This window comes from Pseudoflavonifractor gallinarum (genome assembly GCF_014982855.1).
In the GTDB taxonomy this organism is placed as follows: Bacteria; Bacillota; Clostridia; order Oscillospirales; family Oscillospiraceae; genus Pseudoflavonifractor_A; species Pseudoflavonifractor_A gallinarum.
Window position 1 is genome coordinate 1 of the sequence record NZ_JADCKF010000007.1, and the last position, 113,802, is coordinate 113,802.

The 113,802-nt window shown below is 60.8% G+C and carries 109 protein-coding genes, 1 rRNA gene, 2 pseudogenes, 3 riboswitches and 1 other annotated feature (1 of these 116 only partly in view); of the genes and pseudogenes, 39 read left to right on the plus strand and 73 right to left on the minus strand.

Annotated features, from left to right (window positions below; translation table 11 throughout):
• From INF37_RS08460 to INF37_RS08480, 5 genes are all read right to left on the minus strand, one after another.
• A 16S ribosomal RNA gene (locus INF37_RS08460) occupies positions 1–114 on the minus strand; the annotation flags it as partial.
• Between the two features lie 717 nt (positions 115–831).
• Positions 832–1,062: a preprotein translocase subunit SecG gene (secG, locus tag INF37_RS08465; RefSeq protein ID WP_101691301.1), complete on the minus strand. Its 231-nt coding sequence runs from the start codon at positions 1,060–1,062 to the stop codon at positions 832–834.
• A 134-nt stretch (positions 1,063–1,196) separates the two neighbouring features.
• Positions 1,197–3,230, minus strand: coding sequence for an FtsX-like permease family protein (locus tag INF37_RS08470; RefSeq protein WP_193537696.1), 2,034 nt, complete (start codon positions 3,228–3,230; stop codon positions 1,197–1,199).
• Entirely contained in the window at positions 3,220–3,987 is a 768-nt protein-coding gene (locus tag INF37_RS08475) for an ABC transporter ATP-binding protein (RefSeq protein ID WP_193537901.1), read from the minus strand. Before INF37_RS08475 ends, INF37_RS08470 begins: the two co-directional genes overlap by 11 nt.
• 104 nt (positions 3,988–4,091) lie before the next feature.
• Complete coding sequence (locus INF37_RS08480; RefSeq protein WP_193537697.1) at positions 4,092–4,586, minus strand: phosphatase PAP2 family protein; 495 nt, start codon at positions 4,584–4,586, stop codon at positions 4,092–4,094.
• Between the two features lie 170 nt (positions 4,587–4,756).
• On the opposite strand from INF37_RS08480, the gene INF37_RS08485 reads away from it, so the two are divergent.
• The 3 genes from INF37_RS08485 to nagZ all read left to right on the plus strand — a co-directional run bounded on the left by INF37_RS08485 (position 4,757) and on the right by nagZ (position 8,621).
• Positions 4,757–5,317 (plus strand): 4'-phosphopantetheinyl transferase family protein, encoded by a 561-nt coding sequence (locus INF37_RS08485; protein WP_235964271.1) that lies wholly within the window; start codon positions 4,757–4,759, stop codon positions 5,315–5,317.
• Positions 5,314–7,368 (plus strand): ribonuclease R, encoded by a 2,055-nt coding sequence (rnr, locus tag INF37_RS08490; RefSeq protein WP_193537699.1) that lies wholly within the window; start codon positions 5,314–5,316, stop codon positions 7,366–7,368. Before INF37_RS08485 ends, rnr begins: the two co-directional genes overlap by 4 nt.
• Positions 7,369–7,553: 185 nt before the next feature.
• Positions 7,554–8,621, plus strand: coding sequence for a beta-N-acetylhexosaminidase (gene nagZ, locus INF37_RS08495; protein ID WP_235964272.1), 1,068 nt, complete (start codon positions 7,554–7,556; stop codon positions 8,619–8,621).
• A 123-nt stretch (positions 8,622–8,744) separates the two neighbouring features.
• Here the strand turns inward: nagZ and asnS are convergent, their stop codons facing one another.
• From asnS to INF37_RS08510, 3 genes are all read right to left on the minus strand, one after another.
• The gene (gene asnS, locus INF37_RS08500; protein ID WP_101691306.1) at positions 8,745–10,139 is read right to left on the minus strand and encodes an asparagine--tRNA ligase; all 1,395 of its coding nucleotides are present in this window, start codon (positions 10,137–10,139) and stop codon (positions 8,745–8,747) included.
• 96 nt (positions 10,140–10,235) lie between these two features.
• Positions 10,236–11,087, minus strand: coding sequence for a DUF3021 domain-containing protein (locus INF37_RS08505; protein ID WP_193537703.1), 852 nt, complete (start codon positions 11,085–11,087; stop codon positions 10,236–10,238).
• Between the two features lie 16 nt (positions 11,088–11,103).
• A complete protein-coding gene (locus INF37_RS08510; protein WP_193537705.1) occupies positions 11,104–11,547 on the minus strand; it encodes a LytTR family DNA-binding domain-containing protein in 444 nt (147 codons plus the stop codon).
• 292 nt (positions 11,548–11,839) lie between these two features.
• On the opposite strand from INF37_RS08510, the gene INF37_RS08515 reads away from it, so the two are divergent.
• A complete protein-coding gene (locus INF37_RS08515) occupies positions 11,840–13,231 on the plus strand; it encodes a uracil-xanthine permease family protein (protein WP_101691309.1) in 1,392 nt (463 codons plus the stop codon).
• Positions 13,232–13,349: 118 nt separating this feature from the next.
• Here INF37_RS08515 and INF37_RS08520 read toward each other — a convergent pair whose 3' ends face one another.
• The 15 genes from INF37_RS08520 to INF37_RS08590 form a co-directional block, all read right to left on the minus strand.
• The gene (locus INF37_RS08520) at positions 13,350–14,876 is read right to left on the minus strand and encodes an ABC transporter ATP-binding protein (RefSeq protein WP_101691310.1); all 1,527 of its coding nucleotides are present in this window, start codon (positions 14,874–14,876) and stop codon (positions 13,350–13,352) included.
• Positions 14,877–15,851, minus strand: a complete 975-nt coding sequence (locus tag INF37_RS08525; RefSeq protein ID WP_101691311.1) for an ABC transporter permease — start codon at positions 15,849–15,851, stop codon at positions 14,877–14,879.
• Positions 15,852–15,853: 2 nt separating this feature from the next.
• Entirely contained in the window at positions 15,854–16,939 is a 1,086-nt protein-coding gene (locus INF37_RS08530; RefSeq protein ID WP_186964090.1) for an ABC transporter permease, read from the minus strand.
• 132 nt (positions 16,940–17,071) lie between these two features.
• Positions 17,072–18,103, minus strand: coding sequence for a BMP family protein (locus tag INF37_RS08535; protein ID WP_186964091.1), 1,032 nt, complete (start codon positions 18,101–18,103; stop codon positions 17,072–17,074).
• Positions 18,104–18,343: 240 nt separating this feature from the next.
• The gene (locus INF37_RS08540) at positions 18,344–19,036 is read right to left on the minus strand and encodes a methenyltetrahydromethanopterin cyclohydrolase (protein WP_193537706.1); all 693 of its coding nucleotides are present in this window, start codon (positions 19,034–19,036) and stop codon (positions 18,344–18,346) included.
• Positions 19,037–19,038: 2 nt separating this feature from the next.
• The gene (locus INF37_RS08545) at positions 19,039–20,013 is read right to left on the minus strand and encodes a methenyltetrahydromethanopterin cyclohydrolase (RefSeq protein ID WP_180956705.1); all 975 of its coding nucleotides are present in this window, start codon (positions 20,011–20,013) and stop codon (positions 19,039–19,041) included.
• 85 nt (positions 20,014–20,098) lie between these two features.
• On the minus strand, positions 20,099–21,133 hold the full coding sequence (locus INF37_RS08550; protein ID WP_193537708.1) for a zinc-dependent alcohol dehydrogenase: 1,035 nt from the start codon (positions 21,131–21,133) through the stop codon (positions 20,099–20,101).
• Positions 21,130–22,137 (minus strand): zinc-dependent alcohol dehydrogenase, encoded by a 1,008-nt coding sequence (locus INF37_RS08555; protein ID WP_193537710.1) that lies wholly within the window; start codon positions 22,135–22,137, stop codon positions 21,130–21,132. Before INF37_RS08555 ends, INF37_RS08550 begins: the two co-directional genes overlap by 4 nt.
• A 17-nt stretch (positions 22,138–22,154) precedes the next feature.
• Positions 22,155–23,180 carry a zinc-dependent alcohol dehydrogenase gene (locus INF37_RS08560; RefSeq protein ID WP_193537712.1) on the minus strand — a complete coding sequence of 342 codons (1,026 nt, stop codon included), beginning with the start codon at positions 23,178–23,180 and terminating at the stop codon, positions 22,155–22,157.
• A 14-nt stretch (positions 23,181–23,194) separates the two neighbouring features.
• Entirely contained in the window at positions 23,195–23,854 is a 660-nt protein-coding gene (locus INF37_RS08565; protein ID WP_101691319.1) for a flavodoxin family protein, read from the minus strand.
• A 20-nt stretch (positions 23,855–23,874) separates the two neighbouring features.
• Positions 23,875–25,338 carry an FGGY-family carbohydrate kinase gene (locus tag INF37_RS08570; protein ID WP_193537715.1) on the minus strand — a complete coding sequence of 488 codons (1,464 nt, stop codon included), beginning with the start codon at positions 25,336–25,338 and terminating at the stop codon, positions 23,875–23,877.
• A 91-nt stretch (positions 25,339–25,429) separates the two neighbouring features.
• Positions 25,430–26,227, minus strand: coding sequence for a class I fructose-bisphosphate aldolase (locus INF37_RS08575; RefSeq protein ID WP_101691321.1), 798 nt, complete (start codon positions 26,225–26,227; stop codon positions 25,430–25,432).
• 438 nt (positions 26,228–26,665) lie between these two features.
• Positions 26,666–27,679 carry a LacI family DNA-binding transcriptional regulator gene (locus INF37_RS08580; RefSeq protein WP_101691322.1) on the minus strand — a complete coding sequence of 338 codons (1,014 nt, stop codon included), beginning with the start codon at positions 27,677–27,679 and terminating at the stop codon, positions 26,666–26,668.
• 48 nt (positions 27,680–27,727) lie between these two features.
• Positions 27,728–28,699 (minus strand): Gfo/Idh/MocA family protein, encoded by a 972-nt coding sequence (locus tag INF37_RS08585; RefSeq protein WP_346728036.1) that lies wholly within the window; start codon positions 28,697–28,699, stop codon positions 27,728–27,730.
• Positions 28,700–28,879: 180 nt separating this feature from the next.
• Positions 28,880–29,248: a RidA family protein gene (locus tag INF37_RS08590; protein ID WP_101691581.1), complete on the minus strand. Its 369-nt coding sequence runs from the start codon at positions 29,246–29,248 to the stop codon at positions 28,880–28,882.
• Positions 29,249–29,527: 279 nt separating this feature from the next.
• Here INF37_RS08590 and INF37_RS08595 point away from each other — a divergent pair, with 279 nt between their 5' ends.
• The 9 genes from INF37_RS08595 (at position 29,528) to INF37_RS08635 (ending at position 37,255) form a co-directional block, all read left to right on the plus strand.
• Entirely contained in the window at positions 29,528–29,845 is a 318-nt protein-coding gene (locus INF37_RS08595) for a (2Fe-2S)-binding protein (RefSeq protein ID WP_101691323.1), read from the plus strand.
• Positions 29,842–30,936 (plus strand): NAD(P)/FAD-dependent oxidoreductase, encoded by a 1,095-nt coding sequence (locus INF37_RS08600; RefSeq protein WP_193537717.1) that lies wholly within the window; start codon positions 29,842–29,844, stop codon positions 30,934–30,936. Before INF37_RS08595 ends, INF37_RS08600 begins: the two co-directional genes overlap by 4 nt.
• The gene (locus INF37_RS08605) at positions 30,929–31,369 is read left to right on the plus strand and encodes a 4Fe-4S binding protein (RefSeq protein ID WP_145996805.1); all 441 of its coding nucleotides are present in this window, start codon (positions 30,929–30,931) and stop codon (positions 31,367–31,369) included. Before INF37_RS08600 ends, INF37_RS08605 begins: the two co-directional genes overlap by 8 nt.
• The gene (locus tag INF37_RS08610; RefSeq protein WP_101691324.1) at positions 31,370–31,648 is read left to right on the plus strand and encodes a (2Fe-2S)-binding protein; all 279 of its coding nucleotides are present in this window, start codon (positions 31,370–31,372) and stop codon (positions 31,646–31,648) included. It abuts the gene before it with no gap.
• Complete coding sequence (locus INF37_RS08615) at positions 31,638–32,789, plus strand: NAD(P)/FAD-dependent oxidoreductase (protein WP_186964098.1); 1,152 nt, start codon at positions 31,638–31,640, stop codon at positions 32,787–32,789. Before INF37_RS08610 ends, INF37_RS08615 begins: the two co-directional genes overlap by 11 nt.
• 31 nt (positions 32,790–32,820) lie before the next feature.
• A complete protein-coding gene (locus INF37_RS08620) occupies positions 32,821–33,534 on the plus strand; it encodes a GntR family transcriptional regulator (RefSeq protein WP_193537719.1) in 714 nt (237 codons plus the stop codon).
• 205 nt (positions 33,535–33,739) lie between these two features.
• Positions 33,740–35,038, plus strand: a complete 1,299-nt coding sequence (locus INF37_RS08625; protein WP_193537721.1) for a sensor histidine kinase — start codon at positions 33,740–33,742, stop codon at positions 35,036–35,038.
• Positions 35,019–35,876 carry a DNA-binding domain-containing protein gene (locus tag INF37_RS08630; RefSeq protein WP_193537723.1) on the plus strand — a complete coding sequence of 286 codons (858 nt, stop codon included), beginning with the start codon at positions 35,019–35,021 and terminating at the stop codon, positions 35,874–35,876. Before INF37_RS08625 ends, INF37_RS08630 begins: the two co-directional genes overlap by 20 nt.
• Positions 35,877–36,199: 323 nt before the next feature.
• Positions 36,200–37,255, plus strand: a complete 1,056-nt coding sequence (locus INF37_RS08635) for a PTS sugar transporter subunit IIC (RefSeq protein WP_101691329.1) — start codon at positions 36,200–36,202, stop codon at positions 37,253–37,255.
• 114 nt (positions 37,256–37,369) lie between these two features.
• On the opposite strand, the gene INF37_RS08640 is transcribed toward INF37_RS08635, so the two are convergent.
• The 5 genes from INF37_RS08640 to INF37_RS08660 form a co-directional block, all read right to left on the minus strand.
• Complete coding sequence (locus INF37_RS08640) at positions 37,370–38,410, minus strand: aldose epimerase family protein (RefSeq protein ID WP_193537725.1); 1,041 nt, start codon at positions 38,408–38,410, stop codon at positions 37,370–37,372.
• Positions 38,411–38,413: 3 nt separating this feature from the next.
• Complete coding sequence (galT, locus tag INF37_RS08645; protein WP_193537727.1) at positions 38,414–39,910, minus strand: UDP-glucose--hexose-1-phosphate uridylyltransferase; 1,497 nt, start codon at positions 39,908–39,910, stop codon at positions 38,414–38,416.
• Positions 39,911–39,913: 3 nt separating this feature from the next.
• On the minus strand, positions 39,914–40,906 hold the full coding sequence (gene galE / locus INF37_RS08650; protein WP_186964103.1) for a UDP-glucose 4-epimerase GalE: 993 nt from the start codon (positions 40,904–40,906) through the stop codon (positions 39,914–39,916).
• A gap of 33 nt (positions 40,907–40,939) precedes the next feature.
• A complete protein-coding gene (locus INF37_RS08655; RefSeq protein ID WP_408004146.1) occupies positions 40,940–42,238 on the minus strand; it encodes a galactokinase in 1,299 nt (432 codons plus the stop codon).
• 159 nt (positions 42,239–42,397) lie between these two features.
• The gene (locus tag INF37_RS08660) at positions 42,398–43,264 is read right to left on the minus strand and encodes an AraC family transcriptional regulator (RefSeq protein ID WP_193537729.1); all 867 of its coding nucleotides are present in this window, start codon (positions 43,262–43,264) and stop codon (positions 42,398–42,400) included.
• Between the two features lie 870 nt (positions 43,265–44,134).
• Between INF37_RS08660 and INF37_RS08665 the strand changes: the two genes are divergently transcribed.
• The 4 genes from INF37_RS08665 to INF37_RS08680 all read left to right on the plus strand — a co-directional run bounded on the left by INF37_RS08665 (position 44,135) and on the right by INF37_RS08680 (position 48,325).
• On the plus strand, positions 44,135–45,184 hold the full coding sequence (locus tag INF37_RS08665) for a galactose ABC transporter substrate-binding protein (protein ID WP_193537731.1): 1,050 nt from the start codon (positions 44,135–44,137) through the stop codon (positions 45,182–45,184).
• 215 nt (positions 45,185–45,399) lie between these two features.
• Positions 45,400–46,914, plus strand: coding sequence for a sugar ABC transporter ATP-binding protein (locus tag INF37_RS08670; protein WP_193537733.1), 1,515 nt, complete (start codon positions 45,400–45,402; stop codon positions 46,912–46,914).
• A gap of 22 nt (positions 46,915–46,936) precedes the next feature.
• Positions 46,937–47,956 (plus strand): galactose/methyl galactoside ABC transporter permease MglC, encoded by a 1,020-nt coding sequence (locus INF37_RS08675; RefSeq protein ID WP_193537735.1) that lies wholly within the window; start codon positions 46,937–46,939, stop codon positions 47,954–47,956.
• 90 nt (positions 47,957–48,046) lie between these two features.
• On the plus strand, positions 48,047–48,325 hold the full coding sequence (locus tag INF37_RS08680) for a hypothetical protein (protein ID WP_193537737.1): 279 nt from the start codon (positions 48,047–48,049) through the stop codon (positions 48,323–48,325).
• A gap of 54 nt (positions 48,326–48,379) precedes the next feature.
• On the opposite strand, the gene INF37_RS08685 is transcribed toward INF37_RS08680, so the two are convergent.
• On the minus strand, positions 48,380–48,655 hold the full coding sequence (locus INF37_RS08685) for a translation initiation factor 2 (RefSeq protein ID WP_180956707.1): 276 nt from the start codon (positions 48,653–48,655) through the stop codon (positions 48,380–48,382).
• A gap of 185 nt (positions 48,656–48,840) precedes the next feature.
• Between INF37_RS08685 and sleB the strand changes: the two genes are divergently transcribed.
• The gene (gene sleB, locus INF37_RS08690) at positions 48,841–49,524 is read left to right on the plus strand and encodes a spore cortex-lytic enzyme (protein WP_101691339.1); all 684 of its coding nucleotides are present in this window, start codon (positions 48,841–48,843) and stop codon (positions 49,522–49,524) included.
• Between the two features lie 36 nt (positions 49,525–49,560).
• Here the strand turns inward: sleB and thpR are convergent, their stop codons facing one another.
• From thpR to nadA, 6 genes are all read right to left on the minus strand, one after another.
• On the minus strand, positions 49,561–50,100 hold the full coding sequence (gene thpR / locus INF37_RS08695; protein WP_101691340.1) for an RNA 2',3'-cyclic phosphodiesterase: 540 nt from the start codon (positions 50,098–50,100) through the stop codon (positions 49,561–49,563).
• Positions 50,101–50,280: 180 nt separating this feature from the next.
• Complete coding sequence (locus tag INF37_RS08700; protein ID WP_101691341.1) at positions 50,281–50,823, minus strand: stage V sporulation T C-terminal domain-containing protein; 543 nt, start codon at positions 50,821–50,823, stop codon at positions 50,281–50,283.
• 136 nt (positions 50,824–50,959) lie between these two features.
• Positions 50,960–51,508: a transcription repressor NadR gene (locus INF37_RS08705; protein WP_193537739.1), complete on the minus strand. Its 549-nt coding sequence runs from the start codon at positions 51,506–51,508 to the stop codon at positions 50,960–50,962.
• An 18-nt stretch (positions 51,509–51,526) separates the two neighbouring features.
• Positions 51,527–52,387, minus strand: coding sequence for a carboxylating nicotinate-nucleotide diphosphorylase (gene nadC, locus INF37_RS15705; RefSeq protein ID WP_235964273.1), 861 nt, complete (start codon positions 52,385–52,387; stop codon positions 51,527–51,529).
• A 3-nt stretch (positions 52,388–52,390) separates the two neighbouring features.
• Complete coding sequence (locus INF37_RS15710; protein ID WP_235964274.1) at positions 52,391–53,572, minus strand: L-aspartate oxidase; 1,182 nt, start codon at positions 53,570–53,572, stop codon at positions 52,391–52,393.
• Between the two features lie 25 nt (positions 53,573–53,597).
• Positions 53,598–54,503 (minus strand): quinolinate synthase NadA, encoded by a 906-nt coding sequence (gene nadA, locus INF37_RS08715; RefSeq protein WP_101691343.1) that lies wholly within the window; start codon positions 54,501–54,503, stop codon positions 53,598–53,600.
• Between the two features lie 312 nt (positions 54,504–54,815).
• Between nadA and INF37_RS08720 the strand changes: the two genes are divergently transcribed.
• A complete protein-coding gene (locus INF37_RS08720; RefSeq protein ID WP_193537741.1) occupies positions 54,816–56,288 on the plus strand; it encodes a M15 family metallopeptidase in 1,473 nt (490 codons plus the stop codon).
• Positions 56,289–56,368: 80 nt separating this feature from the next.
• Here the strand turns inward: INF37_RS08720 and INF37_RS08725 are convergent, their stop codons facing one another.
• The 15 genes from INF37_RS08725 to INF37_RS08795 all read right to left on the minus strand — a co-directional run bounded on the left by INF37_RS08725 (position 56,369) and on the right by INF37_RS08795 (position 70,332).
• Positions 56,369–58,165, minus strand: a complete 1,797-nt coding sequence (locus tag INF37_RS08725) for an S-layer homology domain-containing protein (protein WP_193537743.1) — start codon at positions 58,163–58,165, stop codon at positions 56,369–56,371.
• Between the two features lie 60 nt (positions 58,166–58,225).
• On the minus strand, positions 58,226–59,557 hold the full coding sequence (locus INF37_RS08730) for an InlB B-repeat-containing protein (RefSeq protein ID WP_193537745.1): 1,332 nt from the start codon (positions 59,555–59,557) through the stop codon (positions 58,226–58,228).
• A 291-nt stretch (positions 59,558–59,848) separates the two neighbouring features.
• A complete protein-coding gene (locus INF37_RS08735; RefSeq protein ID WP_193537747.1) occupies positions 59,849–60,985 on the minus strand; it encodes an aminotransferase class V-fold PLP-dependent enzyme in 1,137 nt (378 codons plus the stop codon).
• Positions 60,982–61,239: a DUF3343 domain-containing protein gene (locus INF37_RS08740; protein WP_193537749.1), complete on the minus strand. Its 258-nt coding sequence runs from the start codon at positions 61,237–61,239 to the stop codon at positions 60,982–60,984. Before INF37_RS08740 ends, INF37_RS08735 begins: the two co-directional genes overlap by 4 nt.
• On the minus strand, positions 61,236–62,012 hold the full coding sequence (locus INF37_RS08745) for an acyl-CoA dehydratase activase (RefSeq protein ID WP_193537752.1): 777 nt from the start codon (positions 62,010–62,012) through the stop codon (positions 61,236–61,238). Before INF37_RS08745 ends, INF37_RS08740 begins: the two co-directional genes overlap by 4 nt.
• Positions 62,009–63,175 (minus strand): double-cubane-cluster-containing anaerobic reductase, encoded by a 1,167-nt coding sequence (locus INF37_RS08750; protein ID WP_101691350.1) that lies wholly within the window; start codon positions 63,173–63,175, stop codon positions 62,009–62,011. The genes INF37_RS08745 and INF37_RS08750 overlap by 4 nt, the downstream gene beginning before the upstream one ends.
• Before the next feature lie 311 nt (positions 63,176–63,486).
• Positions 63,487–63,891: an ATP synthase F1 subunit epsilon gene (gene atpC, locus INF37_RS08755; RefSeq protein WP_101691351.1), complete on the minus strand. Its 405-nt coding sequence runs from the start codon at positions 63,889–63,891 to the stop codon at positions 63,487–63,489.
• Complete coding sequence (gene atpD, locus INF37_RS08760) at positions 63,891–65,291, minus strand: F0F1 ATP synthase subunit beta (RefSeq protein ID WP_101691352.1); 1,401 nt, start codon at positions 65,289–65,291, stop codon at positions 63,891–63,893. The genes atpC and atpD overlap by 1 nt, the downstream gene beginning before the upstream one ends.
• A gap of 69 nt (positions 65,292–65,360) precedes the next feature.
• Positions 65,361–66,248 (minus strand): ATP synthase F1 subunit gamma, encoded by an 888-nt coding sequence (gene atpG / locus INF37_RS08765; protein WP_193537754.1) that lies wholly within the window; start codon positions 66,246–66,248, stop codon positions 65,361–65,363.
• A complete protein-coding gene (atpA, locus tag INF37_RS08770; RefSeq protein WP_193537756.1) occupies positions 66,236–67,756 on the minus strand; it encodes a F0F1 ATP synthase subunit alpha in 1,521 nt (506 codons plus the stop codon). Before atpA ends, atpG begins: the two co-directional genes overlap by 13 nt.
• Positions 67,753–68,277: an ATP synthase F1 subunit delta gene (gene atpH / locus INF37_RS08775; RefSeq protein ID WP_193537758.1), complete on the minus strand. Its 525-nt coding sequence runs from the start codon at positions 68,275–68,277 to the stop codon at positions 67,753–67,755. The genes atpA and atpH overlap by 4 nt, the downstream gene beginning before the upstream one ends.
• A complete protein-coding gene (gene atpF, locus INF37_RS08780; RefSeq protein ID WP_101691356.1) occupies positions 68,274–68,762 on the minus strand; it encodes a F0F1 ATP synthase subunit B in 489 nt (162 codons plus the stop codon). The genes atpH and atpF overlap by 4 nt, the downstream gene beginning before the upstream one ends.
• A gap of 13 nt (positions 68,763–68,775) precedes the next feature.
• Entirely contained in the window at positions 68,776–68,994 is a 219-nt protein-coding gene (gene atpE / locus INF37_RS08785) for an ATP synthase F0 subunit C (RefSeq protein ID WP_101691357.1), read from the minus strand.
• 30 nt (positions 68,995–69,024) lie between these two features.
• On the minus strand, positions 69,025–69,729 hold the full coding sequence (locus INF37_RS08790) for a F0F1 ATP synthase subunit A (RefSeq protein ID WP_193537760.1): 705 nt from the start codon (positions 69,727–69,729) through the stop codon (positions 69,025–69,027).
• Positions 69,730–69,849: 120 nt separating this feature from the next.
• On the minus strand, positions 69,850–70,332 hold the full coding sequence (locus INF37_RS08795) for a DUF2798 domain-containing protein (protein WP_193537762.1): 483 nt from the start codon (positions 70,330–70,332) through the stop codon (positions 69,850–69,852).
• A 208-nt stretch (positions 70,333–70,540) separates the two neighbouring features.
• Here INF37_RS08795 and INF37_RS08800 point away from each other — a divergent pair, with 208 nt between their 5' ends.
• From INF37_RS08800 to INF37_RS08810, 3 genes are all read left to right on the plus strand, one after another.
• Positions 70,541–72,178, plus strand: a complete 1,638-nt coding sequence (locus INF37_RS08800; RefSeq protein WP_193537764.1) for a sensor histidine kinase — start codon at positions 70,541–70,543, stop codon at positions 72,176–72,178.
• Entirely contained in the window at positions 72,163–72,840 is a 678-nt protein-coding gene (locus INF37_RS08805; protein WP_193537766.1) for a response regulator, read from the plus strand. Before INF37_RS08800 ends, INF37_RS08805 begins: the two co-directional genes overlap by 16 nt.
• Positions 72,841–72,904: 64 nt before the next feature.
• Positions 72,905–73,180: a hypothetical protein gene (locus INF37_RS08810; RefSeq protein WP_101691361.1), complete on the plus strand. Its 276-nt coding sequence runs from the start codon at positions 72,905–72,907 to the stop codon at positions 73,178–73,180.
• A gap of 49 nt (positions 73,181–73,229) precedes the next feature.
• Here the strand turns inward: INF37_RS08810 and INF37_RS08815 are convergent, their stop codons facing one another.
• From INF37_RS08815 to gluQRS, 9 genes are all read right to left on the minus strand, one after another.
• Positions 73,230–74,183 (minus strand): ROK family protein, encoded by a 954-nt coding sequence (locus INF37_RS08815; protein ID WP_101691362.1) that lies wholly within the window; start codon positions 74,181–74,183, stop codon positions 73,230–73,232.
• Positions 74,184–74,204: 21 nt separating this feature from the next.
• On the minus strand, positions 74,205–75,278 hold the full coding sequence (locus INF37_RS08820) for a lysylphosphatidylglycerol synthase transmembrane domain-containing protein (RefSeq protein ID WP_193537768.1): 1,074 nt from the start codon (positions 75,276–75,278) through the stop codon (positions 74,205–74,207).
• A 34-nt stretch (positions 75,279–75,312) separates the two neighbouring features.
• Complete coding sequence (locus INF37_RS08825; protein ID WP_193537770.1) at positions 75,313–76,404, minus strand: MGDG synthase family glycosyltransferase; 1,092 nt, start codon at positions 76,402–76,404, stop codon at positions 75,313–75,315.
• A gap of 20 nt (positions 76,405–76,424) precedes the next feature.
• The gene (locus tag INF37_RS08830; RefSeq protein WP_193537772.1) at positions 76,425–77,891 is read right to left on the minus strand and encodes a sensor histidine kinase; all 1,467 of its coding nucleotides are present in this window, start codon (positions 77,889–77,891) and stop codon (positions 76,425–76,427) included.
• A 13-nt stretch (positions 77,892–77,904) separates the two neighbouring features.
• Positions 77,905–78,582, minus strand: a complete 678-nt coding sequence (locus tag INF37_RS08835) for a response regulator transcription factor (RefSeq protein WP_193537773.1) — start codon at positions 78,580–78,582, stop codon at positions 77,905–77,907.
• 169 nt (positions 78,583–78,751) lie between these two features.
• The gene (gene grdB / locus INF37_RS08840) at positions 78,752–80,056 is read right to left on the minus strand and encodes a glycine reductase complex selenoprotein B (RefSeq protein ID WP_101691366.1); all 1,305 of its coding nucleotides are present in this window, start codon (positions 80,054–80,056) and stop codon (positions 78,752–78,754) included.
• Positions 80,057–80,070: 14 nt separating this feature from the next.
• On the minus strand, positions 80,071–81,351 hold the full coding sequence (locus INF37_RS08845; protein WP_101691367.1) for a glycine/sarcosine/betaine reductase component B subunit: 1,281 nt from the start codon (positions 81,349–81,351) through the stop codon (positions 80,071–80,073).
• Positions 81,352–81,365: 14 nt separating this feature from the next.
• A complete protein-coding gene (locus INF37_RS08850; RefSeq protein ID WP_328821063.1) occupies positions 81,366–81,734 on the minus strand; it encodes a GrdX family protein in 369 nt (122 codons plus the stop codon).
• Positions 81,735–81,895: 161 nt separating this feature from the next.
• A riboswitch (glycine riboswitch) is annotated at positions 81,896–82,011 on the minus strand.
• A 132-nt stretch (positions 82,012–82,143) separates the two neighbouring features.
• On the minus strand, positions 82,144–83,097 hold the full coding sequence (gluQRS, locus tag INF37_RS08855; protein ID WP_193537775.1) for a tRNA glutamyl-Q(34) synthetase GluQRS: 954 nt from the start codon (positions 83,095–83,097) through the stop codon (positions 82,144–82,146).
• 162 nt (positions 83,098–83,259) lie between these two features.
• Positions 83,260–83,385: riboswitch (molybdenum cofactor riboswitch) on the plus strand.
• A 101-nt stretch (positions 83,386–83,486) separates the two neighbouring features.
• On the opposite strand from gluQRS, the gene INF37_RS08860 reads away from it, so the two are divergent.
• The 9 genes and pseudogenes from INF37_RS08860 (at position 83,487) to INF37_RS08895 (ending at position 91,525) form a co-directional block, all read left to right on the plus strand.
• Complete coding sequence (locus INF37_RS08860; protein ID WP_193537776.1) at positions 83,487–84,512, plus strand: molybdopterin-binding protein; 1,026 nt, start codon at positions 83,487–83,489, stop codon at positions 84,510–84,512.
• Between the two features lie 3 nt (positions 84,513–84,515).
• Positions 84,516–85,721, plus strand: a complete 1,206-nt coding sequence (locus INF37_RS08865) for a molybdopterin molybdotransferase MoeA (RefSeq protein WP_193537777.1) — start codon at positions 84,516–84,518, stop codon at positions 85,719–85,721.
• A gap of 42 nt (positions 85,722–85,763) precedes the next feature.
• Positions 85,764–86,237 (plus strand): annotated as a pseudogene (moaC, locus tag INF37_RS15715) (cyclic pyranopterin monophosphate synthase MoaC); the annotation flags it as partial.
• Between the two features lie 33 nt (positions 86,238–86,270).
• A pseudogene (gene mobB, locus INF37_RS15720) lies at positions 86,271–86,741 on the plus strand (molybdopterin-guanine dinucleotide biosynthesis protein B); the annotation flags it as partial.
• Positions 86,738–87,715, plus strand: coding sequence for a GTP 3',8-cyclase MoaA (gene moaA, locus INF37_RS08875; protein WP_193537779.1), 978 nt, complete (start codon positions 86,738–86,740; stop codon positions 87,713–87,715). The pseudogene mobB and the gene moaA, both read left to right, overlap by 4 nt.
• Positions 87,716–87,763: 48 nt before the next feature.
• Positions 87,764–88,681 (plus strand): MOSC domain-containing protein, encoded by a 918-nt coding sequence (locus INF37_RS08880; RefSeq protein ID WP_101691373.1) that lies wholly within the window; start codon positions 87,764–87,766, stop codon positions 88,679–88,681.
• A 12-nt stretch (positions 88,682–88,693) separates the two neighbouring features.
• Positions 88,694–88,811: riboswitch (molybdenum cofactor riboswitch) on the plus strand.
• Positions 88,806–89,678, plus strand: coding sequence for a molybdate ABC transporter substrate-binding protein (modA, locus tag INF37_RS08885; protein ID WP_193537780.1), 873 nt, complete (start codon positions 88,806–88,808; stop codon positions 89,676–89,678). Its footprint overlaps the riboswitch before it by 6 nt.
• Positions 89,679–89,762: 84 nt before the next feature.
• Positions 89,763–90,461, plus strand: a complete 699-nt coding sequence (gene modB, locus INF37_RS08890) for a molybdate ABC transporter permease subunit (protein WP_193537781.1) — start codon at positions 89,763–89,765, stop codon at positions 90,459–90,461.
• Positions 90,461–91,525: a sulfate/molybdate ABC transporter ATP-binding protein gene (locus INF37_RS08895; RefSeq protein ID WP_193537782.1), complete on the plus strand. Its 1,065-nt coding sequence runs from the start codon at positions 90,461–90,463 to the stop codon at positions 91,523–91,525. Before modB ends, INF37_RS08895 begins: the two co-directional genes overlap by 1 nt.
• Positions 91,526–91,567: 42 nt before the next feature.
• On the opposite strand, the gene INF37_RS08900 is transcribed toward INF37_RS08895, so the two are convergent.
• The 7 genes from INF37_RS08900 to INF37_RS08930 form a co-directional block, all read right to left on the minus strand.
• A complete protein-coding gene (locus INF37_RS08900) occupies positions 91,568–93,364 on the minus strand; it encodes a copper amine oxidase N-terminal domain-containing protein (protein WP_193537784.1) in 1,797 nt (598 codons plus the stop codon).
• 44 nt (positions 93,365–93,408) lie between these two features.
• Positions 93,409–93,819 (minus strand): GtrA family protein, encoded by a 411-nt coding sequence (locus INF37_RS08905; protein WP_193537786.1) that lies wholly within the window; start codon positions 93,817–93,819, stop codon positions 93,409–93,411.
• Positions 93,806–94,765, minus strand: a complete 960-nt coding sequence (locus INF37_RS08910; protein ID WP_101691379.1) for a glycosyltransferase family 2 protein — start codon at positions 94,763–94,765, stop codon at positions 93,806–93,808. Before INF37_RS08910 ends, INF37_RS08905 begins: the two co-directional genes overlap by 14 nt.
• A gap of 160 nt (positions 94,766–94,925) precedes the next feature.
• Entirely contained in the window at positions 94,926–95,732 is an 807-nt protein-coding gene (locus INF37_RS08915) for an ABC transporter ATP-binding protein (protein WP_193537788.1), read from the minus strand.
• A gap of 1 nt (position 95,733) precedes the next feature.
• Positions 95,734–96,642 (minus strand): ABC transporter permease, encoded by a 909-nt coding sequence (locus tag INF37_RS08920; RefSeq protein WP_193537790.1) that lies wholly within the window; start codon positions 96,640–96,642, stop codon positions 95,734–95,736.
• Between the two features lie 57 nt (positions 96,643–96,699).
• On the minus strand, positions 96,700–97,710 hold the full coding sequence (locus INF37_RS08925; protein ID WP_235964275.1) for an ABC transporter substrate-binding protein: 1,011 nt from the start codon (positions 97,708–97,710) through the stop codon (positions 96,700–96,702).
• Between the two features lie 122 nt (positions 97,711–97,832).
• Positions 97,833–98,078, minus strand: a binding site (T-box leader).
• 118 nt (positions 98,079–98,196) lie between these two features.
• Positions 98,197–99,108 (minus strand): DMT family transporter, encoded by a 912-nt coding sequence (locus INF37_RS08930; RefSeq protein WP_328821060.1) that lies wholly within the window; start codon positions 99,106–99,108, stop codon positions 98,197–98,199.
• 99 nt (positions 99,109–99,207) lie between these two features.
• Between INF37_RS08930 and INF37_RS08935 the strand changes: the two genes are divergently transcribed.
• Positions 99,208–99,849: an HAD family hydrolase gene (locus tag INF37_RS08935; protein WP_193537792.1), complete on the plus strand. Its 642-nt coding sequence runs from the start codon at positions 99,208–99,210 to the stop codon at positions 99,847–99,849.
• Between the two features lie 84 nt (positions 99,850–99,933).
• On the opposite strand, the gene INF37_RS08940 is transcribed toward INF37_RS08935, so the two are convergent.
• The 7 genes from INF37_RS08940 to INF37_RS08970 form a co-directional block, all read right to left on the minus strand.
• Complete coding sequence (locus INF37_RS08940; RefSeq protein WP_193537794.1) at positions 99,934–102,423, minus strand: ATP-dependent helicase; 2,490 nt, start codon at positions 102,421–102,423, stop codon at positions 99,934–99,936.
• Positions 102,424–102,556: 133 nt separating this feature from the next.
• Positions 102,557–103,201, minus strand: coding sequence for a stage II sporulation protein R (locus INF37_RS08945; RefSeq protein WP_186964128.1), 645 nt, complete (start codon positions 103,199–103,201; stop codon positions 102,557–102,559).
• A gap of 134 nt (positions 103,202–103,335) precedes the next feature.
• On the minus strand, positions 103,336–104,196 hold the full coding sequence (gene ispE / locus INF37_RS08950; protein ID WP_101691385.1) for a 4-(cytidine 5'-diphospho)-2-C-methyl-D-erythritol kinase: 861 nt from the start codon (positions 104,194–104,196) through the stop codon (positions 103,336–103,338).
• A 14-nt stretch (positions 104,197–104,210) separates the two neighbouring features.
• A complete protein-coding gene (locus tag INF37_RS08955) occupies positions 104,211–105,488 on the minus strand; it encodes a DUF1015 domain-containing protein (RefSeq protein ID WP_235964276.1) in 1,278 nt (425 codons plus the stop codon).
• Positions 105,485–106,120: a bifunctional phosphoserine phosphatase/homoserine phosphotransferase ThrH gene (gene thrH / locus INF37_RS08960; RefSeq protein ID WP_193537796.1), complete on the minus strand. Its 636-nt coding sequence runs from the start codon at positions 106,118–106,120 to the stop codon at positions 105,485–105,487. Before thrH ends, INF37_RS08955 begins: the two co-directional genes overlap by 4 nt.
• 35 nt (positions 106,121–106,155) lie before the next feature.
• Positions 106,156–107,343: a pyridoxal phosphate-dependent aminotransferase gene (locus tag INF37_RS08965; RefSeq protein ID WP_101691388.1), complete on the minus strand. Its 1,188-nt coding sequence runs from the start codon at positions 107,341–107,343 to the stop codon at positions 106,156–106,158.
• Positions 107,340–107,819, minus strand: coding sequence for an Lrp/AsnC family transcriptional regulator (locus INF37_RS08970; RefSeq protein WP_101691389.1), 480 nt, complete (start codon positions 107,817–107,819; stop codon positions 107,340–107,342). The genes INF37_RS08965 and INF37_RS08970 overlap by 4 nt, the downstream gene beginning before the upstream one ends.
• A 311-nt stretch (positions 107,820–108,130) precedes the next feature.
• On the opposite strand from INF37_RS08970, the gene INF37_RS08975 reads away from it, so the two are divergent.
• The 7 genes in view from INF37_RS08975 to INF37_RS09005 are tightly spaced (at most 36 nt apart) and all read left to right on the plus strand, a layout consistent with a single transcriptional unit that may run on beyond the window.
• Positions 108,131–108,454 (plus strand): hypothetical protein, encoded by a 324-nt coding sequence (locus INF37_RS08975; protein ID WP_101691390.1) that lies wholly within the window; start codon positions 108,131–108,133, stop codon positions 108,452–108,454.
• The gene (locus INF37_RS08980) at positions 108,451–109,485 is read left to right on the plus strand and encodes a V-type ATPase subunit (RefSeq protein ID WP_193537798.1); all 1,035 of its coding nucleotides are present in this window, start codon (positions 108,451–108,453) and stop codon (positions 109,483–109,485) included. The genes INF37_RS08975 and INF37_RS08980 overlap by 4 nt, the downstream gene beginning before the upstream one ends.
• A 32-nt stretch (positions 109,486–109,517) precedes the next feature.
• The gene (locus INF37_RS08985; protein WP_193537800.1) at positions 109,518–111,452 is read left to right on the plus strand and encodes a V-type ATP synthase subunit I; all 1,935 of its coding nucleotides are present in this window, start codon (positions 109,518–109,520) and stop codon (positions 111,450–111,452) included.
• Positions 111,453–111,471: 19 nt separating this feature from the next.
• Complete coding sequence (locus INF37_RS08990; protein ID WP_193537802.1) at positions 111,472–111,894, plus strand: ATP synthase subunit C; 423 nt, start codon at positions 111,472–111,474, stop codon at positions 111,892–111,894.
• A 21-nt stretch (positions 111,895–111,915) separates the two neighbouring features.
• Positions 111,916–112,224 (plus strand): V-type ATP synthase subunit F, encoded by a 309-nt coding sequence (locus INF37_RS08995; protein ID WP_101691394.1) that lies wholly within the window; start codon positions 111,916–111,918, stop codon positions 112,222–112,224.
• 36 nt (positions 112,225–112,260) lie between these two features.
• Positions 112,261–112,902, plus strand: coding sequence for a V-type ATP synthase subunit E (locus INF37_RS09000; RefSeq protein WP_101691395.1), 642 nt, complete (start codon positions 112,261–112,263; stop codon positions 112,900–112,902).
• Positions 112,899–113,802, plus strand: the 5' portion of a protein-coding gene (locus INF37_RS09005) for a V-type ATP synthase subunit A (RefSeq protein WP_193537804.1). It continues 857 nt past the right edge of the window; the window shows 904 of its 1,761 coding nt (coding positions 1–904); it begins with the start codon at positions 112,899–112,901; its stop codon lies off the right edge, out of view. The genes INF37_RS09000 and INF37_RS09005 overlap by 4 nt, the downstream gene beginning before the upstream one ends.

Sequence of the window (113,802 nt, forward strand, 5' to 3'; positions counted from 1 at the left end):
ACTAAGTAACCCAATCCGTTGTCCGAAAACTCCGTCATGAGCACTCCGTTCGACTTGCATGTGTTAAGCACGCCGCCAGCGTTCATCCTGAGCCAGGATCAAACTCTCAATAAAATGGTATCTAAACGCTTTCGCGCTTAAATCAATCTTATTGAAGCCTAATTCTTAGCTTCAAAGAAATTAATCAGTCGCCCCTTCACAAACTTGCGCTTGCGAAGGACAACTTGTCCTTCTGGTGTTTCGTGTTTCTTTCACGTTGTTTAATTTACAAGGTACACGCTCAACAGCTTTTCAGCTGTCAGTGCGCTATATTTTAGCACACTCTTTTTCGCTTGTCAAGCACTTTTTTCAGAAGTTTTTCGCTTCTTACTCAGCAGCACTCTCATTCAAGCTCGTTCGCTCTCGTCGAGGAACTCGTTTATTTTACCACACTCTTTCGAGTCTGTCAAGAACTTTTTTCAAGTTTTTTCGAGGTTTTCAACCCCGAATCACTCGATTTCAGTCCTTTTTCAACGACTTCCGTTCTCCCGAGCGAACTTATTCAGTTTACCACACGCTTCTCACTTTGTCAAGCACTTTTTTCAAGTCCCGCTCGAAGTCCGTCCAGCTTCCGCTCGGTTTCTTCTCACTTTTCGACTCGTTTCAGTGCCCTCTCGTGAGGCGCTCAGATAGAATACCACCCCACACCGCTTTTGTCAACACCTTTTTTCACTTTTTCTTTCCTTTTTTCGTTTTGCTTGGTTGCCCCCTATTCTTTGCTGCAAAGCAAACGCAAAACATCCCTCTCTGCTACCAGAGAGGGATGTTTCAAATCACCATATCGAATTCTCTTTAGATCAAGCTGATGACAACCAGAAGCACCATAAAGGCAATGGCCACCCACTTGGTCCAGCGGGCCAGCTTTGCGTCCCAGCCCTTCGCCTTATTCTTGGACATAAAGGTGTCTGCCACACCGGCGATGGTGCCGGACAGACCAGCGCTCTTTCCGGACTGGAGCATGACCACCATGATGAGCGCCAGCGCGATCAGAACGAGGACGACACTCAGGATAATCTTCACCACGTTACATCTTTCCTTTCGGCCCTGTGTGGGCGCTATCTTCTTATTGATGGGCTTGACTCTCGCGCCCATTTCAACGCGTGTTTTTTATGATAGCACAAAAGGGGGCCGATTTCAAGAGAAATTTCCCGTTTTTCTTACCGTTCCCGTACCATTCTGCGGCTTCCCCAGCAGGTAGCCAGAAAATAGGCGCCATATACTACCAGAATAATGAGAGCCGTCACGGTGCTGCTGGCCACCGCATCCAATTTCCCAATCTCCGCAATGACATCATTGGCCGCCTTGATCCCCACGATGGAATGGACCACAGCAAGCAGCAGCGGCAGGAAGAAGTAGAGAAAGACCTGAATATCAATGGAGCGGTCACGCATCTTTTCTTCCACACCCAGTTTCCGCAAAATGCGGTAGCGTCCCACATTGTCTGCCGCCTGGGAGAGCATTTGAAGCGCCAGCACTGCCGCGGAAGTGATGAGAAAGATGGTTCCCAGATAGAGCCCGATGAAGAGAACCAGGATCTTGGTCCCCATTGTGTCCAGATAGATAAACTGCTTTGTGCTCAGGGATAAGCCAAAGGCAGATGAGCCATCGGGATCGCTCCCGCGCTCCTCGACCTGGTCGAACAGGGTCTCATCCCAGACGTTCCAGAGCAGCTCCTCCGCATGTTCCTGGTCCACCCCTTCCGCGTAATCTCCTGCCAGATAATACTGGCGAAGCCATATTGTCTCCTTCTGCACGGTCTCCATTGCCTCGTCGGGCAGGATAATGACATCCGACAGGTCGATCTCACTGGTATAGAGCGCCCCGGTATGGTACACCTTGGGGTCGGGCGCATAGACATGGCCGCCAATCGAAAAAAGCGCCCCATCCTGCCAGGCCTCCCGCTCAGGCTTCCCGTAAGATTCCGGTTCGGTCCCCTCGGCCATGCCGCAGGTATTGGGCGCCAGAACCAAGGGCTTCTCTCCCCGCAGCGCGGTAAGGGCGTTGAAGTCTGAGAGGGACATGATATAGGCGTCGTTCAGTTCCCGGCCATCCTCCGCCAGCGGAATGGGTTCGTCCAGTTTTACTGCATACCGGCACACCACCGCAAAGTCGCCCAACCAGTTTTCCGGATCAAATCCCGCCTCCTCCAGTGCATCGGGCAGGTCCTCCCGCGCAAAGACAAAGTAGTCGTCATCCAGCCGCAGGGTCATGTCCAGCGGTGCAGTTCGCTCCACATTTCCCTCCACCGTGCTGTTGACCCCCACCGAACAGGCGGTGATCCCGATGGCCAGCAGGAGCAGCAGGCATACCACCGTCATAGAGAGATAGTTCGTGTTGATCTTGGCGTTGAATTGCCGCAGCACAAACATATTGAGGTTTTGATAATAGAGCCTCTTCCGGCTTTGACAGATCCGGAGCAGAAAGCCAGACAGCGACCGGAAAAAGAGCAGGGTCCCCGCCGTACCGAGGGCCAGCATCAGCCAAAAAATGCGGTCAATGGTCAAAAGCCCCCGTTTCAGCAGCAGTCCATAGGCCACGGCCAGAAGGACCACTCCCAGCACAAACATCACCGCAGAGGCGGCCACGGAACGAAGGCGGATCTGTTCATTCTGCCGCTGTGCCTGCAGAAGGCGGATCAGCTTCTGCCGCGCCACCAGCACACAGTTGCAGATTATCACTGCCAGAAAGATCACGCTGAAGTAGAGGACGGTCTTTCCCACGCCTCTCCAGGAAAAGACAAAGTGGAACTCGTCCACCGTCATCTGAAAGAGACTGGCCGTAAAGGCCGAGAGAAACTGCGCCAGGAAGAATCCCAGTCCAAGGCCGAACACCAAGGCCAGAAGTCCAATGAACATGGTCTCCGCGAACAGAAGCACCGCAATGGTCTTCTGCCCCATCCCCAGCAGCAGATAGGTGCCCAACTCCCGCTTTCTCCGCCGGAGAAGAAAGGTATTGGCATAGAGGATGAGTCCAGCCAGCACCACCGACACAAAGACCGACACCACATCGGTCAGTTGGAGGATGGCCCGGACATAGTCGGAGTTTTGTTCTGCCAGAAGCTCCATGACCCACTGGTTCTCCAGAGAATTGAATACGTAAAAGACACATACGCCAAAGAGCAGTGTAATGAAATAGATGGCATAATCCCGCATGCTCCGGGTGACATTTTTTCGGGCCAGTTTAAAGAACATCGCCGGAGTCACCTCCCAGAAGGGTCACGACCTCGATGATCTCTCCAAAGAAATCCTTGCGGCTCTTGTTGCCCCGCACCAGCTCGGTAAACTGCCGTCCATCCTTGATGAAGAGGATGCGGTGACAGTAGCTGGCGGTAAAGGCGTCGTGGGTCACCATCAGGATGGTGGCCTCCCGCTCCCGGTTGAGGGCCTCAAAACGGTCCAGCAGCAGGCGGGCCGACTTGGAGTCCAGCGCTCCGGTGGGCTCATCCGCCAGGATGAGGGCCGGATTTGTGATGATTGCCCGGGCTGCAGCCGTACGCTGACACTGTCCGCCCGACATCTGGTAGGGATATTTGTTCAGACAGTCTTCAATCTCCAGCAAACGGGCGGTCTCCCGCACCCTCCCCTCGATTTTTCCGACCGGAGTCCTGCGGATGGTCAGCGCTAGGGCAATATTTTCAAAGGCCGTCAGCGTGTCCAGCAGATTGCAGTCCTGAAAGATGAAGCCCAGGCGCTCCCGCCGGAACCGGGAGAGCTGCTTGCCGTTCAGTCGGGTGATCTCCCGGCCGTCAATGACGATCTGCCCCGCTGTGGGCGAGTCGATGGTGGACACACAGTTGAGCAGGGTGGTCTTGCCCGAGCCCGAGGCACCCATAATGCCCACAAATTCTCCAGGCAGCACCTCCAGACTGATATCGTCGATGGCCCGGGTCACATTGCCCCGGCCTCCATAGTACTTCTGCAAATGGGACACCGTAAGGATGGGTTCCATCATATCTCCTCCTTTGCTGCCTCCATTGTACCCGGTCTCAGCACCCGGTGCCATCGAATCGCCTTACAGAAAGGTGACATTTTTGTCAGGTTTCACTCTGTTTTTCAGATCAGCCAAAAGCCTACCCAGCCGGCCGCCACGGCCAGAAGGGCACCAGCCAATACATCCCTCGGAAAATGGACGCCACCCAGTACCCGGGCCGCCGCCAGCAGGAGCCCGACCGCCAGAAAGACCCATCCCATGGGCGGGCAGAGATACCACCACACCATGTCAATGAGAAAGACGCTGAACACATGGCGGCTGGGGAACGACTTCCCCCGGGTATCCTTGTGGATCAGGGGCTGGATCTCCAACACCTCATAGGGTCTCGGAACATTCAATCCCCGGCGCAGAACACTGAGCAGCACAAAGGAGATCCCAGGCACCAGAGTCGCCCGCCAGAAGCGCCCGTCCCGGTTCCAGATGAGCCAGAGCAGCAGCAGTGGATAACAGAGATAGCATACGCCAGTCAGTATGGTATTGAGCTGTTTCAGACGCAGTGCCCCTTTGGGATGCCGGGCAATGGGCGCCGTCCAGCGCTCATATTGTTCTTTTGTCATCCGAATCCTCCTAAATCCCGAGCCGGTCCGGAGCGAACGTTTTCCTCCAAACAGGGCTCGATTTTGATTTGCATTATACCGATTCTCTCCCCGGTATACAAGGGCGGCGTTGTAATCGCCCCGGGGATGGGTTACAATAAAATGAACCAAAGCAGAAAGGAGAGGGTGCCTTGCTCCAGCTCTGGATGATCTCTCACGCGTCGGGCAAGCAGGACGCCCACAGACTGCTGCACACCATTCTGAAAAAGTACTATGGATGTATTGACCCGACCTTTTCCACGCTTCCCGGTGGAAAACCGGTGCTGGCAGACTCCGCTCTCCACTTCAATCTCAGTCACAGCGGCCCCTTCGCCCTGTGCGGTGTGGGGGACCATCCCCTCGGCGTGGATGTGGAGCGGATCAAGCCACGCCGTCCCGGCCTTCCCCGCTATGTCCTCTCCGATGGGGAGTGGGACTGGTTTACCGCCCGGGGCAGCCGCTGGGAGGACTTTTACACCCTCTGGACCCTGAAAGAGAGCTATGTGAAATATACCGGCCGCGGTTTGGACTGCGCCCCCCGCTCCATTGTCGTTCCTCTGCTCTCCCCCGGGCAGAGCGGCACACAGGCCGGACTCTGGTTCTGTGCCTGGGGCGGCGAGGGCTGGCGGGCCGCCTGCTGCGGGGAGGAGGTCCCCTCCTCTCTTTCTTTAGACTCTCTCACTCTGACCGAATCAAAAAAGGAGAACTTATGACAAAATCCCATTCTGAGATCACCGGACTCTACCAGGCCGCCGGACGTGGCTTCGGCTTCGTCACCCCCGAGGGGGCCGCCGGACGGGAGGAGGACTATTTCATCCCGCCCCGGGCGGAACACGGCGCCTGGCACGGAGACACCGTCGCCATCCGTCCCGATCCCGGTCCCGCCGCACCGGGTGAGAAGCGCACTGCGAAAGTCACAGCCATTCTCCGACGGGGCAACCCCACCGTCACCGGCTCGGTGCGCAAGCACGGCCGGGAGGCCTGGCTGGTCCCCGCGGGGGACAAGCTGCGGGAGCCCATCCAGATCGTGGGCAAGCACCGGGCCCACGCCGGGGACCGGGCGGCGGTCCAGGTGACCAGCTATGGCACCTCCAAGCAGCCTCCCATGGGCACCCTGCTGGAGGTCTTCGGCCGGGACGGCAGCCGGGAGGCCGCTGTGGAGTCCATTCTCTTTGACCAGCATATCCAGCGGGAATTTCCGCCTCAGGTGCTGGAACAGGCCCGGCAGGCTCCCCAGGAGGTGCCCGCCTCTGCCCGGACCGGCCGTCTGGATCTCCGGGAGAAATGCATCATCACCATCGACGGCGCCAGCGCAAAAGATCTGGATGACGCCGTCTCTCTGGAGCGCGATGAGCAGGGCCGACCGGTCCTCGGCGTCCACATCGCCGATGTGAGCCACTATGTCCCCATGGGTTCTCCCCTGGATGTGGAGGCCTGGCAGCGGGGCACCTCGGTCTATTTTGCCGACCAGGTCATCCCCATGCTGCCCACGGAGCTCTCCAACGGCATCTGTTCCCTGAATCCCCAGGTGGACCGCCTGACTCTCTCCTGTATCATGACTCTGCATCCGGACGGCTCCGTGGCAGACTACACCATCGCCCAGTCGGTCATCCGCACGACGGAACGCATGACCTACGAGGACTGTAATCTCCTCCTCTCGGACGCTGACCCCGCCCTGGCCCAGCGGTACGCCCACATTCTTCCCATGCTGCGGGACATGGCCGCCCTGGCTCAGATTTTGGAGGCCCGCCGGAAGCGCCGCGGAAGCCTGGATCTGGCCAGTCGGGAGAGCTACATCCTCTGCGATGAGAAGGGGCACCCTGTCTCCATCCAGGCCAGGACCCCTGGCGTCAGCGAGGGGCTTATCGAGTCCTTCATGCTGGCCGCCAACGAGTGTGTGGCCGCCCATCTCTCCCGCCTGGATGCCCCCGCGGTCTACCGCATCCACGAAAAGCCCTCACAGGAAAAGACCGAGGCCCTGCGCGCGCTTCTCTCCCCTCTGGGTTACTCTTTCCGGGAAGCCGATCACTTCTCCCTGCAAAAGCTGCTGGATGAGTCCCGGGGAAAGCCCGAGGAATTTCTGGTCCACACCGCGGTTCTCCGTGCCCTGATGAAGGCCCGGTATGATCCCCAGAACCTGGGGCACTTTGGGCTGGCCGCCTCGGATTACTGCCACTTCACCTCTCCCATCCGGCGCTATCCCGACCTGATGGTCCACCGCACCCTGACCGCACTGCTGGAGGGCACCCTGACCGGAAAGGCGGGGCAGAAACTCTCCTCCGCCGTCCCAAAGGCGGCCAAACAGGCCTCCGAGCGGGAACTGGCCGCCCAGACCGCCGAGCGGGAGATTGAGAAATGCTATCTGGCGGAGTTTATGGCCGACCATGTGGGCGAGACCTTCCCCGCCGCGGTCTCCGGCGTGACCCGGTTCGGACTCTTCGTTCTGACCGCCCTGGGCGTGGAGGGCTTCCTCCCGGTGGAGGCTCTCCCCGGCGGGCGCTATGCCTTTGACGAGAGCCGCATGACCCTCACCGGCCCCGGCGGAGATGTCTTTACACTAGGGACACTTTTGGAAGTGGTCTGTGCTTCCGCCGATCCCGGAAGCGGACAGATCAGTTTCCGCCTCCCCGGTATGGCTCCCGGTATTCCTACGCGCCGCATCTCCAGGGAGGGTGAGCGACCCGCGGAGCGCCGGGTCGGTAAGCGGCCCTCCCGGAAAGCAGGTCCCATTTCAAAATCCAGAAAGGGGCGAAAAAAGCGATGACGAAATATAATATTTTGTCGTCACTATTCCTTTTTGTATTTCTTTTCACCGGTTGTACTCCCCAATTGTCCGAACCCACGCCCTCCCCATCCACTTCACCCACAGCAGTCTCTTCCACCCCATCTCCCACTCCCACCCCCTCCCCTACCCCTACGCCAGACCCCGTCCAGGAGCAGTTGGATTCCATGACCCTGGGCCAAAAGGTGGGGCAGCTTCTGGTGGCTGGGATGGAAGGGTATACGCCAGGGGAGGACGCACTCTCCGCCATCCAGACCTATCAGGTGGGAGGTATCATACTCTTCTCCCGCAATGTGGAGAGCGCGCAGCAGCTGGCCCAGCTGACCAATGCACTCAAAGAGGCCAACGGAGAGTATATCCCCTTGCTGCTCTCCATCGACCAGGAGGGGGGACGGGTTTCCCGAATGCCCCCGGAGGTGGCCTCCCTCCCCGCTCCCCTGGTCTTTGGGCAAACGGGTGACGCCACTCTGGTCACGCGCTTCGGCAGAGTCCTGGGGGCGGAGTGCGCCGCCTTCGGACTGAATACCGACTATGCTCCCTCGCTGGACATCTGGTCCAATCCGGAAAATACGGTGATCGGCGATCGTGCTTTTGGCTCATCGGCCCAGACCGTGGCTCAGCTGGGGACCGCCGCCTGGCAGGGTGTGGCTGACCGGGGCGTGGTTCCGGTGGTCAAGCACTTCCCCGGCCACGGGGACACCGAGACCGACTCCCACCTGGGTCTCCCCGTGGTGGAAAAATCACTGGCCCAGTTGAAAGAGGAAGAGCTCCTCCCCTTTCTCACAGCCATCGAGCAGCAGGTCCCGGCCGTAATGGTGGCCCATATCCTGGAACGCGGGATTGACGGGGAGTACCCGGCTTCCCTCTCCCACAAGGTGGTCACCGGCCTCCTGCGGGAAGAGCTGGGCTTTCAGGGCGTCGTCTGTACCGATGACCTGACCATGGGTGCCATCTCCCAGACCTACGGGATGGATGAGGCCGCTGTCCTGGCGCTGGAGGCCGGATGTGACCTACTTCTGGTCTGCCATGGGGCGGACAACCTCTCAGCCGCCTATACAGGGATTTTGTCCGCCGTGGAGGAGGGCCGTCTCACCGAGGCGAGCCTGGATGAGAGCCTCTACCGCATTCTCACGCTCAAGCGTACCTATCACTTCACCAACGACCCGGTGCCCGCCCCCGATGTGGACACTCTGAACGCACAGATCTCCTCCCTCTTGGACCAGCTCCCCCGATGATCTTCCACATTCGGTTCAAAAATGTGCAAAAGGAGCCCGGACACACCAGCGTCCAGGCTCCTTATTGGTATAAAAAAGGACGTCACATGGACAGAACTATGTGACGTCCTTTCTGTTTTTCTCTTAGAATTCGGCATTGCCCACCGTGCGGGGATGGAGCTCCACATCGCGGATGTTGTTTACGCCGGTGAGGTACATGACCATGCGCTCAAAGCCCAGGCCGTATCCCGCATGCTTGCAGGAGCCATAGCGGCGCAGGTCCAGATACCACCAGTAGTCCTCGGGATTCATGCCCAGCTCGCGGATGCGGTTCTCCAGCAGCTCCAGGCGCTCCTCACGCTGGGAACCGCCGATGAGCTCGCCGATGCCGGGTACCAGGCAGTCGGCAGCAGCCACCGTCTTTCCGTCGTCGTTGAGGCGCATATAGAAGGCCTTGATGTCCTTGGGATAGTCGGTCACGAAGACGGGCTTCTGGAAGACCACCTCGGTGAGGTAGCGCTCGTGCTCGGTCTGGAGGTCGCAGCCCCACTCCACCTTGTAGTCGAACTTGTCATTGTTCTTCTTCAGGATCTCCACCGCATCGGTGTAGGTCACCCGCACGAAGTCAGAGGAAGCCACATGCTCCAGCCGCTCCTTGAGGCCCTTGTCCACAAAGGAGGAGAAGAAGTTCATCTCGTCGGGGCACTTCTCCATCACCGTGCGGATGATATACTTGATCATGTCCTCAGCGGTGTCCATATAGTCGTTCAGATCGGCAAAGGCCATCTCCGGCTCGATCATCCAGAACTCGGCGGCATGGCGCTGGGTGTTGGAGTTTTCCGCCCGGAAGGTGGGGCCAAAGGTGTAAACATTGCCGAAAGCCATAGCGAAGTTCTCGGCATTGAGCTGGCCGGAGACCGTGAGGTTGGCCCGCTTGCCGAAGAAATCCTGGCTGTAATCCACGCTGCCGTCCTCGTTCTTGGGAGGATTGGCCAGATCCAGCGTGGTCACCTGGAACATCTCACCCGCACCCTCGCAGTCACTGGCGGTGATGAGCGGCGTGTGGACATACACAAAGCCCCGATCCTGGAAGAAGCAGTGGATGGCATGGGCAGCCACAGAGCGTACACGGAACACCGCGGAGAAGAGGTTGGTGCGGGGACGCAGATGCTGGATGGTACGCAGATACTCCACGCTGTGACGCTTCTTCTGGAGGGGATAGTCCGGGGTAGAGGGGCCCTCCACCGTGATGGTCTGCGCCTTGAGCTCCAGGGGCTGCTTGGCCTCCGGCGTCAGGACTACCGTACCGGTCACCACAAAAGAGGTGCCCACATTGCACTTGGCAATCTCTTTGAAGTTTTCCACCTCATTGTCGGCAAAGACGACCTGAAGGTTTCGGAAGCAGGAGCCGTCATTGAGCTCCAGAAAACCGAAGGTCTTCATGTCCCGGATGGTGCGGGCCCAGCCGCAGACGGTGACGGTCTGTCCGCCAAAGGCCGCCTGATCGGCAAAGATCTGTGCGACAGTGGTTCGTTTCATGGTGGTTCAACTCCATTTTATCAAAGTAAGTCACCGTTTAGTATATCATTATTTCCCGATTTTGCAAGCATTCCTTGCTCTTTTGGGCATGAAACTTTATGCACTTTGTCCTTGCCGCCGGAAGCGCCTCCAAGCGCTTCCCAGGAGGTTCCCCAGCAGGGCAAAACAGAACGCAATGGGAACCATAATCCCGTCGGCCATGTTGGAGATCAAACGGGCCAGCGGAATAAACAGAAGAACCGCACCCGCACAGGCCAGCGGATAAAGGGGACAGAAGCCTTCTCTCCTTCCCAGAGAGAAGCCGGAGAAAAGCCCTCCCACCGGCAGCAGCACAAACCCATACAGAACGCTGAGCAGCGGCTTAGGCGGGCCATCCAGAAGGCGCAGAAGAAACGGCAGTACAAGGCACAGGATGACCGCAAATCCCAGGTAGGGGAGGCTCTCCTTCCATTTCAGCAGGGAGGGACCTGGTGCGAGACCCAATTTTTCCCGGATGGCGGCCACCTCGGCATACCACCCCACCCAGCGCCCCAGCCAGATGAGCAGATATACCGCCGTCAACAGCGCCAGATAGAACAGCAGGATCTCCCAGGACCAAATCCACCCCAATGTCCAGGCCGTCAGAGTAACGAGCAGGGCCGTCACCGCAAAGTGTGCCAAAGACCGGCAGACCAGCGCCGCTCCGCTCTCCGCAAAGGGCATGGTGGCCACTCCCACTGTGCCGCCCAGACTAAAGTAGAGTATACTCTGAATCACCAGCGCCAGCGGAGCCGATCCAGTCCACTCGCTCAGCGCCGGACTGACCAGGAGCGGAGGCGTACTGTTGAGCAGCGGGGGCGCACCCGCGCTCCATCCGTTTATCACCGCCCCCAGAAACGACAGCGTTACCAATCCCACAAGGCCGCCCGCCAGAATATGTACCATCCATGTTCTCCGCCGTGCTCTCATATCCATCCCTCCTGTGTCATGATAATTCCAGCGCTTCTTTGATTTTTTTCACAAAACGGCGGGAGACATAGCACACCGTTCCTCCCTCCAGAGTGATGCGGATTGTTCCAGTCAGGGACAGATCCAGCGCTGTGATCTTCCGCAAATTGAAGATCTCTGAGTGAGAAATCCGGACAAAGACATGCCGATCCAGCTTATTCTCCAGCTCATAGAGCCTCTCTTTCAGGTCATAGGTACCCTGTTCGTTTTCCGCCTTTACACGTCCCCCCTGCGCATAACAGCGCAGCAGGGAGTCCGCGCAAAGGGGAATCACCTGCTCCCCCAGTCGTCCCAACAGTACCTTTTCGTCCAAATCCATCAGCCGCTCCACCAATGCCCTTACTTCCGGCCCGTCCCGCTCCGCCTCCACAACCACCCGAACCCCTTCTGTTCCAGGCCGATAACGGACCTCCACCTGCACAATCCTCCCCTCCTTTCTCCTATGGTTTTAGTATATAAAACTTTCCGGAATGCGTCTATTCATTTCCCATACATGGCCGTTTTGCACAGATAAGTGGTGCCTTTTCCACTCCCCTTCCATCGCTTTGTCTAAAAAATATCTTGACATACTAAAAACTTTTCTTTATGATTAGCCATACAAAAAAGAACCGGTCTTTTCATTTTCTGTGGAAAGGAGATCACCGCCCCGCGCACGCAGTGCTCATACCAGCTACCATGGCATATGAAAGAAAAGTAATATGGAGGTCTTTAAGATGAATACTGCAGGAACATCCAACCACACCGACCGACGGGACGAAGACCGTCGTCTGATCTATCAACTCGACGGCAGACCCCGGCTGCGTACCGCCCTTCCCTTGGGCATGCAGCACGTCCTGGCTATGTTTACGTCAAACCTCGCCCCCATCCTCATCATTGCCGGGGCATGTAATCTCTCCGCCGCACAGACCGTTATTATGGTGCAGTGCGCCATGTTTGTCTCCGGTCTCACTACTTTCATCCAGCTCTATCCCATCAAGCTGGGCAAGAATAAGCAGATCGGTGCCAATCTGCCCATCGTCATGGGCACCTCCTTCGCCTTTGTTCCCACTGCTTCTACCATTGCAGCCACAGGCGGCATTGGAGCGGTCCTAGGCGGAAGCCTCTTGGGAAGCCTGACCGAAGTGATCATGGGCTTCTTCTATAAGTATATCCGCCGCTTCTTCCCCCCTCTGGTGGTGGGAAGCACGCTGGTCACCATCGGTGTAAACCTGCTCGGAGTCGGTGTGGACTATTTTGCCGGCGGCGCCGGTGCGGCCGACTACGGTTCCATCCGGAATCTCGCCATCGGCTTTATGGTTCTGGCCATCATTGTCCTGCTTCAGCGCTTTGGAAAGGGCCTGGTCAAGAACTCCGCAATCCTGATCGGTCTCGTTGTGGGTTATGTGGTCTGCGCCTTCCTGGGTATGGTGGACACCTCTACCATTACCGAGGCCGGCTGGGTAAGCCTGCCTCTGCCCCTGCAGTTTAAGCTCGTCTTCACTCCCTCTGCGGTCCTGAGCTTTGCCGCACTGTACATCGTCTCCGGCCTGGAGACCATCGGCAACACCTCCGGCATCACCATTGCCGGCTTTGACCGTGAGGCTACCGAGCGCGAGACCTCCGGCGCCATTCTGGCCGACGCACTGGGCTCCACCACCGCCGCATTCTTTAATGCGCTGCCCAACACCGCCTTTGGTCAGAACGCAGGCATCGTCTCCATGACCAAGGTGGTCAACAAGTGGTGCATCGCCACCGGTGCTTTTGTACTGATGATCTGCGGCTTCCTGCCCAAGCTGGGCGCCGTGTTCTCCGCCATCCCCTCTGCCGTTCTCGGCGGCGCCGTTATCTCCGTGTTTGGCATGATCCTGATCAACGGCATCAAGATGATCGCCAAGGCCGGCTTCAGCGAGCGCAATGTTCTGGTTCTGGGCATCACCTTTGCTCTGGGCCTGGGCCTCGGCAGCCATCCCGAAGCGGTGGCGCAGCTCCCCGGCGTTCTGCGCTTCATCTTCTCTGACTCGGTGGCCGCCACCTGTATCGTAGCCATCCTGGCCAACCTGATCTTCCCCATGAAGGATAAGGAAGACATCGAGCGGGCCAAGAAGGCCATGACCGACGCCGACTGATCGTTCCCGTCACACAAAAACCACAGTCCACTGTGCCGCTCCGGCCATGGACTGTGGTTTTCTTTCTCCGTTAAAAAAGTCCGGTATGGCTCTGCCATACCGGACTTTTTACACGTATTTAGGATGCCGTAGCCGCCTGTGTTCCCTTTACGCCTGCCATCAGCAGACCAATGCCCTCTTTTGTGGCGTCCCGATCCCGGACCACGCCCATGCATTCGCCCTCATAGATCACAGCGATCTGATCACTCAGCTCCAGAATCTCATCCAGCTCTGTGGAGACCAGCAGGATGGCACATCCCTCGGCACGGGCCTTCAGCAGGCATTTATGGACAAACTCCGTGGCGCCGATATCCAGTCCGCGGGTCGGGTGGACCGCCACCAGGAGCTTCGGATCCTGCTCCAAGATGCGTCCCACGATGATCTTCTGCTGATTGCCGCCGGAGAGCGCACCGGCCGGCACCTCCAAAGAGGCCGCACGGATGTCATAGAACTCCTGAAGGCTTTTGGCTTTTTCCTGGATGGCTTTCTTTTGGAGCAGGTGGCGCTTGGTGTAGGGCCGGTCCTGGATGGTCTCCAAAAAGAGATTTTCTTTTACCGACATGGAGAGCACCAGGCCCTGCTTATGCCGGTCCTCGGGGATATGTCCCACACCCGCGTCAATAAACTCTCTGGGGGTTTTTCCGGTCATATCCACCCCTTGGATGCGAATAGCGCCCCCCGTGGCGGGAAGCAGTCCGGTGATTCCCTTGACCAGCTCCGACTGTCCGTTTCCGTCTACACCGGCAAGGCCTACGATCTCTCCGGCACGGATCTGGAGGCTGAACTCCTTGATGATCTCCTTCTTGGCCTCATTGCAGACCGAGAGGTGATCCAGCTCCAGCACCACTTCCCCGGCCTCCTGCTCCGGCTTCTCCACGCCCAGTGTGACCTGACGGCCCACCATGGCAGAGGCCAGTGCCTCCGGATTGCAGTTGGCCAGATCGTCGATGCAGCCGGTGATCTTTCCCCGGCGGAGAATGCTGATCCGGTCGCTGATGCTCATGAGCTCATTGAGCTTGTGGCTGATAAAGACGATGCTGACGCCATCCTTCTTCAGCCGCTCCAGGGTGGCAAAGAGCTCGGTAATCTCCTGGGGGGTAAGTACAGCGGTGGGCTCATCCAGAATTAAGATCTTCGCCCCCCGGAACAGTACCTTCAGGATCTCCACCCGCTGCTGCTCGCCCACGGAGAGGGTGGATACCAACGCATGGGGATCCACTCTCAGGTCGTATTTCTCACTGGCTGCGGCAATTTTGGCCTCTGCATCCTTAATATCCAGGCGCAGCTCCTTCTGCATGCCCAGCACGATATTCTCCGCCACTGTAAAGGCGGGGATGAGCATAAAGTGCTGATGCACCATTCCGATCCCCAGCTCAATGGCGTGCTTGGGGGAAGAAATCTCCACCGGCTTTCCATTCAAATAGATCTCGCCCTCGTCCGCGCCATAGACACCGTAAATCACATTCATCAGGGTGGACTTACCCGCGCCGTTCTCACCCAGCAGTGCATGGATCTCACCGGGATAGAGGTCAAAGCTGATATGGTCGTTGGCCACATTGCTTCCAAACCGTTTTGTAATGTTGTGTACGCGCAATACCGGTTCCATTCAGTTCCCTCCCATTCTGCTGCGGCGGGCGGAGCGGCGGCGCCCCTTGTCCTTTTCAAAGGGAATGCTGTTGGCCGCCGGTCCCTTGGCCGCGCCCATAAAGAAGACCAGCGCAAAGAAGGTGATGAGATAGGGCATCATCATGTAGAAGTAATAGGGAATATCAAAGATGGTCTGCATCCGCAGCTGCAGCGCGTCGCCCGCGCCGAAGAGGATGGCGGCCAACGCAGCCCCCACAGGCGTCCACTTGCCAAAGACCACCGCGGCATAGGCAATGAAGCCACGGCCGGAGGACAGGTTATCATAGAAGGTATTGAGTCCTGTCAGGGTCAGGCTGGCTCCTGCCAGTCCGCAGAACAGGCCCGTGGTGAGGACCGCCAGCCAGCGGATGCGAATGACGTCCACGCCCGCCACATCCAGCGCCTGGGGATTTTCACCGGCGGCCCGCAGCTCCAGGCCCCGGCTGGTACGGAACAGGAAGAGGTTGAGGAGGATGAGCAGCACCACCGCAGCGTAGGTCAGCGGATGCTGGCTGAACAGGACCGGCCCCACAAAGGGCAGATCGCTCAGAACCGGAATATCCAGGTTGGCCATGCCAGGGCAGCTGGCCATCTGCGAATCGGTCCCGAAGAGGAAGCGGAAGAGTGTACTGGTAATACCGAGGGCCAGCGTGTTCAGGCCCACTGCGGATACCACCTGGTTGACCTTTACCTTAATACTCATAAAGGCGTGCAGTGCGGCCAGGAAGAGGCTCCCCACCATGGCGGTCAGAACGCCCAGCCATACGTTTTGGAAGAGATATGATCCCAGGTATCCGAAAAAGGCTCCCATCAGGATCTGTCCTTCCAGCGCCATGTTCAGAACACCGGAGCGCTCGGAAATGACGCCGCCCAGGGCCGCCAGCATCAGAGGCGTAGCCAGACGGAACGTGGCGGAGTAGAAATCCGGCGTTAAAAAGATATTCAGAAATTCCATGACTACGCCTCCTTCGCCATACTCTGGCTCTCTTTTTTCCGGAACAGTCCGCCCACCAGGCCGATAAAGTCAATGTTGGCGCGGCTGAAGCCAAGGATGCTCAGGATGATCACGCCCTGAATGATATAGAGGATGGTCACCGGGACGCCCATCATGATCTGCATCACGCTGGCACCGCTGCGCAGCGCGCCCAGGAAGATACCGGCAATCAGAACGCCGATGGGGTGCAGGTTGCCCATCAGGGCCACGGCGATGATATCGTATCCGGTATTGGGGGAGAAGTTCTGTACCATCAGATGCTGATAGCCCATGACCTGCGCCGAGCCGGCCAGTCCGGAGAGGGCGCCGCTGACGATGATGGCCAGGAGCAGATATTTGCGGGTATGAATGCCGGAGGTCCGGCTGGCCTCCGCGTTCTGGCCGACGGCCCGGAGCTTGAAGCCCACATCTGTCTTGTAGAAGATCAGGAAGAACAGCGCCACAATCAGCAGTGCCATGAGAAAGCTGGTGTTGAGCTCGCTGCCCGACATGATCTTGGAGAGCATGGCCGAGGTCTGAATCTTGGGGGACTGGTGGTTCAGCGCACCCGGCTCTTTGAAGAAGCTGGAGAGGGCGTAGTTGACAAAATACACGCCCACATAGTTGAGCAGCACCGATGTCACCGTCTCGTTATAGCCCTTGGAAATCTTCAAATAGCCGGGAATCAGAGCCCACAGGCCGCCGAAGATCATGCTGCCCAAAAAGCAGATGGGGATGTGCAGCCAGAAGGGAAGGCCAACCAGATTCACGCCCAGCCAGGTCGCCGCAAAGGCACCCAGATAGAGCTGACCTTCACCGCCGATATTAAAGATACCGCACCGGAAAGAAAGGGCAATGCCCAGGCCGCCCAGAATCAGCGGGGTCGCCAGCAGCAGGCTGGCGCCCAGATTGCTCTTTCCGATGAATGCGCCCTGAAACAGGGCCATAAAGGTCTCCACAGGATCCACACCCTGCCAGAGCAGCAATGCGCCGATGATGGCGAATGCCAGCAGCAGAGCAATCACGATGGAAATAAGGTAATTCACCATCGCACGGGCTCGCTTGTTCATGATCACTCCTCCAATATCTTTCCGAGTCCCTCTGAATGCACAAGTGGTGCAGCAACGGTCGGTCGCTGCACCACTTGGGGTCACGCTTCTGTCGCTCGTGTTCCTCTCGGATTCCGAGATCGAAATTCAGTTTTAGTACAGAGTGGGAATCTCCAGCTTGCCGTCCAGATAGTCCTGCATGGCCGCCTCTACTTCGGCCGCCTGCTCTTCGGTCAGTCCGTAGAACTCAGACATGCCCTGGGCGCCGTCCGGCATACCATAGACCTGCACGCCCTGCTCCATGGTGCCCTCGAGGTAACGCTCGGCAGTGGCCACATACACATCACCCACGGACTGGAGACCGGAGCAGATCACCGCGTCGGACAGATCATGCTGATCGCTGACCCAGCCGATGGCCTTGATCCCGGCATTCTCACAGGCCTGGTACACGCCCACAGCATACGCGTCGCCCATGGCCAGCAGTACGTCGCAGCCCTTGGAGATCAGAGACTCGGAAGCCTCCTTGGCCTTGGGCAGATCGTCCCAGGAGCCGGTAAATGCGGTGTACACTTCGATGTCCGGATTGACCGCCTTGGCGCCCAGCTCATAGGTGTCGATGTCCGCCTTGTTGTTGGGGGCATCATCGGGAGGAATGATGCCGATCTTCCCGGTCTCGGAGACCATGGCGGCCGCCATACCGCAGAAGTATCCGCATTCACCAAACTTAAAGACGGTTCCGGTCAGGTTCCCCGCCTCTACATTGGCGTTGACTGCCACGAAGGTGGTATCCGGAAACTCAGGTGCCACCGTGCTCATCGGCTCGCCGAACTCAGCGCCATGACCGAAGATCAGGTCAAAGCCCTGGCGGGCGTAAGTCCGAATGACCTGAGGCATCTCGGCAACCGCTACCTTTTCCGTGTAAGCGGTTTCTACTCCGAGGGTCTCCTCAATGCGCTGAAGTCCTTCATATGCACTGGCATTCCAGCCGCCGTCATTCACGGCGCCGCCGCACACCAGAGCTACCTTGACCTCGGACGGGTCCTTTGCTCCCGTGGTCTCCGTCGTTCCTCCAGTCGGGGAACTGGCAGGGGGCGCAGAGTCTTCTGTCCCAACATTTCGCGAGCAGGCCGCCAGGCCAACAGCAAGTGCACCAGCCAGCAAGAGCGCCATCAGTTTCCGTTTCATTTGGGGATACCTCCTTCAATTTCTTAGAACTGTGTCTCTGAACTCCTCCGTTCGCGCTTTTTGTAATCGGTTACACTCTTGTTGCATTTACAGTACCACACTTCTGTTCACTTTGCAAGTATTACCTCCGCTTTTTTGTGGTACTTTTGTGTTTTTCTACTAAGTGCATAAATATCGCAAAATATTTTATATCTTAATAGCAACTATCTTTCATTAAACATTGCATTAGATGATAAATTATTATCTTTTTCCATATGTACAAGCGGTTACAAGTTCATGCACAAAAAACTCTTCCATATCCATGCCCTCGATGGCCCGGCGGATGGCGCTGCCCTCTCCCCGCACCCAGAGCGAAATGGCGGTATGCCGTTTTGCCATCTCCAGGCGGCGGCAGCGGGTCTCCTCCACATCCTGCGTCATAGCCGCCAGCGGACAGCTGCTCCATCCCCACAGAATTTCGGATACGCCTTCCCGCTCCAGGGCCTGCACGCACTGCGCCATCAGATCGGCAGCCTCCATAATGCCGGTAAACAGGCTGTTGGGGCCTGCACTCACCACATTTCCCTTCCAGCCCTTTTCTTCCGCCAGGGGGCGGTCAGTCACACCCAGCACATATCCTTCTTCTCCCCGGACGCCATAGATCCCCTGTTCGTCCCGCTGAAAGGCCCGGGCCGTGCCCACCGGGTCATCCAGGAAGAGTTCCAGTGCCGGGATCTGCATCCCGTCGGCCATCTGCCGCTGGGTATAGCTTACCTGTCCACGGCCGCCGCTCAGGCCCTCCAGCACACATTTGGCCACCATCCAGCCGCCGGGCACGTCCCATCCGGCATCGATCCAGGTCCCCTGCTCCCGCGCTTGTACCGCGCAGTGGTTGGCGCCGGCCTCTTCGATCAGGTTCTGAAAACACTGAGCTGCTTTTTCTCTCCATTCCATCCTTACTTTCCTCCATTCGATCCCAAAAAGGCCTGTTCCAACACGCCATGGTGCAGGGCACCGTACGAAAATGAATGCCCGGTACGCAGATTAAAGAAATTGACCCGGCAGGGCGCATCCCACTCCCGGGGCACATTGCGCCAGAGGTAATCACAGCGGGCAAAGAGCGTCTCAAAGGGAATCCCGTAGACATCTCCATTCTTGTTGAAGGGCAGGATGGTCTCCAGCCGGGTGATCTCCTCATCCGCACAGTCTACATAGAGGTTGGTCTCCTGCCCGTAGATCAGGCCGTCGTTTACCCGCCCATAGGCCAGCTGCTCATCGTCCACCACCGCTGGGATGGGCGCGCTCCCGCAGGCCTGTACAATGGCGTCGATGGGGAATCCCTGGTCCAGCAGACTGGGCAGGCTCTGCTCCACATTGCGGGCGCAGACCTGGGCCGCTCCGGTCAGAGTTCCCGTCCGGGCGGCCAGCAGGTAGAGATCTCTGGGATGCCGTCCCACGGCTCCGGCGATCAATTCGGTCATCCCCTCATCGGGCAGCTCATCGATCTGGATATGGGCCACGATCTTCCGGGGCGCCGGGTCCCGGTAGGAGACCGCCTGGGCAAAGTGATCCGTTCCGGTGACGGAGCGCAGCGGCCCGGAGACTGAGCGCTTGACCCCCTGATATTCGATGTAGAGAAAGGCATCATGGGCCGCCAGCTCGGCCACGGCCGCCCGGTCCACGAAGATGTTCGCCGTGGGAAGGCGATGGCTCCCCACCTGCATGGTCCCATAGGTCAGCTCTCCCAGTCCCCCCAGATTGGACTGGGTAAAATACTTGGCCGCCATCCAGCCTCCCTTGGCAAAGACCCCCATATCCAACACGGTGGCTCCGTTTTTCAGTACATGGACTTGTACCCCCAGCGCGTCCAGATGGGGCAGAATGTTCTCCTCGATGATGCGGCAGGCCCGCTCATTGAGTGAATAGCACACGCTGATTCCTCCTTTCTGTAAGTGATCCATTTGGTTCCCATACCATAAAAACGGCGGTCGCCCGCCGTTTTTATGGTTCTGTTTCTTATTCCCAGCGGAGCAGAATGCGGTGGATCTCCCGGTCGGTATCCGCCCGCTCCATCTCCTCCCGGAGATGCTCCATGGAGCCAAAGCTGAGATTCAGATCTCCAAACTCCACCTGTCCGCTGCCCAGCAGGCGCACGGCCTGTCGGAAGCTCTCCTTGTCATGTCGGATGGCGCCGGTCAGCACCAGCTCTTTGAAGTGGACCAGATCCAGATCTACCGGCGGCCGTTCCTCATGGGTGGGCGCATAGAGCATGACGTCCCCGCCGATCCGGGCGGCGTCCAGACACTCATTGACCGCCGCGGAGCCGCCCGCCGTGTAGACGACGGAGGCCGCCCCCATACCGCCAGTCTCCCGGCGTACCCGCTCGGGCCAGTATTCCGCCCCGGGATCCAGCACCAGATCGGCGCCCATCTTGGCTGCACGCTCCCGCCGGGCCGCACTGCGCTGTACCACGATGACCTTGTACCCGCGCAGCTTGAGCAGTTTGAGGAAGAGCAGGCCCATCAGTCCGGCCCCAACGACCACCACGGTATCCCCGGCCACGCTCCGCAGGCGGTTGACCGCTCTCGTCACACAGGCTACCGGCTCGGCCAGGGCCGCGTAGTGAATGGGGGCATCCTCCGGGAAGGGGAAGATCTCATAGCTCTCGCACACCAGATAGTCCGAGAATCCGCCCGGACCGGAATAGCCCTTATCCGAAGGCTTGTCGTTTCCCAGACAGTGGTTGTCATAGCCCCGGCGGCAGAGCTCGCACTGATTGCAGCGGACCCATTTCGCCACCGACAACGGCATGCCCACCCGGATCTCCGAGGAGACCGCGGCCCCTGTCTCCACCACCCGTGCGGCGATCTCATGTCCTCCCACAAAGGGGAAGGGCATGCTCTCGGTCCCCGCATAGATATAGCGCTCCCAGGTGCACAGCCCGCAGGCCTCCACTTTTACCAGGACCTGCGTGTCCTTGAGGGGCGGGATCTCCCGTTCCACCTGGCGCAGCTCTCCCACGCCGTCGAACTGGATCTGTCTCATTTTCATTGTGCTGCCTCCTCTCCGCCGATGCGGAAGAGCGTTTTCATGCCCTTTTTGTCCAGAAGGTCCTCAAAGGCGGACTGCCAGTCTTCCAGCTCCACCTCGCCGGTCACCACCAGGCTCAGGTCCAGCCGTCCAGTCTCCTCCAGGCGCAGGGCCTGGTGCCAGTCCTTCCAGGTATGGCAGAAGGTCCCCTGGATCTTCCACTCCCGATAGACTACCTGGTCATAGGGCAGCGTCACCTCTCGGGTGGCGATGCCCACCTGGAGCAGGGTGCCGCCCTTTTCCAGCGCGCTCATGGCACTGCGGATGCCGCCCTGGGCCCCGGAGCAATCTACCGTCAGGGGATAAGACGCCCCGGGCCGCAGCTCTTCCAGCACGGAGATCCCGGCCGCGGCGGCCCGCTCCAGCCGCTCCCGGTCCACCTGGGTACCCAGCAGCTCCACCTGGCAGCCATAGGCCCGCAGGGTCAGGGCAGCCAGAAAGCCCATGGGGCCGGGTCCCACCACCAGCACCGGCATGCCGGGCTTGACTTCCACCAGCTCCACGGCGTGGATGATGCAGGCCAGCGGTTCGGTCAGGGCGCCCGCCTTCAGGCTCACCCCCTGGGGCAGGGGATGGATGTACTGGGGATCCACCAGCACATACTCGGCAAAGGCCCCCGGAATATCAAAGCCGATGGAGTGGCGATGGCTGCAGAGCTGATAGCGCCCGGTCTTACAGTAGGCGCAGCGTCCGCAGGTGGAGGCGGTGTGCTCAGCCGTCACCCGCTGTCCCACTGTAAAACCGCTCACGCCCTCGCCCAGCTCGGCGATGGTGCCGGAAAACTCATGCCCGTGGATCCCCTGGGGCAGGCCGCTCTCCTGCCCCAGGTAAATGTGGAGATCACTGCCGCAAATGCCGGCATAGGCCACCTTGATCTTGACCATACCGGGCGGGGTGACCGGCTCAGGCACCTCACCCATGGCAAAATCCCGCGGGGTATCGCTGTTTCTCAGCAGTGCGCGCATAAGTGTCTCCTTTCCCATCAAAGCCGTACAATGACGCGGTAGGTATCCGGCGAAACCGCCCGGCGGAAGGCATAGTCGATCTGCTCCAGGGGCACCTCTTCGCTGATGAATTCCCGCACATCGATGAGGCCCTCCGACAGCATCCGGGCCGACTCCCGGAAGCTCTCCTTGGTGGTGGAGACCAGACCGGTGAAGTTGATCTCATCATAGTGAATCTTGTTGGGGTCAATGCTCACGGTTCCCTTGGGGTAGATCGCGCCGTAGAACACGATGGTGCCGCCCTTGGCCAGCGCATCGATGCCCTGTTCGGCCGCCTTGGCGCCGCCCGCGGTATAAAAGACCGCCTCTACGCCCCGGCCGTCGGTCATCTCCCGGACCACCGCCAGCAGATCCTCCTTGGTGGGATCCACCACACGGTCGGCGCCCAGGCGCAGGGCTGTGGCCTTCCGCGCCTCGTCCACCTCGGTGATGATGACCTTCAGCCCGCTCAGCTTGGCCACCTTCACATGGAGCAGGCCCATGATCCCGGCTCCGGTGATGACCACGGTATCGCCGTAGGTCACATGGGCCTTCTGCACGCTGCGCAGCACGCAGGCCAGAGGCTCAGCCAGGGTGCCCACGGAGAAGTCGATCTCATCGCTGACCTTGTAGACCTGATAGCCCTCGGCCACCATATACTCGCTCAGTCCGCCAGGCCCCCACAGGGTATCGGGCTCGGGGTTGTCACCGCCGTTGGCGCACATATTGTCCATGCCTCTCTGGCAGTAGTAGCACTCGCCGCAGCGGGTGATGGCGGCTACCACCACCTTATCGCCGGGCTGGATGCCGGAAGCCACGCGGCTGCCCACTTGCTCGACCACGCCGCAGACCTCATGGCCGCCGTTAAAGGGATACTGCTCCTTGCCGCCCGTAAAGTAGCGCTGCTCAAAGGTGCACAGACCACAGGCCTTTACCTTGACCAGTACCTGATCCTCCCGGATCTCCGGCATGGGAAATTCCTGAAGCTCTACGGTCTCTTTTGCGGTAATGACTGCCTTTTTCATCTCTATGCTCCTCCTCAGTTGTATTTCAGTTCACGATAGCGGGCGAAGTAGGCGCCGGTACGCGCCAGGTCCTCCCCTTCCCCGCTCTCCATATGGCGGACCAGATCCTGCCCGCCCTGGTAGAGTTTTTCCACCACATCCTCCATCTCGGCCACCGGCTTCCAGGTAGTAAAGGGGATGCAGAATTCCCGCCAGGGATAGCTGTTCAGGTCATTGAGGCAGAAATATCCCACCTTCATATGGCTGTCGAACACCATGTCTCCGTGGCTTCCGCTCACGGCGATGAGCACCCCGGGCCGCCGTTCTTTGTTGCGGCTGCCAAAGCGCATCTGCTGGGTCTCCTCATCCTTCCAGATGTCCACAAAGGGATAGCACCGGTCCACAAAGACCTTGAATGCTCCCGTAATATCTCCATAGAAGGTGGGGGTAGCCAGCACATAGGCGTCTGCCGAGCGGATGGCCTCGTGAAGCAGCGGAATATCGTCCCCCTTGATGACGCATGTCCCAGTCTTCTCGCAGGCACGGCATCCCCGGCAGGGCTTCATATCATAGTCGTGGAGATAGTAGATCTCGGTCTCCGCGCCGGCCGCCCGGGCGCCCTCGAGAAACTTCTGTACCGCTGTGGCGGTGTTGCCGTGATGGCTGGAACTGCTGACAAATGCGGCAATCTTCATTGTGCGCGCCTCCCTCTTCCTTATCTCAAATCAAGCCGGGCCAGTTCCTCAAAAGCCGGCCGGCACAGGGCGTTGAGGGACTGATAATAGGCAAATCTCCGGTCATAGCGCTCCACCTCCGCCGGGTTAGGTACGATGCGCTCCCCATCCCCCAGCCAGCGGTCCCGCACGATGCGGAAGCTGTCAAAGAGTCCCAGCCCGCGCCCCGCCAGATAGGCGGTGCCCATGGCATTGTCTCCCTGGGGCAGGTAGGTCAGCTCCTGGTTGAGTACATCGGCAATGATCTGCCGCCAGAGCAGGCAGTTGCTCCCTCCCCCGCTGATGACCAGGCGGCTCAGAGGCAGGGCGCTGCTCTCATAGGAGTCCCGCAGGGCATAGGCCACACCCTCCAGGAGGGCACGGTACATATGTCCCGCCGTATGGGCGTTGGTCAGGCCGAAGAGCACTCCCTTGGCCAGGGGGTTTGCCTGGGGCGTGCGCTCGCCCAGCAGATGGGGCAGGGCGAAAAGTCCATCTGCCCCCGGGGCCACGGCATTGGCCGCCTCTTCCAGGGTCTGATAGCTCACCTCACGCAGCAGCACGGAGTCCCGGAACCACCGGGTGATCTCCCCACCCGTGAGCACATTCCCCAGAAAGCGCGCACCGCCGGTGATGAAGGGGCAGCTTCCCACCTGGTCGTCCAGAGACCGCTCCAGGCCCAGAAAAGTTCCCGCGGTCCCCAGGTAAATGAGGCCTTCGCCCGCATCCACAGTACCGGTGCCCACCAGGATGGTGTAGGAATCTCCCGTTCCAGCCACCACCGGGATGCCCGGTACCAGTCCGGTCTCCTCGGCGGCCTGTTGTGTGACGGTACCCACCACATCCATGGGCCAGCAGAGGGGGGGCAGTACCTTGGGGTCCAGTCCCGCTTCCCGCATACGCTCCGGCAGCCAGACATGGCGCTTCTCCTCATATACCCCGCCGAAGATGGCCGCAATATCGTGGTCGGCACTGTATACGCCGGTCAGTCGGAAGGCGATATAGGAGTGGGCGTTGAGCACCATCTCGATCCGCCCATAGGCCTCGGGCTCATGGCGCTTGATCCAGAGCAGCTTGGGAGTGACGTCCTGCAAATTGCTCTCCCAGCCCAGATGTTCCTGGAGCCAGGCAGCCTCCTCAATGGCCCGGTTGTCCCGGTACAGGATGGCCGGCCGCACCGGTCTCCCCTCCCGATCCAGAGGACAGAGGTTGGGCACCATACCGCTGGCACAGATGCCGGCGATCTCGGAGGGGTGGATCCCCGACTGCTCCAGACAGGCGGCGATTCCCGCCCGGGTCCCGGTCCACCACGCACCGTCCGGGTCTTGTTCCACATAGCCCGGCTGGCTTTGGATGGTTTCATAACAATGGGTATGCTGGGCCCGGCGTCTCCCGGTACCGTCCATCAGCACCGTTTTGATGCTGCTGGTACCAATATCAATGCCGAGCAAATAGGTCTGTGTCATTCGGACACCTCTCTTTTCCTTTGAACACCGCCAAACAGATACAGCAGGGGGAAGCGGTAAAACCGCTCCCCCCTGGTCTCATATCACGGTTTTATCCAAGATGCGCCATGGCGGTCTCCAGATTCTCCCCCTCATGGATCAGGCCCTTGAGAAGCTTGATCACCCGGTCGGGATGCTCGTGGCCCCAGATGTTCCGGCCGATGGCCACGCCGTGGGCGCCGCACTTCATGGCGTCGTCGATATTGGCAAAGAACTGCTCCTGCGAATTGGTCTTGGCGCCGCCCAGCACCACGATGGGCAGCCCCTCGCATCCCTGCACGACCTCCTCATAGCCGGGCCGGTAGGGCATCTTCAGGAAGTCAGCGCCGGCCTCTGCCGCCACGCGGGCCGCCAGCTTCAGGCTGTCAATGTTGATATACTCCTGGGGCGGGTTGAAGCCGCCGGGCACCATCTCGGCCAGCAGCGGCATGCCGTACTGCTCACACTCCCGGCGCAGAGTGCTGATGATGCGGATCATGGTGCGCTCCAGCTCGATGTCCTCGCCGGAGATATCGGGACCGCCGTTGAAGAGAACGGCGTCGGCGCCCACCTTGACCGCCTCTTCCACCGCCACGCACAGGATGCTGTCGTGTGCCCCTCTGGCATAGTCGGTACAGGGGAAGTCCGCCCGGACGATCAGGCCGGTGCGGCCCAGCAGAGCCTCATATTTCCGGGCCATACCGATGTTGAGGATCACCGCGTCGGTACCGGCATCGATCACGGTCTTGAGGGCCTGATCCAGATGCTCGATTCCACGCATGGGGCCGGAATTGACACCGTGGTCAAAGGCTGTGATGATGGCGTTGCCGTCTTCCCGGAAAATATGATTCATTCTCTTGATGGTCCCCATATGGATTTCTCCTCCTATACTGTAATCGGTTTCTGTAAACGGTTACATCCGTCGTATGTATAGTAGCACATTCCCATGGAAAAATCCAGACCTTTTTGTAAGATTGGTAAACCTGTTTTAAATCTTCCGGTCAGTTCTATGCGTTATGCACAAAAACAGCGGCGACCTGTTTTACAGGTCGCCGCTGCCAGACTGTCGATAAAGTGTATTTCGACGATTTTCGCTGCAAGAGCCTCGCAGAGTTCCGCCGTCCGCAGACGGCGGAAAAGAGTCAAAATCGTGTTTTCCGGCGGCATGTACGTCGGAAAACACTCTGCTCAGGCCGTAAGTGTGTGCCCCAAAAGGGCACGCGCGCGGCGGCCTGCATCCCCTCGAAAAAATGCCTGCATTTTTGAGAAGCGTGTCGAAGTTTTTCGACACGCGGAGCGGCGACCTGTTTTACAGGTCGCCGCTGTTCACGAGATTTTTTGTACTCTCCCGCAGCCGCAGTTCCACCGGATAGAGCACGCACTGGGCCATCTCATGCCCGGTAGAGAGTCTCCGCAGCAGCAGCTCGGCCGCCTTTTCTCCCAGCCGCCGGTTGGGCACCGCTACGGTGGAGAGGGCCGGTGTAAAATAGCTGGCCAGCGGGATGTCGTCAAAGCCGATCAGCTCCATCTCCTCCGGCACACGGATGCCGCCGCTGTGGAGACATCTCAGTGCTCCCACCGCCATCATATCGTTGAAGGTGATCATGGCGGTGGGACGCTCCCCCTGCTCCAGCAGCCGCCGGGTACACTCCACAGACTGCCGCAGCTGGTCTCCGTAGGACACAAACTGCATCCGGCACAGACAGTCCGGATATTCCTCGAAGAAGTCCCGTACTGCCTGCGCTCTCCTCCGCCCAATGAAGGTGTCCTCGGTGGCGGCCAGAACGCCAAAGATCCGGTTCCCCTCGGCATAGAGGTAGCGCAGCGCCATCTGCACCCCCTCGTAGTCCTCCATATAGACCGAGGTGACCGGTCCGTCCAGCCCCATCTGCTCCGGATTTCCGATCAGTACATAGGGCACCTTGACATTTTGCAGGTACTCTCTTACCTCTTCGCTGCCGGAGAAGTCGGAGACATAGATCACCATGCCGTCCACGCTCCGGTTATCCGGCCGCTCCTGGCCCGGCATACTGCTCTGGGAGTAGATCAGCAGTTTATAGTTGGCCTGTAACAGCACCTTCTGGCAGCCCTCCACCAGCTGGTTAAAGAACTCGTTGCGCAGTGTGGGCACCACACAGGCCACCGTCCTGGTCTGGCCGGTCGAGAGACTCTGGGCCGATGGATTGGGAACATAGTCCAGCTGCCGGATTACTTTCAGGATGCGCTCTCTGGTCTCCGGCGACACCTTCTCCGGCTGGTTGATGCTGCGGGATACTGTGGCGACGGATACGCCGGTCAGTTTTGCAATTTCCTTGATGTTCAAACTCGTTCCTCCTGCTCGATCCGTTCCTGCCCGTTCCGGGAATTTGCCTCATTCGAAGGGGTAACGCACGCCCCAGTCCCGGCGCAAAGCGTCCATCTGCTCCATCATACACAAGGTCTGCGCGTGAGGCATCTCAGGGCACTCCAGCGCTCCCGTCTCCAGGGCCCGGCGGCAGGCCTCCACCTCATACTCATATCCGGTGATCTGTTTGGGCACCGTGATCTCCCGCCGGAGCGACCGGTCGGGCCCAAAGAGGGAGATACGGTCAATGTTATTGATGTTGTGGGCGATCAGATAGCCTTTCGTGCCATAGATGATGCCATACTGCTCCGTTGCCGCCAGTACAGTGGTATGCAGGGTGGCCATCTTCCCATCCCGGTAGCGCAGTACGATGGAGCTCTGGGCATCCACCCCGGTGGATGTCTTGACACAGGCAGAGGTGACATCCTCCACCTCATCTCCCAGCACCATGCTGGCGAAGTTCAGCGGATAGATCCCAATGTCCAGCAGGGCCCCTCCGGCCAGAGCGGGCTCCATGATCCGCTCCACATGGGTGAGGGGATAGCCCAGATTGGCGGTGAGGGAGACCACCTCTCCCAGGGCGCCCTCACCGATCAGATCGTCGATCATCCTTCTGGACGGCATATAGCGGGTCCAGATGGCCTCAGTGAGAAAGACGCCCCGCTCCTCCGCCCTTGCCAGGACCTGTCGGGCCTGGGCTGCATTGGCGGTGAATGCCTTTTCACAGAGCACCGGCTTTCCGTGCTCGATGCAGAGCAGGCAGTGTTCCGCGTGGTGAGAGTGGGGCGTGGCCACATAGATCAGATCCACCGCCGGATCTTCCACCAGTTCCTCGTAAGAACCATAGGCCCGCTCGATTCCATAGGTGCGGGCAAATTCCTCCGCCCGCTCCCTCTCCCGGGAGGCCACTGCCCAGGCCTGGACGTTCTCCATCTCCCGCAGGGTCCTTGCCATGATTCCGGCGATTTTTCCCGCTCCCAGTATTCCCACGCGCAGCATCTGCCTCATCCTTTCCGCTTTGATCTCTTTGAGTATACCACAAGGCAGCGCGGCGGTAAATCATCATCCCGTTCCCTGCGGAAAACTTCAAGGCGCCCTTGGCCGTCTTGTACATAAAAAATGCGGTGTGACCGCAAATACCGTCACACCGCATGGCAGAGTATTCCATGATTTCTCTGCTTACTTCTCGGCAATGGCCTCGATCTCGCAGAGAGCGCCCTTGGGCAGATCCTTCACGGCCACGCAGCTGCGAGCGGGCTTGGAGGTAAAGTACTTGGCATACACCTCGTTGAAGGCGGCAAAGTCAGCCATGTCAGCCAGGAAGCAGGTGGTCTTGATCACCTTGTCAAAGCCCACGCCGCCGGCCTCCAGAATGGCGCCCACGTTCTTGCAGCTCCACTCGGCCTGAGCGGCAATGCCCTCGGGCATGGCGCCGGTGGCGGGGTCCACGGGCAGCTGGCCGGAGGTGATGACGAGACCGTTGGTCTCATAGCCCTGAGAGTAGGGGCCGATGGCGCCGGGCGCCTTCTCGGTAACAATGATCTTCATGGGAAATTCCTCCTTAGAAAATGGATGATCCAGACCGGCGGACCGCCTCTCCTCCGCATCCATGCAGAGGGATCGCTCCTCTTGTGGGAGTGGTCCGGAAACCGGCTTTCCTCTAGTGTACCACCGCAAACGGCGCGATACAAGAGGAAGTTCAAACGCCGGAGTGTAGTTTTTCGCTTTTTCTTCTCTTTCCCCTTGCGCTTTTTCCCTGTATGTCTTATAATGTCCTCAGTTGTACGTACAAGTTGTACGCTAACATGCGAAGGAGGTCACACGGTCATGTCTCAGCATATCGAGGAACACCCCATCGTGGATTATCCCAGCCGGACTCCGGTCACCTTTTCCTTTGACGGACGCACCCTCACCGGTCTGGCCGGCCAGCCCATCGCCGCGGCGCTGCTGGATAACGGCATCTCGGTCTTCCGGCATACCCATAAAACCGGCCAGCCCCGCAGTCTCTTCTGCGGCATCGGCCAGTGCAACGACTGCGTTGTGGTGGTCAACGGAAAGCCCAATGTCCGCTCCTGCACCACTCCGCTGGAGGAGGGCATGGTCATAGAGACCCAGCACGGGCTCGGAAAGGTGGGTGTCCTGTGAGAACGACGGATCTTCTGGTCATCGGCTCCGGACCGGCCGGTCTGGGGGCCGCCATCGAGGGCGCCCGCTGCGGGGCCAAGGTCCTGCTGGTGGACGAGAACACCAAGGCTGGCGGTCAGCTCTACAAGCAGATCCACAAGTTTTTCGGCTCCGGGGCTCACTATGCGGGCACCCGGGGATTCCAGATCGCGGATATCCTGCTCCAGGAGGCCAACGACCTGGGTGTGGAGACCCTGCTGGACACCCGCGCCCTGGGCCGGATGGACAACGGCTGCGTCTCCATTCTCCACCAGGGAAAGGTGGAGGCGGTGGAGGCCAAAAAGGTCATCCTGGCCACCGGCGCCAAGGAGAATGCCCTGGCCTTCCCCGGCTGGACCCTCCCCGGCGTTATGACGGCGGGAGCGGCCCAGACCTTCAGCAATGTCCACGGCACCCTGGTGGGCAAGAACATCCTCATGGTGGGCTCGGGCAACGTGGGACTCATCGTCTCCTACCAGCTCATGCAGGCGGGGGCGGAGGTCCGTGCCCTGGTGGAGGCTGCGCCCCAGATCACCGGCTATCTGGTCCACGCCGGAAAGATCCAGCGGGCGGGCGTACCGGTCTATACCTCCCACACTGTGGTGGAGGCCCGGGGCACCGACCGGGTGGAGGAGGCCGTCATCGCGCAGGTGGACGAGAAGTTCCGCCCCATCCCCGGCACCGAGCAGACCATCCCCGTGGATACCATCCTGCTGGCCGTGGGCCTCAATCCCCGCACGGAGCTGGCCTCCATGTTCCGCTGCCGCACCACCTATGAGGGGGCGCTGGGGGGCATCCTCCCGGTCCACGACGCCTGGATGCGCAGCTCCGATCCCAACGTCTATGTCTGCGGCGACCTGGCCGGAGTGGAAGAGGCCAACACCGCCCTGGAGGAAGGGCGTCTGGCCGGTATCCACGCCGCCGTCTCCCTGGGCTATACCGCTCCCCACGCCCAGGCGCGGATGGAGGAGCTCCAGGAGAGCCTGCGCTCCCTCCGCAGCGGAGCCCACGCCGCCCGCCGCCTGGCCTGTAAGGAGCGCATCATGGAGAAAGGAGGCGCCTGTCATGTCTAATCAGCCGTCCCGGGGCTTTGCCCTCCTGGAGTGCTGCCAGGAGATCCCTTGCAACCCCTGCACCACGGTCTGCAAGACCGGGGCCATCGTCAAGTCCACCCTCAACAGCCGCCCGGAATTCGATCCCGAGAAGTGCGTGGGCTGCAAGCTCTGCGTGGCCGCCTGTCCCGGACAGGCCATCTTCTTCCAGGTCCCCGACCTGGGCGACGGCAAGGCCTCCATTACCTTCCCCTATGAGTACCGCCCCCTCCCCGTTCCGGGGCAGGAGGTAGTGGCGGTAGACCGGCTGGGCAACGAGGTCTGTCCCGCTGTGGTACAGTCGGTGGACCAGCGCCCCGTCTTCAACCGCACTGCGCTGGTCACACTGGTCATCCCCGCCGAGTATCGGGATCAAGTCCGCTTTCTCCGGCGGCTGAGAAGGGAGGAACGCTGAATGGAAGACCGCGATATCATCATCTGCCGCTGTGAGGAGGTCACAAAGGCCGACGTCCTCCAGGCCATCGCCGACGGCTGCCACACGGTGGCCAGCATCAAGCGGGCCACCCGGGCCGGCATGGGTGCCTGCCAGGGCCGCACCTGCGGCCGCCTCATCCAGCAGATCCTCATGAGTCAGGGCATTCAGACTCCGGAGACCATTCAGGCCGACAAGCCCCGCTTCCCCACGGTTCCCTGCGGGGTGGATACATTAGGGAGGGACGACGATGCGGAATAAATATGGCGCCATTGTGATCGGCGGCGGCTACTTCGGCTGCGCCTGCTCCTATTTTCTCGCCAAGGCCGGCGTCCCCACCCTCCTGCTGGAGGAGAAGGAGATCAGCCGGGGGGCCTCGGGTGCCAACTTCGGCAATGTCCAGGTCCAGGACGCCTCCATGGGGCAGAGCTATGAGCTCACCCTGGCCGGTTTCGCTCGCATGAAGACCATGACCGAGGAGCTGGGCTGTGACATCGGATACCAGTCCTACCCCTCTCTCATCGGCGCGGAGTCCGAGGAGCATCTCCCCGAGCTGGAGCGGCTCTTCCAGGAAAAGAAAGAGGCCGGGCTGGATGTGTACTGGCTGGAGGGCGACGCCCTTCAGGAGGCCGAGCCCAACCTGGCGCCCGGCACCGTGCTGGCGGCCAGCTATTTTGAGCAGGGGCGCGTCTATCCCTTCCACTATCAATATGCCCTTGTACGCCAGGGCCGCAGATATGGCCTGGAGGTCCGGGAGTTTTCCACCGTCTCCTCCCTTTTGGTGGAGGGTGGCGTCTGTACCGGCGTCATGCTGGCGGACGGCACCACGGTACGGGCCGAGCATGTGATCGTGACCTCCGGCGCGGGCACCCGCCCCCTCTGCGCCACCGCCGGACTGGATGTCCCGGTCTACTCCGTCAAGGCCGAGGCCTTCGTGACCGAGGCCATCCAGCCCTTCCTCAAGACCTATTACTCCTCCGCCGCCTTCTTTGCGGAGGCCCACAACCCCGAGAAGGCAGTCACCTCTCTCTGCATTGGACAGAGCCATTACGGCAACATCCTTCTGGCCGAGACCACCAAACCCCACACCGCGGTGGACGAGGCCGGGCAGGACTGTACCTCGATGGAACACTGCCGGAACATCCGGGAAAAGGTCCTGCACTTCTTTCCCGCCCTGGAGCCGGTCTCCATCCTGCGGGGCTGGGTCACCGCCTCCCCCTACACGCCCAACAATGAGCCCATCTTCGGAAAGGCTCCTGTGCCCGGCCTGATCCTGGCCGCCGGGTTCAAGAGCTCGGCGGTGGTCTCCGCCGTTGTGGGTGAGACGGTCGCGGAACTGGTCACCCGGGACACCTGCGCCTGGGATCTGGACCAGTACACCGCCGCCATCCGCCCCCTGTAACTGTCCTGTTCCCATTGCAAGGAGGAACCCTATGCCCAAATCCCAACGCCTCTGGTCCCACACCTATGCCTATCTGCTGGATCAGATCCACGGTATGAAAGCCGGCGAAAATCAGCTGGAGCCGGAGGAGGAATTGACCCGCAAGCTGGGGGTCAGCCGCTCCACTGTGCGGGAGGCCACCCAGGCCCTGCTGCAGGAGGGCTATCTGACCCGCCGGCACGGAAAGGGAAATTTTGCCCACCCCTCGGTCTCCCAGCTCCGTTATCGTATGGATCTGACCTCCGATTTTTCCAAACTTCTGGACACGGGAGATGGTCCGGTGGTCTGCCAGACCCTGCGCAGCGGCTATGTTCCCTGCCGCGAGGTGATGCGCCGCCGTTTTCCGGTCCCCTGTACCACGGTCTATGAGCTGGATTGGCTCTACTCCGTGGGGGAGCGTCCCATGCTCTTCTGCCGCACCTCCATCCCGGAGGAGATGCTCCAGCGCCAGCCGGAGCCCCTCTCCACAGACGATTCTCTCTTTCCCTGGATCCGCACCTACTGCGGCCGGGATTTTGCCTACTATGCCACCCACCTGGGGTGCCGCTGTGAGGAAGACGCCTGTAGGGCCCTCCAGCTTCCCTCCGGCACCGCCTTATTCAATTGGCAGGAGGTCTTTTACGATCTGTCCGATGTTCCGGTTGCCTTCTGCGATATCTTTTTCCACCCGGAACATGTGGACCTTACCATGGTCCTGCGCCCTTGATTTCTGCGGCGGTCCGCGGCATTCGCCGCAGACCGCCGTTCTCCTTTTATTGACCCGCTGCCATAAAGAGGGGAATTCCCCAGTGTACAAATCCATAAAAGTGCGGTATCATGAAAGATATAACTTAATTGTCCGGTTGTGCGCCCACTTCTTTTGTACACTTCATCCAATCAAATCAGTTTGAATTTGTGGCAGGTGTCATATTATGGAGCATACTTCCAAGCTGATCCGCCGCCCCTGGGTGGCCAGCGCACTTTTGGTGGCTCTGGCCTCCCAGATCTCCATCAACCTCTTTACGCAGGAATTCAATATCTCCGTGGCCGTCATTCTCCTGCCGGTCCTTCTCTTTTTGACGCCGGATATCCCCCTCTTCCCCACCGCCGCGCTGGCTGCGCCCGGTGTCTTTTTGCTGCGCTGCCTGATCCAGGGAGTGACCACGTTTTCTCTCCAGGGATGTATTCCGGCCCACGCACCCGAGCTCTTTTTCTATCTCACCTACGGCCTGCTCTTTGATCTGTATGCCAGACGCTGTTCCTTCCATCCCTTCCGCGCCAAGCTCTGCCTCCCGCTGGTGGGGATCGACGTATGTGCCAATTTTGTGGAGCTGCTCATCCGTCTGGGGTGGGGCGTCTTTTCCCCGTCCCTGCTGCTTCAGCTGCTGGCGGTGGGAATCGGCCGTTCGCTTTTCGCCTTTCTGATCATCCGCACTTTGGACAACTACGGCTTTCAGGTCCTTCGCCGGGATGATGCAGAGCGCTACCAGCGTCTTTTGCTCATGACGGCTACCCTCAAAAGTGAGGTAGCCTGGATGGACAAGGGAACGGCTCTTATCGAGAATACCATGAACGCCGCCTATCGTCTGTACAGTCAGCTCCGCGCCGGCGGCGCGGACGAGGAGACCGCCGGGACGGCCCTCACCATCGCCAAGGACATTCACGAGGTGAAGAAGGAATATTTCCTCATCATGCGCGGCATCTCCGAGGCGCTGGAGCGCGCCTCCACGATCCCCGGTATGGAGCTGGAGGAATTGTTCTCCATTCTGACCCACAGTGTGGAGCGCACCGCCCAGGCCTGCGGCAAAGAAGTGGTGTGCGCCACTTCTCTCTCCGACAATTTCTACACCACACAGCACCACTACCTCATGTCTATTTTCCGCAATCTGCTCAACAATGCACTGGAGGCCGCGGGGACCGGCCATACCGCCCATCTCACGCTGACCCAGCGGCGGGAGAGGGACGATTTCCTCTTTACCGTAGAGGATGACTGCGGCGGCATCCCGCCTCAGCGCATGGCGCAGATTTTTACCCCGGGCTTTTCCAGCAAAATCAACTATACCACAGGGGAGATCAACCGAGGGCTTGGCCTCACCATCGTCAAGGACCTGGTGGAGGAGGAACTCCACGGAACCATTCAGGTCTCGTCCCAGAACGGAGGCACCCTGTTTACCATCCGCATACCCATGCGGGAACTGGAGGGAACACAGCATGCTGTTCTATCTGATTGATGACGATTCCGCCACGCTCAATATCCTGCGCATGATCATTGAAGACAGCGACTCCGGCAGTGTGATCGGCAGCGCGGCCAGCGGTCTGGATGCGCTGGAGGACCTGCGCTATATGCGTCCGGATATCGTTCTGGTGGATCTTCTCATGCCCGGAATGGACGGCATCGAGTTTGTCCGTCAGGCCCGCAGCCGCTATCCGGACCTGCGCTTTGTCATGCTCTCCCAGGTCACCTCCAAGGATATGGTGGCAGAGGCCTATTCGGCCGGCGTGGACTTCTTTCTCTCCAAGCCGGTCAACAGCATCGAGGTGGTCAGCGTCCTGCGCAAGGTGGGAAAACTCCTGACCATGGACCGCACCATGGACCAGATGCGCTCTCTTCTCCAGGGCGGCGCCCCCGCCGGGGTCTCTTCCGCCCCAACGCCGCCTCCCGACAACAGCGAGCGGCAGCAATCCGCGCTCAATGCCGTGCTCCATCGCATTGGCATCAGCGGCGATCCCGCCTGCCGGGACATCTCTCAGATTGTCGGGTATCTCCTCTCCTCCCAGGGGCAGCAGGAGCAGCTGACCGTGGCGCAGCTCTGTGACCGGTTCAGTGATTCCCCCAAGGCCATGGAGCAGCGCATCCGCCGGGCTGCCATGGCCGGCATGGTGAATCTGGCCAACCTGGGGATTGAGGACTATTCCAACGATACCTTTACGGAGTATGCCGGCACGCTCTACCACTTTGAGCAGGTACGCCGGGAAATGGACTGTATCCGCGGAAAGACCACCGTCCACGGACGTGTCTCGGTCAAAAAATTTCTCTATGCACTGGCTGCCCTGTGTGCTGGTCGCTGATCCTTTACGCCTTTCGGCTCGTTGCCGGAAGGCGTATTTTTTTGTTACTTTTTCATGCGCCATTTTTCATCTTTTTCAATTCTTTCTCATTATATGACTTGATTTTCTGCTCATTTTTCCCTTTTTCTTCTAATCCAGATTACTTTATCTGCTATTTGCACAAAACACCCCCCATCACTTTTTGATAACTCTTACAAAGTTCCATCTACCGTCATATTTTATAGTTTTCTTTCTGTTACTTCCTGTTGTTTTATGAAACTCTTCTATAAACTGAGTACAACAAGAAGTTACCACCCAAACAGACGACGGAGGTGCGAGCGTCTATGACAACGATTCTTCTCGGTATGGGCCTGCTCCTGCTGACACTGGCCGGTTTTTCTCTGTTCAGCATGAAGGCGCCCAAGGGTTCTCAGGCAATGTCTGGTCTGGCCAACGCGGCCGTGGCTACCTTCCTGGTGGAGGCCATCCACAAATATATTTCCGGTAATCTGATCGGCATTGATTTTCTCGGCGAAGTCGGCAGCATGTCCGGCAGCATGGGCGGTGTAGCCGCTGCCATCCTGGTTCCGATCGGCATGGGTGCCAATCCCATTTTCGCCGTCGTTGCCGGCGTGGCCGTGGGCGGATATGGTATCCTGCCCGGCTTTGTGGCCGGCTATCTGGTCGGTTTCCTCTCTCCCCTGATTGAAAAGTATCTCCCCGCGGGTCTGGATGTGATCCTGGGCGCCCTGATGCTGGCTCCCATTGCCCGCCTGGTCGCCTTTGCTGCCGACCCTGTCGTGAACAGCGCCATGGGTTACATTGGCACTATGATCACTGCTGCCACCGAGCAGTCTCCCCTCCTGATGGGCTTCCTGCTGGGCGGCATCATCAAGATGATCTGCACTTCTCCCCTCAGCTCCATGGCCCTCACCGCCATGCTGGGCCTCACCGGTCTTCCCATGGGCATTGCGGCCATCGCCTGCTTCGGCGGCTCGTTCACCAACGGTCTGATCTTTGCCCGTCTCCACCTGGGTGACCGGAGCAACATCATTGCCGTCATGCTGGAGCCCCTGACTCAGGCTCCCATCATCACCCGCAATCCCATTCCCATCTACGGATCCAACTTCTTCGGCGGCGGACTGGCCGGTATCGCAGCCGCCATGCTGGGCATCGTGAACAACGCCCCCGGCACCGCCTCCCCCATCCCCGGCCTTCTGGCTCCCTTTGCCTTCAACGATCCTCAGACCGTGGTGCTGGCGCTGGTCCTGGCCGCGCTGGGCGGCTCTCTGGCCGGCTTCCTGGGCAGCATCGTGTTCAAGCGCTTTAAAAAAGAGGCTCCCAAAACGGACGCCCCCGAAAGCTCTATCATCTCTCTGATGGAGGATATCCCCGCTTAACGTCCTCCTTCCCCTCTCTTGAGCCCTGTGCCGGTGCGGCACAGGGCTCAGCTCGTTTTCCCATATAAAAAGCGGAGCGTGTATCCCAACGATACACGCTCCGCTTTTCTTCGTTTATCTGCTTTTCTCCACCTGATAGACCGTACACTGTCGGTAGGTCTCTCCCCGATGGAGGACGATACTCGGAAAATCCGGGTGATGGATGGCGTCCGGCCAGCCCTGCGCTTCCAGGCAGAAGGCGCTGCGCGGGCCGTAGACGGCCCCCTCTTTTCCCCGCTCACCTGCGAGATAGTTTGCCGTATAGAGCTGGAGGCCTGGCTGTGTGGTCCGGCAGGTCAGATGCAGTCCATGTCCCGTCACCTCCGCCGCGGTACGCAGCGGACCGGCGGGAAGATCATGAAGCACAAAATTGTGGTCATACCCTCTGCCCAGCTCCAATTGCGGATGGTCCTTTGCCAGCCCCTCCAGGAATGGGACACTCTCCCGCAGGTCGAAGGGGGTTCCGTCCACCGCCAGCCGCTCCCCGGTGGGGGTGCTGTCCCCATCCGTGACCGTGATGGCATCGGCATGAACGCAGATGGACTGTCCTTCCAATGTTCCCGCTCCGTGTCCGGCCAGATTGAAATAGCTGTGGTTGGTCAGGCTGCACAGGGTATCCCGGTCGCTTCGGGCCTGATAGGTGATGGAGAGCGCGCCCGCCTCGTCCAGGCCATAGCGCACTTCCACCTCCAAGCCCCCCGGAAATCCCTCATCTCCATCGGGGCTGTGGTGGGTGAGGAGGAGCTCCTCCCCCTCCAGCCGGGCCGTCCACACCGCCCGGTCAAACCCCCGCATCCCTCCATGGAGGCAGTTGGGGCCATTGTTGGCCGCCAGGGGATAGGTGTGGCCCTCCAGAACAAAGGAGGCCCCTCCGATCCGGTTGGCTACACGTCCCACGGTCGCCCCCATATACTTGTCCTGTGCCTCATAGTCTCCCAGCGTGTCAAAGCCAAGCAGGATGTCCCGGCTTCCCTCGGGAGCGGGCACCCAGAAGGACCGAAGGGCCGCCCCGTAGGTCAGCACCTGTACGGTATAGTCCCCGCAGCGCCCCGTCCAGCACGTGACCGCCTCTCCGGCGGCCGTCACACCAAAGGGGGCGGAAATCCACTGTGTCATGTATTACACCTGCCTTATAAAGCGGAGGAAGGCCTCCTGTCCCTCGGGAGAGCGCTTGTAGACCCCCGCGTGCTCCAGCACCCGGGCAAAGACCAGTCCGGTCTCCTGTTCCACCAGCCCCAGGGCGTTTTCCGCCGTAAAGGAGGCGTATTTATGCCGGAATCCCTCGGCCCACTCCGCATGGGAGGCGGTGAGGGGGTCCTCCCGCAGGCTGGTCCCCTGTACCAGGTGGTCGGCCACCGCCGCCAGCTCAGCCTTCAGACGGGCGGGCAGCACGGCCAGCCCCATCACTTCGATCAGGCCGATGTTCTCCTTTTTGATGTGGTGCAGCTCCGCATGGGGATGGTAGACCCCCAGCGGGTGCTCCGGCGTGGTGATGTTGTTGCGCAGGACCAGGTCCAGCTCATAGGCCTGCCCTCTGCGCCGGGCGATGGGCGTGATGGTATTGTGGGGCTCTCCCTCGGTCTCGGCAAAGACAAAGGCCGCCTCATCGGTATATCCCCGCCAGGAGGTGAGGATCCGGTCGGCCAGCTCCACCAGACGCTCCGGCCGGGCGGAGGTGATGCGCAGTACCGACATGGGCCAGCGGACGATCCCCGCCTTGACATCCGGGAATCCGGGGAACTCCACTTCCCGGTCCACCGGGGCCTTCTCCATGGGGAAGGCATAGTGCCCGCCCTGGAAGTGGTCGTGGGCCAGGATGGAGCCGCCCACGATGGGAAGGTCTGCATTGGAGCCCACAAAGTAGTGGGGGAACTGTCCCACAAAGTCCAGCAGCTTGGCAAAGCAGGCCCGATCGATCTTCATGGGGACGTGTGCGCCGTTGAATACGATGCAGTGCTCCGGATAGTAGACATAGGGGGAGTACTGCAAATACCAGGGGGAGTCGTTGATGGTGACCGGCACCACCCGGTGGTTCTGCCGGGCCGGATGGTTGACCCGTCCAGCATACCCCTCGTTCTCCCGGCACAGGAGGCACCGGGGATAGTCCGAGGCGGGCAGCTCCCGGGCCGCCGCGATGGCCCGGGGGTCCTTCTCCGGCTTGGAGAGGTTGATGGTGATGTCCAGCGCGCCGTATTCCGTCTGCACCTTCCACTGCATATCCCGGGCGATGCGGTCCCGCCGGATGTAGTTGGTATCCTGGCTGAAGGTATAGTACCAGTCCGTGGCCGCCTGGGGACTCTCTGCCCGCAGGGCGCGGAAGCGCTCCACCACCTGGCCGGGCCGGGGCGTGAGCCGTCCCATGAGCATGGTGTCAAAGAGATCCCGGTAGACCACCGAGTTCTCTTCCAGCACTCCCCTGGCATGGGCGTCGTCCAGTAGCACCTCCAGGATCTCCGCCAGCGGCCGCTCCGGGACAGGAGCCTGGGGTGCGGTCCAGCTGTCCAGCTTCAGTCCCTCCAGCAGGGAATTCACCGCCCAGACCCGCTCCTCTTCCCCAATGAGGCCGGTACGCGCGGCGTAATCCACCAGGGCCTGAATGGCCTCGTTCACCTCCATGGCTCAGCCCTCCCCGAATCCGTTGGGATGGCTCTTGTGCCAGTTCCAGGCCGAGGCGATGATGGTCTCCAGATCGTTCTGCTCCGGCTTCCAGCCCAGGACCTCCATGGCCTTTTTAGAGGAGGCGATAAGCTGGGCGGGATCGCCGGAACGGCGGGGCGCCATCTCGGCGGGAATGGGATGCCCCGTCACCTTCCGGGCGCACTCAATGACCTCCCGCACGGAGAAGCCCACGCCGTTGCCCAGGTTGAACACGTTGTTCTCGCCGCCCCGGATCAGGTAGTCCAGCGCCAGAATGTGGGCCTGGGCCAGATCGGAGACATGGATATAGTCCCGGATGCAGGTCCCGTCGGGGGTGGGATAGTCCTCGCCGAAGACCTTGATGCAGGGTCGCTGTCCATTGGGCACCTGGAGGATCAGGGGGATCAGATGGGTCTCCGGGTCATGGGCCTCTCCGATGGCGCCGGAGCGGTGGGCGCCGCAGGCGTTGAAGTAGCGCAAGGCCACATACCGCAGGCCGTGGGCCCGGGAGACCCAGCCCATCATCCGCTCCATGGAGAGCTTGGTCTCTCCGTAGCAGTTGGTGGGCTCGGTCCGGTCGGACTCCAGGATGGGCACCCGCTCGGGCTCTCCATAGGTGGCAGCAGTGGAGGAGAAGACGATCTTATCCACCCCGTGCGCCACCATGGAGGCGAGGAGCACCATGGTCCCATGCAGGTTGTTATCATAGTATTTCAGGGGATCACTCATGGACTCTCCCACCTGGGAGGAGGCCGCAAAGTGGATCACACCCTCAATGTTCTCTTTCTCAAACAGGGCGTCCAGCGCCGCCCGGTCCCGGATGTCCAGCTCATAAAAACGGGCTTTCGGATGGACCGCGGCACGGAAACCGGTCTGGAGGTTATCGGCCACCACCACATCCCGGCCCGCATCAATCAACTCATATACGGTATGGGAGCCGATGTATCCCGCTCCGCCCAGTACCAAAATAGCCATTCAAAATTCCTCCTTTTTGATTCCATGCCCTGCTTACTGCCAAATCACCGCGCCGCCCACCGGACGGATGGACAGGATGTGGCAGCATCCCGCTCCCAGGATCTCCTCCATCTGTGTCCGGAAGGCATCCAGCCGCTCCCGGGGCACAAAGGCCTGGATGGTCCCGGCAAATCCGCCGCCGTGGACCCGGAAGGCCCCCGTCCCGTCCAGGGCCCGCTCAGCCGCGGCCAGGGCCACGGCCATAGCCTGCTCCCGCACCGCACCGGCCGGAGCGATGTTCTGAAGATGGGTCCAGGAAGAGCGGCCCGACTCCTTTACCAGAGCCAGGAAGGCGTCAAACTTCCCGGCGGCCAGGGCCTCAGCCTCCTGGGCCACCCGGCGGTCATCGGCATAGAAATGCATGGCGCGCAGCACGGCCCGATCGCCCGCTGCCTTGCGCACCTCGGGGAATGCCCGCCAGAAGTCCTCCTCCAGCACCTCCCGCAGCACAGACTTGCCAAAGAAGGCCGCTACTGCCTTCATCTCCTCCGGAATGGCGGCATACTCCGCCGTGAGGTCGGCGTGGTCGGCGCCCGAATCCACGATGCACAGGGCATAGCCCTGCTGCTCCAGATCCACGGCCAGCGGCTCGATCACCGGCGCAGCGGGGTCGGCAAAGTCAATGGCCACCGCGCCGCCCACCGAGGAGGCCATCTGGTCCATCAGCCCGCTGGGCTTGCCGAAGAACTGGTTCTCGGCATACTGGCCCATCTGGGCAATGCTCACCGGAGAGAGCTCGTTTTTACAGAAAAGGGTGTTGAGGATGTTGCCCAGCAGCACCTCGCAGGCCGCCGAGGAGGACAGTCCCGACCCGGGCAGCACGTCGGAAATGGCATAGGCATCAAAGCCAGCCGGTGTGTAACCCAGCTGTGCGATCCGGGCCGCCATGCCCCGCACCAGAGAGGCCGTGGTCTCCCGCTCTTCCTCCTGGGGCTCCAGGGTGTTCAGATCCACCTCCACCATGGGCCAACCCTCCGACTGGAAGCGGATGACCTGGGTGCCGTTTGGGGCGGCGCAGGCCAGGAAATCCAGATTGACCGCCGCCGCCAGTACCCGGCCCCGCTGGTGGTCGGTATGATTGCCCCCGATCTCGGTCCGCCCCGGCGCGGAGAGGACCGCCACCGGCGTATGCTCCTCCCGTCCAAAGGTCTCCCGAAATCCCTTGGCCACCCGGGCTACCCGGCTTCTGGCCGCAGACGGGATCTCTGCGCCCAGGCAGGACAGTGTGCGCAGTGTGTCATCCAGCGCTCCCGATTCCAGCGCCTGGCACAGTGCGGAAAATTCTCTCATCATTCTCACCCATTTCCTTAAATTGAGGGGGCAGGCGCTCCCCTCTCTCTCCCGGATCTCTGCTTCCTCACCCGCGGAACAGGCAGAGATCGCTGATTCACGCCTATTATACTGCAAGATCCGCTCTGATAAAATGGGCTTTTCGCATCTCAGATGGATTTTTCAATCAGCATTTCTCTTCTGGCGGTCCGCCGGCTCTGCGGTGCGGTAGCGTTTTGCGTAGGCCTGGGGAGAAAGCCCCATCACTTGTTTGAAGGCTCTGGAAAAATACAGCGCGTCGTGGAACCCGACGGAATGGGAAATCTCCCGTACGGAAAAGCTGCTGTTTACCAGCATCGCACACGCCTTCTGGATACGGTACTCCATCAAAAATCGCTTGGGCGACACCTGAAAATGGGTGGTAAAACTCCGGTACAGGCTGCTGGGACTGACCGAGAAAAGCTCCGCCAGTCCCTCCACGGTAATGGGCTGTTCATAGTTGTTCATAATGTATCTGGCCGCCATCCGGGCACAATCGGTCCGGGGCGGCGGCGTACGTCTGGACTGCTGCGCTTTTTCACTGAGGAGCGCAAAAATGAGGTACAGGCGGCCTGTGGATGCCACCTGGCACGCCAGACTCCCACGCTCCTCCCGGTGCAGTTCCAGCAGCATCCGTCCCAGCGATTTGGAAGAAACATTGAGTAAAATCGGATAATCCGGCCGGAAATCGGTCTGTTCGACCAGTTCCCGTGCGTCGCTTCCGGAAAAGCCGACCCATACATATTCCCAGGGCTTAGCCTGTTCTGCATAAAACTGTACGGTTGTATCGGGATAGACCAGAAAACTGTCTCCCGCCTCCAGAAGGAAGTGGCGCTCTCCCAGAAGCAGATTCCCATGCCCTGATAAAATGTGATAGAGGCGATAGTGATCCAGCACACCCGGTCCCCACTGGTATCCCGGGATACAGTGCTGATGCCCGGTGCTCGCCACGGAGAGGGATCGGACCTGCGGTGCAAGTCCATAGCGCTTGTAAAAATCATCCTGTAACATGGTCTGCTCTCCCCTTCTAACTGTGGATTGCGACTAATAGTATAGCGGAAAGAAGCGTATCCGGCAACTGCGCTCCCCACCCCGGCTATCCCATGCGAAAAAATCCATACAGGTGTGGGATGGAAACCCCTCTTTTCCCTTTTGAACATTTGGCCCGTCCACGTCCATTTATGGATTGAGCACGAAAAAACCATTTATAATCCCGTCTATCTTATCAAAAATAGTATATCACGGCACCATTTTGACAAAATTCAACGTTTAAAATCTTTCCAGGCACTTAAGCCCGCTGAAACATCCTCCTCTTTTTTCATGAACTGCTCCTGTAAACATGTTTTTTTACGTGCATGCCGTGCTTTTTTCCGTTTTCCTCGCATACATTTTTATTTTTCCGGGCTTATCGATAAAAAAGCAAAGATTTGATCTGTCATTTTTTCTTTTTATCGCTTCCGAATCGGCATGTCATTTTGCTATACTACCCCGTTCATTCTGCACAATTAATCTTTGATTACTATAAAAATCAGCGGTGCACAAATGCGATTTTGATTCAAAAAGCAACTTATTTAAAATCTTTTACACTCTTTTTTGTAGATTGCTTTCATTTTTATTTCTATTTATTTTGCACAAACAACAAATTATGACGAAAAAGTGAATATCGTCGGGGGCGCTCTTTATTGACTTTTTATAAAAAAGATGCTACTGTAAAGCTAAGCTGTGGGAAAGCCCACATCAGCCTCTGAAAACGGGTAGGGATGGCGTTACATATGTACTTATTTGACATTGGCTCTATGGATTTCCCAGGGGGCGGGTACATATCCGGCATCCGGATCTGTTGGAAGAGCATCTCCACATATTGAAAAGGAGCGACATCCAATGAAGAAGAGAAAAGTTCTTGCAACGATCCTTGGTTCCTGCATGGTCCTGTCCCTGGCCGCCTGCGGCGGCGGTACCGCCACCACCTCTACCCCTCCTGCTCCCACCGGCTCCGCCGTCGTGGAGGGGATTGAGAGCCAGGTGCCCGCTGGCGGCACCGTCGGCGTGTGCATCTACAAGTTCGACGATAACTTCATGACCACCTACCGTACCGCTCTGGAGACCATCCTGAAGGACAAGGGCTACGAGGTCACCGTGGTGGACGGCAACAACGACCAGGCCAAGCAGACCGAGCAGATCAACACCTTCATCGCTCAGGGCGTGGACGCGCTCATCATCAACCCCGTCATGACCAGCGCCGCCTCTTCCATCGTCAACCTGGTGCAGACCGCTGACATCCCCACCGTCTTTATCAACCGTGAGCCCACCGCCGAGGACATGGCCTCTTATAACAAGTGTGTCTACGTCGGCTGTGACGCCGCTCAGTCCGGTACCTTCCAGGGCGAGCTGATCCTGGAGACCGAGACCAAGGGCGACATCAACGGCGACGGCAAGGTCTCCTACATCATGATCCAGGGCGACCCCGAGAACATCGACGCCAAGCTGCGCACCGAGTACTCCGTCAAGGCTCTGACCGATGCCGGCATGGAGGTTGAGCAGCTCAACCTGACCCGCGGCGACTGGGATCAGAACAAGGGCCAGGAGATCTGCGCCAACGACCTGGCTCAGTTCGGCGATAAGGTCGAGGTTGTCTTCAGCAACAACGACTCCATGGCTCTGGGTGCCATGGAGGCCATCAAGACCGCTGGCCGCACCGTTGGCAAGGACATCTACATCGTGGGTGTTGACGCTCTGGACGCCGCTCTGGACGCCGTCAAGGCCGGCGAGATGACCGGTACCGTTCTGAACGATGCGCAGAGCCAGGCCGAGAAGGCTGTGGAGTGCATGGAAGGCCTGCTGGGCGGCACCACCTATGCCGAGGGCGAGCAGTCCATCTATGTTGACTACGTGAAGGTCACCAGCGACAACGTCGCCGAGTTCATCAAGTAAGTTTCCGATTCCTGTTTTACCAGTCTAGCAGTTTCGATTTACGAGGAGGGGAGATATGTACGGATGAAAACGACGTACATATCTCCCCCTTCCTGTCGGTTGTGGTTTGTGTGGTGTACGGCACCCTGCTTTGAGAAATGGCTCGCATACCGGTGCGCCGTTTCTGAAGGCAGGACCGTAACGAAGAGAGCAACAAGCAAAGAGGGGGCCAGTTCATGTCAGAGTATCGTTTGGAGATGCGTAATGTCGTGAAGACCTTCCCCGGCGTCAAGGCACTGGACCACGCGCAGCTCCGGCTGCGTCCAGGAACCGTACACGCTCTGATGGGCGAAAACGGCGCGGGAAAGTCCACACTGATGAAGTGTATGTTCGGCATCTACCATATGGACGAGGGAGAAATTTTTTATGAGGGCCAGCCGGTCCACATCAAGGACCCGCTGGATGCCCTGCACCACGGCATCGCCATGGTGCATCAGGAGCTGCAGCCCATTACGGAGCGCAGCATCGGTGAAAATATCTATGTAGGCCGCTATCCTCTCAAGCAGATCGGCCCGGTCAAAATCATTGACCACAAGAAAATGTATGAGGACGCCGCCCGGGTGCTGGAAGAAGTCCATATGAACTTCGACCCCCGCGCCAAACTGGGTTCCCTGAGCGTCTCCCAGATGCAGCTGGTGGAGATCGCCAAGGCCGTTTCCGCCGACTGTAAGGTGCTCATTCTGGACGAGCCCACCTCCTCCCTCACCGCCGGCGAGGTGGAGGCCCTCTTCACCATCGTGGAGGAGCTCAAGTCCAAGGGCGTGGCCATCGTCTATATCTCCCACAAGATGGATGAGATCCTGCGCATCTCGGATGAGGTCACCATCATGCGCGACGGCCAGTACATTGGCACCTGGGCCGCCAAGGAACTGACCACCGATATGATCATCACAAAAATGGTGGGCCGCGAGCTGGTGGACCTCTATCCCAAACGGAAAAATGTTCCCGGCGAGGAGGTCCTTCAGATAGAGGACTTCACCTCCATCAACCCCAAGAGCTTCCGGAATGTGACCTTCAGTGTGCGGAAGGGCGAGATTCTGGGAGTCGCCGGTCTGGTGGGTGCCCAGCGCACCGAGCTGATGGAGGGTCTGTTTGGCCTGCGTTGCCATTCCAAGGGTACCATTACCTATAAGGGCGAAGAACTCAAGATCAACCGTCCGGCCGACGCCATCAAGAAGGGGATCGCCATGCTGACCGAGGATCGCCGGGCCACCGGTATTCTGGGCGTTCTCTCCATCGCGGATAACGTCTCGATCTCCTCCCTGAATCAGTATCTCATCGGCGGGATCATGCTGGATGACAAGAAGATCGAGCAGCTGGTGCAGGACAACGTGGCCAAGCTCTCCATCAAGACGCCCTCCTCCAAGACGCTGATCCAGTCTCTCTCCGGCGGCAACCAGCAGAAGGTGCTCATCAGCCGCTGGCTGGCCAACAATCCGGATATCTTCATTCTGGACGAGCCCACCCGCGGTATCGACGTGGGTGCCAAGTACGAGATCTACTGCATCATTGAGGAGCTGGCCCGTCAGGGAAAGAGTATCATCATGATCTCCTCTGAAATGGGCGAACTCATCGGCATGTCGGACCGCATCATGGTCATGTGCGACGGCCGCGTCACCGGCTTTATCGACGGAGACAAGGCCAATCAGGAGAATATCATGGAACTGGCCACGCAGTTCGAGGCAGTCTGAATCAGAGAGAGGAGATTGGACTATGGCAAAGGAAGCAAAGCAGCTCAACGCTGCCCGTGTAAAACAATTTCTATCCAATTATGCGATTATAATTCTGATCGCTCTGCTGGCGCTGGCCGTCGGCTTTACCCGCGACAACTTCTTCAGCCGCAGCAACCTGGTAAACCTCATCATCAACGTCAGCCCCCGTTTCATCATCGCCTGCGGTGTGTCGGGCTGTCTGATCACCAAGGGAACCGACCTGTCGGCCGGACGTATGGTGGGCCTGTCGGCCTGTCTGTCCGCCATGCTGCTCCAGGATGTGGCCTACTCCGGCCGCATGCTGCCCTGGCTGCCTGATGTGCCCGTGTTCGTGGGCCTGATCGCCGTTCTGGTCATCTGCGGCATCTTCGGCGCCATCAACGGCTGCGTCATCGCCTTCCTGAAGGTTCCCCCCTTCATCGCAACCCTGGGCATGCAGACCATCGTCTATGGCCTGTGCAGCGTCATCACCAAGAACCAGCCCATGGGCGGCTACAAGGACTCCTACACCAAAGTGGCCAACGGCTATCTGCTGGAGGGCGCTGTGGGCAAGATCATCCCCTATCTGGCCATCATTGCCCTGATCATTGGTCTGTTTATGTGGTTCCTCTACAACAAGACCCGTCACGGTAAGTACATGTACGCCATCGGCGGCAACGAGAGCGCTGCCCAGGTGGCCGGCGTCAACGTCCCCGCCACTCTGATCCGCATCTATCTGCTGGCGGCTGTCCTCTATGCTCTGGGCGGCTTCCTGCTGGGTGCCAAGGCCGGCGGCGCTTCCGTCCAGACCGGCTACGGCTATGAGCTGGAGGCCATCGCCGCTTGTACCATCGGCGGCGTCTCCACCAACGGCGGCGTTGGCAAGATCTCCGGCGTTCTGGTGGGTGTTCTGGTCTTCGAGATCCTCAAGATCTGCCTGCAGTTCCTGCGCGTGGACCCCGCCTACACCTTCATTGCACAGGGCCTGGTCATCATCGTGGCCGTCGCTCTGGATCTGCGCAAGTATCTGGCCAAGAAATAATTTCTCATGTTCCGCGGCCTCCTGTCCCAGTCCGGGACAGGAGGCCGTATCCTACTCCAACCGGATGCAGACAAAGGAGCTTGGATCGTCATGCGTCTCTTTTCATCGCGGAAAGCACAGCTGGAACAAAAAGCCCGGGAACTGGAAGAGCGGGAAGCCCGCCTCATCCAGCGGGAACAGGCCCTGGAACAGCAGTCCGTCCAGTCGGAGGAGGAGGCCTCTCCCCCTCCCTCCGGTCCCCGGAATGCCAAGGAGCGCTTCTATGATAAAATCCCGGTCACCGTCCACCAGCTGGATATCTTCATCGGCATATGCATTGCCGCTTTCGTTCTGGTCGTCCTGATCGGCGCTATCCAGGGGCAGGGATAATCCCTCCATCAAACGTCCTTCCACGCGCTCTGTGGAAGGACGTTTTTCGTTGTCTCAGCACAGGTAGAGCGCAAAACTCCAGCACGCGGTGGCCATCAGCGCCCCCATGGCCAGATAGGCCGGGATGGGGATCCTTCTGAGCCAGCGCATAAACGGGGTGTTGCGCTTGACATATCCCTTGGCTACGCTTCTTGCCTCCTGAAGCACCTGCTCGGCCGAAACCCCCCTTCCGCAGAACGCCTCCTCCTTGACGATGAAAATGGCCTCTTCAAACAGTCTGGGGTCGGGAGACTTGACGACAATGACCCGGCGTGAAACACCTTTTACCATCGTGTACACTTCCTTTTTCTTCGTTTCTCTCAGTATGGCCAGATGCAGGAAGAACCATACAGTACAAGCAGAATTTGATCGGTATTCTCACCGCATAGTTCCCTCCGCTTTCCCGTAAACTAGAAACGCATATTCCATTCAGACCTGTGCGGGATCCTTCCGCCAGGCAAGGAGGCTTGATCCATTTGTGTCAGGACCGAAAACGTCTGATCCGCGCGCTGTGCATCCTGTTTGCTGTCAATATTCTGGTCATCAGCGTCCTTCAGACCGCATCTCAGGCGGCCACATACCGCCAGGGGTCCACAGGAGAACCCGTACGCACCATTCAGACCAAGCTGCGCAACTGGGGCTATTACGACGGCGCCGTGGACGGCATCTATGGCTCCGCTACCACCGCAGCGGTAAAGCTGTTTCAAAAGAAGAATGGCCTCACGCCGGACGGAATCACCGGTCCGGCCACCCTTCGGGCTCTTGGTATGCCGGACAGCGGCGGCGGCAGCAGCGGCTCCAACGCCCAGTCGGCCGACCTGGAGCTGCTGGCCCGCGTCATCTCAGCGGAGGCCCGGGGCGAGCCGTACAGCGGCCAGGTGGCCGTGGGGGCCGTGATCCTGAACCGGGTAGAGCACCCGGCCTTTCCCAGCACCATTGCCGGCGTGGTCTATCAGCCCGGCGCCTTTACCTGTATGGTGGACGGGCAGTTTGACGAGCCGGTGGCCGAGTCCTCTGTCCGCGCCGCCCGGGATGCCATCAACGGCGCAGATCCCAGCGGCGGAGCGATCTACTATTTCAATCCAGACACCGCCACCAGCGCATGGATCTGGAGCCGGCCGCTGATCAAAGTCATCGGCAAACACCGTTTCTGCGCATAAAAAAACAGGACAGGCCGTGCCTGTCCTGTTTTTCTGTCAATTCTCTTCGGTGAGCATCGTGCGGTGAAGCGGGGTGTAGAAGAGATTTCCCCGGTCCCAATCCGAGCGAAAGAGCGTCATATAGCGCACTTCAAAGCTCATCGGCGGAAGAAGGCGCTCCAACTCAGCCACATCCAGATCCGGCTTGGGCTGGACCTGACGCGCAAGGCTGGCGTGAGGCTGATAGGGCTTATCACTGATCTCAAAACCAGCACCGCGCAGCGAATCTGCCAGCTTTGCCTGGAGATCCATCAGCGGCGGTGTGGACTCAATTCCCATCCACCAGAGGTCCCCCTCTTTCAGCGAGAACTGTCCGATTCCAGAGCTGATCAGGGGGAAAGGCGCTCCATGGACCTGATCCATGGCTTGAATGACATCTGCCAGGCGATCTGTCTCGCCTAAGAAAGCCAGTGTCAAATGAAAAGTTCCCCGCGGTGTGGGGATGCAGTGCTCGGTATGTGTCTTCAGATAGTGCGTGGCCGTATCCATCCGATCCTTCCAGAGCGGAGGCAGGGATACGGCAATGAACAGGCGCATAAATAATCCCCCTTTGCTGTTTCCTATCTAAGTATATCAAAAAGGGCCATATTGTGCAAGGATGACTGTGTTTTCTAAGGGAAAGAAGTTACAACTTCTTTCTCATTTGTAACACTATACCGCACCGCGCCGCTCCCGGTGGTCATCCCTCCGGAAGCGGCGCGGTGCGGCAGCTTTGTCTCAGCTCTCCATATGGCGTCCAAGAAATCCTGCGATGGTCTGAACCAGCTTATAGTCTGTCTCGTCGGTGAGAAGCTCTTCCTCATTTCCGGCAAAAACCACACACCCCAGCACATCTCCCTCGGAGAGAATGGGTGCGGCGCAGGCCACGAAATAGCGGTGGTTGTCCTCGGTCACTGTAATAGGCGTCTCGCCATTCTGATACTGGTAGATGCCCCGGCCCTCCATGATCTGTTCCAGGGCAGAAGAGATCCGTTTGTCCGTCAAATCCCGCTTTCCGCCCCCTGCTACGGCCAGACAGGTGTCCCGGTCGGTGATGACCGAAATCCGTCCGGTGGTCTTGTTGAGGGTCTCGCACATCTGTCCTGCGAAATCTCCCAGTCCTCCCATGAGGGAGTACTTCTTAAAGATCACGCCGCCCTCGCTGTTTGTATAAATTTCCAGGGGATCGCCCTCCCGGATCCGCATGGTCCTGCGAATCTCTTTGGGGATCACCACACGGCCAAGATCGTCGATCCTGCGCACAATTCCAGTTGCTTTCATATCCATGATTCCTCCCACGGTTACTTGTTCAGACGGAGATAGTATCCGCAGGAATTGCCATCATATGCAGAAATTTGACTGGGGTTGTTTGGAAAACCTCTGAGCGATTTTGATTCTTTGTTCCGTTCTCCGGAAGTCATGCATCACCGCACGCGGTTCCCTCTTCCCCTTCCGCAGCCACGGAAATCAGAAACCCTTTTTCATGCAGCGCCTCCTGGATCAGATCCAGCGTGTCCTCGCTGTCCGCCTGGATCAAATGGTAGTGATAGTCCGAGGTCAGATGTTTGAGCGGGCTGGATTTTCCGCTGTGGATTTCCTCCAGAAAGGCGCTGGCTGTCCGGCGGGAGGAGATGAGCAGCGGCGCCCGTACCTGGCCATAGACCTGGTGGTCCACCATCACATTTTTCACCCTTCCCCCCAGATCCACGATGGTGAAAAGCTCCTCCTCGATCTGGGCGTCGGTATGCCGCACTTGAAAGACACGGCTCACCTGCTGCCCTTCATTCAGCCGATACCCCCGGTGGGTCGACAGGATATCATAGCCCGCCGCCCGGATCAGCGCGATATCCTGCACGATCACCTGGCGGCTGACCTGGCACTCCTTGGCCAGCGCGGTCCCCGACACGGGCTTCTCACTCTGTCTGATACGATCCACAATATGCTTTCTGCGCTCCGAACCGGTCATGACCCTTAAATCCTTTCTTCACTTCGCCTCCAGCGGGCGAAGATGCTTCAGAGAGAGATCCAGAATGGGGGCGGAATGGGTCAGCGCGCCGCAGGAGACATAGTCCACACCCAGATCGGCCAGCGCCCGGAGCTTCTCCAGCGTCACATTTCCCGAGCACTCGGTCTGGGCACGGCCCGCAATGCGCCGCAGGGCCTCCCGCATTTCCTCCATGGACATATTGTCCAGCATGATGATGTCCGCACCTGCAGCCAGAGCCTCTTCCACCATTTCCAGATTTTCTACTTCTACCTCAATTTTTCGCACAAACGGAGCATAGTCCCTTGCCAGACGCACCGCCTGTGCGATCCCTCCGGCCGCTCCAATGTGGTTGTCCTTCAGCAGGACTCCATCAGATAGATTATAGCGGTGATTTTGTCCGCCGCCAACCCTTACGGCATATTTTTCAAAGATCCGCATGTTGGGCGTGGTCTTTCGGGTGTCCAGAAGTTTGGTTTTGCTGCCCCGGAGAGCCTCGGCACAGGCGCGGGTATAGGTGGCGATGCCGCTCATCCGCTGGAGATAGTTGAGGGCCACCCGCTCCCCCGAGAGAAGGGCCCGGATGTCCCCACGCAGGGTAGCCAGGTGCGTTCCCGCCTCCACCTGCTCCCCGTCCTGGTGGAACCATTCCACCTGTACCTCCGGGTCCAGCAGCTGAAAGACCCGCTCAAACACCGCCAGTCCCGCGATGACGCCCCGCTCTTTGCACAAAAGCTCCACCTGTCCGGGCGTCTTCTCCCGGATCACCGCGTTGGTGCTCACATCCTCGCTGGAAATATCCTCCCGCAGTGCCTGGAGCAGCAGCGGATCGATCTGTGTGGTCATGGTAATGGGATTCATGGATCAATTCCTCCTCGTCTGGGCGCACGCTCCGGCAATGGCAGCTGCCGCCCGTTTGGCAAATACAAGGCTCTCCAGCAGGGAGTTGCTGGCCAGCCGGTTTGCGCCGTGTACGCCGTTGCAGCTGGTCTCCCCCACGGCAAACAGCCGCTCCATGGAGGTGCGGCTGTCCCGGTCCACCCAGATCCCGCCCATGAAATAGTGCTGAGCCGGTACTACGGGGATGGGTTCCCGGGTCACGTCATACCCCTGCTCCAGACAGTGCTGGTAGATATTCGGGAAGTGGTGCAGGATGGTCTCCCTGGGGATGGGCTCCATGGAGAGCCAGACAAACTCCGTCCCCTCCCGTGCCATCTCCTCCCGGATGGCCTTTGTCACCACATCCCGGGGGAGCAGTTCGTCCACAAAGCGCTTCCCCTGGTGATTGTAGAGGAGGGCCCCCTCTCCCCGCACCGACTCCGAGATGAGAAAACGCCGTCCTGGCTCCTTGGAGTAGAGGGTGGTGGGATGGAACTGGACATAGTCCAGATGCTCTGTGCGGATGCCATACCGGGCAGCCAGATCCAGCGCGTCACCGGTCAGATGGGGAAAGTTGGTGGAGTGGGGATACCGCCCGCCGATCCCACCGGTGGCCAGAATGGTGTATTGGGCCCGGATCTGCATCCTCTCACCGTGCGGTCCCCGGGCCTCGATGCCACGGCAGATCCCGTCCTCCACCAACAGGTCCGTCATCGTGGTGTAGGGTCGAATCTCCACGTTGGGCTGTTTTCGGACTGCGCAGAGCAGCTTGCTGGTGATCTCCTGTCCGGTGATATCCTTGTGAAAGAGGATACGGGGTTTGGAGTGGGCCCCTTCCCGGGTAAAGGCAAAGTCCTCCCCATCCCGCTCGAACTCCACCCCCAGCCGGACCAGATCTGCAATGATCTCCGGCGACGTGCGCACCATGAGATCCACCGACTCCATCCGGTTTTCATAGTGTCCCGCCCGCAGGGTGTCCTGGACATAGCTCTCATAGTCCTCCTCCCCGCGCAGCATACAGATCCCGCCCTGGGCCAGAAAGGAGTCGCTGCTCTCTTCCTCCGCTTTTGTGATGAGAAGGACCCGCATCCCCCGGGGCAGGTTCAGCGCGCTGAACAGCCCGGCCACGCCGGTTCCCACCACAATCACATCTGTTTTTTCTTCCATCATCTGCTTCTCCTGTCCTCCGCCATCACTTGGCCAGGCGGAGCATCTGCTCCAGCGCCCGCCGGGCCATTTCACTCTGCTCCCCGGGAAGGGAAACCGCATTCTTTCCGGTCCGGAGCACCTCCAGCACCTTTTCCAGCGTGACCTGCTTCATATCCCGGCACACCGGGCTTGTGGCGGGAAAATAGAACTTCTTTCCCGGATTGTCTCGCTCCAACCGGTGCCGCACTCCGATCTCCGTGCAGATGATGTACTCCCGCGCCTCGTGTTCGGCGGCATAGCGGATGATCCCACTGGTGCTGCCCACATAGTCCGCATGGGCCAGCAACGCAGCCGGACACTCCGGATGGGCCAGAACCGGCGCCTCCGGGTGGGCTTTCTTGAGATCGAGCACCTCGGAAAGGCGGATCTCCTGGTGGACCGGACAGCAGCCCGGATGGAAGAGAAATTCCTTCTCGGGCACCTGCTCGGCAATAAAATGGGCCAGATTCTGATCAGGGATCATCAAAATCTTCCGGTTGGGCAGGGCACGCACCACATCCAGGGCGTTGGCCGATGTGACGCACACGTCGGCACAGGCCTTGAGTGCGGCGGTGGAGTTGATATAACACACCACCGCCAGATCCTCCTCCTGTTCCCGGATCTTCCGGATCTCCTCGGGCTGCGCCATGTGGGCCATGGGACAGTCGGCCTCCAAGTCGGGCATCAGGACGGTTTTTTTCTCATTGAGGAGTTTTGCGCTCTCCCCCATAAAGCCCACTCCGCAGAAGACAATGGTCTGCTGCGGCAGGTCGAGGGCCACCTTGCTCAGATAAAAGGAGTCTCCCACATAGTCTGCAATCTCCTGCACCTCCGGGGCCACATAATAATGGGCCAGGATGACCGCATCCCGCTCCCGCTTCCAATCCTGGATCTGCTGCTCAATCGTCATGTAACGTTTCCTCTTTCCACACCGATATTTCCCACTGCTCAGCGGAACATGTTCTGTTATTGTAGCATATGTCTTGTCATATGACAACTTATTTATTTGACACAGACTTCCATCTCCAGCCCTTCCGTTTGGGGCAGACCATATTTACGCATGGGGAAAAGCGCAGATATACGCCCTGTTTTTCGACTTATTTTGACTTTTTGCATTGCAGCAGCCGTTCTCGGGGACTAAAATAAAATTTGACAGCTGTCCGCCGCAGGTTTCCCGTTCCGGCGGACGCAGTACAGAGAGAATGAGAAGGAGTCCTGCACTATGACGCACCACGTACGTATCGGTACCCTCGCTTTGGCCGGGATGTTGGCCTGCTCCGCCGCAGCGCCTGCCCTGGCGGCAGAATATGCGGATCTGAGCTGGGACCACTGGGCCTATTCCACCTTGCAGCAGGCCGCAAGCCTCGGCATTCTTCAAGGTGTAGGAGGAAACCGGATGGAGCCCGCCGCCACCATGAGTTGGGGCCAGTTCCTGTCGATCTCCGCCCGCTCCTTTGCTCCCCAGGTCTACCAGGAGGCACTGGCAGATGGGCAGGCCTGGGACATGGCTGGATATACGGCTGCTCTGGAGAGCGGCATGCTCTCCCTGGAGGACGCGCTCCCGGTCACCCCCGCCTCGCTCAACGCCCCCATTTCCCGCCAGGATGCCGCTGTGATCCTGTACCGTGCCCTGCCCGAGTCGGTCCGCGGCGGCTTCAGTACGTTTGCCCCGGATCCACCCCTCTTTACCGACTGGTCTTACATGGACGATCTCCACCAGGAAGCCGTGGGCGGTCTGGTCCGCTGCGGCGTGGTGCGCGGAAAGAGTGACGGCTCCTTCGGCTTTCAGGATACCATTCAGCGCTGCGACGGCGCTACACTGCTGATGAATACGCTGAATCTGGTGGATCAGGCCCGCTGGGGTGAGGAACAGGATATCACCATCCGTTACCTCAATGCGGAGACCGGAGAGGAGCTGCTCCCCCAGCAGCAGTTTACCTCTTCCGTGGGGGATTATCTCAGCCGCTTTGAGCAGGACCTGAGTGCGCAGCACTATACCTTCGCCGGCTTCGACCAGGTCTACCAGGTCAGCTCGGCCTGTTCCACCTATACGCTGGAATACCGCCCCATGACCCAATCGGAGATCGTGCAGGCGGAATTCTGGGCCAAGGTGGAGCGCGGAGAGGCCAATGCAGAGGATTTCTGGACCCAGGACTTCTGGCTGGTGGAGCAGGGTGAAAACACCGCTAAACTCCAGCTGCTCTTTGGGGATCCCGGAAAGCGCCGCTTTGTCAATAAAGAAGAGGCCCAGGCAAACATGGTCACAATCACAGTTCCGGTCTGGCGTCTCTCCGGCTCCGGGAAAAAGGCATCCACCGCTTCCTTCCAGGTACATGCTGCCCTGGCCCAGGACGTAACGGAAATCTTTACTGAGATCTATCAGGACCCGGAACAGTTCCCCATTCAGGATCTGGGCGGCTATTCCTGGCGCGGCGATTCGGCCACCGGCGAGCATAACTGCGGCACCGCCATCGACATCAATTCCGACAACAACTACCAGGTCCGGGACGGTGTCGCCCTGGCGGGCAGCCGCTGGCAGCCGGGCCAGAACCCCTACTCCATCTCCCCGGACAGCTCGGTGGTACGCATTTTCAAAGCTCACGGCTGGAGCTGGGGCGGTGACGCCTGGGCATACAGCACCAATCCCGCCGAGGGGTATCACGACTATATGCACTTCTCCTATATGGGCGGCTGATCCTCTCTCCATAGGGAAAAACAAAAACCGGCGTGCCAGACTGAGTCTGGCACGCCGGTTTGGCATCTAGATTCTATTTTTTATCTCTGGGCATCCACGATCACGGCGCTGAAGCGCATCAGCATGGCCGCCACTTCCGCGCGGCTGGCCAAGTCGCCGGACCGGATCTCGCCTCCATTTCCCAGCAGGATGCCATTGGAAGCGGCCCACTCCATGGCCTCACCCGCCCAGGAGGAGATGCTCTCCCGGTCGGCAAAGTTCTCTGTGCCGCTGCCGGTGCCCATGGCTCCGGCTCCATGCTGCTGCGCATAGCGGTAGAGCATGGCCGCAAGGGCCTCTCGGGTGACCGGCTCCTCCGGCGCAAACCGTCCGCCGCCGGTGCCGCTGGTGATCCCCATCTGAGCCGCCCACTGCACCCCGGGCGCAAACCAGCTTCCCTCAGGTACATCGGTAAAGGTGGGGCCCTCTGTGCACTCCGGCGCACCCTCCATGCGATACAGGACAGAGGCCACCATTGAGCGGGTCATTGCCCCCTCGGGTGCAAAGCGCCCTGCGCCGATGCCGGAAAACAGCCCTCTGGCCGAGACAAACTGCACGCCATCCTGGTACCAGGCCTGTGCCGCCACATCAGAGTAGGTGACACTCCGCTCCTCCAGCGTGATCTGGCAGGACTGAGACACACGTACCCGCATGCCCTCTTCCACGGCAACCGCCCACGGAAGGACCGCCGTCGTCCCCTCACTCTTGTGCATCACCGCCACAGTCGAGGACTTCACCTTGGCCGGCAGGGTCAGCACTGCCGTGTCCGCCTCGGCCGGAAGGGTGATCTGGGCCGAAACCGCGCCGTTTGCATCGGTATTCACCAGGGCAGTCGCACCGCTGACCGGATCGGTCACCGTGGTCTGGGTGGGCGGGACGGATTCCACCGGCGGCTCCGGCGTCACACCGCCGGCTCCACCGCCGCCACCTGCGCCGCCGCCTGCGCCACCAGTGCCGCCACCGGTATTGCCGCCCGTGCTGCCGCCGGACTCACCTCCCCCGGTACCACCGCCCGGCTGACTTCCTCCGTCGATGGTGGGCACCGCAGCCATATCCTGCTGCGCCTGCTTCTGGGCCGACTCCACGTCTGCCGCCGAATTTCCGGCCTCGATGGCCAGGCGTCCGGCATTCAGAATCTTCTCCAGCTTGGCCTGATTCTCGGCAGTATAGCGTGTCAGGTCATAGCTCTGATACGCCATGTGCAGCTGTGTGAGAGCCTGCTGCTTCTGCTGAGCCAGGTCCCGGCGCTCCTCCAGAGCCTGCATCATTGTGCGGCTCAGGTGGAGGAGATAGGTATCCGCACCCGTGCAGGCATCCGCATAGGAACCATACCACTCCGAGGTCACCTCCGACAAGGGCCGCTCCGACAGCCCGTTCAGGGTTCCGACCCAGGCTGCGGCATCGGCCAGCTGGGAGAGGCTGCGCAGGGTCTTATCGACCGCCTCATTGGCCAGTGCGGCCACCTGCTCCTGATCCGCTGTCTCCGCCAGGTCGGAGTGCTCCACTACAAACGCAGCATCAATCCCTTTCAGGGCCTCCTGCGCCAGGCCATAGAGCCGCTCGGCGGTAGCTTCGTCCACTGCATGGTTGTTCATGGCATCCAAAGCGTCCCGGTGCTCGCTCCGCCAGACTGCAACGATGGCATTCACGCGCATTTCCCTGGTCTCAACGGCTTCCATATTCTCCGTGGCCCGGGTAAAGATCCCCTCCAGCTCCTCTTCCTCTGCGGTGGAGAGCTCCTTCCATGCAGTTCCATAGTAGCCGGTCAGGGCATTCCAATCCTGTACGGTGTAGTTCTCTGCGCTGTAATGGGCAAACGCGGCATCCAGGTCGTCCAAATACGCATTGTTCCGCTTTTCTCTCCACACCGCGTAAAGCGTGATCTTCTCCCCCTACTCCTAGGCCAGATTTCGAACGGCGCTCTGATCCAGATAGCGCACGCTGCCGTCCCACTCTGTGGCCCAGCCGGCAAAGATCTTATCATCCGGGCCAGTCATGGTGCATTTCGGGAGATTCTTACTCTGATCGTACCGATAGCTCTCCTCTGCCATCTCACCCTGCCCGCCGTTAGCATCAAAGGCCACCGTGTACTGGATGGGCTCCCACTGGACATACAGGGTCACCCGCTGGCCCTGGTACTTCCCCGCCAGGTTGAGCACTTCGCTTCCGTCGTCGTAAAAAGCGTCGTCTCCGAAGACATTTTTCCAGCCCTGGAACGCATAGCCCGTCCGGCGGAAGGTATTCTTCTCCAGAGTCAGCTTCTGATCCCATACGCCGCTCTGTTCGGGCATGGAACCGCTGCCGCCATTGGAGTTAAAACGAATCGTGTAGTCATTGGGGAGCCATTTGGCATACAGGGTCTGTCCGTTCGCCGTGATCGGTCCGGTGACCGGAATGTGATACTCCGCATCCTCATACCACTCGACCCGCTCATATCCCACTTTGGGATCCTGCTCGGCATAGACATCCGGGTCCACCACCAGGTCCGCCTTGACCGGAAGGGTCAGCGTATCCAGCTGATTGTTGCGGGCCACAAAGCCGCTGCCGATCGGGCTGAGATTGGTGTTGGCGCTCAGATCAATGTGGGTGAGCAGATTGTGGTCCAGGTGGACAAATTCCAGCGCCGTCAGCTTGGAGAGATCAATGCTGCTCAACCGGTTATCAAAGGTCTCAATGAACTTCAGGCTGGTGTTGGTGGAAAAGTCCACCTCCGGCAGGTCGTTGCTCCGGCAATAGATGATCTCCAGCGCCGTACAGCCTGTCAGATTCAGGTTCTTCATATGGTTGCTCTCACAGTTGAGGGAAATCAGGTTATCCAGGCCGGATACATCCAATGCCGCAATCTGGTTGAATCTGCACTGAAGATGGCGCAGCGCACGGTTCTGCTTTACGTCCAGCTCCTTCAGCCGGTTATTCTCGCAGGAGAGCTGTTCCAGGGCAGAAAACTGTTCGATTCCCTCCAGAGTCTGGATTCCCTTCCCGGAGACGTCGATGCTCTTGATCTCAGCCAGCTCTGCGGCGGAAAAATACCCGTCGCTGCCAAATCCATTCAGATTGTTCCGGTCGGTCAGCCAGCTCCGGAACGCTGCATCGGGGAAGGTTTCTTCCGAAATGGCCACTCCGCTCTCCTCGAGAGCGGCAGCTCTTGCGGTCCATCCGGGCAGCATCAGCGGAAGCGTCAGTGCCAGGGACAGCAGTGCCGCTGCACCGCGCATACGGATTTGCTTCATTTGCTCCACTCCTGTTCTTTCTTCATTGAAAAAATTTTTGTTTGTGTCCAAAAAAATCTATTTTGCTGTTGATGCATTATATCAGAGGTGCTCCCGCTTTATAAGGTAAAATAGTTATATTTTTATAAGATAATGTTATCCAGTTTTCTATTTTGTTACCAATTGGCCGTGATTTTTGCTTCATCCTCCCAGTTGAAGGATATCGGAAGCGCGCACAGCCATACAACAACAAGAGAGAGCACTTCACCGAAGCGAAGGCTCTCTCTATGGGAATATACTATATATGATCCGTTACCGGCTCAATGTACTCAGTGCAGACAGTGTCTGTTCGATCTCCTCTTCCGTATTGAAGGGTCCCATGCTGGCTCGCAGGCTCCCCTGGGGGAAGCTCCCCACGGTCCGGTGGGCCAGCGGCGCGCAGTGGAGCCCTGCCCGCATACAGATCCCATACTCCCGGTCCAGCCGGAAAGCGGCCTGGGCACAGTCCATCCCCCGCAGGTTGAAGGACACCACCGCCGTCTGCCGCCGGGCATCCCCCGCACCGTAGATCTCAATACCGGGGATGGCACGCAGACCAGACAGGAACTGTTCACACAGGGCCTGTTCATGGCGGCGGATAGACTCCAGTCCCCGCTCCTCCAGGTATTCCAGCCCGGCCCCCAGAGATGCGATCCCCACCGTATTGAGGGTCCCGCTCTCGTACCGGTCGGGCAGGAGATCGGGCTGTTCCAGATACTCCGAAAAGCTGCCGGTCCCTCCCTGCTTGAGGGGCTCGGGACGGACATTGGGCCCCAGACAGAGCAGCCCGGTCCCGGGCAGGGCCAGCAGTCCCTTGTGGCCGGGGCAGGCCAGCAGGTCGATTCCCATGGCCTCCATATCCAGCTCACACACACCGGCCGACTGGGAGGCATCCACCAGAAACGGAATCCCCCGGGCCCGGCAGAGGGCCCCGATCTCCTCCACAGGCATCTGCGTCCCCGTCACATTGGAGACATGAGTACACACCACCAGGCAGGTCTCGGGCTCCAGCGCCGCAGCGACCTGAGCGGCCGTCACCACTCCGGAACCTGGATCACCCTGTACCAGCGTGTGGCGCACGCCCCGCGCTTCCAGCGCCCGGAGAGGACGCAGCACCGAGTTGTGCTCCATAGTAGTGGATACGATGTGTCCGCCGGGTCTGGCCATCCCCTGGATGGCCAGATTGAGGGCGTCGGTGGCATTGGATGTAAAGACCACCCGTTCCGCCTCTCCCACGTGGAAGAAGGCGGATACCTGTTCCCGCACGGCATAGACCATGCGCCCGGCATCCAATGCCGGCGCATGGCCGCCCCGGCCGGGGTTAGCCGTCTCCCGCATGGCCTGCGCCGCCCGCTGATAGACCGGCTCCGGCTTCTGACGGCTGGTGGCGGCGGTGTCCAGGTAGATCATGCCCCCGCCTCCTTCCGGCCCAGGCAGGTGAGCTCCTCCCCTTCCTGGCGGTACAGCGCACAGGGAACGGTCATCTCCTCAAAAAAGGCCTGCGCCTCCCGCTCTGCCTCTATGCCCTCAAAGCACAGGGAGAGGGAACAGCTGCCCCCCACGCCCCTGGGTGTCGGGACCAGGGAGGCCGCCAGGCCCTGTTTTTTGGCCTGGGCCTCTCCCTTCATGCTGTGGGTGGTGGTATAAAAGGACAGAAAGATCATGCCTCCCGCCCCCGCTTTCCCCGGGCGATCAGGGCGGCCCCCAGAGCACCGGCGTAGCGGCCCATGGGATCGGTGTAAACGGTGGTGCCCAGACGCTGGGACAGCCGCTGGACCAGATAGGCGCTGTCGCACAGTCCACCGGTGAGGAGCACATCGCCCTGGATGGTGTGCCGGGCACACAGCCCCGCCACCTTGCTCACGACGGAGTCCACCACGCCGGCGGCAATGTCCTCCCGGCGCTCACCCGCACCGATGTGACTGATGACCTCGCTCTCAGCAAACACCGTGCACATGGAGCTGATGGCCAGCGGCTCTCCCTGCCCGGCCAGGGCGAAGAGCTCCGGCAGATCCACGCCCAGGCGGTTGGCCATGATCTCCAGGAATTTACCGGTCCCCGCCGAGCACTTGTCGTTCATCAAAAAGCTGGAGGCCATGCCCCCCTCCACGGTGATCACCTTGGTGTCCTGTCCGCCGATGTCCACCACCGTGCAGTCCCGTCCCAGCAGAGCGAAGCCGCCCTTGCCGTGACAGGTGATCTCGGTGACCGTCTTGGCGGCATAGTCCACCGACACCCGGCCGTATCCCGTGGCCACGACCCGCATATCCTCATCCACGGGACGTCCCTGGGACGCCAGGCGCTGGGCCACATCGGCGGCCGTTTCCTTGCTGCTCCACCCGGTGGGCAGGACAAAGGCATCCACCATCCGCGCCTCGTCCAGCACCACCACCTTGGACGCGGTGGAGCCAATATCAATTCCGGTAAAATAACTCATTTTTCGATCGTCTCCAGGAACGCCGCCAGGCGGGTATTGATTTGTCCCTTATCGGACTGGGAGTAGTCGGTCTCAATGTTCAGGTAGGGCAGCCCCTTCTCCTGGGTCACAAAGCGCTTGATGAAGTAGGACTCCACATCATAGGTGTGGCAGGACTGGAGGATGATCTCCAGCACGCCGTCGATGGCGTACTCGTCGATCATTTCACCAATATACCCTCTCCGGCTGTCGTTGGGGCTCATGACAGAGCAGTTGATGTTGAGATACTTCCGGGCCAGGGCCTCGTAGACGTCCGGATTGCTCTCATCCACCTTTTCCACCTTTTCCCGGGTGCCGCTGCAGGTGTCGAAGGCCACTACATCGGCCCCCATCTCCTCCACAGTGCGGATGATCTTCTCCCGCACGCCCGCGTTGGGACAGCCCGTCAGCAGGAGGCGGGGACGGTCGCTCTGCTTCCCCTTGTAATTTGCCTCCCAATCGGCGAGCACCTGGGCGGTACGGGCCTCCACATTCTTGCAGCGCTCCTCCAGATCAAAGGAGAAGCTCCCCACGTCGATCTGAGTGCCCATCTCGTATCCGCTGATGGGGGCGGGATTGAGCTTGCCCAGCTCCAGATAGCGGAGCATCACATCGCGCTCCCGGTTCTTGCGGCGGATGGCCGCCCGGATGTCCTCCTCTGTAATGGTGATCCCATAGAAGTCCTCCAGCTTCTTCTGGAAGGCGATGATCTGCTCTTTCCAGAAGGCCAGCGCAGCCGCATCCCGGCTGTGGGGCAGCTGCATCACATAGGTCTCCTTGATCTCGCCCAGCAGCTCGAACATCTTCTTTTTTCCGTCACAGGTGGTCTCGGCCACCACCAGATCGGAGAAATAGAAGTAGGGGCAGGTATCCGTGAGGGCAAAGCCATAGCTGGCCTTGATGAGCGGGCACAGATTGCGGGGCAGGTTTGCCTCGGCAGCCGCGATAGGCTCCTCACTGGAGGCGCACAGTCCCACCGGGATGGCGCCGGCCGCATAGACCAGCTCAATGGGCACATAGGAGCAGAACAGGCCGATCACCCGGGCCCCCGACTCTTTCAGCTGCTTCATTCGCAAAAATCCGGCCTGGCGGGCCTCCTGATAGCTCTCAAATCCGGCGGGCAGGCGAAGCGCATTCTTCTCCATACAGAACATCCTTTCCCAAATAGACGGCAATCCCGGGCCGCGCGGAACGGTTCGCTCTTCCCCGCGTTGGCCCGGTTCTTTTCTCCAAAATTAACCTCATCGTAGCAAAGCCTCTCCCGAAAGTCCAATTGCTTCTTTCGATGATAACCAATGCCCTTTATCGAGAAAGTATATAAAGCATCCTGGTCTCCCTCTGCAAAACTCTTTTCCAGTCTATGCGTCCCTCCGCCGCGGTGTCCCATCAAAAATACCCCCGGACAGGGCTGTCTGTGCCGCCGTCCGGGGGTATCTCTTGTATTTGGTTGGATTTATTAATGCCGCCCGATCTTCAGTCGGGCCATGGCCCGGGCCAACGCCGCTTTGGAGTGGTAGTACTCCTGGATGCTCTGTTTCTGGCGCAGGCGCTCCTCGGCACGCAGTTTGGCGGCCTCCGCGCGCTTGCGGTCCACTTCCTCGGGATGTTCCGCAAAGCCCACCAGGAGGATCACATAGTCTGGTTTGATCTCTGCAAAGCCAGATCCCACCACGGCGCTCTCCCATACGCCCTCATTCTCATAGCGCAGCTCGCCGGGCTCGATGGCGGTAACCACCGGCTCGTGGCCCGGATAGATCCCCATCTCTCCGTCCACGGCGGGGATGACCAGGGCGTGGGCCGGGCCGATGTAAAACTGCCGCTCCGGCGTAATGATCTCCAGATAGAAGCTGGTCTGGGCCATTATACCGCCCCCATCTTCTTCGCCTTTTCCACGACCTCGTCCACATTGCCCACCATGCTGAAGGCTGCCTCCGGATATTTGTCCAGCTCGCCGCCCAGAATGGCCTCAAAGGAGCGGAGGGTATCGGCCAGCTTGACGTAGCGGCCCTCCAGTCCGGTAAAGGTCTCGGCCACGGAGAAGGGCTGGGAGAAGAACTGCTGGATACGCCGGGCCCGCTCTACGGTGCGCCGGTCCTCCTCAGAGAGCTCCTCCATGCCCAGAATGGCAATGATGTCCTGGAGTTCCCGGTACCGCTGAAGCAGCTCCTGGGTCCCACGGGCCACCCGGTAGTGGCGCTCGCCCACCACATCGGGCTCCAGAATGCGGGAGGTGGACTCCAGCGGGTCCACTGCCGGATAGATGCCCTGCTCCACGATCTTACGGGAGAGAACGGTGGTGGCGTCCAGATGGGCAAAGGTGGTGGCAGGTGCGGGGTCGGTCAGGTCGTCCGCCGGGACATAGACCGCCTGCACCGAAGTGATGGCCCCGTCCTTGGTGGAGGTGATGCGCTCCTGCAGGGCGCCCACCTCGTTGGCCAGCGTGGGCTGATAGCCCACGGCGGAGGGCATCCGCCCCATCAGAGCCGAGACCTCCGAGCCAGCCTGGACATAGCGGAAGATATTGTCGATGAAGAGCAGCACATTCTGCTTCTCCCGGTCCCGGAAGTACTCCGCCATGGTCAGCCCGGTCAGGGCCACGCGCATACGGGCTCCGGGGGGCTCGTTCATCTGACCGAAAACCAGCGCGGTCTTGTCGATGACGCCGGACTCGCTCATTTCCCGCCAGAGGTCGTTGCCCTCGCGGGTACGCTCGCCTACCCCGGTAAAGATGGAGTATCCACCGTGCTCGGTGGCGATGTTGTGGATGAGCTCCTGGATGAGCACCGTCTTGCCCACGCCGGCGCCGCCAAACAGGCCGATCTTGCCGCCCTTGGCATAGGGCGCCAGCAGGTCGATGACCTTGATGCCGGTCTCAAACACATCCACCACCGGCCGCTGGTTCTCAAAGGCCGGGGGCTGCCGGTGGATGGACCAGGTCTCGCTGGCCTTCACCGGCCCCTTCTCGTCGATGGCGTCTCCCAGGACGTTGAACATCCGCCCCAATACGCCCTCGCCCACGGGGACGGAGATGGGCCCTCCGGTGGCCGTGACCTCCATGCCCCGGCCCAGGCCCTCGCTGGGAGAGAGCATGATACAGCGCACGGTATCTCCCCCCACATGCTGGGCCACTTCCATCACCTGGCGTTTTCCTCCCAGCTCCACCTCCAGGGCTTCCTTGAGCTCCGGGAGCGTGCCGTCAGAAAAGGCCACATCCACCACAGGTCCCATGACCTGTACGATGGTTCCTTTGTTCTCACTCATGATATCGCATCCCCTTTCGGGCGTTTCCTGTCTGATTCTGCTTGTGCCGCCGTCCGGCGGAACTGCGGCCTAAAATGACTCGGCCGCCTGGGCGCCGCCCACCACCTCGGTGATCTCCTGGGTGATGGCGCTCTGGCGCGCCCGGTTGTAGGAGAGGTTCAGCTTTTGAAGCATGGCCCTGGCATTGTCGCTGGAGGACTTCATGGCGGTCATGCGGGCATTCTGCTCCGAGCAGTAGGACTCCACCATGGCGCCGAAGAGCACGCCTTTCAGATAGCCCGGCACCAGGCGGTCCATGACGGCCCGCACCGACGGGACATAGGTCACGTCCCGGTTATAGCAGTCCCGGTTTTCCTCATAGTCCGGGAATACATCCGGGTCCAACGGCAGGATCTTATAGGCGGTGGGCTCCAGCCGGAAGGAGTTGATCATATTGGTAAAGAGGACATAGACCTCGTCCAGCTTCCCGTCCAGATAGAGCTGCATCAGCACCTCCGACATATCGCGGGCCCGGCTGATGTTGGGATTCTGCGCGGTATAGAGAAATTCTCCGTCGATGGGGATGCCCCGCTCGGTAAAGTAGGAGCGCCCCACCTGTCCCACCACAAAGAGGTAGGAGTTGGGCGTCTTTGCCATCCGCTCCTCTGCCATCTTCAGAATGTTGTGGTTGTACGCGCCCGCCAGGCCCTTATCGCCGGTGATCACGATATAACCTACCTTCCGCCGCTCCGGCGGGATATCGGGCCGCTTGTCAAAAAAGCGGTGGTCGATCTCCGGCGAGTGGTGGAGGATATCCGAGATGGTGGTCTCGATCTTATGGAAGTAGGGTTCCACATCGCTGAGCTGCTTGCGCGCCTTGCGCAGGTTGGAGGAGGAGATCAGATACATGGCGTTGGTGATCTTCAGCGTCTGCTCCACGCTCTTGATGTGGGTCCGGATCTCCTTTATGCTTGCCATGTGCCGCTCACCCGCCTCTTGCTCTCCTCCAGGGCCGCGCGGATGGTCTCAATGGCCGGAGCGCTCAGGTTCCCGCTCTCCTGGATATCTGCCATCACGTCGGCGTGCTCCTCCTCCATCTCCGCGGCAAAGGACAGGAGGAAATCCCGCACCTTCTCCAGCGGCACATCGTCCACCAGGCCGTTGGTGGCCGCATAGAGGATCACCGCCTGGCGGTTTACCGGCATGGGATGGTAGAGGGGCTGCTTGAGCAACTCCAGAAGCCGCTTTCCGTGGTCCAGCGCCTGCTGCGTGGCGGCATCCAGGTCCGAGGCGAACTGGGTGAATACCTCCAGCTCCCGGAACCGGGCCAGATCGATGCGCAGGGTACCTGCCGTTTTCTTGACCGCCCGGGTCTGGGCCGCGCCGCCCACACGGGAGACCGAGAGGCCCACATTGACGGCGGGCCGCTGCCCGGCGAAGAAGAGGTCGGTCTCCAGATAGATCTGTCCGTCGGTAATGGAGATGACATTGGTGGGAATATAGGCCGACACATCGCCCGCCTGGGTCTCAATGATGGGAAGCGCGGTCATGGAGCCGCCGCCGTACTCCTTGGTCAGGCGGCAGGCACGCTCCAGCAGGCGGGAGTGCAGGTAGAACACATCTCCGGGGTAGGCCTCTCGTCCGGGCGAGCGCTTGAGCAGCAGAGAGAGGGTCCGGTAGGCCACCGCGTGCTTGGAGAGATCGTCATAGACGATGAGCACATCCTTGCCCTTCTCCATAAAATACTCGCCCATGGCCGCTCCGGCGTAGGGCGCGATGTACTGCAGGGGGGCCGAGTCGCTGGCCGTAGCCGAGACAATCATGGAATAATCCATCGCGCCGTGCCGTTTCAGGGTGTCCTGGATGCGGGCCACCGAGCTGGCCTTCTGGCCAATGGCCACATAGATGCAGATGACGTCCTGCCCCTTCTGGTTCAGGATGGTATCCACCGCAATGGCGGTCTTGCCGGTCTGCCGGTCCCCGATGATCAGCTCACGCTGTCCCCGTCCAATGGGGACCATGGCGTCAATGGCCAGTATTCCGGTCTGAAGGGGCACATTGACCGGCTCCCGGGTGACCACACCGCTGGCCTCGTGCTCGATGGGGCGGGTCTCAGTGGTCTCAATGGGACCCAGGCCGTCAATGGGGCTGCCCAGAACATCCACGACCCGGCCGATCATGGCCTCTCCAACGGGGACGTCAGCCGCCCGTCCGGTGCGGCGCACCACCGTACCCTCCCGGACGCCGGCATCGCTGCCCAGCAGCACTACGCCCACGCTGTCCCGGGCCAGATTCATGACCATGCCCTTGACACCGGTCTCCAGTTCCACCAGTTCGCCGTAGACCGCCTTGTCCAGGCCATAGACTGTGGCGATCCCGTCGCCTACCTCCAGGACGGTGCCCACTTCATCCCGCCGTACGCGGGTATCATATCCGGCGATCTCCTCCCGCAGGAGGGCGACGATCTCTTCCGGTTTGGTTTTCATGCCATTCGCCTCTCTTCCAGATACCGGCTCAGGCCGGCCATCGCACCGCGGACGCTCTTATCGTACCGGATGCCCTCCAGCTCCAGGGTAAATCCCCCCACAAGGGAGGGATCGGTGCGGATCTCAAATTGGATGTCCGCCCGGTGGTGAAGCTTGCACAGGGCCTGGCGGATTCGTTCCAGCTCTTCTTTCTCCGGTGTGCGGACACAGGTCAGGACACACCGCGCCGTATTCTTCTCCCGCAGCCCCAAAGCCCGGAAGGCTTCCAGGAGCTCGGGCAGCAGCGCCATCCGGTCCTTCTCCGCCAGCAGGCGGTAAAAGCGCAGCAGGGTCCCGTGTCCGTCCAGCTCCGGCAGACGGCCCAGCAGGCGCTTTTTCTCCTCCGCGCGCACGGTGGGCGCACAGAGGGCCGCCCAGAGTTCGCTCTGTCCCATGAGGGCCTCCGCAGTCGCCCGCAGTCCCGTCTCATCGGGCATCACCTCATAGAGGGCCTGGGCATAGCGGCGTGCCAGCTCGCTCATGTACGTTCACCTACTTCCGCCAGGAAAGATTCCACCATGGCCTGCTCGGCCGCGGAGTCCATGGCCTGTCCGGCCACCTTCCCGGCAGCCAGCAGAGCAAGGGCCGCCACCTCATTCCGTGCGCCCCGCAGCATGGCCTTCCGCTCCTCCGCGATCTGAGCCTGGGCCTGGCTGTGCACCTGCTTGGCGTCCGTTTCAGCCTGGGCCAGTCTGGCCTCATAGGCCCGCTGCGCCCGGTTCTGGGCATCGGCCACCAGCTTGGAGGCCTCCTGCCGGGCGTCCGCCAGCTTGGCCTCATACTCGCTGCGCAGCTCTTCCGCCTGACTGTGCTGGATCTGTGCCGATTCCAGCTCTTCCCGCACCAGGGCGGCCCGCTGCTCCAGCACCGCGTTGACCCGCCCAAAGAGCAGCTTGCGCAGGATGACATAGAGCACCAGCAGGTTGATGACGGTAAACACGATGGTGGAAACTTCAAATTCCAGCATGGGGTACGCCCCCTTAACCCATAAAGATGACGAGCAGGGCGGTAATGAAGCCAAAGATGGCGGTACCTTCTGCCAGAGCGCAGCCCATCAGCAGGGCGCTGTTGATCTTTCCGGCCGCCTCAGGCTGGCGGGCAATGGCCTCGCTGGCCTTTCCGGTGGCAAAGCCGATGCCGATACCGGCGCCGATGCCGGTGAAAACCGCAATTCCCGCAGCAATGATTCCCAGTGTCATAGTAATTTCCTCCTCAAAATATACTGTCCGTTACGCTTCTTCCTCTTTGATGCCCTCTCCGGTAAAGAGAGTGGTGAGGAATACGAAGACCACCGTCTGGATCAACCCGTCAAACAGGTCAAAATAGAGGCTGAATACCGCCGGCAGCACCACGGGCACCAGAAGCTTGATCATCTCCATGATGATAAACGCGCCCAGGATGTTGCCGAACAGACGCATACACAGCGCCAGGGGCCGGATGGCCACCTCCATGAGATTGATGGGGATGAGCAGAGGCATCGGCTCGGCAAATTGCCGCAGGCCGCCCAGCAGTCCCCGATACCGGAACTGTGCACCATAGATCAGCACCATGCTCATCAGGGCCAGGGCTGCCGTCACGCTGATGTCCTTCGTGGGCGGGGTCAGCCCCACGATCCCAATCAGGTTGGACACACCGATGTAGAGTGCCACCGTCCCCAGATAGGGAGCGAAGGGTCTCCAGTGCGTTCCGAGATTGGTCTTTACAAACCCATTGAGAAACTGCACCGCGCCCTCCAGGGCGATCTGCCCCTTGCCTGGATTTTGTACCCGCAGGTTCCGTGTCAGAACCAGCGCGCACACGATGAGGGCTGCCATGACAATCCAGGTGACTACCACCGACTCGGCCACCGGGACACCGCCCAGTACCGGGATTGTAAAGGCGATCCGGTTGCCCAGCTCCTCCACCAGCGCTTCCTTGAATCCATCCAAACACATCACCTCGTTTTCGCGTGTGCTATCATACTCCCGCGCCGTTTCTTTGGGAATCCTTTGGAAAGTAAAAAAAGTATGGAACATAACCCAAAGTGGAACCGGTCCTCCGGGGGTTCCAAGGTATTAGGCCAGAACGGTCCCCTCCAGGAAGGCACGGCGGAAGACCCGGCGGACCAGGGGACCGGCGATCAGGAGCTGGAAGGGCAGCGCCATTACAAAATTGCGGGGAATATTGATGAGCCATTGGAGGGGCACTCCGCTCCACATCCCGGTGTGCACCGCCCCCTCACAGGCTCCGTACAGGGACATGATCAGCACCATGGGGACCACCATACAGCCGGAGACACACACCACCTTCTTCAGAGGCGAGTCCTGAGGCCGGACCAGGAAGCGAAAGGCAAATCCCTTTGCCAGCCGGGACACCAGAAACCAGTCGCAGCACATGGCAAAGACATAGGCAATGGGGAAACCCAGCCAGGCCGCCGCCACAACTTCCAGACTGACCGCTCCATATTGGAGCGCAACATTGTACAGGCTCATCCAGAGCACCATGGTAAAGCACATCAACACCGTATAGATGAGGCTCTCCCGCTTATTCTGAGGCATCGTTCATTCTCCTTATCGAAAAAAATTTCGGCCCGTTCCGGCCGCTGCTCAAACAGGATACCAGAGATGGCTCCGCCTTCGTAATAGGGAGTTCTTCCGAACTTTTCGTCTTCTATCTTCGCCGATTTTCTTAAACTTGACGAAACCAGACGCATTTGACACCGGGTTGTTCTTTTCTTATACTGGTAGAGAAAGGAGTCTTTCCACCATGTCTGTACCCTCCCGTTCTTCCCTCCGTGCACAGCTTTTATGGCTGAATGTGATCATTGTATCCTGTTCCATCGCCCTTTCGCTGGCGGGCACACTGTATCTCACCCTGCGCAGCGAACGCCACGCGCTGGACAACAGCCTGCTCAACTCCGCCTCCATCCTGTCCCGGGTCCCTCTGGTGGCCGAGGTCCTGGACGGAACTTCCTCCAGAGAAGAGCTGGCGGCCTTTCTCAATGACACCACGTCCCATGTCTCCGACATCGACCTGATCCTGGTGGCCGATACGGAAAACCGGATCTATTATGCGCCCGACTCCGTCTTCCTCGGAACCCACTATACCGGTACCGCGCAGAACGCCGTCCTGGCCGGTGCATCCCCCTACACCTCCAATGAGACCGGCCCCATGGGCTCCGATCACTCCGCCTATGCCGCGGTCCGGGACGACAGCGGAGCCCTGCTGGGCTTTGTGGTCGTGGGCGTCTATGTCCGCAGCATGGCCGTCCTCACCTTTCAGACCATCCTCCGCTTTGCGGGGATCGGTCTGCTCTCCGCCGCCCTTGGCTCTCTGCTGGCAAACCAGCTCTCCCGCCGCATCAAGGCCTCCCTCATGGGGTATGAGCCGGACGCCTTTGCCCGGCGCTTTCACCAGCGCGAGGACATCCTGGACGCACTGGAGGAGGGAGTCCTGGCCATTGACCGGGAGGAGACCATCATCTTTCTCAATACCGCCGCAGCCCAGATGCTCTCTCTGGACGAGGAGGGTGTGGTGGGCAAATCCCTCCATACCGTCTATCCCCGCTCCACGCTGGACCGGGTCCTGCGCACCGGAAAGCCGGAGTACAATGTCAGTATGAGCTCCCTCAAGGATGTCCGGGTACTCTCCGACCGGCTGCCCCTGTATGAGGATGGCCGCCTCACCGGCGCAGTGGGCATTTTCCGCAACCGCACCGAAGTGACCCGTCTGGCCGACGACCTCACCGGGGTGCGGCACATGGTGGACGCCATGCGGGCCTATACCCATGAATTTATGAACAAGCTCCATGTGATCCTGGGCCTCCTCCAGATCGGGGAGCCCGAGAAGGCCCAGCAGTACATTATGGACACCAAGCGTACCCAGCAGGAGGCGGTCAGCCGCATCATGCACCAGATCGGAGAGCCCTCTGTGGCCGCCCTTCTGGTAGGTAAAACCAGCCGGGCCGGAGAACTGGGTATCCGCCTCACCCTGGACCGGGAGAGCTTCCTGCCGGAGGGCAGCCCCTGGCTCCCCCCCGACGCCTATGTGACCATTCTGGGCAATCTCATTGAAAACGCCATCGAAGGCCTCAACCAGTCCCCCCGGGACAGCAAGGAGATCACGGTCAGCATCCGGGAATCGGAGGCCTCTCTGCTTCTGTGCGTGGAGGATACCGGCCCCGGCATTCCCGCCGAGATCCAATCGCACCTCTTTGAGCGGGGCCGCTCCACCAAGGGGCGGGGCCGCGGAACCGGCCTCTCTCTGGTGCAGGAGGTGGTCTCGGCCTATCACGGCGAGATCCGGGTGGAGTCAGAGTCCGGGATCGGCACGTCGTTTTTCATTACCTTTCGGCGGGATGATCCCGCCGCCCCAGAGGAGGAGTCAGATTGTATCAAGTCGTAATCGTGGAGGACGACCCCATGGTGTCTCTCCTGGACAAGACCTTCACGGAAAAGGACCCCCGATTTACCGTGATCCAGACCTTTTCGGAGGGGCGCAGTGCGTTGGAGTGGCTCTCCTGTCACCCCGCGGATCTGCTCATTTTGGATGTGTACATGCCCCTCCTCACCGGAATGGAGCTGCTCCATGAGCTGCGCGCCCGGGAGATCGAATCGGACGTCATCATGGTCACCGCCGCCAATGACGCAAAAACGGTGGACGCACTGCTCAAGCTGGGGGTGGTGGACTACCTGGTCAAGCCCTTTACCTGGGAGCGCTTTCAGCAGGCCCTGGATACCTTCTGCCGCCACCGCCAGGCTGTGGCTGGGGAGGCGGTCAGCCAGGATGCGCTGGATCAGCTCTTCGCCCCCTCCGCCTCCTCCCCGGAGCATCCGGTTCCCAAGGGCGTTCAGGAGAGCACGCTGGAGCGGATCCGCACCTGCCTGCGCACAGCCCCGCCCCAGGGGCTGCCCAGCGAGTCGATCTCACGTCAGACCGGACTCTCTGTGGTGACGGTCCGGCGCTATATGAACTATCTGGTGGAGCGCGGCGAGGTGGTCAGCAGCTTCAACTACGACACCGGCGGACGCCCCTGCCGCCTCTACCGCTACCCCGGCCTCGCGTGAAAGTCCTTCTATTTTCCACCATGCGGGCATATCCTGTGGAAAGAAACGCAAAGGAGGCAGGAGCATGGAGCTCTCCGGAAGCAAACAGGAGACCCTGACACGCCTGGCCGTGTGTGTGATCGCGGCCCTGATCCTCTACTCCAGCGCAAAACCCCTGTGTTCTGCCCTGAAACTCCCACTGTGGGAGGAATACCGCCCCTGGCTGGAAAAAAATCGGATTCAGGCCATTGCCGTGGTATCTGCGGTCCTCTTTGGGCTCTCTCTGGCGCTCTTTCCCCTGGAAGCCAAGCCGGAGGAGGAGCCACCCCCCTGTGAGGACGATTTTCAGCCCGTGGCATAGAAAAACGCCGCCTCTGCATCCTTCCATGCAGAGGCGGCGTATCCTATTTTTATCGGAATTTGGGCAGAAGGGCCGCGCCGATGATCCCGGCATCATTTCCCAACTGGGCCCGCATCAGGCGGGTGCGGTGGGCGTTGTTCCGGGCGTAGTCCTCCCGGTTGAGAATATAGCGGACGGGCGCCATCAGCGTCTCGCCCTGGTTGGAAATCCCGCCGCCGATGCAGAAGATCTCGGGTTGGAAGATGTTCACCAGGCTGGCCACGCCGCAGCCCAGGTATTCGATGTATTCATCCACCACCTGGCCTGCCGTGGCATCTCCCATACCTGCCGCTTCAAAGGGAATGCGCCCGTTGACCTTGGACAGGTCCCCTTCCGCCAGCTTCCACAGTAGGGAGTCGGGATTTTGCTCCATGCTCTCCCGGGTGCGCCGGATCAGGGCCGTGGCCGAGCAGTAGGTCTCAAAGCAGCCCCTGCGGCCGCAGGTACACAGCCGCCCGCCATGCTCCAGTACAAAATGCCCCACTTCCATCCCGGCATAGTTGAAGCCGGTATAGAGCTTGCCGTTGAATACCGCGCCGCCGCCAATACCGGTGCCCAGCGTAATGGCCACCATGGACGTGCTTCCCCGTCCGGCGCCTACAGCATACTCGCCCAGGGCGGCTGCGTTGGCGTCATTCTCCATGTAGATGGGAAGCCGCTCCGGGAAGTGCCGGCGCAGCAGGTCCACCAGAGGCACATTTTCAAAGTCCAGGTTGCTCCAATACTGGACGACCCCCCGCTGGGGATCAATGGTGCCCGGAGAGCCGATTCCCACAGCGGCCAGTTCCTCCCAGGACACGCCGGCCTGCTCAGCCGCCAGTCTGGCCGCGGCTGCCATCGTATCCGCCACCGCTTCCGCGCCCCGGGGTGTGGGGATATTCCCGCGTCCCAGAATTTCACCCGCTTCGCTCACCACCGCAGCGGCGATATTGATTCCGCCCAAGTCGATACCCAGATAATGCATACTGCACAACCTCTCTTCCGGTCAGGTTGTGCTCATTGTACCATACTTCCTATCGGAATGCAAAAGGCTGCGTTCGGTCCCTGCCTTTCGCCCCATCAGATGAAAGGCCAGGGCCACCGCGCCGCTGATGATCAGAAAGGCATAGAAGCTGATTCCCCGGCTCACCAGCATGGCAGGGGTCACCAGTCCCGCCCCAAAGATCGGAGCAAAGGCCGCCACAAATCCCCCTTCCGCCGGCCCCACTGCGCCGGGCAGAGGGAGGGAGGAAACTGCCAGCGTCACCAGCGCCTGGGTTCCCAGAAAGAGCGCCGGCCCCGTCCCGCTCAGTCCGAACGCCCGGTACACCACATAGGGCACCGAAAAGACCGCCGTGAGCTGTAAGGCATTGAGCCCCAGAAGCATGGGCAGAAGGGCCGGGTTGCGCCGCAGAATCCCGGCTCCGGCCGCATATTCCTCCATCTGCCGCGCCAGTTTCTCGCCCGCGCCCGCTCGGTCCCGGATGATGTGGACCCGGTTCAGAAGATCCAGGACACCCCCTGCAAGCCGCCCGGCCAGATGGGGAAAACACAAAAAGGAGAGCATTCCGGCCGTCAGCGCCCCCATCACCGCCGCGCCGTACAGGAGCAGCAGGCCCAGGCCGCCCCCCATCCCCTGGCGCAGCGCCGGCAGAAAGAGCCAGGCACACAGGGCATAGAGCAGTACCGTGATCTGATAACAGATGGCAATGAGCATCATATTGAGCGCTCCGTGGGCGGCGGGGACTCCGTCCCGGGACATATAGTAGATCTGCGCCGGCTGCCCTCCCGTGGCCGACGGCGTGATGGAACTCACATAGAATCCCACAAAGGAATAGCACAGGCAGCGGCGGTAGGGCGTCCGGTGCCCCAGCCGTCCCAGAATCAGGCGGGTACACATGGCCTCACATCCCACAAAGACCAGCATCAGACCCAGTCCCAGCAGTACATAGCGTCCATCCACCCGGTGCAGGATCTCCAGCAAGCTGCCCAGCGGCTGATCCCGCAGCAGCACAAAGCCGGTCACCCCCATCAGGACTGCCAGCAACAGGACGCCGGCCAGGTTTCTCTTATTGGACATACCCTTCACTTCCTTTGTTCTACCGTTCCGGGAATCAGGCACACACTTCCGTCTCCCGCGTCATGGCCTCCAGAATGCGGGCGAGTCCCGCAGCCTGCAATTCCCGCTTGCGCGCCCGCATGCGCGCCGACATCTCCCCAAGGGCTCGGTCGTCATAGAGCAGTCCCTGGATGGCCGCCAGGCACTCCTCCGGCTCCTTGGCCGCCGCCCTAGCCAGGCCGGAGCGCAGCAGGAAGCGGGCGTTGTTCTTCTCCTGCTGGAGAAAGGGCTCCCACAGCAGCAGGGGCAGCTCGGCAAAGATGCTCTCAAAGACCGTGATGCCGCCGGGCTTGGTGAGCATCAGGTCGGCCTGTTCCATATACTCCCACACCCGGTCGGTAAAGCCCACCACCTCAATGTGTTCATACCGCCCGGAAAGCCGCTGGTAGAGCCGCTGATTGTGGCCGGTGAGAATGGTGGTGCGCACACCGGGCAGTTCATCCAGGGCGTCATAGAAGGAGTCCTTCTTGGGCAGCAGGCCCAATCCGCCGCCCATGATGAGCAGACGCCGCTCTCCGCCGCCCCGGCGGTGGCTGATGGTGCGGAATTCCTCTTTGACCGGGATCCCCGTCACGTGGATGCGCCCGGCCTCCACCCCTTTCTCCATCAGCCGCTCCTTGATCTCCCGGCTCCCGACCAGATAGCCGTCGGTCCGGCTGTGGAGCCACTCATTATGGGTGGACAGATCGGTCACACAGGTGACCAGCGGTAGGCGGTCACCGCTCTCCTCTTTATAGCGGGAGACCAGACCGGCACAGATGGGATGGGTCGCGATCACCGCATCGGGCCGCTTTTCCCACAGCAGCTCTTCCAGCTTGTCCAGCATAGGCCGGTCCAGCGGAAAATGGGTGTCGGAGGGCAGTCGGTCCGCCATACGGTAATAGGCATTGAACAGCCCGTATCCATAGGTCACCAACAGGTCAAACGCCTTGTAAAGGGCCTCGGAGCTGTTCGGCATGGCATAGGCAAAAAAGTCCAGCACCTCTGTCTCCGCTCTGGGAAAATCCCGGCTGATCTGCTGCCGCAGCGACTGTGAGGCGGACCAGTGTCCCAGTCCAAATTTTCCGGTGAGTATGAGGATCTTCATGGCGCTCCCTCCTTTATGGCCTAAAGTATAGCAGGCAAGTCTTTAGAAAAAGACAACCGAAATCTTAAAAAGCCTTTAAGGATATGTGAAAATCCTCTGACACTGCCCTCTGTTCCGAAAAGAAGACCGGTACAGAGCCTTTTCCGCTCTATACCGGTCTGAAAATACACTATTTGGATGTCTTTGGAAGTCTGGCCCCATGCGCTTCCCCTGGGGCGCTGGGGAAGACTGGCCGTAAAACAGGTTCCCTGTTCCCGTGTACTGGTCCCCGTCAGTTTTCCGCCGTGGACCTCCACAATGGTACGGGCAATGGCCAGTCCCAGTCCGTATCCGCCCTGATCCCGGCTGCGGGCACTGTCCGCCCGGTAAAAGCGCTCAAACAGGTGGGGCAGATGCTCCGGCGGAATGGGCTCCCCGGTATTGTGGACCATCAGACGTACCCGTTCCTGCTGCCGGGTCAGGGTCAGACGTACCGCACCGTGCTCTCCGGCGTATTTTACCGCGTTGTCCAGCAGAATCATCACCAGACGGCGGAGCTGTCCCTCATCCCCCTGGAGAAAGATCCCGGGCTGGATCTCACTGTCCAGCTCTACCCCCGCCTCGAAGGCTACCGACTCAAAGGGGAGCAGGCATCCCAGCGTGAGATCGCTCATGGAGAGCTGAGCATAGACCAGCGGCAGTCTGGCAGCATCGTTCTTGGCCAGGAAAAGCAGGTCCTCCACCAGTTCCTTCATACGTCCCGCCTCTTCCTGGATGAAGGTGAGCCACTTCTTCTGCTGCGCCACCGAGTCTTCCGGGTGGGAGAGCACAATGCCCGCATTGGCCAGAATGACCGTGAGTGGCGTCTTGAGCTCATGGGAGGCGTCGGCCACAAACTGCCGCTGCTGCTCCCATGCCTGTTCCACCGGGCGCAGGGCCAGCGAGGACAAGAAGAGACTCACAATAAAAAAGCACACCAGGGCCCCCGCTCCCACCAGCAGAGAGGTGACGACCAGGTCCATCAGGTTTTCCCGCTCCCAGCGCATATCGGCAAAGGCAATGCGGAGCTTTCCGTCCCGGTCCCACTCCACCAGATAGCGCAGATGGCTGGGTTTGGTAATGGTCCCCTCGGGCACACCCTGCTTCTGCACTTCCTCGACCGCCTGCTCCAGCGCTTCCTGGGATACCTGTACATTTCCTCCGGGGGCATAGGAGTCGATATTTCCGTTCTCATCCAATACTACCCCAAATACCGGTACCATCGCCAGCTGACGGGCATCCGGGTTTCCTCGTCCCGCTCCCGGCTCCTCCCCTTCCGGCAGATCAATTTCAATCTGCGGAGGTGCCATGCCTTCTGCCCATTTCAGGGCCAGGCGCATGGCGGAGACACTCTGTCCACGCAGACGCTGTGATGTGGAGCCCAGCAGGGCGCCGAATACGATCAGCAAAACCAGACTCACCAGCATCATATTGATGAGGATAAACTTTCGCCTCAGCTTCTTCAGCATGACGGTGCCTCCGTCAACTCAGAGGGATATCCAGGTGATAGCCTACCTTGCGCACCGTTCCGATCCCCACTCTGGAGTTCAAAAAATTCAGCTTTTTACGCAAAAAGGAGATGTAGACCTCTACGTTGTTATCCTCCGCATCCGATTCCATTCCCCACACCTTGGAGATGATATCCTCCTTGGGTACCACGGCCTTGGGCGCCGACATGAGGAGCTTGAGCACATCGAATTCCTTAAAACCCAGGCGCACCGACTTCCCCGCACAGGAGAGGCAGCGGGTCGAGAGGTTCAGGGAGAGATCCGACACGGTCAGACACTCCGAGAGGACCTCACCCTGCCGGCGCGTCAGGGCCCGCACCCGGGCCAGCAGCTCTCCGGCGTCGAAGGGCTTGGTCATGTAGTCGTCCGCTCCACAGTCCAGACCGGTGATCTTGTTGCTGGTCTCATCCCGGGCAGTCAGCATCAGAATGGGGGTGGAGATGTGGGCTGCGCGGAGCCGCCGGGCCACCTCAAACCCATCCAGCCGGGGCAGCATCACATCCAGGATCACCAGATCATACTGTCCGGAAAGGGCATAGTCCAGCCCATCCGCACCATCGTCCACCAGATCGGTCTGGTAATGCTGTTCCTGCATGATCTGACCCAGGGTCTCGGCCAGACGTCTCTCATCCTCCACAATCAAAATACGCACCGCGTTTCCACTCCTTCTGTTTTTTGCCATTGTACTCCATGAAGCTGAACCTAGTCTGAAAAAAGAATACCATCTCTCATAGAAAAAAGAATCACCAAACTGTAAATCTTCCCCGGATAACAAAACATCCCCCGCAGTCCAATGGACTGCGGGGGATATCCTAGTTCGATCAGTCGAAGATGGTCTGGTCGTCCACAGGGGTCTCAAAGGCCTTCAGGGCCTTCTCCACCAGCTTGTAGCGCAGCTCGAACTCCTCCTCGTGGGTGAGAGCCGGGTTGCCCAGGGGGTGGGGAATGGCGATGGTGGGCACGATACGGTTGGCGCCCACGGTCATGGAAATGGGGGTAACGGTGCACATGTGAACCACAGTGACACCGGCGCGCTCGATCTCTTTAACCATCGTTGCACCGCAACGAGTGCAGGTGCCTCACGTAGAGGTCAGGATGGCGGCCTTAATGCCGGCATCCCGGAGCTCTTTACCGATGGCCTCGCCGTACTTCTTGGCGCTGGCGACGGCGGTGCCGTTGCCGACGGTGGTGAAGAAGTAGGGATAGATGCCGCCGATCTTGCCTTCCTTCTCCATCTTGCGCAGCACGTCGACGGGCAGGACGCGGTCAGCATCCTCGTTGGCGTAGACCGGGTCATAGCCGCCGTGAGCGGTCTCGTGGTCGGCAGCGGTCAGATCCTCGAAGGAGCTGATGTCATAGCGGCCGAACTTGGAGGCAGAGGAGGACTCGATGTGATCGGGGTTGCCCTTGGGCACGATGCCGCCGGAGGTCACCAGAGCGATCGTGGTGTGAGCCAGATCGGTGATGGCAGCGCCGGGAGCGACACGGTCGAAGGAGGGCATGGGGAACTCGGTGGTGTAGGGCTTGCCGGCCAGCTTGTTGAGGAGCATCTTCACGGCACGGGTGGAGCCGCGCTCAGCCTCGAAGAAGTTCACGCGCAGGCCGTTGGGCATGTAGCCCTCCTCGGCGGAGGCGCCGATCTTCTCGCCCTTAGCCAGCTTGATGGCCAGAGAAGCCATCTTGGGAGCAGCGTCGCGCATGCCGGCAGCGCTGTTCTTGGTGGCGATGATATAGACCTTGTTCTTGAACATGTCGGCGCCGGGGTTCTCCTCGTACATACCGGTCACGACGGGCAGGTTCAGCTCGTCCTTCACGGCAGCAGCGACGGTACCACAGGCCACGCCGTAACGGCCGGCGTTGAACGCGGGACCGCAGACCACGACGTCGGGCTTGGCGTCGGAGATCATCTTCAGGACGGTCGCCTTGGCGGCGTCCAGATTCTCGTTGAAGTAGGAGTCGCCGCAGATCACGGTGCCCACCACTTCAGCCTCGCCCTTGAACGCAGCGTTCAGAGCCAGGCCGGGGCCCACAGCACCCTCACGGTACTCGGGGGCGTAATCAGCCTTCTCCTCGCCGCCGATCTGGGCGAAGAACTGGTTGATATAATGAACAACTCTCAGACTCATAGCAGTTCCCCTCCTTATCTGGCGCTGAGCTTGTTGAAGCCCATCTCATTGGTCGCGCCGGTGATGACCTGCAGCTCGGCGGTGATGGAACCGTCAGCTTCCAGAGCGCCGTCGAAACCGCCGGCGATGATGTTGGCAGCCTCGGGATGGCCGATGACCTTGTCCATCTTGGGCAGGTGGATGACCATGTTGGCGTTGCCGCCGGTGACCACGGCGTCAGCAGCGGGATCGGCGTCAGCCAGGGACTGGGAAGCGCCGTCGCGGCCAGCGTACTCGTCGGTGATGATGACGGTCTTGATGCCGGCAGCCTCCAGCTTCTTGCAGTTCATGATCAGGTCGGTATCGGGGTTACCGAAGCCCTCCTGGGAGACCAGAGCGCCGTCCAGCTCCAGGAACTGAGCCAGCTTGGTGGACCAGTCGGAGGAGCGCTCCTTGTCGGCCAGGTAGACGTTCTCGTTGGTGATGATGACACCCACGAAGTTCAGGGTCTTGCCATGCTGCTCCAGCAGGTCATGGATGACGGGGTTATTCAGGTGATGATAAGTGGTGTTCTTATCACAGGCGGACACGCAGTTGCCGCTCAGGATGGCGCCGTCCATGGTCTCGGTGGGATTCAGGATGGTGGGCATGGACTTCTTCATGTCAACGCCGTACACATAGGTGTCGTGCAGCAGGCCCTGGCTCTGGAGCATCAGCACATAGCCGACGCGGGGCAGGTCAGGATACTTCTCCTTGCCGCTCATGACGCCGCTGGTCTCATAGACCTTGGTCTCGTCGGGGGTGACATCCTTGCCCAGAGCGCCCAGGTAGGCAGCGGCCTTCAGGCCGGCCATACGGATGGCGTGCTCGTGCTGGTGCTGCTTGATGCCCTCCTTGGGCTCGCAGATCATAACCAGGTTGTTGAGCTTGGAGAAGGGGGTATACTCGGCGCCGGGGCCGGTCATGTCGATGATACCCTCCTGGAAGCCAACCACCTTACCGGTGGTGACCACGGCGCAGCCCTTGAGAACATGGGTCTTGCCGCTGCCCACGGTGGTGACCTTGGAGATCATGCCGGGGAAGACACCGCCGGAGCCCTCCACCTTCACACGGGGCTCGATGACGTCCTTGACAGGGATGATACGCACGGACTCGCCGGGATGAACCACCTCGAAGTCGACCGAGGCCAGGTCCTCGTCCTCCAGCAGCAGAGCGCGCAGCTCCTCCACGTTGACGTAGAGGGTGCCGTTCTCCACCTTGGAGCAGTCGCCGAGCTTAATGTCGCTGATGTGAATTTCGCCTAATTCCAGCCGCATAAGTCTCACTCTCCTTATTGTAGTTGTGGGGCGATGGCCCCGTCTATCAGCCGAAAATCGATCTCTGCAAAGTCTTCCCGCATGTCGGCCGGGGCATCCTCTCCCCGGTGGAACCGGGGCGGAAACTGCCGGCACACGTTGAGCGCTGCCTCGATCAATTCCAGTGACTCCAGATCCAGTGCCCCGGACGCGTCGTCCAGCGCAACTGAGCGGAAGGGGGTCTCATTGGGCTTTACACTGCCGGCCAGCGGATGGGTCAGCAGCTTGTGGCCCTGATGGACCAGATCCCGCACGTGGATCAGTACGTCCACATGTCCGCCCTCCACGTACTGGAGGGTGCACAGAGATCCGAACTTTTCCCGGACCTTCTCGTTGTTTGTCACCAAAAGCAAGACAGTCTCTCCTTTGCAAAAAAACAGGGGCAGGGTATACGTATCATGTAATGCCCTGCGCCCTGTTGAAAACCTGAGAGTTTCCCCCGCCCGGTGAGTCGGGGTTGCCCCTTCGGTGCCATGTTACGAGAATCATGGTCTTTTCAGAGTTCTGTCCGCCTGCGGTTCTCGGGACCTGAGAAATTGGCGTCCCACTCGGCAAAATGGGGCCGCTTATACCTTCGGTGTTCCACTCCTGTCGGAACAGAAACTCTCCCGCAGTCATCATCCAGACTATATTTGTTTTTTCGATGGTCATATTATAACATATCGAGTTTTCAAATACAAGCCCGTATCTCATATAAAAATTATTTAAAATACACGATTATTTAATTCCGGCGCACTTTTTATACTATTTGGTTTATTCTCCAAACATCGACGTTTGCACGATAACGTCCCGTTCCGGCACCTTGGACCAGGAAAAATCCGCCGCCAGTTCTGCCGGACGGACCGGCTCCCCAGTGGGGGAGAGACCCGCCAAAAAGGCCAGTTTTCCCACCAGCTGCTCCGGTGAATAGCGCGCCCGCAGGGCCCCCATGTCCAGGTCCATATCCCGCTTGGAGAGCCTCCGCCCATCCTCTGCCAGCAGCAGGGGAACATGGTAAAAGACCGGCTGGGGCAGGCCCAGGAGACGATAGAGCAGGATCTGCCGCGGGGTGGAATCCAGCAGGTCCTGCCCCCGCACCACCTGGTTGATCTCCATAGCTCCGTCGTCGGTCACCACTGCCAGCTGGTAGGCATAGACCCCGTCTGAACGGCGGATGATGAAGTCACCGCACGCCCGGCACAGGTCCTCCTCATAGTACCCCAAATGTCCGTCTATAAAGGACACTCGTTCATCCGGCACCGCGAGGCGCCAGGCACTGCGCCGGGTGCGGCTCAGCTCCTCCCGCTCCTGGGGAGAAAGGGAGCGGCAGCGTCCGCTGTAAAGGATCTGCCCATCCCCCCGGTGGGGCGCAGAGGCGGCCAGACGCTCGGCCCGGGTGCAGAAGCAGGGATAGACCAATCCCATCTGCTCCAGCTGCCGGAACCGGGCGGCATAGAGCTCCGTCCGCTCACTCTGCCGGTAGGGACCGTGGGGTCCCCCCATTTGATACCCCTCGTCCCAGTCCAGGCCCAGCCAGCGCAGATCCTCCGCCAGGACCTGGGCATACTCCTCCCGGCAGCGGTCGGGGTCCAGATCCTCCATCCGCAGGACCAGCGTGCCGCCCGCCGCGCGCACCGACAGCCAGGCCAGCAGCGCTGTAAACACATTTCCAAGGTGCATCCGTCCGCTGGGACTGGGCGCAAAGCGTCCCCGCAGCAAAGGTTCCATGTCCCATCTTCCTTTCCAGTAGGTCTCGTTTTGTTCTCCAGTATACCATTCCCTCCGGCACACGTCCACGCAGTGGACCATTTCTTTTCTTGCAAGTGACTACACTATATAGTATAATAAAGTGACGCAGGGCCCTTCCATTCGGTCCTGCTCCATAAAAATGATATATCTGCGCTCCGAGCAAAGATCTCTAAGGTGCCCCCTCCGGGCGCTATGAGATCGCGCCGCGGGTCAGGCGGGAAACCGCCCGGCCTTCCACACTTGAAAAGGGGCTGCTTCCCGCCGGGAGAATTTCTCCCGCTCTTTTGTCCTATCCGGGAGCGCCGCCTGTTTTCAGGCCGGCGCTCCCTGTTTCATTTTCCCTTTTATTTTAAGGAGGAACCGTCCAAATGAAGCTCATTGAAACAAAGCACGCGGTGGGCCATGTGCTCTGCCACGACCTCACCCAGATTATCCCCGGCGTCACCAAGGATGCCCGGTTCCGCAAGGGCCATATCGTGACGGAGGAGGATATCCCCGTCCTGCTCTCCATGGGAAAGGATCACCTCTATGTCTGGGAAAAGACCGAAGGCATGCTCCACGAGAACGAGGCCGCCGAGCGTCTGCGGGCCATCTCCCAGAATGACAACATGACCGCCACCGAGGTCAAGGAGGGCAAGATCGAGCTCAAGGCCGCCATCCACGGCCTGTTCCGGGTGGATGTGGAGCGGCTGCTGGCCGTCAACTCCCTGGACGAGATCATGATTGCCACCCGCCACACCAACTCGGTGGTCCATCCCGGCGACAAACTGGCCGGTATGCGGGTCATCCCCCTTATCGTGTCCGAGGACAAGGTGCGCGCCGCCGAGGAGGCCGCCGGAGATACCCCTCTGCTGGAGCTTCTCCCCTTCGTCCGCAAGACCGCCGCGGTGGTCACCACCGGCACCGAGGTCTTCCTGGGCCGCATCGAGGACAAGTTTACCCCCGTGCTGCTGGACAAGTTGGCCAAGTTCGGGGTGGATGTGATCTCCCACGTCAAGGTCCCCGATGACCGGGAGCAGATCGTCTCCGCCATCCAGGCGGCCCACGCCTCCGGGGCCGATCTCATCCTCTGCACCGGCGGCATGAGCGTGGACCCCGACGACCAGACCCCCGGCGCCATCAAGGCCGCCGGCGTTCAGGTGACCGCCTATGGCGCTCCCGTACTCCCCGGCGCCATGTTCCTGCTGGGCTTCTTTGCCGACGGAACCCCCGTCATGGGTCTGCCCGGCTGCGTCATGTATGCCAAGGCCACCATCTTCGATCTCATCCTCCCCCGGGTACTGTGCAATGTCCCGGTCACCCGTGCTGACCTGGCCCGGCTGGGCCACGGCGGACTGTGCCTGGGCTGTGAGCACTGCCACTACCCCATCTGCCCCTTCGGTAAGGAGGAATAAACTATGCGTACCCGCATCGAGCTGGAAGAGGCGCGCGCGCTGATGGCTGAAAGCGTGCGCCCCCTGGGTGTGGAGCAGGTCTCCCGGCAGGAGGCGCTGGGCCGGACCCTGGCCGAAGATGTGACCGCACCTCTGGATCAGCCGCCCTTTGACCGCTCCCCTCTGGACGGCTATGCCCTGCGCTCCGCCGATCTCACAGGGGCCTCCCCTGAACATCCGGTCTCCCTCCGGGTGGTGGAGACCGTCTATGCCGGCGGCGTCCCCTCCCGTGCCCTTGGCCCCGGGGAGGCCATCCGTATCATGACCGGAGCTATGCTGCCCCGGGGATGTGACTGTGTCCTCCAGCACGAGCGGACCGACAACGGTCTGGAACAGGTCCAGATCTATGCCGCCCTCTCCCCCCACGACAACTACTGCGACCGGGGGGAGGACTACCGGACGGGCGAGGTGCTCCTCCCCGCCGGGACCGTGGTGGACGCCGCCGCAGTGGGCGTGCTGGCCAGCGCCGGCCTCTCCTCCGTGCCGGTCCGCCGCCGGCCGGTGGTGCGGGTCCTCTCCACCGGAGATGAGGTGGTCTCTCCCGATCTCCATCCCCTCCCCGCCGGGAAGATCTACGGCTCCAATCAGGAGCTGCTGACTGCCCGGCTTCGGGAACTGGGCGTCACGGACGTAGAGGGTCTACTCATCGGCGACGATCCCCGGGAGGTGGCCGACACCATGGCGCAGCTCCTGGGCGAGTGTGATCTGCTCATCACCACCGGCGGCGTCTCCGCCGGTGACAAGGATATCTTCCACGAGGCTCTCCCCCTCCTGGGGGCGGAGCGAGTCTTCTGGAAGGTCAACCTCAAGCCGGGCACCCCCGCCATGTACTCCCTGTGGCAGGGACAGCCCATCCTCTCCCTCTCGGGCAACCCCTTCGCCGCTGCGGCCACCTTTGAACTGCTGGCCAGGCCCCTTCTGGCCGCCCTCACCGGGGAATCCCGCTTCTCCCTGCGTTCCCGGACGGCCGTGGTGGAGGGCTCCTTCCCCAAGGCCAGCCCCGGACGGCGCTTTCTCCGGGGTTTCTATCAGGAGGGCCGCGTCTCCCTGACCGGAAAAAATGACTCAGGCATGCTCGCCTCCCTGGTGGGATGCAACTGCCTGGTGGATCTCCCCGCCGGCTCTCCCCCGGTGCAGGAGGGACAGACCGTCACGGTCCTCCTGCTCTGAGCCACTCCGCGCTTCCCCATCTGTTTTGATCTGGAGGTCTCTATGGAACCCAAATTCAATCATTTTGACGCCGAGGGCAACGCCGTTATGGTGGATGTCTCGGCCAAATCTCCCACCCGCCGTCTGGCCGTGGCCCAGGGTAAGATCAAGGTCTCCCGGGCGGTGCTGGACGCCATCACCGGCCATACTGCCGCCAAGGGCGATGTGCTGGGCGTGGCCCAGGTGGCCGGTATTCTGGCCACCAAGCGCACCTCGGAGCTCATCCCCCTGTGCCATCCACTGGCCCTCTCCCACTGCACAGTGGAATTTACCATTCTGCACGAGGAGTGTGCCGTTCTGGCCGAGTGTACCGCCAAGCTGGACGCCAAGACCGGCGTGGAGATGGAGGCCCTCACCGGCGTATCCGTCGCCCTGCTCACCATCTACGACATGTGTAAAGCCATTGACAAGACCATGGAGATCTCGGACATCCACCTGGTCTACAAGGAGGGGGGCAAGTCGGGCACCTTTACCAATCACGGCCACCACTCCCCCGCTGTGGTGGCGGTCAGCGGCGTCAAGAACTCCGGCAAAACCACGCTGATTGCCGCCATGCTCCCCCATCTGACGGCCGCCGGTCTCAAGGTGGCCACGGTCAAGCACGACGGCCACTCCTTCCAGGCCGATCCCGAGGGGACCGACACCGGTATCCACATGAAGGCCGGGGCCTGGGGCACCGCCATCTTTGACGGCGAGAAATACAAGGTAGTCCGCCGGGACGCCGTGGAGGAACGGGAGCTCATCGCCCGCTTCCCGGACGCCGACCTGGTCCTGCTGGAGGGCTTCAAGCACTCCACCTGGCCCAAGCTGGAGCTGGTGCGCGCGGGCAACTCCACCCAGAGCGTCTGTGATCCCGCCACCCTTCTGGCGCTGGTCACCGATCAGGACCTCACGGTGGAGGGCGTCCCCTCCATTCCCTTTGATGGACAGGCCGCCGCCCAAGTGGTGCTGGACTACCTGAAAGGCGAGGGGCGGCTATGATCGACGGATTCGGCCGCAGCATCGACTATCTGCGGATCTCAGTGACCGACCGGTGCAACCTGCGCTGCGTCTACTGCATGCCCCCCGAGGGGGTGGAGTGGATGGACCATGAGGAAATGCTCTCCTATGAGGAGATTATCCGGCTGTGCTCCCTCTTTGCACAGGTCGGTATCCGCAAGGTCCGCCTCACCGGCGGCGAACCTCTGGCCCGGCGGGACCTGCCCGAGCTGGTCCGGGGCATCCACGCCATCGACGGGATCGAGAGCATTGCCCTGACCACCAACGGCCTGCTCCTCCAGGAGCAGCTTCCCGCCCTGCTGGAGGCGGGACTCACCGCCGTCAACCTGAGTCTGGACACCCTGGACCGGGCCCAGTATGCCGCGATCACCCGGCGGGACGCTTTGGACCAGGCTCTCTCCGGCCTCTATGCCGCTCTGGATGCCCCCGGCCTGCGGGTCAAGCTCAACTGTGTCCCCATGGGGGAGAACGATGCGCAGCTGGTCCCCCTGGCCGATCTGGCCCGGGAGCACGATCTGGCGGTGCGGTATATTGAGCTCATGCCCATCGGTCTGGGCGGCTCCCTCCCCCGCCGGACGGAGGAGGAGGTCCGCGCCATGCTGGAGGCTGCCTTCGGCCCCATGACCCCCTGTGACGAGTCTCTGGGAGCCGGTCCCGGACACTACTTCACCATTCCCGGCTTCTGTGGAAAGATCGGCTTCATCAGCGCCATGACCCATCAGTTCTGTGACGGGTGCAACCGAGTGCGCCTCACCGCCACCGGATTTCTCAAGACCTGCCTTCAGTATGAGACCGGGCGGGATCTGCGCACCCTCCTCCGGGATGGCTCCGGGGACGAAGTGCTGCTGGAGGCTATCCGCTCGGCCATTCTCCACAAGCCCGCCCAGCACCATTTTCTCGACGCGACCGGCCGCCGGGAGGACGAGCGGCACAACATGCACCAGATCGGAGGCTGACCGCCTCTTTCTCCGTATTTCTATATTTTTGATTACGAGGTGTATTTTATGAGCAAGGTAATTGCTGTCTGTACCAGCGAACAGAAGGGAACCCAGAAGCAGGCGGTGGATGTGATCCACCTGAAGGAGGAGTGGGGCATCGAGGGAGACGCCCACGCGGGCAAGTGGCACCGCCAGGTCTCCCTGCTCTCCCACGACAAGATCGAGGCCTTCCGCGCCCGGGGCGCCGAGGTGGAAAACGGTGCCTTCGGCGAGAACATCATTGTGGAGGGCATCGACTTTGCCACCCTTCCCATCGGCACGAAATTCTACTGCAACGATGTGGTCCTCCAGCTCACCCAGATCGGTAAGGAGTGCCACCACGGCTGCGCTATTTTCCAGAAAATGGGCGAGTGCATCATGCCCAAGCAGGGTGTGTTTACCCGGGTACTCCACGGCGGCGACATCCGCCCCGGGGACGATTTCCGTCTGGAGCTCCCCTTCCGGGTGGCCGTCATCACGGTGAGCGACTCGGGCGCCGCCGGTACCCGGGCCGACCTGAGCGGTCCGGTGATCCAGGAGTTGGTGAAGAAGGCCGGCTACCCCGTGGTTCACACCGCGCTTCTCCCCGATGAGCGGGCACAGATCGCCGCCGAGCTCGCCCGCATCGCCGACGAAGATGTGGCTGATTTGATCCTCACCACCGGCGGCACCGGTTTCTCCCCCCGGGACTGGACCCCCGAGGCCACCCGGGATGTGACCGAGCGGGATGTGCCCGGTATCCCCGAGGCCATGCGCGCCCTCTCCCTCCAGATCACCCCCCGCGCCATGCTCTCCCGCGCCGCCGCCGGCATCCGGAAGGGCGCGCTCATCATCAACCTGCCCGGCAGCCCCAAGGCGGTGACCGAGTGTCTGGAGTACATCCTCCCCCCGCTCTCCCACGGGCTGTCTATCCTCAAGGGTACTACGGGCAACTGCGCCCGCTGAACCACCGTCTCCGCGACGGGTCAACTTCGAGTCCCCGCACCTACGGCGCACGCTATGGGCTGGGACCAATGGGCTGATCTGGAAACGGGTCCGCCTACCATCTTTGTAAAGGAGTTTGATTCCCATGAAAAAAGCACTTTCCCTGACCCTGGCTCTGGCTATGACTGCCTCTCTGACCGCCTGCTCCGGCGGCGGGACCGCGGCCTCTCCCACCCCGGTTGCCGGCACGCCGGCCCCCTCCTCCGCACCGGCAGCGGAGCCAGTGGAGCTGACCGTCTTTGCCGCCGCCTCTATGGAGGCCACGCTGACCGAGATCGCTGAGCGCTATCAAGAGGTCGCTCCCAATGTGGAGCTGGTCTTTACCTTTGACTCCTCCGGCACCCTCAAGACCCAGATCGAGGAGGGGGCCCCCTGTGACATCTTTATCTCGGCCGCCCAGAAGCAGATGAACCAGCTGGACAGCGCCGACACCACCGGCACCAATACCGACGGTCTGGATTTTGTCTACTCGGACACCCGGTTTGATCTGGTGGAAAACAAGGTGGTCCTGGCGGTCCCCGACGACAACCCCAAGGACATTCAGTCCTTCTCCGATCTGGCCAGCGATAAGCTCTCTCTGCTGTGCATCGGAAATGAGGATGTGCCCGTCGGCTCCTACTCCCTGGAGATCCTGGATACCCTGGGTATCGACATCGCCCAGCTGGACAGCGCGGGCAAGGTGACTTACGGCACCAACGTCTCCGAGGTGGCCAACCAGGTCAAGGAAGGCGCCGTGGACTGCGGCATCATCTACGCCACTGACGCCTATACCTATGAGCTCACCGTGGTGGATCAGGCCACGGAGGACCTGTGCGGTCAGGTCATCTACCCCGCCGCCGTCATGAAGAGCGGCACCGAGGCCGGGCATGACGCCGCCGTGGAGTTCCTCAACTATCTGCACACCGATCCGGAGGCCGTCTCCATCCTGGAGGGCGTTGGCTTCACGGTGCTCCCGTAAATCCAAACCATGTTTGCGGCCGGGCGGGAACTCTCTCCCGCCCGGCCGCCTGCTCTGTATTCTCAATGGAAAGGGGGCCGTCCCTTGGACTGGTACCCACTCTATAATTCTCTGCGGATCGCCGCCATCTCCACGGTCCTCATCTTTTTTCTGGGGCTCTTTGCCGCCTACTATGTGGCCAAGCTCCCCCGGCTGGTCAAGGGCGTGCTGGATGTGGTGCTCACCCTCCCGCTGGTCCTCCCCCCCACCGTGGTGGGCTATTTCCTGCTGCGTATCCTGGGCCCCAAGCGGGTGGTGGGTCTCTGGTTTCTCAACACCTTCGACATTAAGCTGACCATGGTGTGGTATTCCGCCGTCTTCGCCTCGGCCGTGGTGGCCTTTCCCCTGATGTACCGCACTGCCCGGGGGGCCTTCGAGTCCTTTGATCCCAATCTGGCCTATGCTGCCCAGACCCTGGGCCGCTCCAATACCTGGATTTTCTGGCGGGTGCGCCTTCCTGCCTGCAAGCAGGGGATCATCGCCGGGGCGGTGCTCTCCTTCGCCCGGGCCCTGGGGGAATACGGCGCCACCTCCATGATCGCCGGCTATACGCCCGGACGCACAGCCACCATCTCCACCACGGTCTACCAGCTCTGGCGGACCGGGGACGACGCGGCGGCCTACCGCTGGGTGCTGGTCAACATCGCCATTTCGGCGGCTGTTCTGCTCACCGTCAATCTCCTGGAGCGCAAAGACCGTACCGCCCGGAAGCAGATGGCCGTTCCCTTTGAGGAGGTGGTCTGATGTCCCTTCTGGTGGATCTGGAAAAGGACTTTGGCTCCTTCTCTCTCAAGGTCTCCTTTGAGACGGAGGGCGGCACTCTGGGCCTCCTGGGCGCCTCGGGCTGCGGCAAATCCATGACCCTCAAATGCATCGCCGGCATCGTCACCCCCGACCGGGGCCGCATCGTGCTGGACGGACGCACCCTCTTCGACCACGAAAAGCATATCGACCTGCCGCCCCAGCAGCGGGGCGTGGGGTATCTCTTCCAGAACTATGCCCTCTTCCCCACCATGACCGTGGAGCAGAACATTCTCTCCGGCATGGACCGGAAGCTCTCCAAGTCCGTCCGGCGGCAGCGGCTGGAAGAACTGCTCGCCCGCTTCTTCCTCACCGGCCTGGAGCGGCGGCGCCCCGCTCAGCTCTCCGGCGGACAGCAGCAGCGGGTGGCCCTGGCCCGCATTCTGGCCAGCCAACCCAAGGCTCTCCTGCTGGACGAGCCCTTCTCCGCCCTGGACAGCTATCTCAAATGGCAGGTGGAGCTGGAGCTCATGGAGGTCCTGGACCAGTTTGAAGGCCCCACCCTCTTTGTGACCCATAACCGGGACGAGGTTTACCACTTCTGCTCCCATGTCTGTGTGCTGGAGGGGGGCCGCTCGCAGCCCATGGAGCCGGTGGAGACTCTCTTCCGCGCACCGGCCACCCTCTCCTCCTGTCTGCTCTCTGGGTGCAAAAATGTCTCCCGGGCACGGCGGGCCGGTGATACCTCGGTCGAGGCACTGGACTGGGGCGTGACCCTGGAATGCACCGGTCCCATCCCGGCGGACCTCTCCCACATCGGAGTGCGGGCTCATCTGTTCCGCCCCGCTCCCCAAGCGGAGGAAAACGCGATCCCCTGCCGGGTGCTCCGGGTCATCGACAACGTGTTCACCATGGTGGTCATGCTGGCGACGCCGGGGGGCGCGACCGGTTTTTCCCGCCTCCGTCTGGAGCTGGAGAAAGAGGCCTGGGCCGCCCTCGGAAATCCCGACACGCTCTTTCTGCACGCTCAGCCCCAGGATATTCTGCTCCTGCGGGACCCCCACTGAACAAACTGCGCCCCGGCGGAAAAACCGCCGGGGCGCGTTTTCTTATGCATCGGCTGTGGTCAGGATCGCGGTCCTTTCCTCTGCGTTCCACTGCACATCCAGTCCGAATGCCTCAGAGAGGAAACGCAGGGGGACATAAGTCCGGTTCTGGTAGGCCAGGGGGGCCACATCCTGGACTCTCTCCTCGTCATTTACCCAGGCGTTGGGAGAGTCGATCTCCAGTGCGATCCGGGTCTCTCCCCGTTCACACAGGACCCGGTTGGAAGCCTGATCCCAGGTGACGGTGAAGTCCAGGGCCTCAGCGATCCCGCGCAGAGGCACCAGGATGCGGTCGTTTCGGGCAATGGGGGCCGTATCAAAGGAGAGCTTCTCCCCGTCCAGCGTCACATAGTAGCGCTCGTAGGAAATCCCAAAGCGCTCCCGCAGCAGCCCCTGGACCTCCGCGGTATCCACCACGCGGCCATATCGGGCGCTTCCGTCTGACTCCACATTCTCCAGCACGGCGCCCACCGGGAAAACATAGTTCAGCATGCCCCCATCTCCCCGCACATTCTGCTGGAAAATCGGGCGCACGGTAAAGGTGGTGCCCTCGGGTACCGTGTACTCGCCCAGGTCCACCCAATATGCCCCGTCGTCGCTGGCCAGGAGCCTGTTCTCCCGGACCGCAAACTGGAGTCCGTCCGCCTCCGTCACAGCCGGAAGGGCCGTCCGGTCGGTGCGCTCCCAGTGCTCCTTGTCCGAAGAGGACCAAACCGCCGTGCTGTCCCCGTCCTGAACCAGAGCGTACCAGGTGTCGTTCTGGAAACCGGCGTCCAGCACCCGGGCTCCGAAGTCGTGGGACCAGACCTCATTCCAGCTCTCATCCACAAAGGTCAGCACATTGTTCCGGGGCCCCCGGGTATCGCCCCCAGCACCGTACATACCGCCAGTGCCAAACACATTCTGGCAGACCAGATAGCCGCTCCCGGCCCAGCGGAAGATGTAATCGGCACGCATGGGAGAAGCTACCCCCTCAATGCTGTGCCAGGTGCCGGTGACGGGGGTGTGGGTGGTCCAGGTAAAGCCGTCCGAGGAGGTGTAGATCTCACCGGAGTAGGTGTTGCACACAAAGAAGTCCTTCCCGCTGGAGGGGAGGATGCGCACCATCTCCGGGGAGGTGGTCCAGGGGGTGTTCTCCACCGTCACCCAGGAATACCCGTCCATGGAGTAGTCAAAGCGGGTGATAATACTGCCGCCGTTGGGGTCGTCCACCTCCACCTTTCGCAGCACCCCGTGGTCCCCCACGGCATAATTGTCCCCCAGGCCCTGGCCAAGGTCCCAGTCGGCCCGGGAAAAAGTGACCTTCTCCCCGTTCACCACGGCGGAGTAGACCCCGTTTTCATAGCCGATGGCGGTCACCGGAGCATCAAAGGCCCGGACGCCCACGATCCGGAACTCCTCGTCCAGGAAGGTGACCATGTTGTTGCGGGGACTGTCGCCGTATTGCTGGTGGGTAGTGGTACGGGGATCGTCCAGCAGACTCTCCCGCATCATATACTCGCTTCCCGTCCAGAGGATCTCAAATTCCTTTTTTGCCAGACCATTCAGGCCTGTACTGTAAGGCGCGCTCTCCTCCGTCCACTGCCGGTTCAGCTCGGTCCACGTCACTCCGTCGGCGGAGCGGTATACGGAGCCGGACATATCATAGTACAGGACATAGTCCTTTCCCGTCTTGCAGAGATGCGGACCAGCCCCCTCTCCCAGAGGCCCGTCCCAGTTGGGCGTCCCCGCCGCCAGGGCAGGGAGTGCCAGAGAACACATCAGGCACAGCGCCGTGAGTATCGATAGGAACCGTTTCATAAGATCCTCCTTTTCTCCGCTGCGCGGCAGCGGCTATGCCGCGCTCATTTCTGCTTCTGAAAGGCAAAAAAACGCTGTCCGAAGTAGTTGAGGACGGTGTAGAGTCCCATGCCCACCAGCTTGGTCAGCCGCTCCCACCAGATGGCGGGGACAAACACCGGCTGGGGAAGGAGCTCCATCACCGGCTGGGCGATGCCGTAGGCCACCAGATAGCACACCGCCACATTGAGGGCAAATTTTACCGCCGAGCGGCCCATGGTCTCTTGACTGCGGAAAGTAAAAGACCGGTTGAGGAAAAAGCTCATGACCGCCCCCGCCACATAGGCGATAGCGGTGGAGGGCCAGTAGCCCAACCCCTCCAGGGCGAACATGAGCACCATGGAGAGCAGGGTGTTCCCCACCCCCACCAGGAGAAACTTCCAGATGGAGGCGTCCAGGAATTTAGTCTCCTTCATGCTGGTCCAGCACCTCCTTGATGAGGAAGCGGGGCCGCTCCTTGGTCTCCAGGTAGATCTTTCCGATATACTCGCCGATAACCCCCAGGGCCAGCAGAATGAGTCCGCCGATGGCCCACACCGAGCAGATGACGCTGGCCCAGCCGATGACGGTCTCCCCGTTGGCCCAGCGGACGATGGAGTAGATGAGCATGAGGATGCTCACCACAAACACCAGAAAGCCCAGCACAGTGATATACCGGATTGGCTTGGTGGAGAGGGAGGTGATTCCCTCCATGGCAAAGGAGAGCATCTTCTTGAGGGGATACTTGCTCTCACCCGCAAAGCGCTCGCCCCGCTCGTACTCCACCGTGCCGGTGGTATAGCCGATCATGGGCACAATGCCCCGGAGGAAGAGGTTGACCTCCTTGAACTGGGCGAGCCCCTCCAGCGCCCGCTTGGACATGAGGCGGTAGTCGGCGTGGTTGAACACGGTCTCCGCCCCCAGGAAGTTCATCACGCGGTAAAAACCCTCGGCGGTGAAGCGCTTGAAAAAGGTGTCCTTCTCCCGGCTGGAACGCACCCCGTAGACGATGTCACATCCGGCATAGTACTGCTCCACCATGGCGTCCACCGCGTCGATGTCGTCCTGCAGGTCAGCATCCATGGAGATGACCATGTCTGCCCGGTCCTTCGCCGTCATGAGCCCGGCCAGCAGGGCGTTCTGGTGGCCCCGGTTGCGGGTCAGATTCACGCCGGAGAAACGGCGGTCCGCCCGGTGGAGCCCTTCGATCATGCTCCAGGTCTTGTCCCGGGAGCCGTCGTTCACAAAGAGCACCCGGCTCTCCTCTGAGATCCGGCCCGCGGCGATGAGATGCTCCATCTTCTCCTTGAGCCGCCTGGCTGTCTCCGGCAGCACCTCCTCCTCGTTATAGCAGGGCACTACGATATATAAAATGTCTCCCATGTCACACCTCGCCGTTGTTCTGCCGGGGATCCGATTCCCCGTTTTTTCCATTTCGGAAACTCTTTGGTTTATTGTATACCCTCTGAGACGAAAAGACAATCCAATTTGTTCCCATAAAACGGAACACGGATGCACGCAGGCGGCATCCGTGTTCCATCTTTTACCGATCGGAGAGCAAGATCCGGTCGTTGTCCAGTTCCTTTCCAGCCCCGGCGCGGAACCGCTGGAGCAGGTCCTCCACCGTCATGCCCTGGCGCTCCTCCCCCTTCAGGTCCAGCACGATGCGGCCGGAATCCATCATCAGTGTGCGGTTGCCCAGTTCCAGGGCACTTTTCATGTTGTGGGTGATCATCAGGCAGGTAAGGCCCGCCTCGGCCACGATCTCCCGGGTGAGGCGGAGCACCTTTTCCGCCGTCCCCGGATCCAATGCCGCGGTGTGCTCATCCAGCAGCAGCAGCTTGGGGGGCACCATGGTGGACATGAGCAGGGTGAGGGCCTGCCGCTGTCCGCCCGAGAGGAGCCCCACGCTCTGGCCCATCCGGTCCTCCAGTCCCATGTCCAGCCGGGCCAGCTGGTCCCGGAAAAAGGCCTTGTCCGCCTTGCTCACCCGGCTGAAAAAGGCCCGCTGGTGCTTGGCGGTGCGGAGATAGGCCAGGGCCAGATTCTCCTCGATGGTCATATGGGGGGCGGTCCCCCGCATAGGGTCCTGAAAGAGTCGGCCAATGTTGCGGCTGCGCCGGTAGGCAGGCAGATAGGTCAGATCCTCCCCGCCCAGCATGATGCTGCCCTCATCGGGAAAGAAGTCCCCCGCAATGGCGTTGAAGAGGGTGGATTTCCCCGCCCCGTTGGAGCCGACAATGGCGGCAAAGTCCCCCTTCTCCAGTTTCAGATTGACGCCGCACAGGGCTTTTTTCTCGTGGACCGTTCCGGGGTTGAAGGTCTTAGAAAGATTTCTGAGCTCCAGCATCTCACTGCTCCTCCTTTCGTCCGGCCAGGGCACGGCGCTTGCGCATCTGGAAGGCCGCCCACTGCCGCACCGTGGGCGCTGCAATGGCGGCGCCCACGATGACCGCCGAGACCAGCTTCATGTAGTCGGCCGGGACATTGGCCCGGAGGGCCGCCGAATAGATCAGGCGGTAGAGGATGCTGCCAAAGAGCACCCCCAGCACCCGGCGGACCATGGAGCCCTTGCCGATGAGGGTCTCCCCGATCACCAGCGCGGCCAGGGCCAGTACCACCATACCGGTGCCGCCGTTGACCTCGGCAAAGGTGTTGTACTGGGCCACCATGGCCCCGGATAGTCCGGTCATGGCGTTGGCCACGCACAGGCCCACGGTGATCGTAAAGGTGGGATTGATGGAGGAGGCGCGCACCATATCCGCATTGTCCCCGGTGGCCCGGATGGACAGGCCCAGCCGGGTGCCCAGGAAGAGGACCAGAAGCACGCAGACCACCAGTACGATGCCCGCCGTGACGGCCAGCTTATACCAGCTCCCGGCAAAGCCGGCATCCCTGGCCAGGGTGTAGATGCTCGCTTTCTGGAAGATGGACAGGTTACTGGTCCCCATGACCATCAGGTTGATGCTGTACAGGCCGATGTTGGTGACGATGCCCGCCAGGATGGAGGGCACCCCCAGCTTGGTCTGGAGAAAAGCGGTGATGAAACCGGCCGCGGCGGTGGCCAGCATGGCGGCCGGCAGGGCCAGGATAGGGTGGCCGGACACACAGCACACGGCGGACACTGCGCCTCCCAGGACAAAGGCCCCGTCGGTGGTCATATCGGCGATATTCAGGATGGAAAAGCTCAGAAACAGAGCCAGCGCAACGGGCGCATAGAGAAACCCCGCTTCCAGGGCGGACTGGATAATCGTGAGCATGGGATCGCTCCTTTCTCAGGCTGAGCCCCCGCCCGGAATGGGCGGGGGCTTTTCATGTTACTCTTGGGTCGTATGAACCTCCACCATGCTGGAGCCCAGGGAGGAGAACACCCCCGTGTCCACGCCCAGGGCAGCGGCGGTATCCAGATTGACCGTGATGATATCGCCCGACACGGTGACAAAATCGGTGGGCACCTGGCCGCTCTGGAGGACCTCCAGGGCCAGGTCGGCGGTCTGGGTACCCAGGTCGGTGTAGTTCACGCCGCAGGTGGCAAGCGCGCCGTTGCGCACAAAGGAGTCCGCTCCGGCATAGTGGGGGATGCCCGCCTCGGTCAGGATGGGAGCGATGGCCAGCTCCGCGTTCATTACCACATTGTCTGTGGGGGTGAAGACCGCGTCCACCTGGTCCAGCATGGAGTTGACGGCCGCCACGATCTCATCGGTGGTGTTGCCCGTCTTGTCCAGGTAGGAGATCCCCTTGCTGTCCAGATAGGCCTTGGCGGTCTCAATCGCGGGGGCGCTGTTGACCTCGCTGGTGGAGTAGAGCAGGCCCACCGTCTCCACCTCAGGGTTCTGGGCTAGCATCATGTCCAGCAGCAGCTCCACATTCAGCGCGTCGCTGGTGCCCGTCACATAGGAGATCCCGGTGAGACCGGCGGTCTCGGGGTAGCTGACGGTACCATAGATCACAGGAGTCTCGGTGGCCTGGGCCGTGGCCGCCATCTGCTGGGCGGCGGTGGTCCCGATGGGGATGATGGCGTCATAGCCGTCGGCCACGATCTGCGCCCCGATCTGGGACAGAGTGGAGGGATCGTTGTTGCCGTTGAAGTCACCATAGGTAATCGCGATTCCCAGCTCGGCGGCCTTGGCATCCAGTTCGGCGGTAATGGCGTCCCGGATCTCGTTCATGGAAGCGTGGTCCAGCTGGCGGACCACCGCTACCTTGTAGGCCCCATCCGCCTCAGCGGACTCTCCGGAGTCGGCGCTGCCGCAGGCAGTCAGGGCGAGGGGCATCCCCAGAGCGAGAGCCAGGGCCAGGGTTTTCTTCATCATCGTGTTCTGTTTCATAGTCGTTACCTCCATATGGGCTCTTGGAGCCAAAATTGGTTTGGGTGGGCGATGGAGGGGCCGTTGCCAGCGGCCAGAGAGGAAGCTGCCCCACAGGGTATAAAAAAACGCCTCTGTCCCCTTCCTGGGACAAAAGCGTCAGCTTCTGCGATACCACCCAAATTGACGTCTTGCGACGTCCACTCGCTTCACGTACCATCATACGTGCCCGATGGATAACGGGTGGGGTCCCGTCGGCATCTACTGAGTTTCCCGTTCAAGCCGCCCTCTGAAGACCATTCACACGCGGATTTCAGACCCCGATCCCACCACCCGGAGCTCTCTTTGCATCCATCACATCGGCTACTTTTCTTCATCACTGGTTTAAAGTGTTCGGTTGTTGTAATGCAGTATACGCTCTGCCAGCCGGTTTGTCAACCCCTGTTCCGCATTTCCGTCCGGGAGGAGCATGCTCCTCCCGGACGGATCGCTCCGGCTCATCCGGTTTTATCCCACGCTCTGGGCCGGATGTTCCGATTTCCGACGCAGGAAGCTGAACTTGGTCTCCGAGCACACCACGGCCACAAAGATCAGCGCAAAGCCCGCCAGCAGGCGGCCGGTCACCGGGTCTCCGTAGAAGATCACCGAACAAAGCACCCCGAACACCGACTCCAGCGAAAGGATCACCGAGGCCGAGGCCGGATCGGACCAGACCTGTCCCACGTTCTGGAACAGAAGGGCCACCGTGGTGGCCATCACGATGAGGTAGCCCATCTGGATGACCATGTCCGCATTCAGCAGTGTCTCCACCGGCGGGAACTGCTGGAAGAGCAGACCGCACACCCAGGCATACACCGCCGCCCAGAAGAACTGGAATACCGTCAGAATGTAGATGTCTTTTCCGGGAGAGACCTTGGCCACCGAGACGATGTGGCTGGCATAGAACACCGCGCAGCACAGGGTCAGCGCGTCTCCCCGGGTCACGGTAAAGGACTCGGTCAGGGAGACCAGACCCACGCCGGAGATACACAGCAGCGCCGCCAGAATATTATAGCGGTCAGGCCGCTGCCGGGCCACCAGCCAGTAGAGGAAGGGGACCAGCACACAGTATACCGCCGTCAGAAAGGCATTTTTGGAGGGCGTGGTCTCGGCCAGTCCAAAGGTCTGCACCGAGTAGGCCAGGAAGAGAAAGGCCCCCATGATGGCACCCCGCCACAGGTAGTCAGCCGTAAAGCGTTTCCACTTTCTCCCGCAGATCAGGGCCAGCAGAGCCGCCCCTCCGGTAAAGCGGATGGCCAGCAGGTAGAAGGTGGGAATCACGTCCACCGCACCCTTCATGATGAAAAAGGAGGAGCCCCAGATGAATGCCGCGGCAAAGAGCATGGGCTTTGCCAGGCGGCGCATGAGATGTTCATTCACAGATTGTTTCCACTCCCTTGATGTGGTATGATATGTTTCAATCGATCCCCTGAGGGGAAATTTTTCCGATATTTCCGGATCAGAACGGAGGTCCTATTCATGCTGCTCTTTGACCTGGACGGCACACTCATCGACTCCAACGGCGTTTGGGTCACGGTGGATGAGTGCTTTCTCTCCCGCCGGGGATTGCGCCCCACCCCGGAATACTGCCACACGGTGGGCCACTCCATCCTCCCGGTGGCAGCACAGTTTACCCGGGACTACTACGGGCTGACCGACACGCCGGAGGCCATCATGGCCGAGTGGATGGAGCAGGCCCGGGATGCCTATGCCCACCACGTTCCTCTGAAGCCGGGCGCCGGGGCATTTCTCCGTCGCTGCCAGGAGGCGGGGCAAACCGTGGTGCTGGTCACCGCCTGCGTGCCGGAGCTGTGCGAGGCTGTCCTGCGGCGGCACGGCCTGGAAACGGTCTTCTCCCGCCGTTTTTTCGCCCAGGAGCTGGGCATGGAAAAGCGGGACCCCCGCTATTTTCAGACCGTGCTCTCCCGCCTTGGCGTACTGCCGGAGCAGTGTGTCCTCTTCGAGGACTCCCCCGGCGCCTGCCGTACCGCCCGTGAGAGCGGCATCCGGGTGGTGGGGGTGTACGATCCCTTTTATGAGACCAGCCAGGCGGAGATCCGCGCCTGTTCCCACCGGTATATCCGCAGCTTTGAGGAGCTCCTCAACGAGCCGCTTCTCTAACCGTTCCGGTCAAACGGAGGACCGGAATATATCCAATCTATTCCACACACTGGGGAGCGGCCGGAAGGTCGCTCCTCTTGTTGTTTATTCCTTGGTCATATGCTGGGCTGCCGCTTTGAGCATCAGCTTCTTGGTCCCGCTCTTCTCAAAGGCGATCTCCACCAGAGCGTCCCCGCCCATGGGGGTGAGCCCCGTGATGAGTCCCTTACCAAAGGCCTTGTGGACCACGCTGTCCCCCTTCTGGAAGTTGGGGAGAGCCGCCGCTGTGGGCCGGGACATGCTGACGCCCCGGCCTGCCGGGGCCGTCGTCTGACCGGTCTGGCCGCTGCTGCCCGCTCCGGCGGAATAGCCGCCTGAATAGCCGCCCACCGAGTAGCCCCGGTCAAAGACGGGCTTGGGACGCACCCGGCGCTGGGGCGGCTGCCAGCCGCCCTCCCCGCTCTCATTCTCGGAGCGGAAGTTGCGCCCGCTCTTCTCCACATAGGCCTCCGGGATCTCGCCCAGGAAGCGGGAGGGCCGGTTGGCGTTCGTGCGGCCGAAGAGCATCCGCTGAGAGGCGCAGGTCATATAGAGCCGCTCCTTGGCCCGGGTCATGGCCACATAGCACAGGCGGCGCTCCTCCTCCATCTCGTCGGGCTCCCCGATGGCGCGGATGCCGGGGAAAATTCCCTCTTCCACGCCCACCACAAAGACCACCGGGAATTCCAGTCCCTTGGCCGAGTGCATGGTCATCATGACCACACAGTCCTCCCCGGAGTCGTGGTTATCCAGATCGGTATAGAGGGCGATCTCATCCAGGAAGCCGGAGAGGCTGGGCTCCTCCACCGCATTGTCCAGATAGTTCTGGATGGAGGAGGAGAGCTCGTGGACGTTCTCCAGGCGGGTGCGGTCCTCAATGGTCTTTTTCTGCTCCAGCATGGCGACATAGCCGGTCCGCTCCACCAGCTCCTCGTAGAAGGCGGGCAGGTCCATCTCACCGGCCAGGCGGCGCAAGTCCTCCATCATCTCAGTAAACTGTCCCAGCTTGGGGGCGGCCTTCTGGAGCTCGGGGAACTCCCGGGCACTCTTGACCACTTCCCACAGGGAGCGGCCGGTCTGGAGGGCCAGGTCCTGGGCTCGCTCGATGGTGGTGGCGCCGATCCCCCGGGGCGGATTGTTGATGATACGGGAGAGGCGCAGATCGTCGTTGGGATTGTTGATGGCGCACAGATAGGCCACCATGTCCTTGACCTCCGCCCGGTCAAAGAAGCGGATACCGCCGATGATGCGGTAGGGAATGCCATTTTTCTTGAAGGCCTGCTCGATCTGGTTGGACTGGGCGTTCATCCGGTAGAGGACGGCATGGTCCTTCCACGCCTTGCCCGCCGAGAGATCGGAGAGGATCTGGGCGGCCACAAACTGGGCCTCATCGTGCTCGTTCATGGCGGTATAGCACTTGACCTTGTCTCCCTCGCCCTGATCGGTCCACAGCTCCTTGCCCTTGCGCCCCTGGTTGTTGCGGATCACGGCGTTGGAGGCCTCCAGGATGTTCCGGCTGGAGCGGTAATTCTGTTCCAGCCGAATGACCCGCGCCCCCTTGTACTGCTGCTCAAAGGAGAGGATATTCTCGATGGTGGCCCCGCGGAAGCGGTAGATGGACTGGTCGTCATCGCCCACCACGCAGATGTTCTCCCGTCCCCCCGCCAGGGTGGAGGCCAGCAGATACTGGAGATGGTTCGTGTCCTGATACTCGTCAATGAGTACATAACGGAATTTTTTCTGATAATATTGCCGAACGTCATCGAAATTCAGCAGCAGCCGAACGGTATGTAAAATGATGTCGTCAAAATCCAGGGCGTTGGCCTCCCGCAGGCGGCGCTCATATTCCACATAGACCTTGGCGATCTTGGTCAGCCGGAAGTCCCCGGACTTCTCGCACTCCTTGAGGTAATCCGCCCCCAGCTTCATGGCGTCCTTGGCCCGGGAGATATACCCCAGAATGGTCTTGGGGGGGAAGGACTTGTCGTCCAGCCCAAAGTCCTTGTTGATGTCCTTGATGACCCGCTCGGAGTCGGCGGTGTCGTAGATGGTGAAGGAGCTCTGGAAGCCCAGGCGCTCAATGTCCCGGCGCAGGATGCGCACACAGGCCGAGTGGAAGGTGCTGGCCCAGATGTCATTGGCCGAGGCGCCCAGCATCTGCTCCAGCCGGGCCTTGAGCTCTCCCGCCGCCTTGTTCGTAAAGGTGATGGCAATGATGGACCAGGGCACTGCCGCTTCCACCCGGCACAGCCGCTCCACTGCCTCCTTGCGCGCGGGATCGGGGTTGGCCACATAGCTCTCCAGAGCGTTCAGCTCCTCCTCCCCCACCCACTCGGGCACCTCGTCACAGTCGGAGCCCCGGCCGTACTTCATCAGGTTGGCGATCCGGTGGATGAGGACGGTGGTCTTTCCGCTTCCCGCGCCCGCCAGCAGCAGAAGGGGGCCCTCCGTGGCCAGAACCGCCCGGCGCTGCTCCGGATTGAGGTTTGAATAGTCCAGTGCGATGGCCGCTCTTCTGGCCTTGCAGAAGCGCAGCTCCTGTTCACGGTTGAGCATACGATCAAATCCTTTTTTCATCGATTCACAGTGCTTGTTATTGTATCACAGATACCAAACTCCCGCAAATACGACTTCCCGAACGGAGCGGTTTGTTTTTTCTCCACATTTCACAAAAGAGCGTGGAGCGCCTCTATCCCTCCAGCCAGCCCTGGAATTCCTCCAGCAGCTCCATGGCCTTGAATTTGACCACATAGCCCTCGTCCTCCCCGGTGATGAGGGAGACCTCCCGGTCCTCCAGTCCGCCCTCCAGGGCGGTCTCAGCGGTGTTCTCGGTCACCGAGCCCAGACAGAGGGGCGGAAAGACCACACACCACCAGTTGCGGCCGCCGCCCTCGCCGATGGTCACCCGCAGAGCGGTGTACTCCCCTGCGGGGAAGGCAAAGTCGGTGTACTCCTTGGTGGGAAACCACACGTCGTGCTCCAGCGAGGCTGTGACGGGATAGGAGTACCCCTGCTCGCCCACCACACGGGCCCCGGCATCGGCAATGGCAGGCAGGGCCTGGGTGAGGGCCTGCTCGGCCTCCTCCAACTCCGCCCCAGGCGGGACCACCCCGTCCGCGGCGGCCAGCACCGCATCTCGCACCGCCAGCTTCAGCGCCTGGTCCTCCTGGGTGTCAGAATTGGCCAGCACATGCAGGCGCACCACCTTGTCCGCCAGGGCGGCCTGCTCCCCATCCAGGCGCACCCCCCACAGGGCTGCCGCCGCCACCCCCAGAAGAAGGGCCAATTCCCACCGGCGCAATGTAGTCTTTTTACTTCCAGTCCGCTCTTTCATATCGCTCACCGTCCACGTTATGTAGTGCCTTTAGTGTGGACACGGCGGATGGAACTTAAACCTCTTTCCACAAAAAAGGATCGGACGGTGGAAAACCGTTCGATCCTTTTTCAATATACTGTATACGCTCCCGCTCAGATGGTGACCGTGAGGAAGGTCTCCGTGTAGGTCTGGCGCAGATCGTGGTAGGCCCGCCAGGCCCCCACCAGGGTGTCAAAGAGGCCGAACACAGTGGGTCCCGTGCCGCTCATACAGGCCCCCAGCGCGCCGTGGCGGATAAGCTCGGTCTTGATCTCGGCCACGGTCCCCCCCTGATTGCGGGGGAGCACATCCTCAAAGACATTGTACATCCGCCGGGCCACACCCAGCACGTCGCCATTTTCCAGGGCCTGGAGCATTCCCCGGGTATCCGGATGGCAGTGGAGCTTCATCCCGTCGATCCGGGCAAAGAGCTCCGGGGTGGACACCGCAAAGTGGGGCTTACAGATCACCACAAAGCACCAGGGCAGGCTGGGCAGCGGGGTGAGTATCTCCCCCCGCCCCTCGGCCAGCGCAGTTCCGCCCAGGACGCAGTATGGGACGTCTGAGCCCACCCGCTCCCCCAGGGCAGCCAGCTCCTGGGGTGCATACCCCAGCTTCCAGGCCTGGTTGAGCGCATTGAGCACCGCCGCGGCGTCCGAACTCCCGCCCCCCATACCGGCGCAGACCGGAATGGACTTCTCCAGATCGATGCGCAGGCCATTGGGGTCCATACCGGCCGCCTCGCACAGGTGGAGTGCGGCCGAAGCGGCCAGATTGTTCTTCCCCGTAGGGAGAAAATCCAGGTTGGAGCTCACCGCTATCCCCCGCTCCGCTTCCCGGCGGATGGTCACGGTGTCGCACAGGGCCACCGACTGCATGACCATGCAGAGGTCGTGGTACCCGTCGCTCCGCTTCCCCAGGACGTCCAGAGTCAGATTCAGCTTGGCGCGGGCCTTGGTCACGATTGGTTCCATACCGTCTCCTCCATTCAGCGGATCTTGCGGGCTTCCAGATAGAAGCGCTTGTCTTGGGCCCGGCCCAGAGAAAAGGTCTTGCGGGGGAGCATTCCATCTCTCCACACGGCGGGGAGCAGTGCCTCCTTGTCCAGCGCCGGCAGCAGGAAGGCCAGGTTACCCGCCCTGCCCGCCAGACGGCGGGCCACTTCCCCGCCGTGGATGTAGTCCATTCGTCCACCCATGCGGTGGAGATAGTGATTCAAAAACCGCTGAAGCGTCTCGATCTCCAGCGCCGCATCCGGGGCGGGCACGGTGACGCATCCCTCCCCACCTGCGTGGACATAGCGGAGCACATGCCCCGCTCCGTCGCCGTAGTGGGCGCCCGGATAAAAACGCACCAGCGCGGCGAGAACCTCACTGGGCTCCACGCCGAAGAGCACCCGGTGGACCGGCTCGAAGGTCAGGCTCTCGTCGTGGAGGTTGACCAGCTCGGCCAGGGCGTACCGGGCCGGGAGGTTCTCCCACTGCTCGCGCGGTGTCAGGCGCTTTTGCCGCTCATAGCACTCCTTGGCCGTGGCCAGAGAGTGGTTCCCATCCCCCACCAGCAGAGCAATGGGCCATCCCTCCGCTCCGTGGCACCGCCGGAAGGTCTCAGGGGCCAGAATCTCCCCCAGGAGCGCCTCCGCATGGGCCAGCTGCTCCGGCCCCAGCTTCCACCCCCGCAGATGGCCGCCCCCCTCCATCAGATCAAAGTTATAGAGGGGCTCCATGTACTCCCGCTCGCCGGAGAGCCATCCCATGAGGCGGTCCTCCGGATCGTCGGCCAGCAGCAGGGCGTGGGGGAGCTCCAGCGAGGCGTTCTTCCGCAGCGACACCCGGGGCGGGAGCCGGTTCAGATCTACCCCCTCGGTGGCGCGCACCGGCGCACGGGAGTCCTCCTCATAGTCGTAGGCCTCCAGATCCACCGCACCCAGCAGGCCACGGCGCACCGCGCCGCCCTCCAGTGTCCGCTCCACATAGATCATGGAGGCGGGCAGCCGGCGGAAGCGCTCCTCCCGCAGATAGTGGGTCATGGTATTGTTGATCTCCACGATGTCGGTCTCCACATTGGGACCGTCCAGACAGCTCTCGGGGAGGATCAGCCGCAGGGCGGAGGGAGCGCCGCCCACAAATTCCTCCACCCGCTGCCAGTACTCCGGCTGTGAGGTGTACTGATCGCAGGCCACCACTGCCCATTTTTCATAGGAGCAGTCGCGGGGCAGCAAAATATCCGCACGCCCGAAGGGCACATGCGCATCTGATGGCATCATGGTTCTCCCTTCCTTTCCGGCGCCGGCAGATCCATCGCCCTCCGGATCCCCGCAAGCAGTTCCTCATAGGTGTCGCAGGCCGGCAGCTCCGGATGGGCCGCCCGGATGGCCGGGGTACTGCGGAAGAGGAAGCCCGCCTTTCCGGCCCGGAGCATGTCCAGGTCGTTATAGCTGTCCCCGGCGGCAATGGTCTCATACCCGACCGATTGCAGCGCCCGCACTGTGGTGAGCTTGGTCTGAGGGCAGCGCAGGTGTACCCCGGTGATGTTGTTCCCGTCGGCGGCTGTCTCCAGACGATTGCACAGCAGCGTGGGCCAGTTGAGCTGCTCCATCAGGGGCCTTGCAAACTCCTCAAAGGTATCGCTGAGGATGACCGCCTGGGTGAAGGAGCGCAGTTCGTCCAGAAAGGCTCTCGCCCCGGGAAAGGGGCGCATATGGGCAATGGTCTCCTGCAATTCCCGCAGGCCCAGCCCATGCCGGCGCAGATGAGCCAGCCGGTAGTCCATAAGCCTTCCGTAGTCGGGCTCGTCCCGGGTCGTGCGCTCCAGCGCGGGAATGCCGTGCTCCCGGGCAAAGGTCACCCAGATCTCGGGCACCAGCACCCCCTCCAGGTCCAGACAAACGATGTACATCCCGCTCCTCCTTTTTCGGTCACGCTCCGGCAGCGTTATCCCTCCCGGGCCTGCTTCTTGCGCAGGTTGGTGAGGAAGTTGTCCATCCGGGTGAGCGCCTCGGCGATGTCCTTCATCCCCGTGGCGTAGCAGCAGCGCACAAAGCCCTCGCCGCCCGGACCGAAGGCGGAGCCGGAGATGACGGCCACCTTCTCTTCCATCAGGAACCGCTCGCAGAACTCATCGGAGCTCAGTCCGCTGGAGCGGATGTCCGGGAAGACATAGAAGGCGCCCTTGGGCTCAAAGCAGGGCAGACCGATGCGCCGCAGGCCCTCCACCAGGTAGCGGCGGCGGCCGTCGTACTCGTCCCGCATCTTCTCAATGTCCACGTCGCCATTGCGCATGGCCTCCACCGCGGCGTACTGGCTCACGGTGGGGGCGGACATGATGCCGAACTGGTGGAGCTTGAGCATCTGCCGGATGATCTCCTTGGGACCGCAGACATAGCCCATGCGCCAGCCGGTCATGGCATGGCTCTTGGAGAAGCCGTTGACCACGATGGTCCGGTCCTTGAGCTCCGGCAGGTTGGCCGGAGAGACATGGTGCTGCCCATAGGTCAGCTCGGCGTAGATCTCGTCGGAGAGGACCATGATGTCGGTTCCCTCCAGCACCTTGGCGATCTCCTCCAGGTCCTTGCGCTCCATGATGCCTCCGGTGGGGTTGTTGGGGAAGGGAAGCACCAGCACCTTGGTCCGGGGAGTGATGGCGGCACGCAGCTCGTCGGCGGTCAGACGGAACTCGTTTTCCGCCTTGGTCTCCACCAGCACCGGCGTGGCCCCCGCCATGTTGGCCAGCGGGCCGTAGCATACAAAGGAGGGGACGGGGACAATGACCTCATCCCCCGGATTGACCAGGCAGCGCAGGGTCAGGTCGATGGCCTCGCTGCCGCCCACCGTGACGATGATCTGGCTGGCAAAGTCGTATTGCAAATCAAAGCGGCGGTTCAGATAGGCGGCGATCTCCCGCCGCAGCTCGGCCATACCGGCATTGGAGGTGTATTTGGTAAATCCCTTCTCCAAGGAGTAGATGCCCGCGTCCCGGATGTGCCAGGGGGTCACAAAGTCCGGCTCACCGATGCCCAGGGAGATGGCGTCCTTCATCTCTTCCAGGATGTCAAAGAAGCGCCGGATCCCGGAGGGCTGGACGTTCTTGATCCGGTCGGACAGAATGTTTTCATAGTTCATGAGAAGATCAGCTCCCTCTCCTGTTCCTCGGCTTTTTCAAAAATCAGATGCTTTTCCTTATATTTTTTCAGGATAAAGTGGGTGGCCGTGCCGGTCACATCCTCCAGCGTAGCCAGACGCTGGCCCACGAACTGGGCCACCTCTTTCAGGGTGCGGCCGGAGATGATGACCGTCAGGTCAAAGGCGCCCGACATGAGATAGACGCTCTCCACTTCGTCATACTGATAGATGCGCTCGGCCACCCGGTCGAATCCCTCGCCCCGCTGCGGCGTGACCTTGACCTCGATGAGAGCCGTGACCGCCTCCCGGTCGGTGCGGTCCCAGTCCACGATGGCCTTGTAGCCCAGCACGATCTTCTCTTCCTCATACATACGGATGGTCTTTTCGACCTCCTCCACCGTCATACCGGACATGGAGGCCAGCTGCTCATGGGTGAGGGTACAGTCCTCTTCCAGGAGTTGAAGCAGTTTTTTCATGCAAGTTTCCTCCTATCTTCTCCCATTTTTATTCCAAACAAAAGGCATGGTCCTAATTTTGATTATTATACTCCCTGGTGTATGTCGAATACAATAGCAGCCCTTTCCCTCGACAAAACTCTGCCATCCTGCACAATTTTTTGTCGAAAATATAGAAATCTTTTCTACATTTTCGTTAAAATTTCACTGGAATTTTCATTTATCCAGTGATATGATGAATCATATTCGCTGATTCTGTCCATTTCTTCCCATCCATTGGCCCCATCGGTCTGTGCCGGGAGTATCCACGGTTCCTTCAAGGAGAACGCTTTATGGAATACATCGATCTCGTCAACCGAATCATATCCGCCGAACACAGCGCCAGTGCGCTGGCGCAGGAGGCCCGGGAGAAGCAGGCCTCCCTGGACGCCGATCTGGAGCGGGAATGCGCCCAGCTGCGGCAGCGGTATCTGGAGCGGGCCCAGCGCCGGATCTCCATTGTGGAGGAGACCGAGGCGCAGCTCGCTGCCGAGTCCATGGCCGCGGTGGATGCGCGCCTCTCCCACGCCATGGAGGCGCTGGAGGGGGCATACCGCGCCCATCAGCAGGAGTGGGTGGACGTCCTCTTCGCCCGGGTGGTGGGGCAGACGCCATGATCCGAGCACAGATGGAGTACGGCGCCCTCTCCTCCAAGGTCCACGCCCTGTATGGAAAGCGACTCCGGTTGGCAGACTTTGAACATATGGCCTCTCTCCGGACCGAGGCCGAGCTCTCCGAGTATCTGCGGAGCCATCCGGCCTGGTCCGCCTGCGCCGCCCGCCTCGCGGGCGGCGTCTATATCGGCCGGGTGGAGCTGGAGCTGGCCCTCTGGGACCAGTTCCGGACCGATTACCGCAAGCTGCTCCACTTTATCCCACGGGCGGACAAGGCCCTCTTCTCCTTCCCCATCCTGCTCCAGGAACAGCGGGCCATCCTCTCCACCCTGCGGCGGCTCAAGGCGGGCCACCCCCTCTCGCCCCTTCCCCGGTCCATTCTGCACAGCACGCTGGACCTCCAGGCCCTCGCCTCCTGTACGGACTTTGACGGGCTGACCGCCGCGGCCCGGGATACCATCTATGCCCCCGCCCTGCGGCGGCTGCGTCCGGCCCAGGCGGGTACTCTCCCCGACTATACGGGAGCGGAAACCCTGCTCCGTTCCACGTATTTCTCCCACATGTACCATATCATCCACAAGTGCTACCGGGGAGAGACCAAGTCGGTGCTGCTGCGCTCCTATGGGGAGCAGATCGACTGGTTCAATCTGATCCATATTCTCCGTCTCAAGACCTATTTCCCCGGTCAGTCGGACTATCTGCCCGTCCTCTTCCCCTTTAATTACCGCCTGCGCCCCGAGATGATCCGCGCCCTGTGCGCCGCACCGGACCTCTCCAGTGCGCGGGAGCCGCTCCGGGACACTCCCTATGCCGCCGGTCTCTCTTCCGGCGGGGTGGAGGAGCTGGAGGACGCCTTCCGCCGGGCCTTTTATACCTTCAACCGCCGTCAGCTCACCCATGGCACTCCCTCGATCTATACCGCCATGGCCTACCTCACTCTGAAGGACCTGGAGCTCCATGCTCTGGTGAGTCTCATCGAGTCGGTCAAATACGGCGTACCCTATGACACTTCTCTGGCCCGCCTGTTTGGCTGAGCCTGACTTCCTTCCACAAAGGAGATGATCGGATGTCTGTTGTTCCCATGCGGCTTCTCACCGTGGCCGGTCCTCTGGAGCAGTTTGACGCGGTGGCCGCTTCCTGCGTGCTCGACCAGGAATTCCACCCGGAAAACGCCCTCTCTCTCATGGAGCGGGTGGGGCATTTGCGGCCCTTTGCCTACTCCAATCCCTATGCCGCTCCCCTGCGGCGGGCCGAGGAGCTGCTGGACGCGCTGGGCCTCTCCCCCGCCTATGAGCCCTTTGACGAGCCCTTGGATCTGGAGGCGATCTCCGGCTACTTCGACACGCTGGCGCAGACGCTGGACACGCTGACCAGCCGGAAGAGCCGGCAGGCCGAGCTCTTGGAGGAGGACCGCGGCATTGCGCTGGAGCTGGAGCACCTGCGCGGTCTCTCTACTCAGCTGGAACAGCTGTGGCACCTGGACTTCATCCGCTTCCGGTACGGCTATCTCCCGCGGGAGACCTACGACAGCTTTCAGTCCGCGCTCAATGAACACGAGGAGCTCTTCTTTATCCCCACCAATGTGGAGGCCCGCCGGGTCTATGGCATCTACTTCACCGCGCGGGAAGGCCACGAAAAGGTGGACGCCCTCTTTACCTCCCTCCACTTTGTCCGCATCCACCTGGACCCAGCGGTCCACGGTACGCCCGAGGAGGCCATTGACGAACTCACGGCCCTGGCTGCCAAGGCCTCGGACAAGCTGCGCACCCTCGAGGAGGAGCGGGACGCCTTTGCCGCCCGGGAGTGCGCCCACCTGCGTTCGGTCTGCTCCGCGCTGCGCTACCACAGTGAGCTCTATGATCTGCGCCGCTACGCCGCCCACTCCCGGGAGAGCTTCTATCTCATGGGCTGGGTGCCGGTAGACGGGCTGGACGCGGTGATGAAGGCCCTCTCCGCCTTTCCCGAGTGCTCCTGTGTGGTGGACCGGGCCGATGAACAGACGGCTTCCGTCAAGCCCCCCACCAAGCTGCGCAACTGTTTCCTGGGCCGGATCTTCCGCCCCTTCCTGGAGATGTACGGCCTGCCGGCCTATCATGAGCTGGACCCCTCGGTCTTTCTGGCCCTCACCTACTGCCTGTTTTTCGGTATCATGTTCGGTGATCTGGGACAGGGCCTGGGTCTGGCGCTGATCGGTCTCATTCTGGCCAAGTGGAAGGGGATGTGGCTTGGCAACATCATCGCCCTGTGCGGCCTGTCCGGCGCCCTCTTCGGCTGCGTATACGGCAGCGTATTCGGCTTTGAGGACCTGCTCCCCGGCTTCAAGATCCTGGAGGAGAGCAACCTGCTCCCCGGCTCCAGCAACGTGCTGGTGCTCCTGCTCTGCTCGGTGGGCCTGGGTGTGTGTATGCTGCTGCTGGTGATGGGCCTGAACATCTATAACGGCATCCGGCAGCGGGACATGGAGAAGATCTTTTTCGGTCCCAACGGGGCGGCGGGCATTCTCTTCTACGTGGGACTCATCGTGGCCGCCCTCTCTACTCTGGTCTTTGGCATAAACCTCTTTGTCCCGGCCTATGTGCTGCCCGTCCTGGTCCTGCCGCTGGTCTGCATCCTGCTGCGGGAGCCCCTCTCGCTGCTGTGCTCCGGCGACCCGGCCTGGAAGGAGACCAAGTTGGGGGAGGTCCTGAGCATCGGCCTCTTTGAGCTCTTTGAGACCCTGCTCTCCTATCTCACCAACACCCTCTCCTTCCTGCGGATCGGGGCCTATGCCATCACCCACGTGGGCCTCATGATGGTGGTCCATATGCTGGCCGGCTCGGATCTCAACCCGGTGGTCATCGTACTGGGCAATCTCTTCGTCATGGGCTTTGAGGGCCTTCTGGTGGGTATCCAGGTGCTCCGTCTGGAGTTCTATGAGCTCTTCGGCCGCTTCTATGAGGACGGAGGCATCCCCTTCCGTCCCAAAAAGATTCAGTACACCGCCCGCAGCGGCGAGGAATAAATTTGTGGAGGCATCTCACATGAAATATCTGATCGTTCTCTTTGCCAGCCTGACTATGTTTTCCCCTCTCTTTCTCACCGGAATCCGCCGCTACACCGGCCAAAAGGCCCGGCGGGCCCTGGGGGCCAACATCGCGTCCTTCTTCGCCTGCCTGATCCTGGCCGCCGTGCTGGGCTTTGGCGGCAGCGCTTCCGCCGCGGGAGAGAGCGCAGCCGCGGCCGCTGGGGGAATCGCCGAGGGACTCAAGTACATCGGCGCGGCCCTGGCCGTTGGCCTGTCCGGCATCGGCGGCGGCATCGCCGTGGCCGCGGCCGCCTCTTCCGCGCTGGGCGCCATCTCGGAGAATGAGAAGGCCTTTGGTAAGGCGCTGATCTTCGTGGGCCTGGCCGAGGGTGTGGCTCTGTACGGCCTGATCGTGGCCCTGCTGCTCCTGTTCGCCTAAGCGGCAAAGGGGGCTTTTTCCGTGAAATACTTTGTGATCACCGACAGTACGGACACCCAGGTGGGTCTCCGCCTGGCCGGCATCGAGGGCGTGGTGGTCCGGGACGCCGAGGCCGCTGGGAAGGCCATCCGGGAGGCGTCGGCCGACCCTGAGATCGGGGTACTCCTCATCACCGAGGGCCTGGCCGCCCTGTGTGAGGAGCTCATCGCGCCCATGAAGCTCACCGCCCACCGTCCCCTGGTGGTGGAGATTCCAGACCGGCACAGCCTGGGACGCGCCAGCGATTCCATCACCCGCTACATCCGGGGGGCCATCGGCGTAAAGCTCTGATCCCTCCCGCTACCTTGATCCATGGAGGACTCCACTATGCCAGAACTATCCGAAAAACTGGACCGCTTTACCGCTCTGCTCCTCTCCCAGGCCGCCGCGGAGAATGAGCGCACCATGCAGGAGCTGAAAGAAAAGCATGATGCCGCCCTCTCCAGCGCCGAGGATCAGATCCTGCTGGAGGCCTATACTTACATCCACGGCGAGGTCTCCCGCATCCGCAGCGAGCAGGGCCGCAAGGTCTCCCGCCATCTGCTGGAGAGCAAGCAGGCCCTCTACCGCCGGCGGGAGGAGATCGCCGGGGAGGTTTTTTCCCTGGTACGGGAGCGCATCGGCGCCTTTACCGCCACACCTGCTTACGCCGACCAGCTCCGCGTCCGCCTGCAGGAGGCCGCCGCCCAGCTGGAGCGTGCAGAGGATCTGGTGCTCTATCTCCGGAGCGCGGACCTCTCTCTGGGCGGGCAGCTGCGGGAGGCCCTGCCCGGCCGGAGCCTGGACATCCGTCCGGGTCCCTTTGCCCTGGGCGGCCTGATCCTGGAATCGGCCTCCCTACACCTGCGTCTGGACGCCTCCTATGACACTGCCATGGAGGAGCTGAGCGGTCATTTTGCCAGTCTGGTGGGGCTCTCCCTGGCCGCTCCGGCCGATGAGATCCCGGAGGAAGGCGGTGCGCAGGCATGAGCTATACGATCTACGGCATCAACGGCCCCGTCGTCACGGTGCGTGGCGGCCGGGGGCTGGCCATGATGGACATGGTCCGGGTGGGCGACATGGGCCTGATCGGCGAAGTGGTGGGCGTGGAAGGCGACACCACCACCGTACAGGTCTATGAGGACACCGCCGGACTGATCCCCGGTCAACCGGTGACCAGTCTGGGGGCTCCCATGTCCATCACCCTGGGCCCCGGCCTGCTCAACAACATCTTTGACGGCATCGCCCGGCCCCTCAAGGTCATGGAGGAGCGGAGCGGTCCCTTTCTGGACCGTGGGCTGGACATCCCCACCCTGGACCCGGACCGCCGGTGGGAGACCACCGTTCTGGTCCGGGAGGGCGACCAACTCAAAGCGGGAGACTGCTATGCCCAGTGTCCCGAGACCACCCTCATCACCCACCGCTGTCTGGTGCCCGCCGGGCTCTCCGGCCGAGTGACACATGCCGCCCCAAATGGCTCCTACACCGTGGCGGATGCGCTGATCGAGCTCACCGATGACCGAGGGACAGTCCACACCCTCCGCCTGGCCCAGAGCTGGCCCATCCGCACCCCCCGCCCCATGGGAGAGCAGCTTCCCATCCACCGCCCCCTCATCACGGGACAGCGCATCATCGACACCCTCTTTCCCATCGGAAAAGGGGGCGCCGCCGCCATTCCCGGTCCCTTCGGCGCCGGCAAGACCATGACCCAGCACCAGCTGGCCAAGTGGTCCGACGCCGACATCATCGTCTATCTGGGCTGCGGTGAGCGCGGCAACGAGATGACCCAGGCCCTGGAGGAGTTCTCCGAGCTGCTGGACCCCAAGAGCCAGCAGCCTCTGATGAACCGGACCATTCTCATTGCCAACACCTCCAATATGCCCGTGGCCG

Coding starts and splice junctions, on each gene's coding strand:
- INF37_RS08470 (WP_193537696.1), bottom strand. CDS start 3,230: ATGTTCTTTAAACTGGCCCGAAAAAATGTCACCCGGAGCATGCGGGAT.
- INF37_RS08475 (WP_193537901.1), bottom strand. CDS start 3,987: ATGGAACCCATCCTTACGGTGTCCCATTTGCAGAAGTACTATGGAGGC.
- INF37_RS08480 (WP_193537697.1), bottom strand. CDS start 4,586: ATGACAAAAGAACAATATGAGCGCTGGACGGCGCCCATTGCCCGGCAT.
- rnr (WP_193537699.1), top strand. CDS start 5,314: ATGACAAAATCCCATTCTGAGATCACCGGACTCTACCAGGCCGCCGGA.
- nagZ (WP_235964272.1), top strand. CDS start 7,554: ATGACCCTGGGCCAAAAGGTGGGGCAGCTTCTGGTGGCTGGGATGGAA.
- asnS (WP_101691306.1), bottom strand. CDS start 10,139: ATGAAACGAACCACTGTCGCACAGATCTTTGCCGATCAGGCGGCCTTT.
- INF37_RS08505 (WP_193537703.1), bottom strand. CDS start 11,087: ATGAGAGCACGGCGGAGAACATGGATGGTACATATTCTGGCGGGCGGC.
- INF37_RS08515 (WP_101691309.1), top strand. CDS start 11,840: ATGAATACTGCAGGAACATCCAACCACACCGACCGACGGGACGAAGAC.
- INF37_RS08520 (WP_101691310.1), bottom strand. CDS start 14,876: ATGGAACCGGTATTGCGCGTACACAACATTACAAAACGGTTTGGAAGC.
- INF37_RS08525 (WP_101691311.1), bottom strand. CDS start 15,851: ATGGAATTTCTGAATATCTTTTTAACGCCGGATTTCTACTCCGCCACG.
- INF37_RS08530 (WP_186964090.1), bottom strand. CDS start 16,939: ATGAACAAGCGAGCCCGTGCGATGGTGAATTACCTTATTTCCATCGTG.
- INF37_RS08535 (WP_186964091.1), bottom strand. CDS start 18,103: ATGAAACGGAAACTGATGGCGCTCTTGCTGGCTGGTGCACTTGCTGTT.
- INF37_RS08540 (WP_193537706.1), bottom strand. CDS start 19,036: ATGGAATGGAGAGAAAAAGCAGCTCAGTGTTTTCAGAACCTGATCGAA.
- INF37_RS08550 (WP_193537708.1), bottom strand. CDS start 21,133: ATGAAAATGAGACAGATCCAGTTCGACGGCGTGGGAGAGCTGCGCCAG.
- INF37_RS08555 (WP_193537710.1), bottom strand. CDS start 22,137: ATGCGCGCACTGCTGAGAAACAGCGATACCCCGCGGGATTTTGCCATG.
- INF37_RS08560 (WP_193537712.1), bottom strand. CDS start 23,180: ATGAAAAAGGCAGTCATTACCGCAAAAGAGACCGTAGAGCTTCAGGAA.
- INF37_RS08565 (WP_101691319.1), bottom strand. CDS start 23,854: ATGAAGATTGCCGCATTTGTCAGCAGTTCCAGCCATCACGGCAACACC.
- INF37_RS08570 (WP_193537715.1), bottom strand. CDS start 25,338: ATGACACAGACCTATTTGCTCGGCATTGATATTGGTACCAGCAGCATC.
- INF37_RS08575 (WP_101691321.1), bottom strand. CDS start 26,227: ATGGGGACCATCAAGAGAATGAATCATATTTTCCGGGAAGACGGCAAC.
- INF37_RS08585 (WP_346728036.1), bottom strand. CDS start 28,699: ATGCTGCGCGTGGGAATACTGGGAGCGGGAAAAATCGCCGGAATCATG.
- INF37_RS08590 (WP_101691581.1), bottom strand. CDS start 29,248: ATGAAGATCATTGTTACCGAGAAGGCGCCCGGCGCCATCGGCCCCTAC.
- INF37_RS08595 (WP_101691323.1), top strand. CDS start 29,528: ATGTCTCAGCATATCGAGGAACACCCCATCGTGGATTATCCCAGCCGG.
- INF37_RS08605 (WP_145996805.1), top strand. CDS start 30,929: ATGTCTAATCAGCCGTCCCGGGGCTTTGCCCTCCTGGAGTGCTGCCAG.
- INF37_RS08610 (WP_101691324.1), top strand. CDS start 31,370: ATGGAAGACCGCGATATCATCATCTGCCGCTGTGAGGAGGTCACAAAG.
- INF37_RS08615 (WP_186964098.1), top strand. CDS start 31,638: ATGCGGAATAAATATGGCGCCATTGTGATCGGCGGCGGCTACTTCGGC.
- INF37_RS08620 (WP_193537719.1), top strand. CDS start 32,821: ATGCCCAAATCCCAACGCCTCTGGTCCCACACCTATGCCTATCTGCTG.
- INF37_RS08625 (WP_193537721.1), top strand. CDS start 33,740: ATGGAGCATACTTCCAAGCTGATCCGCCGCCCCTGGGTGGCCAGCGCA.
- INF37_RS08630 (WP_193537723.1), top strand. CDS start 35,019: ATGCTGTTCTATCTGATTGATGACGATTCCGCCACGCTCAATATCCTG.
- INF37_RS08635 (WP_101691329.1), top strand. CDS start 36,200: ATGACAACGATTCTTCTCGGTATGGGCCTGCTCCTGCTGACACTGGCC.
- INF37_RS08640 (WP_193537725.1), bottom strand. CDS start 38,410: ATGACACAGTGGATTTCCGCCCCCTTTGGTGTGACGGCCGCCGGAGAG.
- galT (WP_193537727.1), bottom strand. CDS start 39,910: ATGGAGGTGAACGAGGCCATTCAGGCCCTGGTGGATTACGCCGCGCGT.
- galE (WP_186964103.1), bottom strand. CDS start 40,906: ATGGCTATTTTGGTACTGGGCGGAGCGGGATACATCGGCTCCCATACC.
- INF37_RS08655 (WP_408004146.1), bottom strand. CDS start 42,238: ATGATGAGAGAATTTTCCGCACTGTGCCAGGCGCTGGAATCGGGAGCG.
- INF37_RS08660 (WP_193537729.1), bottom strand. CDS start 43,264: ATGTTACAGGATGATTTTTACAAGCGCTATGGACTTGCACCGCAGGTC.
- INF37_RS08665 (WP_193537731.1), top strand. CDS start 44,135: ATGAAGAAGAGAAAAGTTCTTGCAACGATCCTTGGTTCCTGCATGGTC.
- INF37_RS08670 (WP_193537733.1), top strand. CDS start 45,400: ATGTCAGAGTATCGTTTGGAGATGCGTAATGTCGTGAAGACCTTCCCC.
- INF37_RS08675 (WP_193537735.1), top strand. CDS start 46,937: ATGGCAAAGGAAGCAAAGCAGCTCAACGCTGCCCGTGTAAAACAATTT.
- INF37_RS08680 (WP_193537737.1), top strand. CDS start 48,047: ATGCGTCTCTTTTCATCGCGGAAAGCACAGCTGGAACAAAAAGCCCGG.
- INF37_RS08685 (WP_180956707.1), bottom strand. CDS start 48,655: ATGGTAAAAGGTGTTTCACGCCGGGTCATTGTCGTCAAGTCTCCCGAC.
- thpR (WP_101691340.1), bottom strand. CDS start 50,100: ATGCGCCTGTTCATTGCCGTATCCCTGCCTCCGCTCTGGAAGGATCGG.
- INF37_RS08700 (WP_101691341.1), bottom strand. CDS start 50,823: ATGAAAGCAACTGGAATTGTGCGCAGGATCGACGATCTTGGCCGTGTG.
- INF37_RS08705 (WP_193537739.1), bottom strand. CDS start 51,508: ATGACCGGTTCGGAGCGCAGAAAGCATATTGTGGATCGTATCAGACAG.
- nadC (WP_235964273.1), bottom strand. CDS start 52,387: ATGAATCCCATTACCATGACCACACAGATCGATCCGCTGCTGCTCCAG.
- INF37_RS15710 (WP_235964274.1), bottom strand. CDS start 53,572: ATGGAAGAAAAAACAGATGTGATTGTGGTGGGAACCGGCGTGGCCGGG.
- nadA (WP_101691343.1), bottom strand. CDS start 54,503: ATGACGATTGAGCAGCAGATCCAGGATTGGAAGCGGGAGCGGGATGCG.
- INF37_RS08720 (WP_193537741.1), top strand. CDS start 54,816: ATGACGCACCACGTACGTATCGGTACCCTCGCTTTGGCCGGGATGTTG.
- INF37_RS08730 (WP_193537745.1), bottom strand. CDS start 59,557: ATGAAGCAAATCCGTATGCGCGGTGCAGCGGCACTGCTGTCCCTGGCA.
- INF37_RS08735 (WP_193537747.1), bottom strand. CDS start 60,985: ATGATCTACCTGGACACCGCCGCCACCAGCCGTCAGAAGCCGGAGCCG.
- INF37_RS08740 (WP_193537749.1), bottom strand. CDS start 61,239: ATGATCTTTCTGTCCTTTTATACCACCACCCACAGCATGAAGGGAGAG.
- INF37_RS08745 (WP_193537752.1), bottom strand. CDS start 62,012: ATGAGTTATTTTACCGGAATTGATATTGGCTCCACCGCGTCCAAGGTG.
- INF37_RS08750 (WP_101691350.1), bottom strand. CDS start 63,175: ATGGAGAAGAATGCGCTTCGCCTGCCCGCCGGATTTGAGAGCTATCAG.
- atpC (WP_101691351.1), bottom strand. CDS start 63,891: ATGGCCCAGACCAGCTTCTATCTGGAGATCATTACGCCGGAGCGGCAG.
- atpD (WP_101691352.1), bottom strand. CDS start 65,291: ATGAGTGAGAACAAAGGAACCATCGTACAGGTCATGGGACCTGTGGTG.
- atpG (WP_193537754.1), bottom strand. CDS start 66,248: ATGGCAAGCATAAAGGAGATCCGGACCCACATCAAGAGCGTGGAGCAG.
- atpA (WP_193537756.1), bottom strand. CDS start 67,756: ATGAAAACCAAACCGGAAGAGATCGTCGCCCTCCTGCGGGAGGAGATC.
- atpH (WP_193537758.1), bottom strand. CDS start 68,277: ATGAGCGAGCTGGCACGCCGCTATGCCCAGGCCCTCTATGAGGTGATG.
- atpF (WP_101691356.1), bottom strand. CDS start 68,762: ATGCTGGAATTTGAAGTTTCCACCATCGTGTTTACCGTCATCAACCTG.
- atpE (WP_101691357.1), bottom strand. CDS start 68,994: ATGACACTGGGAATCATTGCTGCGGGAATTGCGGTTTTCACCGGCATC.
- INF37_RS08790 (WP_193537760.1), bottom strand. CDS start 69,729: ATGTGTTTGGATGGATTCAAGGAAGCGCTGGTGGAGGAGCTGGGCAAC.
- INF37_RS08795 (WP_193537762.1), bottom strand. CDS start 70,332: ATGCCTCAGAATAAGCGGGAGAGCCTCATCTATACGGTGTTGATGTGC.
- INF37_RS08800 (WP_193537764.1), top strand. CDS start 70,541: ATGTCTGTACCCTCCCGTTCTTCCCTCCGTGCACAGCTTTTATGGCTG.
- INF37_RS08810 (WP_101691361.1), top strand. CDS start 72,905: ATGGAGCTCTCCGGAAGCAAACAGGAGACCCTGACACGCCTGGCCGTG.
- INF37_RS08815 (WP_101691362.1), bottom strand. CDS start 74,183: ATGCATTATCTGGGTATCGACTTGGGCGGAATCAATATCGCCGCTGCG.
- INF37_RS08820 (WP_193537768.1), bottom strand. CDS start 75,278: ATGTCCAATAAGAGAAACCTGGCCGGCGTCCTGTTGCTGGCAGTCCTG.
- INF37_RS08825 (WP_193537770.1), bottom strand. CDS start 76,404: ATGAAGATCCTCATACTCACCGGAAAATTTGGACTGGGACACTGGTCC.
- INF37_RS08830 (WP_193537772.1), bottom strand. CDS start 77,891: ATGCTGAAGAAGCTGAGGCGAAAGTTTATCCTCATCAATATGATGCTG.
- INF37_RS08845 (WP_101691367.1), bottom strand. CDS start 81,351: ATGCGGCTGGAATTAGGCGAAATTCACATCAGCGACATTAAGCTCGGC.
- gluQRS (WP_193537775.1), bottom strand. CDS start 83,097: ATGGAACCTTTGCTGCGGGGACGCTTTGCGCCCAGTCCCAGCGGACGG.
- INF37_RS08860 (WP_193537776.1), top strand. CDS start 83,487: ATGAAGCTCATTGAAACAAAGCACGCGGTGGGCCATGTGCTCTGCCAC.
- INF37_RS08865 (WP_193537777.1), top strand. CDS start 84,516: ATGCGTACCCGCATCGAGCTGGAAGAGGCGCGCGCGCTGATGGCTGAA.
- moaA (WP_193537779.1), top strand. CDS start 86,738: ATGATCGACGGATTCGGCCGCAGCATCGACTATCTGCGGATCTCAGTG.
- INF37_RS08880 (WP_101691373.1), top strand. CDS start 87,764: ATGAGCAAGGTAATTGCTGTCTGTACCAGCGAACAGAAGGGAACCCAG.
- modA (WP_193537780.1), top strand. CDS start 88,806: ATGAAAAAAGCACTTTCCCTGACCCTGGCTCTGGCTATGACTGCCTCT.
- INF37_RS08895 (WP_193537782.1), top strand. CDS start 90,461: ATGTCCCTTCTGGTGGATCTGGAAAAGGACTTTGGCTCCTTCTCTCTC.
- INF37_RS08900 (WP_193537784.1), bottom strand. CDS start 93,364: ATGAAACGGTTCCTATCGATACTCACGGCGCTGTGCCTGATGTGTTCT.
- INF37_RS08905 (WP_193537786.1), bottom strand. CDS start 93,819: ATGAAGGAGACTAAATTCCTGGACGCCTCCATCTGGAAGTTTCTCCTG.
- INF37_RS08910 (WP_101691379.1), bottom strand. CDS start 94,765: ATGGGAGACATTTTATATATCGTAGTGCCCTGCTATAACGAGGAGGAG.
- INF37_RS08915 (WP_193537788.1), bottom strand. CDS start 95,732: ATGCTGGAGCTCAGAAATCTTTCTAAGACCTTCAACCCCGGAACGGTC.
- INF37_RS08920 (WP_193537790.1), bottom strand. CDS start 96,642: ATGCTCACGATTATCCAGTCCGCCCTGGAAGCGGGGTTTCTCTATGCG.
- INF37_RS08925 (WP_235964275.1), bottom strand. CDS start 97,710: ATGAAACAGAACACGATGATGAAGAAAACCCTGGCCCTGGCTCTCGCT.
- INF37_RS08935 (WP_193537792.1), top strand. CDS start 99,208: ATGCTGCTCTTTGACCTGGACGGCACACTCATCGACTCCAACGGCGTT.
- INF37_RS08940 (WP_193537794.1), bottom strand. CDS start 102,423: ATGCTCAACCGTGAACAGGAGCTGCGCTTCTGCAAGGCCAGAAGAGCG.
- INF37_RS08945 (WP_186964128.1), bottom strand. CDS start 103,201: ATGAAAGAGCGGACTGGAAGTAAAAAGACTACATTGCGCCGGTGGGAA.
- ispE (WP_101691385.1), bottom strand. CDS start 104,196: ATGGAACCAATCGTGACCAAGGCCCGCGCCAAGCTGAATCTGACTCTG.
- INF37_RS08955 (WP_235964276.1), bottom strand. CDS start 105,488: ATGATGCCATCAGATGCGCATGTGCCCTTCGGGCGTGCGGATATTTTG.
- thrH (WP_193537796.1), bottom strand. CDS start 106,120: ATGTACATCGTTTGTCTGGACCTGGAGGGGGTGCTGGTGCCCGAGATC.
- INF37_RS08965 (WP_101691388.1), bottom strand. CDS start 107,343: ATGAACTATGAAAACATTCTGTCCGACCGGATCAAGAACGTCCAGCCC.
- INF37_RS08970 (WP_101691389.1), bottom strand. CDS start 107,819: ATGAAAAAACTGCTTCAACTCCTGGAAGAGGACTGTACCCTCACCCAT.
- INF37_RS08975 (WP_101691390.1), top strand. CDS start 108,131: ATGGAATACATCGATCTCGTCAACCGAATCATATCCGCCGAACACAGC.
- INF37_RS08980 (WP_193537798.1), top strand. CDS start 108,451: ATGATCCGAGCACAGATGGAGTACGGCGCCCTCTCCTCCAAGGTCCAC.
- INF37_RS08985 (WP_193537800.1), top strand. CDS start 109,518: ATGTCTGTTGTTCCCATGCGGCTTCTCACCGTGGCCGGTCCTCTGGAG.
- INF37_RS08990 (WP_193537802.1), top strand. CDS start 111,472: ATGAAATATCTGATCGTTCTCTTTGCCAGCCTGACTATGTTTTCCCCT.
- INF37_RS09000 (WP_101691395.1), top strand. CDS start 112,261: ATGCCAGAACTATCCGAAAAACTGGACCGCTTTACCGCTCTGCTCCTC.